Origin of the sequence: Streptomyces nojiriensis, assembly GCF_017639205.1 — a bacterium.
GTDB classification, from domain to species: Bacteria; Actinomycetota; Actinomycetes; order Streptomycetales; family Streptomycetaceae; genus Streptomyces; species Streptomyces nojiriensis.
Window position 1 is genome coordinate 6,340,994 of record NZ_CP071139.1, and the last position, 114,008, is coordinate 6,455,001.

Below are 114,008 nucleotides of genomic sequence, written 5' to 3' on the forward strand. Positions count from 1 at the left end.
TGGGCGGCCGCCAGCAGGCCGCGGACGCTGTCGACGCGGTACTGGACGCGATCGTCCGCGCTACCGTCGCGGGCGACCGGGTCTCGGTCACGGGCTTCGGCTCGTTCGAGAAGGTCGACCGTCCGGCCCGTTACGCCCGCAACCCGCAGACGGGTGAGCGCGTCCGGGTCAAGAAGACCTCTGTGCCCCGCTTCCGTGCCGGCCAGGGCTTCAAAGACCTGGTCAGCGGCACCAAGAAGCTCCCCAAGGGTGGCGAGGTGTCCGTGAAGAAGGCGCCGAAGGGCAGCCTCACGGGTGGTGCCTCCGCGACGGTCAAGAAGGCCGCGGCCAAGAAGGCCACCACCGCCAAGAAGGCCGCGGCGAAGACCACGGTCGCAAAGAAGGTCGTGGCCAAGAAGGCCACGGCGACCGCCAAGAAGGCGGCGGTGAAGAGCACCGCCACGGCCAAGAAGGCCACCGCGGCCGCGAAGAAGACCACCGCCGCCGCGGCAAAGAAGACCACGCCCGCCGCGAAGAAGACCACCGCCGCGGCGAAGAAGACCGCGCCGGCGGCCAAGAAGGTCACCGCAGCGACGAAGGCGCCCGCCAAGAAGACGGCGACGCGCAAGGCCACCGCGAAGAAGACCACCGCCCGCAAGAAGTAGGGGCACGCGTCACACAGGCCGGGCCGGCTTTCCCCGTGCGGGGGAGCCGGCCCGCGGTGCGTTCGGCGCGCCGGCGACCGGTCCGGGTCGCGGGCGGCCGGCCCTTGGGATCAGAACGTCTGCAGCGTCACGAGGGTGATGCGCAGGCTCGCACCCGTACCGTCCGTCTCGATCCGGACCCGCTGCCCGGGCCGCAGCAGCCGCAGGCCGCCCGCGTCGAAGGCCGGGGCCTCGAAGGGCACCGGAGTGCCGTCGTCGAGCAGCACACTGCCGCTGCGGGTCTGGGAGTCGTACGTGTACGCGGTCGCCTGCATACGGGCACTGTATCGGGCGGTGTGACGCCCCACGCCGAGGGTGAGCGCGGTGCGCAGATCGGCCGCCGTGTCCACGTCCCGGCGCACGCTGTCGACGCCCGCCAAGGCGATTTCCACCGCCCCCGAGGCGGAATGCCTGGACCGTGACGGCCCCCCGAAGGAGGGGGCCAATTCCACGTCCGGCGCCGCGGAAAGCAAGGTCGTCCCGATTCCGGCCGCATCCGCCAGAAATGCCCGCGGAAATACCGAAGCGTTTTCGAGCACGCGTTGCAATTCCGGGGGCCGGAGCGCCGGCAGATCGGCGTTCAGCGCGGCCACCGCGGCGCCCGGCCGCCCCGCCCGCGCCGCCCGCGCCCCGTGGTCCAGGGCCGCGTTGAGCCCGGCCGCCGGGACGTCCGGGACGATCCGCGCCCCGAGCCGCGCCAGTTCCGCACCGGCCGCGGCGTCGTCCGTGACGACCACCACATCCGCGACCGCCGCGCAGGCCAGGGCCCCCGCGACGGTGTCCTGGGCGAAGGCCAGGGCAAGGCCCGGACGGGAGGCGCCCACCGCCCGTGCGAGACGGCTCTTCGCCACCGCCAGAGGCTTCAGCGGGACCACCAGGCTCCAGACGGCGTTCGTGACGGACCCCTTCCCTCCGGTGCGCTCCGGCACGTCCTTCGGCCATGGTCGGGTCATGGCCGGGTCATGTGTCGGCCCATTGTCGCCTCCGCCCGGGCAACCCGGGAGTCCGGCGGGGTGAGCGGGGCGTACGGTGTTCTCGACAGAGACCGGGCGTGGGGTGACACTTGTCCGGCCGACGAGGTGCCCAAGCCGCGCACCGGTCCTAGAGGAAGGTGTCCGAGTGTCCCGCCGCAGAATCGGCTTCTGGTACCGCCTGGCGGCGGTCATCGCAAAACCGCCGCTGGTAGTGCTCTTCAAGCGGGACTGGCGGGGAATGGAGCACATTCCGGCCGAGGGCGGATTTATCACCGCCGTCAATCACAACTCGTATCTGGACCCGCTCTCGTACGCGCACTTCCAGTACAACACCGGCCGGGTGCCCCGATTGCTCGCCAAGGCCGCCCTCTTCAAAGTCCCTGTCGTGGGGTCCATCCTGCGCGGCAGCGGACAGATCCCCGTCTACCGGGAGTCCACCAACGCCCTGGACGCGTTCCGGGCCGCCGTGGACGCCATCGAGCGGGGCGAATGCGTGGCCTTCTACCCGGAGGGCACCCTCACCCGCGACCCCGACATGTGGCCGATGGCCGGCAAGACCGGCGCCGCCCGCGTGGCGCTGATCACCAGGGCGCCCGTCATCCCCGTGGCCCAGTGGGGCGCGAACCTCGCGATGCCGCCCTACGCCAAGGAGAACAAGGTCCGGCTCCTCCCGCGCAAGACCCTCCAGGTGCTCGCCGGACCGCCGGTGGACCTCTCCGCCTTCTACGACCGGGAACCCACCCCGGAGGTCCTCCGGGAGGTCACCGAGGTCATCATGGCCGCCATCACCGCGCTGCTGGAGGAGGTGCGCGGCGAGACCGCGCCCGAGCAGCCGTACGACCATCGCAACGCCAGGGCGGAACAGCGGCGCAAGGCCGCAGGGGAGGGCAACAAGTGACACGTCCCGTGAAGGCGACCGTCTTCGGAACAGGCTCCTGGGGCACGGCCTTCGCCATCGTCCTCGCCGACGCCGGCTGCGAGGTGACGCTGTGGGGCCGCCGCCAGGAGGTGGTCGACGCCATCAACACCGGCCGGACCAACCCGGACTACTTCCCCGGCGTCGAACTGCCCGCGAACCTGCGGGCCACCACCGACCCGGCCGAGGCCGCGGCCGGCGCGGACTTCACCGTCCTCGCCGTCCCGTCCCAGACCCTGCGCGAGAACCTCGCCGCGTGGACGCCCCTGCTGGCCCCCGACACCGTGCTCGTCTCCCTGATGAAGGGCATCGAACTCGGCACCGCCAAGCGGATGAGCGAGGTCATCGAGGAGGTGGCCAAGGTCCCCGCCGAGCGCATCGCCGTGGTCACCGGCCCCAACCTGGCCGCCGAGATCGCCGCCCGCCAGCCCGCCGCCTCCGTCGTCGCCTGCGTCGACGAGAGCGTGGCCCAGCGCCTCCAGGCCGCCTGCCACACCGCGTACTTCCGCCCGTACACGAGCACCGACGTCACCGGCTGCGAGCTCGGCGGCGCCGTCAAGAACGTCATCGGCCTCGCCGTCGGCATCGCGGACGGCATGGGCCTGGGCGACAACACCAAGGGCTCGCTCATCACCCGCGGACTCGCCGAAGCGACCCGCCTCGGCGTGGCGATGGGCGCCGACCCGCTCACCTTCTCCGGCCTCGCGGGCCTCGGCGACCTGGTCGCCACCTGCTCCTCGCCGCTCTCCCGGAACCACACCTTCGGCACCAACCTCGGCCGCGGGATGACCCTGGAGGAGACCATCGCGGTCACCAAGCAGACCGCCGAGGGCGTCAAGTCCTGCCAGTCGGTGGCGGATCTGGCCCGCCGCCACGGGGTGGACATGCCGATCACCGACACGGTGGTGGACATCGTCCACCACGGCAAGCCGACCCTGGTCGCGCTCAAGGACCTGATGGGCCGCAGCGCCAAACCGGAACGTCGCTAGCTCCTTTCCGGACGCTTGAGCGGGTACTCTCGTGGCGATATGAGCAGCGAGAACCTCCCCCAGACCCCTGAGCAGCAGGGCCGCAAGCCCCGCGTGGCCGTCGTGTTCGGCGGCCGCAGCTCGGAACACGCCATCTCGGTCGTCACGGCGGGCGCCGTGATGCGCTCCATCGACCGCTCCAAGTACGAGGTGCTGCCCATCGGCATCACCTCGGACGGCCGATGGGCGCTGACCGCCGACGAGCCCGAGCGGATGGCCATCGCCGACCGCAAGCTCCCGAGTGTCGAGGAGCTCGCGGAGTCCGAGGACGGCGCCGTCGTGCTCTCGGTCGACCCCGCCAGCCGCCAGGTCGTCTACACCGAACCGGGCGCCGTCCCCAAGGCCCTGGGCGAGGTCGACGTCGTCTTCCCCGTACTGCACGGCCCGTACGGCGAGGACGGCACGCTCCAGGGCCTCCTGGAGCTCTCCGGCATCCCGTACGTCGGCTCCGGTGTCCTCGCCTCGGCCGTCGGCCAGGACAAGGACTACATGAAGCGGGTGTTCACCTCCTTCGGGCTGCGCGTCGGCCCGTACGTGACCATCCGCCCCCGCGAGTGGGAAGCCGACCGGGACGCCGCCACGGGCAAGATCCTGGACTTCGCCGCCGAGCACGGCTGGCCGCTGTTCATCAAGCCCGCCCGGGCCGGCTCCTCCATCGGCATCACCAAGGTCGACGACGCCTCCGGCCTGGACGCCGCGGTCAAGGAGGCCCGGCGCCACGACCCGAAGATCATCGTGGAGGCGCTGCTGCGCGGCCGCGAGATCGAGTGCGGGGTCCTGGAGTTCGAGGACGGGCCGCGCGCGAGCGTCCCCGCCGAGATCCCGCCGGTGTCCAGCCACGACTTCTACGACTTCGAGGCGAAGTACATCGACTCCGCCTCCGGGATCGTGCCCGCCCCGCTCACCCCGGAGCAGACCGCCGAGGTGCAGCGGCTCGCGATCGAGGCCTTCGAGGCCGCGTCCTGCGAGGGCCTGGTGCGCGCCGACTTCTTCCTCACCGAGGACGGCACCTTCGTCATCAACGAGATCAACACGATGCCGGGCTTCACGCCGATCTCCATGTACCCGCTGATGTGGCAGAAGACGGGCATCGAGTACCCGGAGCTGGTGGACAGCCTGATCCAGGCGGCCCTGCGCCGCTCCACCGGCCTGCGCTGACAGTCGTCCCAAAAGCCGACCGCCCGCCGACCGCCTTCGAAGGCGGTCGGCGGGCGGCGGTGTGCTCGGTACCCGGTACGCGGTACGCCGAGCGCGGTGGTCAGTAGGAGGCGATGCCCTCGGGCACGGTCGCGGTGATCGCCGTGGACAGGCCGACCAGCATGCCCGCATCCGTGGCATGCTCCTTGTCGACCCGGACCTCGGTGTAGGCGAGCCGCAGCCCGGTGGTGAACCGGAACCCCCCGCCCGAACCGTCGTCGAGCTTCTCCAGCAGCCAGGCCACTCCGTTCACGTGGACGCCCTCCTGCTTCGGATCGAGCATCTTGGGGGGCTTGGGGATACCGCACCGCAGTACGATCGCCGAACCGCCCCACGCGGCGGTCAGATCGGACTCCGGTTCGGTTCTGGTCCGCGCCAGGCCGGCCACCGTCTCCGGGAGCTCTTTGTGCAGTGCCGCACAGAGTCCCGCGACGGCGGCGGGCGGCGTGGGCGGTGGGTCCACCCGGGCTTCGTCGGATCCGCCCGGAGTGCACGCCGCGGCGGCCAGGACGGCCATCGAGGCGGGCAGGGCGGACAGGGCGCGGACACGCAGGGGCCGGTGGTGGAGGGACATCACCGGCCAAGAGTAGACGGGGGCTACAGATGGACCACCGGGCAGGTCAAGGTGCGGGTGATCCCCTCCACCTGCTGGACCTTGGCGACGACCATACGGCCGAGGTCGTCCACGGTGTCGGCCTGGGCGCGCACGATCACGTCGTACGGGCCCGTCACGTCTTCGGCCTGGATCACCCCCGGGATCTGGCCGATGGACTCGGCGACGAACGACGCCTTGCCCACTTCGGTCTGGATAAGGATGTACGCCTGTACCACGGAACCTCCAGGGCGGCCACGAGGATCATTTCCCCTAACCTTCGGGTGGGCCCCACACGATTGAACGGGCCGGGGGAAGAAGGGACGCCACGGTACCGCGTCGCCGTGCGCCGCGGGGAGACCCGCGGGCCCGGCGCCACGCACAGCGGGGCGTACGGAGAGCAGAAGTTGACGTATCTGTTGACGGTACCCAGAGCTGAGACGGCTCGCGACCGCAAGCGGACTGGGCAAGAAGGGGCACAGCGATGAAGGGCACTGTCGGCGAGCTGGGGGAGTTCGGGCTGATCAGGGAGCTCACCTCACGGCTCACCACCACCCCGGCGGTCCGGCTCGGACCGGGCGACGACGCCGCGGTGGTGTCCGCCCCCGACCGGCGGGTCGTGGCGAGCACCGACATCCTGCTGGAGGGCCGGCACTTCCGGCGTGACTGGTCCACGGCCTACGACGTCGGCCGCAAGGCCGCCGCGCAGAACCTCGCCGACATCGCCGCCATGGGCGCGGTGCCGACCGCGCTGCTGCTCGGCCTCGTCGTCCCCGCCGAACTGCCGGTCACCTGGCCCACCGAGCTGATGGACGGGATCCGCGACGAGTGCCAGGTCGCCGGCGCGGCCGTGGTCGGCGGGGACGTCGTCCGCGGGGACGTCATCACCGTCGCCATCACCGCCCTCGGCGACCTGCGCAACCACGAGCCCGTCCTGCGCTCCGGCGCCCAGCCCGGCGACGTCGTCGCCGTCACCGGCTGGCTCGGCTGGTCCGCGGCCGGCTTCGCCGTGCTCTCGCGCGGCTTCCGCTCCCCGCGGGCCTTCGTCGAGGCGCACCGGCGCCCCGAGCCGCCGTACCACGCGGGCCCCGCGGCCGCCGGACTCGGCGCCACCGCGATGACCGACGTCAGCGACGGCCTGATCGCCGACCTCGGGCACATCGCCGAGGCCAGCAAGGTACGGATCGACCTGCGCTCGGCGGCCGTCGACATCCCGACCCAGATGCACGACATCGGGCAGGCCGTCGGCGTGGACCCGCTGCAGTGGGTGCTCACCGGGGGAGAGGACCACGCGATCGTGGCGACCTTCCCGCCCGACGTGAAGCTCCCCGCCCGCTGGAAGGTCATCGGCGAGGTGCTCAACCGCTCCGCGCTGCCCCAGGTGACCGTCGACGGCGCACCCTGGACCAGCACCGGCGGCTGGGACCACTTCGGGGCCGACCCGGCCGCCCAGGACGGCGCGCCGTGAGCACCGCCCCACCGCTGTGCCTGACCGTCGCCGGATCCGACTCCGGCGGCGGCGCGGGCATCCAGGCCGACCTCAAGACCATGCTGGCGCTCGGGGTGCACGGCATGAGCGTGGTGACCGCCGTGACGGCGCAGAACTCGCTCGGGGTACGCGGGGTCTGGGAGCTGCCCGCCGAGGCCGTCACGGCCCAGTACCGGGCCGTCGTGGACGACATCGGGGTCCAGGCCGTGAAGACCGGGATGCTCTCCTCCGCCGTCCTGGTGGAGACGGTGGCCGCGCTGCTCGCGGACACCCGGGCCCCGGCCGTCGTGGACCCCGTCGGGGTCTCCAAGCACGGGGACGCGCTGCTCGCCGCCTCGGCGCTGGACGCCGTACGCAAGGAGCTGCTGCCGCGCGCCACGGTGGCCACCCCCAACCTGGACGAGGTGGCCCAGCTCACGGGTGTGGTGGTGGAGACCGAGGACGACATGCGGCGGGCCGCCGACGCGATCCTCGGGCACGGGCCGCGGTGGGCGCTGATCAAGGGCGGGCACCTCGCGGCGCACGGCCACGAGGCGGTGGACCTGCTCAGCGACGGCACCGAGGAGCGGTGGCTGCGGGCGCCCCGGCACGACAACCGGCACACCCACGGCACCGGCTGCACCCTCGCCAGCGCGATCGCGGCGGGCCTGGCCAGGGGACTGACCGTCCCGGAGGCCGTCACGGCCGCCAAGGAGTACGTCACGGGCGCCATCGCCGCCGGCTTCGCGCTCGGCGGGGGCATCGGCCCGGTGGATCACGCCTGGCAGTGGCGCTGAACCCGCTGCGACGGCCCGGCCGGCCCTCCGGCCGGGCCCCCGGACAAGGCAAAAGGCCGGTTCACCAGAGGTGAACCGGCCTTTTTGGCAACCGGAAAGGGCTGCGCTACGACGGGAGGCGTCAGCGCGAGACCTTGCCGGCCTTGATGCACGAGGTGCAGGCGTTGAGGCGCTTCGGCGTCCCATTGACCACGGCACGGACGCGCTGGATGTTCGGGTTCCAGCGACGCGAGGTGCGGCGGTGCGAGTGGGAGATGTTGTTGCCGAAGCTCGGCCCCTTGGCGCAAACGTCGCAGTTGGCAGCCACAGGTCACTCCAAGACTTCAGATGCAATTACAGTGAAACCGGCGCACCGGATTCAGAGGTCTGAAGTGGTTTGCCGGGGGAATGGCCCGACTCTCGCCGGGCAACCGGAGCAGCATACAACGACTGCGTCCGTCCAAGAAAACTACCATGTCCGCCGCTGCCCCCGCCCCGCGGTCCCGACGCCCGGGCGGTCCTTCGTTACCCTGCGGTGAACCCTGGCCCGCACAAGGAGGAACGCCCGGTGGCGCACGAGCCTCAGCCGCAGCCCCTTGACGAGCTCGACGCCGCAGCGGTGCGCACCTGGAGCTCGCTGGCCCTGGCCGCACTGGGCCGGGCCCGCGAGGACATCGACGCGATCAACGTCTACCCGGTCGCCGACGCGGACACCGGCACCAACCTCTACCTCACGGCCGAATCGGCCGACCGCGGCCTCGCCGAGGCCTTCCCCGGGGTGACCGACGGCACAGCGCCGACCTCCCTGGCCGAGGCCGTACGGGCCTGGGCGCACGGAGCCCTGGTGGGAGCCCGCGGGAACTCCGGGACGATCCTGGCGCAGCTGCTGCGCGGAGTGGCCGACGTACTCGGCGACGAGCCCGCCGCGCGGGCGCAGCAGGCCGGACAGGGCCCCGGCGGGCTGCTGGCCCGCGCCCTGACCCGGGCCGCGGAGGAGGCGTACGCGGCCGTCGCGCACCCGGTGGAGGGCACCATGCTCACCGTCGCCGGCGCCGCCGCCCGGGCCGGCGAGGCCGCCGGAGCCGCCGCCGGGACCGCGGCCGAGGTGGCCCGCGCCGCCTACGACGGGGCCCGCGCCGCCCTCGCCGAGACCCCCGGGCAGCTCGCCGCGCTGGGCCGGGCCGGCGTGGTCGACGCCGGGGGCTGCGGGCTGGTGGTCGTCTTCGGCGCCCTGTGGCAGGCACTGTCCGGCCAGGAACCGGCCGCCGAACCGGTACGCGGCCGCGCGGTGCCCGTACCGCAGTCGCCGGACCCCTGCGCGCAGGCGGAGGACGGGCCCGCGTACGAGGTGATCTACCTGCTGGAGGCCTCCGAGGCGGCCGTCGGCGAACTGCGCGAACGCCTCGACGGACTCGGCGACTCACTGGTCGTGGTCGGCGGCGACGGCCTGTGGAACGTCCACGTCCACGTCGACGACCCCGGCGCGGCCGTGGAGGCCGGAGTCGTCGCCGGACGGCCCTACCGGATACGGATCACCCACTTCGGGGACGAGCGCCGCCGGGCGCGGGGCGAGCGCGCCCAGCGGGCCGTGGTCGCCGTCGTCCCCGGCGAAGGGCTGGCCGGGCTGTGCGGGGAGGCGGGAGCGACCACCGTGCTCGTCCGCCCCGGGGAGCCGCCGGCCGTCGCCGAACTGCTCGACGCCGTCCGCCGCGCGCACGCCCGCGAGGTGGTGCTGCTGCCGGGCGGCGCCGAACTGCGCGCCGCCGCGGCCGCGGCGGCCGAACAGGCCCGCGCCGAGGGCGTACGGGTGGCCGTGATCCCCACCCGCTCCGCGGTCCAGGGCCTGGCCGCCCTCGCCGTGCACGACCCGGAGGGCAGCTTCGACGAGGACGTGGTCGCCATGACGGCGGCGGCCGGCGCCACCCGGTACGGGGAACTGGCCGTCGCCGAACGGCAGTCCTTCACCTCGGCCGGCATCTGCCAGGCCGGCGACGTGCTCGGCCTCATCGACGGGGACGTCGCGGTGATCGGCTCCGGCCTGGCCGAGACCGCCGAGGCCGTCCTGGACCGGATGCTGGGCTCCGGCGGCGAACTCGTCACCCTGGTCCTGGGACCCGACGTACCGGACGCCGTCGCCGAGCGCCTGGAGGCCTACGTCCAGCAGGGCCACCTCGCCGTGGACACCGTCACCTACCGGGGCGGCCGGTACTCGGCGCCGCTCCTGGTCGGGGTGGAATAGCGGGCTTGTCAGCGCCATGGTGTGCAATGGAACACGTGCCCGCGCTCGACGAAGACCTCAAGAAGACGCTCGGCCCCGCCACCGCCAAGGTGCTGGCCGAGCAGCTCGGCCTGCACACGGCCCTGGACCTGCTCCACCACTACCCCCGGCGGTACGCCGAGCGCGGCGAGCTGACCTCGCTCGCCGAGCTCGCCGACCAGATCGACGAGCACGTGACCGTCGTCGCGCAGGTCGCCGACGCCCGGATCCTGACCTTCAACGGGGGGCGCGGCAAGCGGCTGGAGGTGACCATCACCGACGGCAGCGGCCGCCTCCAGCTGGTCTTCTTCGGCGCCGGCGTCCACAAGCCGCACAAGGACCTGCTGCCCGGCAGCCGCGCGATGTTCGCCGGCAAGGTCTCCAAGTTCAACCACAAGCTCCAGCTCGCCCACCCGGCCTACGAGCCGCTCGGCGGGGAGGCCTCCGACCGGGACGCCGCGGCCGCCTTCGCCAGTCAGCTCATCCCGATCTACCCGGCCTGCGCCAAGCTGGAGTCCTGGAAGATCGCCAAGTGCGTGGACGCGGTGCTGCCCAGCGCCCAGGACGCCGTGGACCCGCTGCCGCCCGCCCTGCGCGAGGGCCGCGGGCTGGTCCCGCTCACCGAGGCCCTGCTGAAGATCCACCGCCCGTCCACCAAGGCCGACATCGAGGACGCCCGGCAGCGCCTGAAGTGGGACGAGGCCTTCGTCCTCCAGGTCGCCCTGGCCCGCCGCCGGCACGCCGACTCCCAGCTCCCGGCCGTCCCGCGCCGCCCGGTCCCCGGCGGCCTGCTCGACTCCTTCGACGCGAAACTGCCCTTCACCCTCACCCAGGGCCAGCAGACCGTCTCGAAGGAGATCTTCGACGACCTGGCCACCGAACACCCCATGCACCGCCTCCTCCAGGGAGAGGTCGGCTCGGGCAAGACCCTGGTCGCGCTGCGGGCGATGCTCGCCGTCGTGGACAGCGGCGGGCAGGCGGCCATGCTCGCGCCCACCGAGGTGCTCGCCCAGCAGCACCACCGCTCCATCACCGAGATGATGGGCGAACTGGCCGAGGGGGGCATGCTCGGCGGCTCCGACCGGGGCACCAAGGTGGTGCTGCTCACCGGCTCCATGGGGATGCCCGCGCGCCGCCAGGCCCTGCTCGACCTGGTCACCGGGGAGGCCGGGATCGTGATCGGCACGCACGCGCTGATCGAGGACAAGGTGCAGTTCCACGACCTCGGCCTGGTCGTCGTGGACGAGCAGCACCGCTTCGGGGTGGAGCAGCGCGACGCGCTGCGGTCCAAGGGGAAGCAGCCCCCGCACCTGCTGGTGATGACGGCGACCCCGATCCCGCGCACGGTCGCCATGACCGTCTTCGGTGACCTGGAGACCTCCGTCCTGGACCAGCTGCCGGCCGGGCGCTCCCCGATCGCGACGCACGTGGTGCCCTCCAAGGACAAGCCGCACTTCCTCGCACGGGCCTGGGAACGGGTCCGAGAGGAGGTCGGGAAGGGGCACCAGGCGTATGTGGTCTGCCCCCGCATCGGGGACGGGGAGGACGATCCCAAGAAGAAGTCCGCCGAGGACGACGGCGACAAGAGGCCGCCGCTCGCGGTCGTGGAGATCGCCGAACAGCTCACGCGCGGACCGCTGGCGGGACTGGCCGTCGAGGTGCTGCACGGCCGGATGGACCCCGCCGACAAGGACGACGTCATGCGCCGGTTCGCCGCCGGCGAGGTCAAGGTGCTGGTCGCCACGACGGTCATCGAGGTCGGGGTGAACGTCCCCAACTCCACCGTCATGGTGATCATGGATGCGGACCGGTTCGGCGTCTCCCAGCTCCACCAGCTGCGCGGCCGCGTCGGCCGGGGCTCCGCACCCGGTCTGTGCCTGCTGGTCAGCGAGATGCACGAGGCCAGCCCCGCCCGGGCCCGGCTGGCCGCCGTCGCCGCCACCCTCGACGGCTTCGAGCTCTCCCGGATCGACCTGGAGCAGCGCCGTGAGGGCGATGTGCTCGGCCAGGCCCAGTCCGGAGTCCGCTCCTCGCTGCGCATGCTCGCCGTCATCGAGGACGAGGAGGTCATCGCCCAGGCCCGGGAGGAGGCCACCCGCGTCGTCGCCGAGGACCCCGCGCTGGAACACCTGCCGGGCCTGCGGACCGCGCTGGACGCCCTGCTCGACACCGAGCGCGAGCAGTACCTGGAGAAGGGCTGAGCGGCACGACCTATCGTTGGAGTGCCGCGGCAGCGCCGGGGCACCCCCCTACCGCCGTACCGAAGGACCCCAGATGACCCGCGTGATCGCCGGCAGCGCCGGCGGGCGACGGCTGGCCGTGCCCCCCGGCACCGGCACCCGGCCGACCTCGGACCGGATGCGCGAAGGCCTCTTCTCGACCTGGGAGTCGCTGCACGGCGTCGAAGGCGCCCGGGTGCTCGACCTGTACGGCGGCTCCGGCGCCGTCGGCCTGGAATCGCTCTCCCGGGGCGCGGCCCACACCCTGCTCGTCGAGGCCGACGCCAAGGCCGCCAAGGCGATCCGGGACAACATCCGGACGCTGGGCCTGCCCGGAGCGGAGTTCCGCGCGGGCAAGGCCGAGCAGATCGTGGCGGCCCGGGCCGCGGGCGACCCGTACGACATCGTCTTCCTGGACCCGCCGTACGCGGTGGACAGCGCGGACCTGCGGGAGATCCTCCTCACACTCCGGTCCAATGGCTGGATCACCGGCGATGCGCTCGTCACCGTGGAGCGCAGCACCAGGAGCGGCGCCTTCCCGTGGCCCGAGGGCTTCGAGCCGCTCCGGTCGCGCAAGTACGGCGAGGGCACCCTTTGGTACGGCCGCGCCGGCTTCTCCAGCGAAGACTCATGAACGAGGGAGTTCAGTTGCGCCGCGCCGTCTGTCCGGGGTCCTTCGACCCCATCCACAACGGGCACCTCGACATCATCGGACGAGCCTCCAGGCTGTACGACGTCGTGCACGTCGCCGTGGGGATCAACGAGTCGAAGCAGGGCCTGTTCACCGTCGACGAGCGGATCGAGCTGATCCGCGAGGCGACGGCCGACTACGGCAACGTCCAGGTCGAGGCCTTCCGCGGACTGCTCGTCGACTTCTGCAAGCAGCGGGACATCCCGGCCATCGTCAAGGGCCTGCGCGCGGTCAGCGACTTCGACTACGAGCTCCAGATGGCCCAGATGAACATGGGCCTGTCGGGCGTCGAGACGCTGTTCGTCCCGACCATCCCCACCTACAGCTTCCTGTCCTCCTCGCTGGTCAAGGAGGTCGCGACCTGGGGCGGCGACGTCGCCCACCTGCTGCCGGCGCACGTCCACGCGGCGCTCCTGGAGCGGCTGCGCAACCGCTGACCGTCTGACAGGGCGTCAGGCAGTGTCGGGGGCCCGCCCGGTGGCCGTACAGTCGTCCCGTCCGTCTCAGGAACCGCCTGAGGCCGAGAGAGTGCGAGCCCCCATGGACGTGCAGAAGAAGCTCGACGAGATCGTCGCGGCCGTCGGCGGCGCCCGGTCCATGCCCATGTCGGCCTCCTGCGTGATCAACCGCGCCGAGCTGCTCGAACAGCTCGAAGAGGTGCGCCAGGCGCTGCCCGGCTCGCTCGCGCAGGCTCAGGAGCTCATCGGCGGCCGGGAGCAGGTGGTCGAGGAGGCCCGCCGGGAGGCGGAGCGGATCATCGACGCGGCCCACAACCAGCGCGGTTCGCTGATCTCCGACACCGAGATCGCGCGGCGCTCCCAGGCCGAGGCGGACCGGATCCTGGAGGAGGCCCGCCGGGAGGCCGAGGAGATCCGGGCCGAGGCCGACGACTACGTCGACAGCAAGCTCGCGAACTTCGAGGTCGTGCTGACCAAGACCATCGGTTCGGTGGACCGGGGCCGCGAGAAGCTCCTGGGCCGCGGCCCGGGTCTGGACGAGCACGGCTACCCGGACATGGATGCGCCCGAGCGCAGTCACGACCCCGAGACGCAGCGGCAGCAGGCGGACGCCTACGTGGACACCAAGCTGGCGACCTTCGAGGCGGTGCTCTCCAAGACCCTGGAGGCCGTGGGCCGCGGCCGCCAGAAGCTCCTGGGCCGGGTCCCGACGGACGACCTGGGCGTGCACATGGCCGCGCAGGACGCGGTGGGCGGACAGCAGTCCCGCTCGGCGAGCGACTCGGACTTCCTGGCGGGCCTGGCGGAGCCGGAGCCGCTGCGCGCCCAGGCGCCGATCCCGGCGCAGGCGGAGCCCGTGTACGACACGTACGGCTACCAGCAGCCCGCCCAGCCCGCCGCCCAGCAGCAGGACGCGTACTCCTACCAGGATCCGTACGGCGGCTACCCGCAGCAGGACCCGTACTCCACCGCGGGCGGCGGCTCCACCGGAGCGGCCTACGCCGCGCACTACGACGCGCAGCAGCCCGATCCCTATGCCGCGTACCAGCCGCAGGCCCAGCAGCCCTCGCTCGACGAGACCAGCCTCTTCGACACGAGCATGATCAACCTGGACCAGCTGCGCCAGTACGAACAGGGGCGCTAGTACCGGATTGGGCGCTGGGCGCCGCTGCGGGTATCCTGGCTGTTCGGTCGCGCGTATGCACCGCGATCCATGCTGCCCTAGTGCGGCGGAATCTTTGATCTTCAGCGATCTGTGAAAGCAGGAACGGCCCTGAATACCCGCCTCGACCACCGCAACCCCCTCGTGTTCGACACGCACGAGCTGGGCCGGCGTCCTGGTGTCATGCAGCGGCTGTCCCGTGAGATCGCGGCACCGGCGGACTTCGGTCTCGTCGGCGTCATCGGAGTGCCGGAAGGCGCCCCGGTGAAGCTCAGCCTCCGCCTGGAGTCGGTCATGGAAGGGGTGCTTGTCACAGGCACCGCCCGTGCGTCGGCCGTAGGGGAGTGCGTAAGGTGTCTGGAGTCCGTCGAGCGCGAGCTCAAGGCGGACTTCCAGGAGATGTTCTCGTACCCTGACGCCGACGACCGGAGCCGCTCCAAGGCGGAACCGGCCGACGACGCCGAGGACGACGAGGACACGCTCTTCCTCGAGGACGGTTTGTTCGACCTCGAACCCGTGCTGCGGGATGTGGTGGTGCTTGCACTGCCCATGCAGCCGGTGTGCCGGGAGGACTGTCTCGGACTGTGCCCCGATTGCGGGCTCAGCCTGAACGACGACCCGGACCACCACCATGACGCCGTCGACATCCGTTGGGCGGCATTGCAAGGACTCGTCGTGACCGATCAGGACGGCGAGAAGGACAACATGAGCGGCACTGCCTCTGACGGAGTTCAGGGCGCCGCCGAGAAGCAGGAGAAGTAGCCGTGGCTGTTCCGAAGCGGAAGATGTCGCGCAGCAACACGCGCCACCGCCGGTCGCAGTGGAAGGCTGCGGTCCCCACCCTGGTTTCGTGCGAGCGTTGCCAGGAGCCGAAGCTCCAGCACATTGCGTGCCCGAGCTGCGGCACCTACAACAAGCGCCAGGTCCTCGAGGTCTGAGCGGCTGGTGAGAGGCGCAATGTCTGAGCTGTCCAACGCTGAGAAGCAGGCAGACAGTAACAACGCGGCCTCGTCCCACACGCTTCTGGAAGGGCGGCTCGGGTATCAACTCGAGTCCGCCCTTCTGGTGCGTGCGCTGACCCACCGCTCGTACGCGTACGAGAACGGCGGTCTGCCCACCAACGAACGCCTGGAGTTCCTCGGGGACTCCGTGCTGGGCCTGGTGGTCACGGACACGCTGTACACGACCCACCCGGATCTCCCCGAAGGCCAGCTGGCCAAGCTTCGGGCCGCGGTGGTCAACTCGCGCGCACTGGCGGAGGTCGGACGCGGCCTCGAACTCGGCTCCTTCATCCGGCTCGGCCGGGGCGAAGAGGGCACGGGAGGCCGGGACAAGGCCTCCATCCTCGCCGACACCCTGGAAGCGGTGATCGGCGCGGTTTACCTCGATCAGGGCCTCGACGCGGCCTCGGAGCTGGTCCACCGGCTCTTCGACCCGCTCATCGAGAAGTCCTCGAACCTCGGGGCCGGCCTGGACTGGAAGACCAGTCTCCAGGAACTCACGGCGGCCGAAGGCCTTGGCGTGCCCGAGTACCTGGTCTCCGAGACCGGTCCGGACCACGAGAAGACCTTCACTGCTGCCGCTCGCGTCGGTGGTGTCTCGTACGGCACCGGCACCGGCCGCAGCAAGAAGGAAGCGGAACAGCAGGCCGCGGAGTCCGCATGGCGCGGAATCCGTGCCGCCGCGGACGAGCGGACCGCAGCCGCGGCAGCCGCCGCGACTGCCGGTCCGGCCGGGGTTCCGGCTTCGGCCGGGACCGAGAACGGCGGGGTGCCGACGCCCGCCGACTCGGCGCCGGACGCCTGACCCTTCCTTCGGGATGTACCCGCCCGCCCCTGCCTCGCAGGGGCGGGCGGTTCCGTTTCCGGGCGCCCGGTACGCTCGCCACGAGCGTCAGATCCACTCCCATCGGAGGTGCCCCGTGCCCGAGTTGCCCGAAGTCGAAGTCGTGCGGCGGGGGCTGGAGCGCTGGGTGGCGGGGCGGACCGTCGAGGCCGTCGAGGTCCTGCATCCGCGGGCCGTCCGGCGCCATCCGGGCGGCGGTGCCGACTTCGCGGCGCGGCTGCGCGGGGAGACCATCGGGGTGCCGCAGCGGCGCGGGAAATACCTGTGGCTGCCGCTGGAGGGCCGTGACCTGTCCGTGCTCGGACATCTCGGGATGAGCGGGCAGTTGCTGGTGCAGCCGCAGGACGCCCCCGACGAGAAGCACCTGCGGATCCGGGTGCGCTTCACTGATTCCGACAGCGGCTCCGCCGCGGGCGCCGCAGGGACGGAGCTGCGCTTCGTGGACCAGCGGACCTTCGGCGGGCTCTCGCTGCACGAGGTCGCCGCCGACAGCACCGACGGGCTGCCGGACGTGATCGCGCACATCGCGCGCGACCCCCTGGACCCGCTCTTCGACGAGGGCGCCTACCACCTCGCGCTGCGCGCCAAGCGGACCACCGTCAAGCGCGCGCTGCTGGACCAGTCCCTGATCAGCGGGGTCGGCAACATCTACGCGGACGAGGCGCTGTGGCGCGCCAAGCTGCACTACGAGCGCCCGACCGCGGGCCTCACGCGCCTCCGGAGCGCGGAACTCCTCGGCCATGCCCGGGACGTCATGAACGCCGCCCTCACGGTCGGCGGCACCAGCTTCGACAGCCTGTACGTCAACGTGAACGGGGAGTCGGGCTACTTCGACCGTTCGCTCGACGCCTACGGGCGCGAGGACGAACCCTGCCGGCGCTGCGGTACGCCGATCCGGCGCCGGCCGTGGATGAACCGGTCGAGCTACTTCTGCCCGCGCTGTCAGCGGCCGCCGCGCGTGGCGTCGTAGGACTGCCGGGCACCCAGCACCGCCGGCATGTTCCCCTCCAGGCAGTGGATGAGCGCCAGCAGCCGGTCCGCGACCTCGACGCCGAGCGGGGTCAGTTCGTAGTCGACGCGCGGCGGATTGGTGGGCTGGGCCTCCCGGTGCACGATGCCGTCGCGCTCCAGCGCGTGCAGGGTCTGGGAGAGCATCTTCTCGCTCACGCCCTCCACCCGGCGGCGCAGCTCGTTGAAGCGGCACGGGCCTTCGCGCAGAGCGCCCACGGTGAGGCTGCCCCAGCGGCCGGTGACGTGTTCGAGGGTTTCCCGGGACGGGCAGGCGCGCGCGAAGACGTCGAACGGTTGTTCTGTCTCGACGGCTTCGGTACAGGCGGGGGTCTCCATGAAGACAGCGTACTCCCCGGCAGCGCTAACTCAGGGGTTGCGCTTTCTAAAAGTTAGTGATTCTCTTTCTCTCGTCGCACCACGTCCTGTGCCGCGACGAGAGTTTTCCCGAGGGAGAGATCAGCCTTGTCCGCAATCACGCACACCCCCGTCGTCTCGATCGCCTACCACTCCGGCTACGGCCACACCGCCGTCGTCGCCGAGGCGGTCCGCAGCGGCGCCGTGGAAGCCGGGGCGACCGTTCACCTGATCAAGGTCGACGAGATCGACGACGCCCAGTGGGAGCTGCTCGACGCCTCCGACGCGATCGTCTTCGGGTCCCCGACGTACATGGGCACCGCCTCCGGCGCCTTCCACGTCTTCGCCGAGGCCTCCTCGAAGCGCTGGTTCGGCGACACCTGGCAGGACAAGGTCGCGGCCGGCTTCACGAACTCCGCGTCCAAGAGCGGTGACAAGCTGCACACCCTGCAGTTCTTCCAGATCCTGGCCGCCCAGCACGGCATGAGCTGGGTCAACCTGGGCCTGAAGCCGGGCTGGAACTCCAGCACGGCCTCCGAGAACGACCTGAACCGGCTCGGCTTCTTCTCCGGCGCCGCCGCGCAGACCAACTCCGACGAGGGTGCCGACGCGGTCCACAAGGCCGACATCGCGACCGCCGAGCACCTGGGCCGCCGGGTCGCCGAGCAGACCCGCATCGTCATCGCGGGCCGCGCGGCCCTGGCCGCCGCCGCGGTCTGAGCCCTCGCGGGCTCGGCTCAGAAACCGAAGTCCTGGGTCCACCAGGGGCCGCCGGCCGCGACGTGGACACCGACGCCCAGGGTGCGGAACTCACAGTTGAGGATGTTCGCCTTGTGGTCCGGGCTGTTCATCCAGGCCTTCATCACGGCCTCGGCGTCACCCTGGCCACGGGCTATGTTCTCGCCGCCGAGGCCGGCGATGCCGGCCTTGGTGGCGCGGTCCCAGGGGGTGTTGCCCTCGGGGTCCTCGTGGCTGAAGAAGCCACGGGTGGCCATGTCCAGGCTGAAGGCCCCGGCCAGCGCCGCGAGCGGCGGATTGGCCCGGACCGGGCCGCACCCGGCCAGCGCGCGCTCCTGGTTCACCAGTTCGACGACGGCGGACTCCTCCGCGGAGTGGCTGTCCAGGGCCGGGCGGGGCTCGGGGGTGGCCGACTTCGAGGGCGCCGGGGCCGGGGCCTGGCTCGTGGCGGGTGCCGGGGCCGTCGGCGCGGCGGGCAAGACCGGAGCCGCCGGGGCGGTGCGCGGGGCCTTGGTGGACGGGGCCGGAGTCGCCGACCGGGAGGGGGAGTCGCTCGGCGCGGCGGACGGCGAGGCGGACGGCGAGGGCGAGGCGCTCGGGGAACCGCTCGGCGCGGGGCTCGCGGAAGCGGACGCCGGCGGGGAGGCCGGGGCCGACGGCTTCGGGGAGGCGGTGCCCGCGCCGGTGCCGGAGGAGGCGCGGCCGGACAGGTTCGCGAGGCCGTTCTGCTGCGGCAGGGCCGTGTCGGGGCCGGTCGAGGCCTTGGCCCTGGCTTCCGGAGTGGGGGCATCCGTACCGCTGACACCCACATAGGGGAAGGAGCCGCCGACCGGCACCATGCCGGTGGTGACGGCCGCGGTGCCGAGGGCGACGGCCACCGAGACGCCCAGCAGGCCGGTGCGCAGGGCGGTGCCGCGCTTGACGCCGCTGTGCGGCGCGGCGGGGAGTCGGTGACGGCCCATCGGAGCGTGCCTTCCTTGCCGGGTCAAGATCATCCCTTACCCACCCAAATGGGTGAGTTCATTGCTGCGCGACTGTACGCCATGGGGCCTGGGGGCGATGTGTCCCGAAAGTGCCGGCCCGGTTAGCGTTCACGCATGAATGAAGATGTCCGTCTGACCGCCTGGGTGCGCGGCCGTGTGCAGGGAGTGGGCTTCCGCTGGTTCACCAGGGAGAACGCCCTGGAGATCGGCGGGGTCGTCGGCTTCGCGCTCAACCTCGACGACGGGCGAGTGCAGGTGGTCGCCGAAGGTCAACGTGAGAATTGCCACCGGCTGCTCGACTGGTTGCGCTCCTCCGACACGCCCGGCCGGGTGGACGGAGTGACAGAGATCTGGGGCACACCGCGCGGTGGCTACGACGGATTCGGGATGCGGTGACCGATCGACTGATCATGCACTCATCACATCTCGGATCGTCCGCACATGGTCGGAACTGCGCATTCGTCGTCGACGCGTTGCCGACGGGCGTGATCCGTGGAACGCTCGAAGATGAGGATGATCTCCACACCCCTTGCGGGGACCGGGGCGCCCGCCGATACGGGGCGTGATCGTGTTGACCGTCAAACTTTTTGGTGAGACGCTGGAAGCCCCGCGCACCTGAGCTGTTTGGCAGTGTTGGCAGTAGCAAGCGCAGTGACTGTCAGTCGCTGTCGGACATCCGCGGGTGCGATTCCCTCACGACCCACACCGCTTCGGTCGGTCACTCAGTGTGGAGGACCATCCATCATGGCAAAGGCGCTTCTCGGTTACGTCGGCGGTTCCGACCCGCGACTCCTCGCCGAGATGCGACGGCTTCAGCAGCGCGTCCAGGACCTCGAGTCCGAGCTCGTACGGATTCAGTCCGAAAATGACGCGCTGAACGCGGCCGCCGCTCAGCACGACGGAGACTCGCTGCTCGGCAGCATCGACATCGACGTACCCCAGGCGGAGCCTGCGCTCACCTGACCCGTGCTTCACTCGTCGCTCGACTCCAGCCCCGCATGATCTGCAAGGGACGCTCCGGCGTCCCTTCTTTCTTTCCGTCCCCGCTTCCCCCGTCCTCTTCCCCCGACCGCCGCGCCACGGACCACAGGGCCAGGTGGGGGGCCTGATCCTATTGGCGTCAGTTGTGCCCAGCACTTTCATGGGTGAAACCGAACGCGAAAGGTAGAGTCCGGCGGCGTGCACCTCAAGTCCCTGACCCTGCGTGGCTTCAAATCCTTCGCGTCCGCCACCACCCTGCGCTTCGAGCCCGGAATCACCTGTGTCGTGGGCCCGAACGGCTCCGGCAAGTCCAATGTGGTGGACGCGCTGTCGTGGGTCATGGGCGAACAGGGGGCCAAGTCCCTGCGCGGCGGGAAGATGGAAGACGTCATCTTCGCCGGGACCACCGGGCGTCCGCCGCTCGGACGGGCGGAGGTGTCCCTGACGATCGACAACTCCGACGGCGCGCTGCCCATCGACTACGCCGAAGTCACCATCACCCGCATCATGTTCCGCGGCGGCAGCAGCGAGTACCAGATCAACGGTGACACCTGCCGCCTGCTCGACATCCAGGAACTGCTCTCCGACTCCGGCATCGGCCGCGAGATGCACGTCATCGTCGGACAGGGCCAGCTGGACTCCGTACTGCACGCCGATCCCATGGGCCGCCGCGCCTTCATCGAGGAGGCGGCCGGCGTACTCAAGCACCGCAAGCGCAAGGAGAAGGCGCTGCGGAAGCTGGACGCGATGCAGGCCAATCTCGCGCGCGTCCAGGACCTGGGCGACGAGCTGCGGCGCCAGCTCAAGCCCCTGGGACGGCAGGCGGCGGTCGCCCGGCGGGCGGCCGTGATCCAGGCGGACCTGCGCGACGCGCGGCTGCGGCTGCTCGCCGACGACCTGGTCGTACTGCGGCGCGCCCTCGACGCGGAGATCGCGGACGAGGCGGCCCTCAAAGAGCGCAAGGAGGCCGCCGAGGCCCAGCTCGCGGGCGCCGTGCGGCGCGAGGCCGAGCTGGAGGAGGCGGTACGGGAGCTCGCACCGCGGCTGCAGCGGGCGCAGCAGACCTGGTACGAGCTGTCGCAGCTCGCCGAACGCGTCCGGGGCACCGCCTCCTTGGCGGACGCGCGGGTCAAGAGCGCCTCGGCTCCGGCCGAGGAGGAGCGGCGCGGCCGCGATCCCGAGGACATGGAGCGGGAGGCCGCGCGGATCCGCGAGCAGGAGGCGGAACTGACGGCGGCTCTGGAGGCGGCCTCGCGGGCGCTGGAGGACACGGCCGAGCACCGGGCGGAGCTGGAGCGGGCGCTGGCCGAGGAGGAACGCCGGCTGCGGGACGCCGCGCGGGCCATCGCCGACCGGCGCGAGGGACTGGCCCGGCTGACCGGGCGGCTCGGCGCGGCCCGCTCCCGCGCGGGAGCGGCGCAGGCCGAGATCGACCGGCTCGTCGCGGCGCGGGACGCGGCGCAGTCCCGGGCCGCCGCCGCGCAGGAGGAGTACGAGGCGCTGGCCGAGGAGGTCGGCGGGCTCGACGATCCGTCGGCCGACACGGACCACGAGAGCGCGCGGGAAAGGCTGGCGCGGGCGGAGGCGGAACTGTCCGCGGCCCGGGAGGACCTGTCCGGGGCGGAGCGCTCGCGGGCGGCCGTCTCGGCGCGCCGGGACGCGCTGGCGCTGGGGCTGCGCCGCAAGGACGGTACGGGCGCACTGCTCGCGGCGCGGGAGCGGCTGGCGGGGCTGCTGGGACCGGCGGCGCAGCGGCTGTCGGTGACCCCGGGCTACGAGGCCGCCGTGGCCGCCGCTCTGGGCTCGGCCGCGGACGCGCTGGCGGTGGCCTCCCCGGGGGCGGCGGCCGAGGCGATCCGCCACCTCCGTGAGGCGGACGCGGGCCGCGCCACCCTGCTGATCGCCCCCGCGGTTCCCGCCCTCCCGGGCCAGGCCTCGGCCGGCCCCGGGGCCGTGGCCGGGGGAGCGGCTGCCGGGGGAGCCGTCCCCCACCCGGCCGCCTCCCGGGACGGAGATCTGCCCGCCCCCGTACCCGCACCGCACCTGCCGGCGAGCGTGGGGACGTCCGCCGCGGCGCCGGCTCCGGAGCCGCTCGCGGGCGGCGGACCGGCGGGCACACCCCTACCGGCCGCCGGGCTGGTCGGCGGGGACACGGAGGTGCGGCGGGCCGTGGAATGGGTGCTGCGGGACCACGTCGTGGTCGGCACCCTCGACGAGGCCGAGGCACTGGTCGCCGAGCGGCCCGACGCGGTGGCCGTGACCCTCGACGGCGATGTGCTCGGGGCCCACCTCGCGCACGGCGGCTCCGCCGGGGCGCCCAGCCTGATCGAGGTGCAGGCGGCCGTCGACGAGGCGGCGGGCGAGCTGGCCCGGCTGGGCGTGCGGTGCGAGGAGCTCGCCGAGGCCCGGGCGGCCGCCCAGACCCGGCGCCAGGACGCGGCCGCCCTGGTCGAGGAGCTCGCCGAGCGGCGGCGTGCCGCGGAAGCGGCCCGGGCCGGGGTCGCCCAGCAGCTCGGGCGGCTCGCCGGGCAGGCGAAGGGCGCCGCGGGCGAGGCCGAACGCAGCGCCGCAGCCGCGGCCAGGGCCCAGGACGCCCTGGAGCAGGCGCTGGCCGAGGTCGAGGAGTGCGCGGAGCGGCTCGCGACCGCCGAGGAGATGCCGGTGGACGAGGAGCCGGACGGCTCCCGGCGGGACCGGCTCGCGGCCGACGGGGCCAACGCCCGGCAGACCGAGATGGAGGCCCGGCTGCAGCTGCGGACCCTCGAGGAGCGGGTCAAGGGGCTGGCCGGACGGGCGGATTCGCTCGACCGCGCGGCCCGGGCGGAACGCGAGGCCCGCACCCGCGCCGAGCGGCGCCGGGCCCGGCTGCGCCACGAGGCGGAGGTGGCCCGGGCGGTGGCCGACGGGTCCCGGCAGCTCCTCGCGCACGTGGAGGTGTCGCTCGGCAGGGCCGACGAGGAGCGGGTGGCGGCCGAACGGGCGAAAGGCCTGCGCGAGCGGGAGCTCGGCGAGGCGCGCAACCGCGGCCGGGAGCTGAAGGGGGAGCTGGACAAGCTCACCGACTCGGTCCACCGCGGCGAGGTGCTCGGGGCCGAGCAGCGGCTGCGCATCGAGGCGCTGGAGGCCAAGTCGCTGGAGGAGTTCGGCATGGCGGCGGCCGGGCTGGTCGCCGAGTACGGCCCTGACCAGCCGGTCCCCCCGTCCCCGGCCGCCGAGGGCGAGGTGCTGCCGGAGGACCCGCAGGACCCGCGCAACCGGCCTGGCCCCTTCGTCCGGGCCCAGCAGGAGAAACGGCTCAAGGCCGCCGAGCGTGCCTACCAGCAGCTCGGCAAGGTCAACCCGCTCGCGCTGGAGGAGTTCGCCGCGCTGGAGGAGCGCCACCAGTTCCTCAGCGAGCAGCTGGAGGATCTCCGTAAGACGAGAGCCGACCTCCTTCAAGTCGTGAAGGAGGTCGACCAGCGGGTCGAGCAGGTCTTCACCGAGGCCTACCGCGATACGGCCCGGGAGTTCGAGGGGGTGTTCTCGCGCCTGTTCCCCGGCGGCGAGGGCCGCCTGATCCTCACCGACCCCGACAACATGCTGACCACCGGCATCGACGTGGAGGCCCGCCCGCCGGGCAAGAAGGTCAAGCGGCTGTCGCTGCTCTCCGGCGGCGAGCGCTCGCTGACCGCCGTGGCACTGCTGGTGTCCATCTTCAAGGCGCGCCCCAGCCCGTTCTACGTGATGGACGAGGTCGAGGCCGCGCTCGACGACACCAATCTGCAGCGGCTGATCCGGATCATGGAGGAGCTCCAGGAGAGCTCGCAGCTGATCGTCATCACGCACCAGAAGCGGACGATGGAGGTCGCGGACGCGCTCTACGGCGTCTCGATGCAGGGCGACGGTGTCTCCAAGGTCATCAGCCAGCGGCTCCGCTGACACCCCTAGATTCAAGAAGTGAATTCAATGTCGGCAATCTTCCGGACACGTGAACTTCAAGCCAAGTATTGACTTCAGAAGCTGAACGCATAGGCTCGCTCCGCTGTCCCCCGCCTTCGAGTGGTGCCCGATCTTGAACTGTGCGCCACTGTGAGGACGGACAAAACCCCCACGGAGCACACCTTGACCAGCAGCACATCGCGGGCCTCGGCACCGGGCGGCGGATCCTCGTCGCACCCCGAGCACCTCGGCCACGTCATCTTCATCGCCGCGGCCGCGGCCATGGGCGGCTTCCTCTTCGGGTACGACAGTTCCGTCATCAACGGCGCCGTCGTCGCCATCCGGGAACGGTTCGACGTCGGGTCCGCGGCGCTCGCCCAGGTGATCGCCGCCGCGCTGATCGGCTGCGCGTTCGGCGCCGCCACCGCCGGCCGCATCGCCGACCGGATCGGCCGAATCCGCTGTATGCAGATCGCCGCCCTCCTCTTCACCGCGAGCGCCCTCGGTTCGGCCCTGCCGTTCGCCCTCTGGGACCTCGCCATGTGGCGCGTGATCGGCGGCTTCGGCATCGGCATGGCCTCCGTCATCGGCCCCGCCTACATCGCCGAGGTGTCCCCGGCCGCCTACCGCGGCCGCCTCGCCTCCTTCCAGCAGGCCGCCATCGTCATCGGCATCGCCGTCTCCCAGCTCGTCAACTGGGCCATCCTGAACCTCGCCGACGGGGACCAGCGCGGCAACATCGCCGGTCTGGAGGCCTGGCAGTGGATGCTGGGCGTCATGGTCGTCCCGGCCGCCCTCTACGGGCTGATGTCCTTCGTCATCCCGGAGTCCCCCCGCTTCCTGATCTCCGTCGGCCGCAACGACGAGGCCAGGAAGGTGCTGACCGAGGTCGAGGGTTCGAAGATCGACCTGGACGGACGCGTCGCCGAGATCGAGCACGCGATGCGATCCGAGCACAAGTCCACCTTCAAGGACCTGCTCGGCGGCCGCTTCGGCTTCCTGCCCGTCGTCTGGGTCGGTATCGGCCTCTCGCTCTTCCAGCAGCTGGTCGGCATCAACGTGATCTTCTACTACAGCTCCTCGCTGTGGCAGTCGGTCGGCATCGACCCGAGCGCCTCGTTCCTGTACTCCTTCGAGACCTCGGTCGTGAACATCATCGGCACGGTGATCGCGATGATCTTCGTCGACCGGATCGGCCGCAAGCCGCTCGCCCTCATCGGCTCCGTCGGCATGTCGATCTCGCTGGGCCTGGCCGCCTGGGCCTTCTCGTACAAGTCCGGGGTCGGCGACGACATCTCCCTGCCGCACGCCCAGGGCATCGTGGCCCTGGTCGCCGCCAACTGCTTCGTCCTCTTCTTCGCCCTCTCCTGGGGCGTGGTCGTCTGGGTGCTGCTCGGCGAGATGTTCCCGGGCCGCATCCGGGCCGCCGCCCTCGGCGTGGCCGCCGCCGCCCAGTGGATCGCCAACTGGGTCATCACCGTCAGCTTCCCGACGCTCTCGGACTGGAACCTGTCCGGCGCGTACATGATCTACACCGGCTTCGCCCTGCTCTCGATCCCGTTCATCCTCAAGTGGGTGCCGGAGACCAAGGGCAAGGCGCTGGAGGAGATGGGGTAACCACCCCCGCCAACGCCCCTTCTCCTCGATACTGCCCCGGCTCAGTCCTTGAGCCGGGGCAGTACCTGTTCGCAGAGCAGGTGCAGGCTCCGCCAGCCCTCGTCCAGCGGCATCCCGCCGCACAGCGGGTGCAGGACCAGGTTCCCCGCCTCGCCCGCGGCCCGGCCGTACGCGACCGCCTCGTCCGGGGTGAGGATCCGGTAGACGCCCTCCGCGCGCAGCTCCGCCACCGAGCGCGCGGCCGACCGTACGGCGCTGCGGATGTCCTTGGACTGCCAGGACGCGTACATGCCCGCCTCGTGCAGGAAGCGCTCGCCGTGCTCGGCCCAGACCCGGTCCGGCTCCTCGGCGATGTGCAGCAGCGGGGTCTCGGCCGCCGGCATCATGCAGAAGCCCTCCGTGCCGTACTCCGCCAGCCGCGCGGTGTAGTACGCCGCCAGCTCCGGCAGGTGCGCGCTGGGGAAGAACGGCAGCCCCAGCCGGGCGGCACGGCGGGCCGCGGCCTCGGAGCTGCCGCCGACCAGCAGCAGGGGGTGCGGCCGGGTGAACGGCGTCGGGGTGACCCGTACCGTGCGGCCGCGGAATTCGAAGGGCTCGCCGGTCCAGGCCTTCAGCAGGGTCTCCAGCAGCTCGTCCTGGAGCCTGCCGCGCCGGCCCCACTCCACGCCGTGCTGCTCGTACTCCTCGGGCCGGTAGCCGATGCCCGCGACCGTCACCAGGCGGCCGCCGCTCAGCAGGTCGAGGACGGCGATGTCCTCGGCGACCTTCAGCGGGTCGTACAGCGGGCCGATGATCGCCGAGACGGTGACCGCGATCCGGCGGGTCGCGCCGAAGACGGCGCCCGCGAAGGCGAAGGGGGAGGGCAGCCAGTTGTTGTCGGTGCCGTGGTGCTCCTCCGTCTGGACGGTGTCGATCCCGCGGTCGTCCGCGTACCGGGCCATCTCCAGCGCCGCCTTGTAGCGGGCGGAGAGGGACTCGGGGGTGCCGTCGGGGTCGACGAGATTGAACCGGGCCACGGTGATGGGCATGGAGAAGTCCCCCTTCGCCGGATGTGGGTGGGCGGGCGAAGGGGGACGTTAGCTGACGTGGCGTCAGTTGGACAGGTATCCGGCGGGCTCGCGCTCCCCTTCGGCGGCCGGCTCCGCCGGCGCCGTGCGCGGCAGTACGGCGTACAGCGCGGCCGAGGTGAGGATGCCCGCCGCCCAGCCCAGGCCGTTCTCCCCGATCCACGTGGAGGCGAGCGGTCCGGCGAACCAGTCCACCTTGGTGAACAGCAGGCCCACCACGAGGGCGAGGGCCCACGCGGTCATCGCCTGCCAGGCGAAGCCTCCCCGGTACCAGTAGGCGCTGGTCCGCGTGGTGTCCAGCAGCGCGGGGCCGTCGTAGGCCGTGCGGCGCAGCATGTCCACGCCGAAGACGCCGATCCAGGCGGAGAACGCCACGGCCAGCAGGGTCAGGAAGGAGATGAACGAGCCGAAGAAGCTGGTGGCGACCACCATCAGCAGGAACCCGAAGACCAGGCTGATGACCGCGTTGACGCTGACGGCCGCGGCGCGCGGGACCTTGATGCCCAGGGTCTGCGCGGTGAACCCGGCCGAGTACATGGACATCGAGTTGATCAGCAGCATGCCGACGAGCGCGATGAGCAGGTACGGGACCGCGATCCAGGTCGGGAGCAGCTCGCCGATGAAGGACACCGGGTCCTGGGCCGTGGCCAGGTCCGGGGTGCCGACGGCCATGACCGCACCCATCAGGACCATCGGGAGCACGACCACGCCGGCGCCGCCGATCGTCGCGCCGACCATGCCCTTGGAGGAGGCGGTGCGCGGCAGGTAGCGGGTGAAGTCGGGGCCCGAGGGCACCCAGCTGATGCCGCCGGCCGCGATCGTGCCGATGCCCGCGATCATCATCGCGCTGGAGCCGGCCGGCTTGCCGAAGACGGCGGACCAGTCGGTGGTGAAGACCAGGTACCCGAGGACGAGCACGCTGAACGCGCCGAAGAGGTACGTCGACCACGTGGAGCAGACGCGCAGCGCGTTGATGCCGAGACCCGAGACCACGAAGGTGCACCCCACGAAGAACAGCAGGGTGACGACGATGAGCGGGGTGCTGCTGCGGACCCCGAACAGCAGGTCGAGCACGGTCAGTACGGCGTAGGCGCCGCTGACCGCGTTGATGGTCTCCCAGCCCCAGCGGGCCACCCAGATCAAGGCGCCCGGGAAGAGGTTGCCGCGCTGCCCGAACACCGCCCGCGAGAGGGCCATGCCGGGGGCGCCGCCGCGCTTGCCCGCGATGGATATCAGGCCGACGATCCCGTACGAGACGACCGGCGCGGCGACCGCGACGACGAGCACCTGCCAGATGTTGAGCTTGTTGAAGATCACCAGCCCCGCACCCATGGTCAGCAGCAGCACGCTGATGTTGGCGGCGACCCAGGTGGGTACGAGCTCGCGGACCCGGCCGCTGCGCTCGCTGTCCGGGACGGGTTCCAGACCGCGGGTCTCGATCGCGGTTTCGGCTGCGCCGTCGGCGGGCTCGGCAGGCATGCGATTGCTCCGTTGGGGAGGTTATGAGGGCAAGTCGTCCATCATCAGGGGTTTGCTGCTAAAACCACAAACAGCGGCTTACGTCCTGGTCCGCACGCCCAGGTTCCCGGCTCCGGGACGGCCGTGGCCGATACTGGTGGGGTTATGGACATCCTCATCCTTGCTGTAGTCATCGCCCTGGTCGCGGTCGGTGTGATCAGCGGGCTCGTGGTCAGCAGCCGCAAGAAGAAGCAGCTGCCGCCGCCGGCACCGCCGAGCACGCCGACCATCACTGCCCCGCCTGCCGAGCCGCAGGTGGGGGAGGACGCCGTAGAGACGGCGGAAGAGCCGCGCCGCACGATCGAGGAGGTCGGACTCCCGGAGGCCGAGGCTCCCGTCGAGGCGCCGGTCGCCGAACCCGTGCCCGCGGCCCCGGCCGCGCCCGAGATCGAGGTTCCCGAGCCCACCGCCGGGCGCCTGGTCCGGCTGCGCGCCCGCCTGGCGCGGTCGCAGAACTCCCTCGGCAAGGGACTGCTCACGCTGCTCTCCCGGGAGCACCTCGACGAGGACACCTGGGAGGAGATCGAGGAGACCCTCCTCGTCGCCGACGTCGGTGTCGTACCGACCCAGGAGCTCGTGGACCGGCTCCGCGAGCGGGTCAAGGTGCTCGGCACCCGGACCCCGGCGGACCTGCGCGCCCTGCTCAAGGAGGAGCTGCTGACCCTGGTCGGCACCGACTTCGACCGCGTCGTGAAGACGGAGAGCGGCGAGGACACCCCCGGCGTGATCATGGTCGTCGGTGTCAACGGCACCGGTAAGACCACCACCACCGGCAAGCTGGCCCGGGTGCTCGTCGCCGACGGCCGCAGCGTGGTGCTCGGCGCGGCCGACACCTTCCGCGCCGCCGCCGCCGACCAGCTCCAGACCTGGGGCGAGCGCGTCGGCGCCCGTACCGTACGCGGCCCGGAGGGTGGCGACCCGGCCTCGATCGCCTACGACGCGGTCAAGGAGGGCATCGCCGAGGGCGCCGACGTGGTGCTCATCGACACGGCAGGCCGCCTGCACACCAAGACCGGCCTGATGGACGAGCTCGGCAAGGTCAAGCGCGTCGTGGAGAAGCACGGTCCGCTGGACGAGATCCTGCTGGTCCTGGACGCCACCACCGGGCAGAACGGCCTGACCCAGGCCCGTGTCTTCGCCGAGGTCGTGGACATCACCGGCATCGTGCTGACCAAGCTCGACGGCACCGCCAAGGGCGGCATCGTCGTCGCCGTCCAGCGCGAACTGGGCGTGCCGGTCAAGCTCATCGGCCTCGGCGAGGGGCCGGACGACCTTGCGCCCTTCGAGCCGGAGGCGTTCGTGGACGCCCTGATCGGCGACTGACCCCGTCCCGCACGGACACCTGTGCCCCCGCGTTCCGCCGGAACGCGGGGGCACCGTCATGTGCGCGGCCGGAAGGGGCGGCCAGGACGGCTCCTAGCGGCGGAGGCGGTGGCAGATGTACGCGAGGGTCCCCAGCAGCAGCCTGGCCTGGGGCGGGCCGCCGGCGGAGTCCAGCGCGGGCGGCCGCAGCCAGCCGACCTGACCGAGCCCGGCGCGGTCGGAGGGCGGCGCCGTCACGAAGGCGCCGTGGCCCAGGGCGCGCAGGTCGAGGTCGGCGTCGTCCCAGCCCATCCGGTACAGCAGCTGCGGCAGTTCGGCCGCCGCCCCCGGGGCCACGAAGAACTGCGCCCGGCCGTCGGCGGTGGCGATGACCGGGCCGAGCGGCAGGCCCATCCGCTCCAGCCGCACCAGGGCGCGCCGCCCGGCCTCCTCGGAGACCTCGATGACGTCGAACGCGCGGCCCACGGGCAGCAGTACGGCGGCCCCCGGGTGCTCGCTCCAGGCCTCGGTGACCTCGTCCAGGGTGGCACCGGCCGGGACCGTGGGGGCGAAGGCCAGGGGATGCGCCCCGGGTTCGGGGCACGTCGTGTCCCCGCAGGAGCAGTCGCGGGCGGGCGCCGCGGCGCGGGCGCCGGGCACCACGTCCCAGCCCCACAGCCCGGTGTACTCCGCCACCGCCGTGCACTCCGAGGTCCGGCCGCGGCGCCGGGTGCCGGAGCGGAACTCCTTGGTGCTGCGGCTGCCGCCGATCGTGAAGCCCATGCCCATGCCCCCTCCAACGGGTCGGACGTGCCGGTGGTTACGAAGCCGGTGCGACGACCTCGGCGGGACCTCTGCCGGCAGCCCCGCCGCGGGGTGTCCTCCGATGCCGCCCGGCGCACTCCTCGCCGCGCGCGCCCCGAGCGCACTCCAGTCCAACCGATCCGCTTTCACCTCGGTGTCAAGTGAATCGCGCCTGGCCGGTGGCTAGTTCATTCGAAGGGGTGGCGAATGGTGGCGTTTCTGGAATCGACCTCGCCCCAGGGGTGATCGTAGGATTACTTTCGGTACACGAAACCGAAGGCGACCCATCCGTGGGTATGCCGGAGGCAATACGTGAAGGACCTGTGAAGGTCCGTGGTGGCGCCCGGCGCCCCGGCCAAGGTTTCGTGTGGAAGATGCTGAGCGGATGGGGGCGTTCCAGTGAGCGGCAACGGCGCAAGCGGAACGATCGAGGATGCTGCTGCGCGCAACGAACAGCTGACCTCGTGGTTCGTCCGCAGCGGCTGGTCCAAGGGCGAACTCGCCCGGCAGGTCAACCGCCGGGCGCGCCAGATGGGTGCCCACCACATCAGCACGGACACCTCCCGGGTGCGCCGCTGGCTCGACGGTGAACAGCCCCGCGAACCCGTCCCGCGCATCCTGTCCGAGCTGTTCTCCGAGCGCTTCGGATCCGTCGTCGCCATCGAGCAGCTCGGCCTGCGCACCGCCCACCAGACCCCCTCCATCTCCGGGGTCGACCTGCCCTGGGCCGGCCCGCAGACCGTCGAACTGCTCGGCGAGTTCTCCCGCAGCGACCTGATGCTGGCGCGCCGCGGCTTCCTCGGGACCTCGCTCGCCCTCTCCGCCGGCCCCGCCCTCATCGAGCCCATGCAGCGCTGGCTCGTCCCGGTACCGGCCGCCGACCCGGGACCGCGCGGGGCGGGGCCGACGGGGGCCCTCGGCGGCCACCGCCCGCCCCGGCTCTCCGAACCGGAACTCGACCTCCTCGACGCCACCACCGTCATGTTCCGCCAGTGGGACGCCCAGTGCGGCGGCGGACTGCGCCGCAAGGCCGTCGTGGGCCAGCTCCACGAGGTCACCGACCTGCTCCAGGAGAACCATCCGGCGCCGGTCATGAAGCGGCTCTTCAAGGTCGCCGCCGAACTGGCCGAACTGGCCGGTTGGATGAGCTACGACATCGGCCTGCACCCCACCGCGCAGAAGTACTTCGTGCTCGCGCTGCACGCCGCCAAGGAGGGCGGGGACAAGCCGCTCGGCTCGTACATCCTCTCCAGCATGAGCCGCCAGATGATCCACCTGGGCCGCCCCGAGGACGCCCTGGAACTCATCCACCTCGCGCAGTACGGCAGCCGCGACTGCGCCGGCCCGCGCACCCAGGCCATGCTGTATGCGATGGAGGCCCGCGCGTACGCCAACATGGGCCAGCCCAGCCGCTGCAAGCGGGCCGTGCGGATGGCCGAGGACACCTTCTCCGACGTCGGCTTCGCGGGCGAGCCCGAACCCGACTGGATCCGCTTCTTCTCCGAGGCCGAGCTGAACGGCGAGAACTCCCACTCGTACCGGGACCTGGCCTACGTGGCCGGGCGCAGTCCCATGTACGCCTCCCTCGCCGAGCCCGTCATGGAACGGGCCGTCGAGCTCTTCGAGAAGGACGAGGAGCACCAGCGCTCCTACGCCCTCAACCTCATCGGCATGGCCACCGTCCACCTGCTCCAGCGCGAGCCCGAGCAGGCCGCGGCCCTCGTCGACCGGGCCCTCGACGTGGCGGGAAAGGTGCGGTCCGAACGGGTGAACACCCGCCTGCGCAAGACCGTGGACACCGCCGCCCGTGAGTACGGCGACGTCGCCGAGGTGCTCCGGCTCACCGACCACCTCGCCTCCCGGCTCCCCGAAGCCGCGGAGGCCGTCTGACGGCCCACGCGGCCGCCCCCGAGGCCCCGGCCGCGGCAGTCACCCCGTGAAGCCCGATCAGGCTCCCCCAGCCAGGACATCCGGGTACTGCCGCGGCCGGCTTTTGTGATCCACCTGTTCATTGACGCGTAACACGCCCGCCCTCTTCGTCACGGGCGCGAAACACCGAGCGGCGCCGCCGGAAACCGGCCTGCGCGAATCTCGGGGTCATTAACCGGCCAGCCTCCCCAGCCCGGCCCGACACCCCTTTTACGCCGCTCAGGTTTTCACGATCGCCCGCACGCGAACGTACCGACGACGAGGAGACGCCGATGGCATCAGCCATCACGACCCTCGCGGCAGACGCCCCGACGCTGTCTGCCGCGAACACCGGGTTCATGCTCATCTGCTCCGCCCTGGTCATGCTGATGACCCCGGGACTCGCCTTCTTCTACGGAGGCATGGTCCGCGTCAAGAGCAGCCTCAACATGCTGATGATGAGCTTCATCAGCCTCGGGATCGTCACGATCCTGTGGGTCCTCTACGGCTTCAGCCTCGCCTTCGGCACCGACTCCGGCTCCCTCATCGGCTGGAACTCCGACTACGTCGGCCTCAGCGGCATCGGGATCACCGAGCTGTGGGACGGCTACACCATCCCGGTCTACGTCTTCGCCGTCTTCCAGCTGATGTTCGCCGTGATCACCCCCGCCCTGATCAGCGGTGCGCTGGCCGACCGCGTGAAGTTCGGCGCCTGGGTCCTGTTCACCGGCCTGTGGGTCACCGTCGTCTACTTCCCCGTCGCCCACTGGGTCTGGGGCGCCGGCGGCTGGCTCTTCGAGCTCGGCGTCATCGACTTCGCGGGCGGTACCGCCGTCCACATCAACGCCGGCGCCGCCGCCCTCGGCGTGATCCTGGTCATCGGCAAGCGCGTCGGCTTCAAGAAGGACCCGATGCGCCCGCACAGCCTCCCCCTCGTGATGCTCGGCGCCGGCCTCCTGTGGTTCGGCTGGTTCGGCTTCAACGCGGGCTCCTGGCTCGGCAACGACGACGGCGTCGGCGCGGTCATGTTCGTCAACACCCAGGTCGCCACCGCCGCCGCCATGCTCGCCTGGCTCGGCTACGAGAAGCTGCGCCACGGCTCCTTCACCACCCTGGGCGCCGCCTCCGGCGCGGTCGCCGGCCTCGTCGCCATCACCCCCTCCGGCGGTGCGGTCAGCCCGCTCGGCGCGATCGCCATCGGCGTCATCGCCGGTCTGCTCTGCGCCATGGCCGTCGGCCTGAAGTACAAGTTCGGCTACGACGACTCCCTCGACGTGATCGGCGTCCACCTCGTCGGCGGTGTGGTCGGCTCCCTGCTGGTGGGCCTCTTCGCCACCGGCGGGGTCCAGTCCGACGTGGCCGGCCTCTTCTACGGCGGCGGTCTGGAACAGCTCGGCAAGCAGGCCATCGGAGTCTTCGCCGTCCTCGCCTACTCTCTGGTGGCATCGGCGCTCCTCGCCCTCCTCCTCGACAAGACGATCGGGATGCGGGTGTCCGAGGACGACGAGGTCGCCGGCATCGACCAGGTCGAGCACGCCGAGACGGCCTACGACTTCAGCGGAGCCGGCGGCGGAGCCGCCTCGCGGACCACCGCCGCACCCGCCCCCTCCGCCGCGAGCAAGAAGGTTGACGCATGAAGCTGATCACCGCGATCGTCAAGCCGCACAAGCTGGACGAGATCAAGGAAGCCCTCCAGGCCTTCGGAGTGCAGGGACTGACCGTGACCGAGGCCAGCGGCTACGGCCGCCAGCGCGGCCACACCGAGGTCTACCGCGGTGCCGAGTACCAGGTCGACCTCGTCCCCAAGATCCGCATCGAGGTACTGGTCGACGACTCCGACGCCGAGGAACTGATCCGGGTGATCGTGAGCGCGGCGGCCACCGGAAAGATCGGTGACGGCAAGGTGTGGAGCGTCCCCGTGGACTCGGTCGTACGGGTCCGCACCGGCGAGCGCGGCGCTGACGCGCTCTAGGTGACGGGAGCTCCCGGGTGACGAGCGTCGAAGAGAACACGGACCACACGGCCGACTCGGGACCCAGCGGATACGCCGCGGCCCGGCTGCGACTCCTCCAGGAGGAGTCGCAGTCCGGGCCTTCGCGCCGTTCCGCCCTGGCCGGGCTGACCGACGACTGGCTGAACGCCCTGTTCACGACCGCCGTACGGGAGACGGGCGTCCGCGGCGCCACGCTGGTGGCCGTCGGCGGCTACGGGCGCGCCGAACTCTCCCCGCGCAGCGACCTCGACCTGCTGCTGCTGCACGACGGCAAGTCCGAGCCGCGGGCGCTGGGCGCGCTGGCCGACCGCCTCTGGTACCCGGTGTGGGACCTCGGCCTCGCCCTCGACCACTCGGTACGGACCCCCGGCGAGGCCCGCCGCACCGCCGCCGAGGACCTCAAGGTGCACCTCGGCCTGCTGGACGCCCGCACCGTCGCCGGTGACGCCGGACTCCTCGCCGGCCTGCGGACCTCCGTACTGGCCGACTGGCGCAACCAGGCCGGCAAGAGGCTCCCGGAACTGCACTCCCTGTGCCGCGAGCGGGCCGAGCGGGCCGGGGAACTGCGCTTCCTGCTCGAACCCGACCTCAAGGAGGCCCGCGGGGGCCTGCGCGACGCCACCGCGCTGCGGGCGGTCGCCGCGTCCTGGCTGGCCGACGCCCCGCGCGAGGGCCTCGCCGAGGCCCGGCGGCGGCTCCTGGACGCCCGGGACGCCCTGCACCTGGTCACCGGCCGGGCCACCGACCGGCTCTCCCTCCAGGAACAGGACCAGGTCGCGGCCCAGCTCGGACTCCTCGACGCGGACGCACTGCTGCGCGAGGTGTACGAGGCCGCGCGCGTCGTCGCCTACGCCGCAGACGTGACCTGGCGGGAGGTCGGGCGCGTCCTGCGGGCGCGCGCGGCCCGGCCCAGGCTGCGCGGACTGCTCGGCGCCCGCGGGGACCGGGCGGCCGCGCGGGCACCCCTGGCCGAAGGCGTGGTGGAGTCCGACGGCGAGGCCGTCCTGGCCCTGGCCGCGCGCCCCGACCGCGATCCCGTACTCGCCCTGCGGTTCGCCGCGGCCGCCGCGCAGGCGGGCCTGCCCGTCTCCCTGCACGCCGTACGCAGGCTCGCGGCGCAGGGGAAGCCGCTCCCGGTGCCCTGGCCGGCCGAGGCCCGCGAGCAGCTGCTGACCCTGCTGGGAGCGGGGGAGCCGACGGTGGCCGTGTGGGAGGCCCTGGAGGCCGAGGGCCTGATCACCCGGCTGCTCCCGGACTGGGAGCGGGTGCGCTGCCGCCCCCAGCGCAATCCCGTCCACACCTGGACGGTGGACCGGCACCTGATCGAGACGGCGGTGCGGGCCTCCGCCCTCACCCGCCGGGTCGGCCGCCCCGACCTGCTGCTGATGGCCGCGCTCCTGCACGACATCGGCAAGGGCTGGCCGGGAGACCACTCGGTGGCCGGCGAGACCATCGCCCGCGACGTCGCCGCCCGCGTCGGCTTCGACCCGCACGACGTCGCCGTGCTCGGGTCGCTCGTACGGCACCACCTGCTGCTGATCGACACCGCCACCCGGCGTGACCTGGACGACCCGGCCACGGTCCGCGCGGTCGCCGAAGCCGTGGGCTCGGTGGGCACGCTGGAGATACTGCACGCCCTGACCGAGGCGGACGCCCTGGCCACGGGGCCGGCGGCGTGGAGCGCGTGGCGGGGATCGCTCGTGGCGGACCTGGTCGCGCGGGTCGCCGCCGTACTGCGCGGCACGGCCCCGGCGGCCGGGGAACCGGAGATCCCGACCACCGAACAGGAACGCCTGGCGGTCGAGGCCCTGCGCACCGGGGAGCCGGTCCTCGCGCTCCAGGCCCGCCAGGAGGACGACGCGGTCGGCGTGGACCTCGTCGTCGCCGTCCCCGACCAGCCGGGGGTCCTCCCGGCCGTGGCCGGGGTCCTGGCCCTGCACCGGCTCACCGTACGGGCGGCCGACCTGCGCTCCATGGAGCTCCCGGACCGGCTGGGCGAGGTCCTGGTGCTGCGCTGGCGGGTCGCGGCGGAGTACGGCGCCCTGCCGCAGGCCGCCCGGCTCCGTACCGACCTGGTCCGCGCCCTGGACGGCTCGCTGGACGTCCCGGCGAAGCTCGCCGACCGCGAGGCGGCCTATCCGCGCCGGCGCGGGGTGGTCCCGCCGCCGCCCCGGGTCACGGTGGTCCCGGACGTGTCCTCCCTGGCGACGGTCCTGGAGGTACGGGCGCCGGACGCGGTGGGCCTGCTGCACCGGATCGGCCGGGCACTGGAGTCCTGCGGCGTCCGCGTCCGCAGCGCGCACGTCTCCACCCTGGGCGCGAACGCGGTGGACACGCTGTACGTCACCACCCCCGAGGGCAAGCCCCTGGACCCGGCGAACGCGACAGCCCTCGCCGGGCAGGTGGCGTCGGCCCTGTCGTAGCGCGGGGGGCCGCTGCGCGGAGCGGTCTCCCACCCGCCCTTCCACCGTTCCCCGGGGCTCCGCCCCGGACCCCGGCCCTCAAACGCCGGGCAGGCTGGATTTGCGCAGCAAATTCCAGCCCCGCCGGCGTTTGAGGCGCGGGGACTGGGGCGGAGCCCCGGGAGAAAGCCGACCGCAGGGCCGGATGGGCGGCCGGGCCGGATACCCTGGGGGACGACCACAACGCCCCCGACCCGAGGAATCGCGACCACCGTGTTCGATACGCTCTCCGACCGCTTGGCGAATACCTTCAAGGGCCTGCGCGGCAAAGGCCGGCTGTCCGAGGCTGACATCGACGCAGCGGCCCGGGAAATCCGTATCGCGCTCCTCGAGGCCGACGTCGCCCTGCCCGTCGTCCGTTCCTTCATCGCGAACGTCAAGGAACGCGCGCGCGGTGAAGAGGTCAGCAAGGCCCTGAATCCGGGCCAGCAGGTCCTGAAGATCGTCAACGACGAGCTCGTCACCATCCTCGGCGGCGAGACCCGGCGGCTGCGCTTCGCCAAGACCGCCCCCACCGTGATCATGCTGGCCGGTCTCCAGGGTGCCGGTAAGACCACCCTCGCCGGAAAGCTCGGCCTCTGGCTGAAGGGACAGGGCCACGCCCCGCTGCTGGTCGCGTGCGACCTCCAGCGCCCCAACGCCGTCAACCAGCTGAGCGTCGTCGCCGAGCGCGCCGGCGTGGCCGTGTACGCGCCCCAGCCCGGCAACGGCGTCGGCGACCCGGTCCAGGTGGCGAAGGACTCCGTCGAGTACGCGCGGACCAAGCAGTACGACATCGTCATCGTCGACACCGCCGGCCGCCTCGGCATCGACGCCGAGCTGATGCAGCAGGCCGCGGACATCCGCGACGCCGTCAGCCCCGACGAGATCCTCTTCGTCGTCGACGCCATGATCGGTCAGGACGCGGTCAACACCGCCGAGGCCTTCCGCGACGGTGTCGGCTTCGACGGCGTCGTGCTCTCCAAGCTCGACGGTGACGCCCGAGGCGGTGCTGCGCTCTCCATCGCGCACGTCACCGGCAAGCAGATCATGTTCGCCTCGAACGGCGAGAAGCTCGACGAGTTCGACGCGTTCCACCCCGACCGCATGGCGGGCCGGATCCTCGACATGGGTGACATGCTCACCCTCATCGAGCAGGCCGAGAAGACCTTCTCGCAGGCCGAGGCCGAGAAGATGGCGGCCAAGCTCGCCAAGGGCCCCAAGGAGTTCACGCTCGACGACTTCCTGGCCCAGATGGAGCAGGTCCGCAAGATGGGCTCCATCTCCAAGCTGCTCGGCATGCTGCCCGGCATGGGTCAGATCAAGGACCAGATCAACAACATCGACGAGCGTGACGTCGACCGCACCGCCGCGATCATCAAGTCGATGACCCCGGCCGAGCGCCACGACCCGACGATCATCAACGGCTCGCGCCGTGCCCGTATCGCCAAGGGCTCCGGCACCGAGGTCAGCGCCGTCAAGTCGCTGGTCGAGCGGTTCTTCGACGCCCGCAAGATGATGTCCCGCATGGCCCAGGGCGGCGGCATGCCGGGCATGCCCGGCATGCCCGGGATGGGCGGCGGCCCCGGCCGGCAGAAGAAGCAGGTCAAGCAGGCCAAGGGCAAGCGCAAGAGCGGCAACCCGATGAAGCGCAAGGAAGAGGAGGCCGCAGCCGCGGCCCGCCGGGAGCAGGGCCCGCAGGCGATCGAGCCCGCAGCCGCCGGCAACCCCTTCGGCCTTCCCGCGGGCGGCCAGAACGGCGGGGACTTCGACCTTCCGGACGAGTTCAAGAAGTTCATGAAGTAACACCCGCGCAGGTGGGTGAGGAGGGCCCCGGCCGTGTCCGCACGGTCGGGGCCCTGCTGTTCTCCGCTGGGGCGATGGTCTGATTTATCCCTTATGGTCGGCCGGGAGGATGGCAGAAGGAGGCGCCCCGTGCCCAGCCCCACCCCCGTACCTCCCCGCGACAGGGCCGACACCCCCTGGCGCTCGGAAGGCGCCCCGCCCAGTCCTCCGCCGAAGAAGAAGGGGCTGCCCGGCGGCTGGCGGGGGCTGATCCTCGCGGCCCTGATCGTCTACCTGGTGGCCAACCTCGTGCTGTCCTTCTTCAACGAGGGGGACGAGCCGACGATCTCGTACACCGAGTTCAGCAAGCAGGTCGCCGCGGGCAACGTCTCGAAGATCTACTCCAAGGGCGACGCCATCCAGGGCGAGCTCAAGGCGAAGCAGCCGCTTCCCGACGGAGACAAGGGCGACTACACCAAATTCGTCACCCAGCGTCCGGCCTTCGCCGACGACGCGCTGTGGGCCGAGCTCACCAAGCAGAACGTGACCGTCACGGCCTCCCCGGTCGTCGTGCAGCGCAGCTTCTTCGCCAACCTGCTGATCTCCCTCGCCCCGATGCTGCTGCTGGTCCTCCTGTGGGTGGTCATCGCCCGCCGGATGGGATCCGGGATGGGCGGCATGGGCGCGCTGGGCCGCAAGGCCCCGCCCAAACCGGTCGAGCTGGAGACGGGTGCCCGCCGCACGACCTTCGAGGACGTGGCGGGCATCGACGAGGTCGAGGGGGAGCTCAACGACGTCGTCGACTTCCTCAAGAACCCGCAGGCGTACCGGAAGATGGGCGCCCGAATGCCCGGCGGGGTCCTGCTCTCCGGCCCGCCCGGCACCGGCAAGACCCTGCTGGCGCGCGCGGTCGCGGGTGAGGCCGGGGTGCCCTTCTTCTCCGCATCCGCCTCCGAGTTCATCGAGATGATCGTCGGGGTCGGTGCCTCCCGGGTGCGCGAACTGTTCACCGAGGCGCGCAAGGTGGCCCCCGCCATCATCTTCATCGACGAGATCGACACCATCGGACGGGCCCGCGGCGGCGGCAGTGCCATGGGCGGCCACGACGAACGCGAGCAGACCCTCAACCAGATCCTCACCGAGATGGACGGCTTCTCCGGATCCGAGGGCGTGATCGTCCTGGCGGCCACCAACCGCGCGGACGTGCTGGACCCGGCACTCACCCGCCCCGGCCGCTTCGACCGCATGGTGGTCGTCTCCCCGCCCGACCGGTCCGGCCGCGAGGCGATCCTGCGCATCCACACCCGGGACATCCCGCTCGCCGAGGGCGTCGACCTGGCCCACGTGGCCCGTACCACCCCCGGGATGACCGGAGCGGACCTGGCCAACCTGGCCAACGAGGCCGCACTGCTGGCCGTCAAACGCCAACAGACGCAGGTGACCCGGGCGGACCTGTCGGACGCCCTGGAGAAGGTCCAGCTCGGCGCCGAGAGGTCGCTGATCATGCCGGAGGAGGAGCGCCGCCGCACCGCCTACCACGAGAGTGGCCACGCGCTGCTGGGCATGCTCCAGCCGGGCGCCGACCCGGTCCGCAAGATCACGATCGTGCCCCGCGGACGCGCGCTGGGCGTCACCCTCTCGACCCCGGACGCCGACCGGTACGCCTACACCGAGCCGTACCTGCGCGGCCGCATCATCGGCGCGCTCGGCGGCATGGCGGCCGAGCACGTCGTCTACGACGTCATCACCACCGGCGCCGAGAACGACCTGGAGCAGGTGACCAACATCGTCCGCGGCATGGTCGGCCGCTGGGGCATGAGCGAGCGGATCGGCCGGCTCACCGCGATCCCCTCCGACGGGCAGAGCCCCTACGGACTCTCCGCCGCCCCCGCCACCCTCGACGCGGTCGACCACGAGATGCGGCGCATCGTGGACGAGTGCTACCTGGAGGCCTGCCGCCTGCTGGGCGATCACCGGCCGCAGCTGGACGCCCTGGCGGAGGCCCTCCTCGCGGCCGAGACCCTGGACGAACCGGCCGCCTACGCCGCCGCGGGCATCGCGCGGCTGACGAAGGGGCACGGCACCGACTGAGGAGCGGCCGTCAGTCCACCCGGGCGATCACGTACCGGAAGATGTTCGGCAGCCACACGGCGCCGTCGGACCGCTCGAACGGGTGAAGCGCCTCGGCCAGTTCCTTCTCCGCCAGCACGGGATCCGCCGTGCCGTCCGTGCCGTCGGCGCCGTCGTAGAGTCCGGTCGACAGCAGTCCGCGCACCGCGCTGTCCACGTCCGCGTACCCGAACGGGCAGAACACCCGCCCGGAGCCGTCCGGCCGCAGCCCGGCCCGCTCCACCAGCGCGTCCAGGTCCCGCGGCGCGGGCCCGCCACCGAGGACCGAGGGCACCGTGCAGCGCTCCGCGGGCCCCCAGTCGGCCAGTACCACCGCCCCGCCGCGGCGGACCGCCGGCAGGGCCGCCGCCAGGGCCGCGGGGGCCGGGGAGAAGGCGAGCAGGGCGTCGTACGGGCGGGGCGGGGCCGGCGGCTGCGGCGGGGCCGCCAGGACCTCCAGCAGCCGCTCGCGGGCCAGCGCCCGCCGGGCCGGATCCGCCTCCACGCCCGTGGCCACGGCTCCCCGCCCGGCCGCCAGCAGCAGGGGCAGCCCGGCCCCGCAGTCCAGGTCGAGCAGCCGGTCGCCCGGCCCGACCTCCAGCCGGTCGTAGACCGCCTCGTACAGCGGTACGAGCATCCGTTCCTGGATCTCCGCCCAGTCCCGGGCGACGAGCGTCGCCGTCGGCGTCGGTGTCATCGAAAGAGCGCTCCTGATTCCGTGTCGCCCCCTTGCCCCCGTTGCCAGAGAACTCCCCATTCGCCCCCGCGTCCAGAGGAGTGCGGCACCCGATTCACGCATCGTGTGCCGGGCGCCGTACGATTCGCGGCATGGCAAAGGCACCCGTTCTCACCCCGCAGGCGGAGGATTTCCCCCGCTGGTACCAGGATCTGATCAACAAGGCCGAGCTGGCCGACAACGGTCCGGTCCGAGGCACCATGGTCATCCGACCGTACGGCTACGGCCTGTGGGAGCGGATGCAGCAGGAGATGGACGCGCGCATCAAGGACGCGGGCGCCCAGAACGCGTACTTCCCGCTGTTCATCCCGCAGTCGTACCTGACGAAGGAAGCCGAGCACGTCGAGGGCTTCGCCCCCGAGCTCGCGGTCGTCACGCACGGCGGCGGCAAGGAGCTGGAAGAGCCGGTCGTCGTCCGGCCCACGTCCGAGACGATCATCAACGACTACTTCTCCAAGTGGGTCCAGAGCTACCGCGACCTGCCCCTGCTGATCAACCAGTGGGCCAACGTGGTCCGCTGGGAGATGCGCCCGCGCGTGTTCCTCCGTACGAGCGAGTTCCTCTGGCAGGAGGGCCACACCGCCCACGCCACCTACGAGGACGCCCGCGACTACGCGGCCCGCATCCACACGGACGTCTACGGCGACTTCATGACGAACGTGCTCGGCATCGACGTCGTGCTCGGCCGCAAGACCGCCAAGGAGCGCTTCGCCGGCGCCATCAACACCCTCACCCTCGAGGGCATGATGGGCGACGGCAAGGCCCTGCAGCTGGGCACGAGCCACGAGCTCGGCACCAACTTCGCCAAGGCCTTCAACACCCAGTACCTGTCGAAGGAAGGCAAGCAGGAGCTCGTCTGGCAGACCTCGTGGGGCGTCTCGACCCGCATGGTCGGCGGCCTGATCATGTCGCACGGCGACGACAACGGCCTGCGCGTCCCGCCGCGCCTCGCGCACGTCCAGGTCGTCGTCATGGCGATCAAGGGCGACGAGGCCGTGGCCAAGGTCCGTGAACTGGGTGCCCAGCTGAAGGCCGCCGGCCTGCGGGTGCAGGTCGACGACCGCGTCGACACCCCCTTCGGCCGCCGCGCCGTGGACTGGGAGCTCAAGGGCGTACCGGTCCGCATCGAGATCGGTCCCCGCGACCTGGAGGCCGGCACCGCGATGCTCGCCCGCCGGATCCCGGGCGGGAAGACCCCCGTGCAGATCGACGCCCTCGCCGACCTGCTGCCCAAGGTGCTGGACGAGGACCAGGCGCAGCTGCTGCGCGAGTCCCGCGAGCGCCGGCTGGCCCGCACGTCCGACGTCGCGACCATCGGGGAGGCCGCCGAGGCCGCCGTCGCCGGCGGCTGGGCGCGGATCCCGTGGGCGGACCTCGGTCCGGAGGGCGAGGCGAAGCTGGCCGAGCAGGCCGTCTCCGTGCGCTGCCTGATCGCCGAGGACGGGTCGGTCCCGGAGGCGGACGACGCCCCCGGTACGCTCGCGATCGTCGCGCGCTCGTACTGACCGGGCCGACCGGCTCCTGTGCCCCGGCGTGCGGCTCGTGCCGCGTGCCGGGGCCGGTTCATGTCGGCCGACCGGGAGGACGTGGTCGACGTTACGTACCGACTCCTCCTGAGATCGGCGCACCCGTCCTCGTCAGGACGCATCAGACTGAACTGACTGGTACGTGCAAAAAATTTGGAATGGCCCGGAATCGGAACACCCGGGCACTCCGGCTCGTTGTTACGACGTGAGCACGACACCACCTGTTCTCGCCGCAGAGCTGGCGCAGGCGTGGGCCGATATTCAGCGGTACCACCCCGAGCTGCCTGACCTTGCCGCGCCCGAGTCCCTGATCGGAGAGTCCTCGTCCGCCTGCGGCGCCGAGCTCTCCTTCGAGCGACTGCTGCACGAGGCAGTCCACGGCATCGCCGCCGCCCGCGGTGTTCGCGACACCTCGCGCGCCGGCCGCTACCACAACCGCAGATTCCTCGCGATCGCCGAGGAGATGGGGCTGGACCACTCCGAGGAGCCGCACGCGAGCAGCGGCTTCTCACTGGTCACGCTCAATCCGGAGGCGAAGCGCCGCTACCGTCCCACCATCGAGCGGCTGCAGCGCGCGCTGAAGGCACACACGGCCGCCACCGCGGCCGACACCAAGCGCAGCTTCCGCGGACCGGCCGCCCGGCACGGATCCTCCGGCGGCGGTGTGCGCGTCAAGGCCGTCTGCGACTGCGGGCGCAACGTCCGGGTGGTCCCCTCCGTGCTGGCCCAGGCGCCGATCGTGTGCGGAGGCTGTATGAAGCCCTTCCGCATCCCCGACGTGGCCATCGCGGCGGCCTCCTGACCGCCTTCCCCGTCGCCGCAGGGGTCACCGCCCCACGGCGAAGCGGGCGCCGGGCCACCGCCCCCACCGGGGCGGCCGCCGACGGCGCGCGCACGGGTGGTCCGTACCGCCGGGCGGGCACCGGTCCCACCCGCCCGGCTGAGCGCGCCGCAGGCGTATGGCACAATGGCTAGCTGTACTCGACAGTCGCATAGGACCCCTCTCTCCTCCGGCTGACGCGTCCATCGGGCACCCGAGTACCGCAACCCCACGTGGCATCTCATGTGCCCAACCACGTCAAGTTCAGGAGACACCACTCCAGTGGCAGTCAAGATCAAGCTCAAGCGCCTCGGCAAGATTCGCCAGCCGCACTACCGCATCGTCGTCGCCGACGCCCGCACCCGCCGGGACGGTCGCGCGATCGAAGAGATCGGTATCTACCACCCGACCTACAACCCGTCGCGCATCGAGGTCAACGCCGAGCGTGCGCAGTACTGGCTGTCCGTCGGCGCCCAGCCCACCGAGGCTGTGCTCGCCATCCTGAAGCTGACCGGTGACTGGCAGGCCCACAAGGGTCTCCCCGCCCCCGCGCCGCTCCTGCAGCCGGCGACGAAGGAGAGCAAGCGTCGCTCCTTCGACGAGTTCGCCAAGGCCCTCGAGGGCATCGGCGAGGGCAAGGGCGAGGCCATCACGCAGAAGGCGAAGAAGGCCGACAAGAAGGCGGACGAGGCTGAGGCCGCCGCCGAGTCGACCGAGGCCTGAGCATGCTCGAGGAGGCTCTTGAGCACCTCGTAAAGGGCATTGTGGACAACCCCGACGAAGTGCAGGTCGCCTCGCGCAACCTGCGCCGCGGGCAGGTGCTCGAGGTCCGGGTCCACCCCGACGACCTCGGCAAGGTGATCGGCCGCAACGGCCGCACCGCACGTGCTCTGCGTACCGTCGTGGGCGCCATCGGCGGCCGGGGGATCCGCGTCGACCTCGTCGACGTGGACCAGGTCCGCTGAGCAGTTGATTCACCGGCACGGGCCGGGGAGGGCGTTCGTCGCCCGCCCCGGCCCGTGCCGTTTCTGCCCCCGGGCAGGAGCGACCATTGATGTGAGCAACCACGCCGCAGTAAGGGAAGAGCACAGTGGAGTTGGTAGTCGCGCGGATCGGCCGCGCCCACGGCATCAAGGGTGAGGTCACCGTCGAGGTGCGCACCGACGAGCCGGAACTGCGACTGAGTCCCGGGGCCGTGCTCAAGACGGAGCCCGCGACGGCGGGACCGCTGACGATCGAGACGGGCCGCGTGCACAGCGGGCGGCTCCTGCTCCGCTTCGCGGGCGTCAAGGACCGCACCGGAGCCGAGGCGCTGCGCAACATCCTCCTGATCGCCGAGGTGGACCCCTCCGAGCTGCCGGAGGAGGAGGACGAGTACTACGACCACCAGCTGATGGACCTGGACGTGGTGCTGGCGGACGGCACCGAGATCGGCCGGATCACCGAGATCTCCCACCTGCCCTCCCAGGACCTCTTCATCGTCGAGCGGCCGGACGGCTCCGAGGTGATGATCCCCTTCGTGGAGGAGATCGTCGCCGAGATCGACCTGGAGGAGCAGCGCTGCGTCATCACCCCGCCGCCCGGGCTGATCGACGAGCGTGACGCCGTCATCGTCTCGACCCGGGACGAGGACGCCGCGGACTCCGGGGACGACGCCTGATGCGGCTCGACGTCGTCACGATCTTCCCCGAGTACCTGGAGCCGCTGAACGTCTCCCTGGTCGGCAAGGCGCGCGCCCGCGGGCAGCTCGACGTACACGTGCACGACCTGCGGGAGTGGACGTACGACCGGCACAACACGGTGGACGACACCCCGTACGGCGGCGGTCCCGGCATGGTCATGAAGACCGAGCCGTGGGGCGAGGCCCTGGACTCCGCGCTGGCCGACGGCTACGAGGCGGGCGCGCACGGTCCCGTCATGGTCGTCCCCACCCCCAGCGGCCGTCCCTTCACCCAGGAACTGGCCGTCGAACTCTCCGAGCGGCCCTGGCTGATCTTCACGCCGGCCCGGTACGAGGGCATCGACCGCCGGGTCATGGACGAGTACGCCACGCGCATGCCGGTGTACGAGGTCTCCATCGGCGACTACGTCCTGGCGGGCGGCGAGGCGGCCGTACTGGTGGTCACCGAGGCCGTGGCCCGGCTGCTGCCCGGGGTGCTCGGCAACGCCGAATCGCACCGCGACGACTCCTTCGCGCCGGGCGAGATGGCGAACCTGCTGGAAGGGCCCGTCTACACCAAGCCCCCGGTGTGGCGCGGCCGGGACATCCCCGAGGTGCTGCTCAGCGGGCACCACGGGAAGATCGCCCGGTGGCGCCGGGACGAGGCCTTCCGCCGCACCGCGCAGAACCGCCCCGACCTGATCGAGCGCTGCGAGGCCGCCGGCTTCGACAAGAAGGACCGGGAGATCCTCTCCGTCCTGGGCTGGCAGCCGTCCGCCGACGGCCGATTTTGGCGCAGGGCCCAGGCCGTGGAAGAATAGGCGGCTGCTGTGTGCTCGCGGGCGCCCCTGCCACAGGGGGACCGTCGTCCGCCGAGTCCCGCAGCTCCCGAATTCTCTACGGAAACCCGCACTGGCGACCTGTGGCGTCATGCGAAGAAAGCAGACGAAGAACATGTCTCACCTGCTCGATGGCGTCAACGCCGCCACGCTCCGCTCGGACGTCCCGGCCTTCCGCCCGGGTGACACGATCAACGTGCACGTCCGCGTGATCGAGGGCAACCGCTCCCGTATCCAGCAGTTCAAGGGCGTAGTCATCCGCCGCCAGGGCGCCGGCGTCTCCGAGACCTTCACCGTGCGCAAGGTCTCCTTCAGCGTCGGTGTGGAGCGTACCTTCCCGGTCCACTCCCCGATCTTCGAGAAGATCGAGCTCGTCACCCGCGGTGACGTTCGCCGTGCCAAGCTGTACTACCTCCGTGAGCTCCGCGGCAAGGCCGCGAAGATCAAGGAGAAGCGCGACCGCTGAGGTCACTCCCGGAGTTCGGAGGCGGCCGGATAGGCTCGCCCCCGATGGACACCGAAGCACCTCACACGCAGCGCGGCCACTCTTCCCCCGTCGAGGGGGACGAGCGGCCGCGTTTTGCGTTCTCCCGGAGCGGGCGGACGGCCGGCGGGCGGCCCCTCACCTGGCGCCGCGCCGGAGTGCTCGGTGTGGTCTGCACCGTCTTCCTGCTGCTGTTCAGCAATTTCGTGGTCCAGCCCTTCCTGATCCCGAGCCGTTCCATGGAGCCGACGCTCCAGGTCGGGGACCGGGTGCTGGTCAACAAGCTGGCGTACCGCTTCGGCGAACAGCCGCGCCGCGGGGACGTGGTGGTCTTCGACGGCACGGGCTCCTTCGTACGGGAACGCCCCGACGGCAATCCGGTCGCCGCCGTGCTGCACGGCGCGGCCTCGGCGCTCGGGCTGGCCGAGCCGTCCGACACCGACTTCGTGAAGCGGGTCGTGGGGGTCGGCGGTGACGACGTGGTGTGCTGCGACGCCGCCGGGCGGATCGCGGTCAACGGCGTGCCGCTGGAGGAGCCGTACCTCCAGCCCGGCGACGCGCCCTCGGCGGTGCCCTTCCGGATCGTCGTACCGCTGGGGACCCTCTGGGTCATGGGGGATCATCGTTCCCAGTCCCGGGACTCCCGGGACCACCTGGGGGAACCGGGCGGGGGGATGGTGCCGGTGGAGAAGGTGATCGGGCGGGCCGACTGGATCGGCTGGCCGCTCTCGCGCTGGGATTCCGTAGGCGGTGGCCATGGGTAGTCGGGGGCGGTCGAAAAAAGGCGGACGGGACTGGGACTTCGAGCCCGAACCCGAGCCGGAGCCCACCCCGGCTCCGGTGGTGACGGGCGGCCGGCTGGAAGGCGGCCGGGCCGAACGGCGCCGGACGGCCCGCAAGGTGCGCCGGCGGCGCCGCACGCGCCGGGCCGGCGAGGTGCCGCTGCTGGTGGTCGTGGCGCTGTGCATCGCCCTGCTCCTCAAGACCTTCCTGGTGCAGGCCTTCTTCATCCCGTCGGGCTCGATGGAGCAGACGATCAGGATCGGCGACCGGGTCCTGGTGGACAAGCTGACGCCCTGGTTCGGCTCCGAGATCGAGCGCGGCGACGTCGTCGTGTTCAAGGACCCCGGCGGCTGGCTCAAGGGCGAGGCGGCCCGTCCGCCCAAGGACCCGATCGTGGTCAAGCAGATCAAGCAGGCACTGACCTTCATCGGCCTGCTGCCCTCGGCCGACGAGCAGGACCTGATCAAGCGGGTCATCGGCGTCGGCGGGGACACCGTCAAATGCTGTGACAACCAGGGCCGGATCACCGTCAACGGATCGCCTCTCGATGAGCCGTACGTGCACCCGGGCAACACCCCTTCGGACATCACGTTCGAGGTGCAGGTGCCGGAGGGCCGGCTCTTCGTGATGGGCGATCACCGCGCGAACTCGTCCGATTCCCGGTTCCACCTCGACGAGGGGTTTCAGGGCACCATCCCCGAGAGCGGGGTGGTCGGGCAGGCCGTCGTGATCGCCTGGCCCTACGGGCACTGGGCCCGCCTGGAGCAGCCGGCGACCTTCCGGATGGTGCCCGATCAGGCACGGCGCGAGGGACGCGGCCGACGACGGCGCCGTCGGGGCGCACCGTTCGCATAGTGTGTCCTCGGTCTCCCGCGCCTTAGGGAACTCCCGCTCGTTAAGGGAGGGGAGGGCCCGTGCCCGATTCGGTGCGGGCGGCAATCGCGAGTGAGGAGTGGATGTGGGGGACGTGGCGGTAGGCGCACGGTCCGGACGCGACGAGGGCGAGGAGCGGCCGGACGACGCCGTCGAGCGCGAGGCCGGGGAGGACGGCGATGCCACGGAGCATGCGCACCGGTCCTTCTGGAAGGAGCTCCCGCTCCTCATCGGCATCGCCCTGCTGCTGGCCCTGCTGATCAAGACGTTCCTGCTGCAGGCGTTCTCGATCCCGTCGGCCTCGATGCAGAACACCCTGCAGATGGGGGACCGGGTCCTGGTGGACAAGCTGACCCCGTGGTTCGGCTCCGAGCCGGAGCGCGGCGAGGTCGTCGTCTTCCACGACCCCGCGGACTGGCTGTCGGGGCAGCCCACTCCCGAGCCGAACATCTTCCAGCAGGTGCTCAGCAAGATCGGCCTGATGCCGGACGCCTCCGAGAAGGACCTGATCAAGCGGGTCATCGCGGTGGGCGGGGACACGGTCGAGTGCAAGAAGGGGGGACCGGTCGTCGTCAACGGCAAGGAGCTGGACGAGCCGTACATCTACCCCGGCAACACCCCCTGCGACGACGCCCCGTTCGGCCCGATCACCGTGCCCAAGGGCAAGATCTGGGTCATGGGGGACCACCGGCAGAACTCCGAGGACTCCCGCTACCACCAGCAGGACTCCACCAAGGGCTTCGTCCCGGTGGACAAGGTCGTCGGGCGGGCCGTGGTGGTCGCGTGGCCGGTCACCCGCTGGGCCACCCTGCCGGTCCCGGACACCTTCGACCAGCCGGGAATCGGCAACCAGGCCGCGGCCACCGCGCTCGGCCTCGGGGCCGCCGGGCTGGCCCCGGTCGGGCTCGGCCCGGCCGCGCTGGGGCTCGTCGGAGCCGTCCCGCTCGTCATGTGGCGCAGGCAGAAGCTGACCAGCGGCCGTACCGACGGGTAGGGTGCCGCCCAGGTCGACGATCCCGAAGCGTAGGGGCGCTGCAATGGGCGGAACACAAGCAATACGCAGTGGCAAGGATGGCCGCGGCGGTCTCGGCAACGTGCTGTCGGGGATCGCCGTGGCCATCGGCTTTGCGCTCTTCCTGGGCGGCTTCGTGTGGGGGGCGGTCGTCTACCGGCCCTACACGGTCCCCACCGACTCGATGATGCCCACGGTGCGGCCGGGGGACCGGGTGCTGGCGCAGCGCATCGACGGCGCCGAGGTGCGCCGCGGGGACGTGGTCATCTTCACCGATTCCCAGTGGAGCGACTCCCCCATGGTCAAGCGGGTCGTCGGCATCGGCGGCGACGTCGTGAAGTGCTGCGGCGCGGCCGGCGAGCTGACGGTCAACGGCACCCCGCTGGACGAGCCGTACGCCGACACCACCGAGCCGGAGACGGGCCTGGCCATGCCGCCCGGACAGACCGCGCCCACCGGGACCCCCTTCGAGGTGGCGGTCCCCGAGGGCAACCTCTTCCTGCTGGGCGACCGGCGGGCCGCCTCCCTGGACTCCCGGGCCCACCTTCAGGAGGCCGGGCAGGGGTCCGTGCCCCGATCGGCCGTCAGCGCCCGCGTCGACGCCCTGGCCTGGCCCTCCGTGACGATGCTGGAGCGGCCGGCCACGTACGCCGCCCTGCCCGGCGGGATCTCGCAGCCCGGGCCGCTGCGCCTCCAGGTGGTGACGGTGCTGGCCGGGGCCGCCCTGGTGGTGCTGGGGGCCGCGTACGGGCCGGTCGCACGGGTCCTCGCGCGCGGCCGGCGACAGGAGCGGGCCGGTGTCCGCTGACCCGGCGGCCGGGTCCGGCCGCCGGAAGGTGTCGCGGGTGATCCTGCTGGACCCGGCGGACCGGATCCTGCTGCTGCACGGCTTCGAACCGGCCGACCCCTGCGACGACTGGTGGTTCACCCCCGGCGGCGGACTGGAGGGGACCGAGAGCCGGGAGCAGGCCGCACTGCGCGAGCTGGCGGAGGAGACCGGGATCACCGAGGTGGAGCTGGGGCCGGTGCTGTGGCACCGCTACTGCTCCTTCCCCTTCGACGGGCGGCGCTGGGAACAGGACGAGTGGTACTTCCTCGCCCGGACCACCACGACCGAGACCGAGATGGGCGGCCTCACCGAGCTGGAGCGGCGCAGCGTCACCGGAGCCAGGTGGTGGACCTCCGAGGAACTTCTCGCGGCCCATGAGACGGTGTACCCGACCAGACTCGCCGAGCTGCTCCGTACGCTGCTCGACGACGGTCCTCCGGGTGAGCCGGTGGTCCTGGCCCCGGAAATCGTTTAGGGGCGCAGGGGCCTGGCGCACAATAGGGGGACGCACGGCTGAAGGGGAACATGCCATGAGTGCCGAGGACCTCGAAAAGTACGAGACCGAGATGGAGCTGAAGCTCTATCGGGAGTACCGCGACGTCGTCGGGCTGTTCAAGTATGTGATCGAGACGGAACGCCGTTTCTACCTCACGAACGACTACGAGATGCAGGTGCATTCGGTTCAGGGGGAGGTGTTCTTCGAGGTCTCCATGGCCGACGCCTGGGTCTGGGACATGTACCGGCCGGCCCGCTTCGTGAAGCAGGTGCGGGTGCTGACCTTCAAGGACGTGAACATCGAGGAGCTCAACAAGAGCGATCTCGAACTGCCCGGCAGCTGAGGGCCGGCACCGGCCGGGCCGCCTCACCCGCAAGGGTGAGGCGGTTGTCCACAACGGCCGGGCCGTCCACCAAGATCCACACGGTGGGCGCGGGCGCGGGACCGTCGGTGCCGGAGGTGGTGCCGGATGAACGCGAAGGGCGTGGCACAGCAGGCATTGGGGCGGTACGGCGAGGAACTCGCGGCACGGCGGCTGACCGAGGCCGGGATGACCGTGATCGCGCGGAACTGGCGGTGCCGCGGCGGCGAGATCGACATCGTCGCCCGGGACGGGGACGCGCTCGTCGTGTGCGAGGTCAAGACCCGCCGGGCGGGCGAGTTCGAGCATCCGATGGCCGCCGTGCGGCCCGCCAAGGCCGAGCGCTTGCGCACGCTCGCCGGGCGCTGGCTCGCCGACCACGGCGGACCACCCCCGGGCGGGGTGCGCATCGACCTCGTCGGGGTCCTGCTGCCGCGGCGCGGCGCCCCGCTGGTGGAACACGTCAGGGGGGTGGCCTGATGGGATTCGCGCGAGCCTGCTCGGTGGCCCTGGTCGGCGTCGACGGCGTGGTGGTCGAGGTACAGGCCGACCTGGAGCCCGGCGTGGCCGCCTTCACCCTGGTCGGGTTGCCGGACAAGACCCTGGTCGAGAGCCGGGACCGGGTACGGGCGGCCGTGGTCAACTCGGGAGCGGCCTGGCCGCAGAAGAAGCTCACGGTCGGGTTGAGTCCGGCCTCCGTACCGAAATCCGGCGCCGGCTTCGACCTGGCCGTCGCGGCGGCGGTGCTCGGGGCCGCCGAGGTGGTCGACCCGGGCGCGATCGCCGACCTCGTCCTGATCGGGGAACTGGGGCTGGACGGCCGGGTGCGCCCGGTCCGCGGGATCCTGCCGGCGGTCCTCGCCGCGGCGGAGGCCGGCTACCGGCAGGTGGTGGTGCCGCAGCAGTGCGCGGCCGAGGCCGCGCTCGTACCGGACGTCTCGGTCCTCGGCGTACGCAGCCTGCGCCAGCTCATCGCGGTCCTGACCGGCGGGGAGGTCCCCGAGGAGGAACCCTGCGACCCGCCCGGCAGGCCGGACCCGATACTGGCCGGACTGCTCGTCCCGGGGGCGGGACTGGGCACGGGCCTCGCCCGGGGCCGGCCCGGCCGGGAGGACGGCAGCGACTTCCCCGACCTCGCGGACGTGGCGGGGCAGCACACGGCGCGCCGCGCCCTGGAGGTGGCGGCCGCCGGAGGACACCACCTCTTCCTCAGCGGACCGCCCGGAGCGGGCAAGACCATGCTCGCCGAGCGGCTGCCCTGGCTCCTGCCGCCGCTCACCCGTCAGGATTCCGTGGAGGTCACGGCCGTCCACTCGGTCGCGGGAATCCTCCCGCCCGGCGAACCTCTCGTCGCCAGGCCGCCCTACTGCGCGCCGCACCATTCGGCGACCATGCAGTCGCTGGTGGGCGGCGGGACCGGGATCCCCCGGCCCGGGGCGGTCTCCCTGGCCCATCGCGGCGTGCTCTTCCTGGACGATGCGACTGACGGGCTATGCACCCTTCAGGCCAGACACGTCACCAGAGGGCGTCAGGTGGGCGTGTAGGCCAGCGTACGCCCCCTCCCGCTGGTGGAACTCAGACCCACCAGCGTTGAGCCCGCTACGCGCCACGTGAGCCTTCGTCCAGCTGGAGTAGCGCAGATCGCGGGTGACACGTCGGCGTACATGCCATGCCTGGCAGAAAGACTGTGCTGCCCCGATCAGATCGGTAAAATCACCTGATCGGGGCGTAGTTGCCCTTGAGGGGTGGGAGGGGCAGTCCATGCAGGCGCAGCGCATTCATCCTGGGGCGTATGGGGCTCTCATCGAGGCGCTGGCCTCCATCTACTGGTACAAGAAGGACCTCAAGAAGTTCATCCAGACTCGCGCGGCAGAGCACCCGGAGTTGCTGGTCGGCCTCGACTTCGACGGCTACAAGCGTGCTTTCGCCGAGGAGTTCGTCGACCGCCTCATGGCCGACGAGGAGCAGTACCGCGACCTCACCTTGACGATCATGCTCGAAGTGGCGCAGATGGACAGCTTCCTCAGCCTCAAGCGCCACCCTGACGCGGATGCCCTGCTGCCGGCAGCGCAGGAAGCGGTGGCAGCGCTCGGCACCTGGACCGACAAGTACCAGGGTCTCGTCGAGGAACGCGAAGCCCTGGCCGCCGAGCTGGCCGCCCGCCGCGCGCAGATTGAGGTCCAGCAAGGCTTCGCCGGGAAGCTCGCAGCGCTCAAGGATCAGTTCATGGAGCTGGGCAAGATGGAGAACCGGCAGAAAGCCGGACTCCTCTTCGAGCCCTTCCTCAACGAGCTGTTCCACCTCTTCGACCTGGAGCCGCGGCTGTCCTACGTGCTGAAGTCGGAGCAGATCGATGGGTCGCTCACCTTCGACACGGATGACTACATCATCGAGGCGAAGTGGTGGAAGGGACCGGTCGAGGTCGAGGACGTCGACAAGTTCGACGCCAAAGTGCGACGCAAGGGTAAGAACGCTCTCGGGCTGTTCATCAGCGTCAACGGGTTCACGTTCGGCGCCCGCGAGGAGTACGGCAAGCGGACCTCGTTCATCACGATGGATGGCGGTGACCTGTTCTGCGTACTGGAAGGTCGCATCGCCCTCGATGAACTCCTCCGCCGCAAGAAGCGTCACGCCAACGAGACCGGCCACTGCTACTTCCCGGCCCACGTGGCGTTGGCTGAATAGTTCGAAGAAGAAGTACGGCCACGTGCCAGAGATGCCAGTGAAAGTGTTCCACTTCGTCGCCGAAGCGGCGATGCACCACATCGGCATGGCGGCCGATATCGAAGAACGGTTGCCCCGGCGTCATCCACATCACCTAGCATTCAGGTTGCGGCCCCTCCAAGCCAGGAGTAGCGTCGAAAGTTGAGGTGTGCGAGAAACGCTCCTAAAGAGACATTTCACGGCGCAACCACACCGCTAGGGAGGTGTGCGCCAATGGGCGAATCCCATGCCGACACGAAGCCTGTTAGCCCAGTCGGCAAGGTGCTCTCGCCTAGAACGAGAGATATAAGCAGCTTCAAGGGATTTTGCTTCCTTTCCCGCGAGTACAGATACCAGAGGCTTTTCCGTCTTAGCCAGCTGGCACCTGAGCCATGGGAATACACGAACTCCGAAACCGATGAAGCTCTGCCTATCTTGAGTCGGTATGTAGACTTCACGTTTCGGAGGATTAAGGAGCAGAACCGGATTGCCTGCAGTCCTGACGGCAACTGGGCCTGCTTCCACACCGGACTCCTAACCCCGCTCTACCGGCCAATCTATGGCCTGTTTCAAAAGAGTCAGAAAGGCAAGGAGCCTTGGTACCTCAAGCGATTCACTACCGATGAGGATTCCGACCTGAAGCACTTCGCGGAGCTTCCCAAGCGGGCGACGTACTTCGAGAATCCAGCCGACCTGATCTATGACACCTCCTTTAGGCTGGTACTAACAGATCACTCGCTGATTGATCGAGCGCACCGGTTCCCGCCAAGTTTCCAGGGAGTTGGCGAAGAGATTGAGGCCAAGCGGTGGCGCGCTTTCAATGAAGCGGCCAAACATGCAGAATTTCGCGTTGAGCAATCATACAAGACAGCGGTGCCGCAGTACTATTGGCCTGGCCCAGGCAAGCCAGGTGTATTGCAACTCTTGCTACCCATCTGTATGGAGACCAGTACCCAAGCCGACTTTGCTCTCCCAATCCAGCGCGACGGTCAGACCTACAGGGCATACACGGTCTTGGAGCTCGACTGGGCTTATGGGAATGCCCGACTAATTGCTAAGCCAGATTCGGAATGGCTCCAGCCGCAAAAGTGGCCGCCCGTGCCTAATTCGGACGTCCCCACAGGTGAGGTAATCTAAGTCGCAGTTGACGAAATGCGCCAATTGTGCTAATGTCCATTGTGTGGTGTTGGTAAACGCCATGCACCTGTCTGCATAAAAGTTGCACGAACCGTTTCATGGTGCATGTACTGGATAGTGATTCGCGAAGGCATTAGCTGATTCCGACCCGAGGTCATCGTGCGCCTCGCCGGCTTTGATCAACTAGCGCTTCGCGCCCCCTCTTCTTGAGCCGACTTCGGTTGTGCAAGAAGAACTGCAAGACCCGCGCTGAGAAAGTGTTACCCGCGAGGCCAGTCCTTGCCTTCAACGGTCGTTGAGCTTCAAAACCCCTGTCCCCTTACCGGGGACGGGGGTTTTCCCTTACCCCCGAACCCTTGACGTCACCACCCTGGTTCGTCTAAGTTAGTCAGTCCCCGTCAGCGACGGGTCTGCCGAGCGCAAGATCGTTTGCCCTCCTATCTCACTCAAGTTCCGTGAGGCCGCCCACTCTGGGCTACCTCCTTGAAGCTGAGAGACAGGAGGGCTTCGTCATGTACGGAGACCGTTTGCCGCAGGTCAGGCGCAACGCACCGTCGCCGCTCAGCCGAGCCGATCGGGAGTTGTCCCGCCGCCTGGATCAACTGCGCGCGGAAGAAGCACTGGCTAAGACCGAGGCGTGCGGCCTCCAGGCTCTGCGCGCGATCGTCAGCGGCGGGATGGAACGCCGATGAGCGACTTCCGTCCTGACCACCGTATGCCTGCCACCCCGTGGGGCACTCGCCGAGCGGCGGACGTCCACAACGCGGCCATCCAGGCCCAGAAGGAAATGAGGGAGCAGCTGCGCTTCGCGAAGACCATGCGCGAGCGCGCTGGCAACCGGGCCCACAGGGCCGTCGAGGCCGTCGTGGACAGTGTCGAGCGCCGCGTGAGGTTCCTGAAGATCATCGCCGAGGGCGATCCGGCCGTTAACCGTCTGCTGCACAACATCGAGGTCGAGGCCGCCTGGCTTCGCCGCGCGATCGAAGCCGGAGGTGCGGCCTGATGACGATCGTGCCCCTGGGCAACAACCGGCCGGAACGCCGCCCGCGGACCCGCGCGGAGAAGCATGAGCTGCGGGTGGCGGAGCTCCGCGCCGACGTCGCCCACATCAATGCCCAGACGGCAGCGGAAGTGGAGCTCATTCGAGCTGCGGGTCGCGCCCAGCTCCACCTGGAGCGGGCCCGGTTCACGCGCACGCTCACCGGTGAGGTGGCTGAGCAGTACGAGGCCCTGCACCGCGAGATCGCTCGCATCCAGCAGAGCAATCCTGACGACCTGGGCCTGGCCCTCGGCCTCGCCGAGATCCTGGACGAGGGTCGGCAAGCGCTGCGCAGCGTCATCCAGGACCACGTGCGCGACGGTCGGAGGCTGTCATGAACGTCTTCGGCGACATCATCTCGTGGATCTTCGCCAGCCCTCTGAACTTGATCACCACTTTCGTCGGCTTGATCATCTCGGCGCACCTGCTTCAGGACTGGCCAGGCTTCTCGTCTACCAGCCAGCGGTCCGAGCGCCGGGCCGAGCGACTCGCCGCGATGGAGGCTGTCCGAGACGCGACGTACAACGCAACCCGCCGTGCAGCCGAAGCCCGGCAGTACGTGACCCGCGAACTGGCCGAGGCTAGTCGGCTCGCCCGACGTCGTCGGGCCGAGGTCCGTCAACAAGCCGCGAAGACTATCGAGAAGGCGCACAAGCTCGCGTGGCTGTTCGAGGAGGTCAAGGAACGTCCCCAGGACAGGGGCCGTAAGTGAGCAGCCCGCCGAGCCGTTGGACGACAGGCATGGTCCTCTTGATCGTCGGCATGGCCGTGGCGCGGTCACTGGTGGTCTCCTTGGCGCCGGTGCTGCCGTGGCTCGTCATCGGCCTGGTCGGTGGCGGAGGGCTGGGGGTGATCGTGCTGTTGCTGTTCCGCAGGAGCAGCCGGTGGTAGAGCTCTTCGACATCGCCGAGTGGGTGCGCCGTAGCAGGGCAGCCCAGGCTCTGCCCGAGAAAGTGCTCGACCCGGCAACCGTCGCCCGACTGGCAGAGCTAGTGCATCTGGCCCTGGAGACGGAGCAGACCCGTCGCTCTGAACGCCGAATGAGCCAGACGCCCGTAAGGGCATGTGGATGCCCCGACTCCCACGCGGAGGACGGCAACCGCCACTGATCGACCTATTCAGCGTCGGGGCAGTTCGCGCTCCGGCGCCTTTTCATTCTCGATCTTCAACAACAAGGAGAAGCCTTTGGACCTTCAGACTTCGGCCGATCGCGGTCGCCGCACGTACCTCGTGTTCTTCCCCCATGATCTCCACCGCGATGCGGTACTCGCGGTCCTCCGGGCCCTCTACGGCCCCGTGCGTCCGTCACTGCTCAACGGTGATAGCACCGTCGCTCTTGAGGTTTACGCCGACGTACGCGGCATCAAGTTCTTCATCAGCCTGACCGGCAACGTCACGACGGGTATGGACAACCTTCTCCAGACCCACCTGGCTGGCGCCACCGTCGCGCCGGTTGACGGCATCGACGACCTCATGGCCACGACGCCTTGGTCACGAGTCGTAGAGGTCGGGACATCCACCGCCCACGCGCCGCTGCGGATCGCGTCGTCGGCAGCAGTCACAGCCGGCCTGCTCAGCTGCTTTACGAGCCTGAGGAACAACGAAGCCCTCGGCCAGCAGTGGATCATTACCGCGGGTCGGCCGCAGGGCACGCCCCCCAACCGGATGTGGCCCCGGCCGCCCATCGACGAGACCGCGTTCAAGCAGAAGAACACCGACGCTGTCTTCCTGGCGGTCGGCCGGATGGCAGCCCGTGGCGCCGGCGCACGGGCTCTCCTTGGCCGGCTCCAGGCCCACTACAGCAGCCTGCGCACGCACGGCGTGTCCGTGAAGAAGCGGCGGTTCGTCCGGTCAGTGACCGCTCGGAAGCGGCTCCATTCCAGGGCCGGCCTGCTGGCCTACCCCGCCACTCTCAACGCGGCCGAGCTCTCCGCCGTCATTGGGTGGCCGTTCGGAGCGCCCCAGGTCGCCGGTCTGGCACTCGGCCACTCTCGCAGGCTGGCCCCGAGCTACTCCCTGCCCCGACAGGGGCTGGTCATCGGGACGTCGAACTTCCCCGGTGACATCCGGCCCCTGGCCATCGCCTCCGAGGACCGGGCCGCCCACACCCTGATCGTCGGCCCTACCGGTACTGGCAAGAGCACCTTGATCGAGAACCTGATCACCGCCGACATCCGAGCCGGCGCGGGTCTGGCCTACATCGACCCCAAAGGTGACTCTGTCCGACGCATCCTCGACGCCATACCGCGTGAGCGCCTGGCCGACGTCTTGCTGTTCGACGTCACCGACCTTGAGCGGCCCATCGGCTTCAACGTGCTGGCTGGAGAACGCGCCGACCGGGTGGCCGGTCAGCTCATGCTGGTCTTCGACAAGCTCTTCGGCCTGGCGATCCACACCCCTCGTGCCTATGACGTGTTGCGCAATACCCTCATGACACTCGCTGAGTGCGGCTACACCGTGATCGAGGTGCCACTCGCCCTCCTGTCAGGTCCCCGAGGTCAGGCCTTCCGCGACACCCTGACCGGCCAGCTGCGTAACCCTGAGCTGCTGGACTTCTGGCGGTGGTTCGACAGACTCAGCAGCCGTGAGCAGTCCGAGACCGGCGCCCCCATCACCCGGCGCCTGCGTCCCTTGCTCCTCTACCCCGAGCTGCGGGCGACGTTCGGACAGGTCCAGTCCGGCCTCGACCTGGCGGCGGCCGTAGCTCAGCGCAAGATCGTGCTCATTCCGCTCAACAGCGCGCAGCTCCACGAGGAAGCCACCCTCGTCGGCACGCTGTGCCTGAACGCCCTGTGGAACGTCATCCAGGTCAGCGAGCGGGCTGAGAACTTCGGGCTGTACGTCGATGAGTTCCGCGACCTGATCAACCTGCCGATCTCCTTCGGCGACATGCTCGCCAAGGCCCGCGGCCACCGCCTCCCGATCACCTTGGCCACCCAGGACGTCAGCCGTCTGACCGATGGCTTGCGCAAGGACGTCATGAACAACGCCCGGACGAAGATCTTCTTCCAGCCGGCGGCTTCGGACTTGTCGCTGTTGGGCCAGGAACTGGGCGGCATGGCGACCGCGGCCGACCTGGCCAACCTTGGCCCGCGCGAAATCATCGCCCGCATCTGTGTCGATGGCGTGGCGACCCCGCCGGTCACCGGCCGGACCCACCCACCGCCTGCACCTGTCGGGCTAGGACAGGCCGCCAAGAGCGCTTCCCGTTCCCGCTACGGCCGGCCCCGAGCCGAGGTCGAGGCGGAGATCGGCGAGCGGCTGAGGCTGGCGACACGGCGGGTGGGTCGTACGACCGGAAACGGGACCGCCCTCGAGCCGACTCCGCCGGAGCAGATCGGCTGGGAGGACTGGGACCTGTGAGCATCACGATGAGGTACCTTAACCAGCTGGCGCCGCAGCTCACGGCCCGAGACCTGGCCATTATCTACGAGGTCGGTCGCTTCAAGATCATGACCGGCGGCCAGTTGGAGCGCCTGTTCTTCGCGGACTGCTCCGACACCAGCCGGGCCCGGAACCGCCAGGCCGTGTTGCGCCGTCTGACCGAGCACCGTGTTCTCGCCCGTGTTGGAGAGCGGCGGGTCGGCGGTGCCCAGCGTGGCTCTGCCTCGTTTCTCTACGCGCTCGATGTTGCTGGTCAGCACCTGAGCCAGGGCATCAGCACGCGACCGCGGAAGCCGTACTCCTGGTACGAGCCGACGATCGCGCACTTCCTCGCCATCGCCGAGCTGTACGTCATGTTCCGAGAGGCCGACCTGTCCGGGCTGTTCTCGCTGCTCGACTTCCAGACCGAACCGTACTGCTGGCGCACCTTTGGCCAGCGAACCCTCAAGCCCGATGCCTTCGCGCAGATCGGGATCGTGCTGCCCGATGGCCGGCGACGCAAGGGCAGCTTCTTCATCGAGGTGGACCGGGCCAACCAGTACGGCGCGAAGATCGAGACGAAGATGCCGCAATACGTGGCGTACTACCAGCACGACCGTCTTGCCCAGCCCGAGCGAGCCTTCCCGCGCATCGTCTTCCTGGCCCCCAGCCAGCAGCGTGCCGGGTACCTCAGCCGACTCGTCCAGGGCCGGCCGGAGGTTCGCCAGCTCTTCTCCGTTGGGCTGCTGGAGGACCCGATAGCGACTCTGTTGCGGTTTTAGGGCCGACGGGGAGACGCCAGAACGTCCCGGATGGCCTCACGGGCCTCCTCAACGCTTCTGGCCATCCGGTCGGTCACCAGGCCATCGGGCGGCATGGGGATGAACCCCCGCACGAATAGTTCGCTGCTGGGGCGGTGAAGCTGAAGATTTCAGTTCTATTCGATACAAGCCGGGCTTTTGCGCCTAATGGTTGGCTTAGCGTGGCAGTTGCTGTGTTATTCGCCGAAATCCTTAGCTGGAGCAGGTGGCTGGACGAGCACTCTGTGGTCTGCGAGGTACCAGGTGTGGCGACCACCAACCGATGATCTGTACGCCCTGCTTGGCGTGCCGCCGGATGCCGACCGAGCAACCATCCAGCGCGCCTGGCGCAAGCGGATGCGCCACATCCACCCCGACGGCCGGCCCGAGCACGAAAAGGACCTGGCGCACCAGGAAGCGGCCAGGCTCAACGACGCCCTGCACATCCTGACCAACAGCTCCAAGCGGCTGGACTATGACCTGAGTCGGCGGCAATCAGCCGCCGGCGCCAACTCGGCCAGCGAGAATGGGTCAGCTCGACCTCGCCCCGAGCCACCTCCACCACCACGGGTCGTCGTGGTCAATCCACAGGTGGTGGATTTCGGGTCGGTCGTAGTTGGCGAGATACCACCCGACCAGGTCGTGACCGTCTGCTTCAGCGACGGATCGACCATCCGCTACGCGTGGGTACTGAAAGACCGCGGAGACTTCTGGCAGGTGGTCGAGCCGCAGCCGTATCGCGACGTCTCAGCGGTGACGCTACGGCTCCGGGCCCGGCCGATGGCGGCGCACGATGGGCTGGGTACCCGCCAAGACCGACTCCGGCTCATGGTCGACGATCTCATCGTCATGGTGCCGGTCTGCATCAACGAGGTGGAACCGGCTCCACCTCCTCCTCCACCACCACCGAGGCCTACGCCACCCCGACGTCCCGCCCCGCCACGGCCTACGCCACCCCGACGTCCCGCCCCGCCACGGCCTACGCCACCCCGACGTCCAGCGCCGCCACCGCAGCAGCCGCCCGCGCCGCGGCTGACGCTTGAGACCTGGCGCAACTTCCGGCTGACGTGCCTGGGCCTGTTCCTGTTGCTCAGCCTTCTGTTGCTGTTGGGCGCCATCTTGTTCAGCGCCATCTACGCGCTGCTGCACGCGGCCCCCTGAGGTATTGCACCCTTCAGGTGCCCGTCGCCAGCCGAGACCGCCGCCCAGGTGCGCCTCTTTAGATTTATGTGTCGTAGTTAGCGGCTCAGGAGGATGAATCCGAGCACTGCGGAAAGCACTAGCAGCGTTCCGAAGTGGCGGACCAGCTTCATCGCCCACGTGCTCCAGGCTTGCGGCTTGACCTGAGGCTGATGCAGTTCACGCAGTGGCCGGGATTTCATCACCAGCCGTGCCTGCATTGCTTGGAAGCTCACCGCATCGATGATCTCGCCAGTTTCCATATCGACGTAACGCTTCATGATGACTCGGTCCTCCTGCTAACTACGAGACCGACACGGGCCAGTAGGAGACGCCGTCACGGTGGAGCGCCCGCACCCGAGAGCTAAGCAGCGGAAGGGAAGGACGAACGACCTTGACGGCATAGGCGACGACTGGCTGACGATCGGCGAGTAGTTAGCAGGAGGACCGGAGGTTATCCGGGGAAGAATCAGTCGTCGTCGCAGCTCAGCGCCATGATGGTCCCGCTCGACACGTAGGCCGATGCGTACGCCGGCGCGTAGGCCGCAGCAGTCCGTGCGGGGCCGTGCGGGGTCGGCGCTGGGCCATCCCACCTCGGCTGGGGGCATTCGTAAAGGCTGTCGCTAATTAGTCCGATCGCGGCGGAATCAACGCGCCAAAAATGCAACCCAAAAGCCCACTCGCACCAGATGTAGAACCTTAAAGTAATTGACTTTTCGGCTCTACCGTGCTATAATTGATTGGTGAAGTTGCAATGGATCTACTTGCGCTTCTCATAACCGCCACCAAATTCGCATAGGCGGATTTTTGTGGCCAAGGGGGGTGGATGCTTCGTGAAGCACCACGCAATCACTGGCCCGTCTCGGCCGTAGGTGTCCCTTATGCGCTGCCTCCGCACACTGGAGGCCGTCCATGAGCGACAGTACAAGGCTTGTCGCAAGTGCCGCGCTCTTCAGCGCCACCATCGCAATCATTCTCTTCTTGCGCTTTCGCGACCAGCTAACCCGAGACACGGCCCGAGTAACGTACCGGCTCGCCTTTCCACGTGACCTGACCATTGGGCAGGTGACGGCCTTCCTGCACGCCCTGACCCGGCTGCGGCCGTCTCGCGGGTGGCTCTTTGGCCGCGACACCGTCGTGTTCGAGTCGGTCGGATGGCCCGGCCGCATCGAGCACCGGCTCCGGCTACCCAAGCATCAGGCGGACGTGCTCCTGCGCCAGCTGCGCGGCATCGTGCCCAGCCTGCGCGCCACCCTGATTGACATTCCGATCCTGCCCCCGGCCCGGTGGCTGCGACGTATCCGCCTGACCACGACCGCCCGGCCGTTACGCACGGATGCCCCAGAGGCGTTCACCACCGGCGTGCTCAGTGCCCTGCAACCACTGGCACGAGACGAAGCCCTCGTCTACCAGCTGGTGGTCTATCCCGTCCGGACGCCGCAGCTGCCGCTAGCAAGACAGCGCACCTCGGGCTCCGGCCTGCTACCGCCCTGGCTGCAAAACCTGAGTCGGTGGCTAACGGCCACACCGCCCGCGACTCTGGACAAGCAGGCCGCCGCTGACTTCAAAGCCAAGACGGCCGAACCGTGGTTTGCCGTCGTCGGGACCGTCGGCGCAGCGGCCAGCGACCGGCCGCGGGCTCACCTCTTAGTCGGCCGGCTCATGGCCTCGCTGCACCAGCTCGACCAGAACGGTGCGGCCCTGGTGCCACGCTGGCTGCCCGATCGGGCAGCGGACTGGCTGGCTCGAGGTGCCACCGGCAACACCGTGGCCCCGGTCTACGTCAACGCCCGTGAGGCCGCCACGATGCTCGGTTGGCCGCTGGCCGGCCCCACGATGCCGGGCCTGGCCCTAACCGGCAGCCGATCGTTCCCGCCTGTGCCCGACCTGCTGTCGTACGGACGCATCCTCGGGACCGCCACCTACGACGGTCTGCAACGCAGCATCGCGGTGTCGGCCACCGACGGCCTGATGCACCAGCTGGTCACCGGCCCGACCGGGTCCGGCAAGTCCACGCTGCTGCTGGGCGAGATTGCCCAGGACATCCAGGCTGGCCGGGGTGTCATCTTGCTCGACCCTGGTGGCGACCTGGCCCGTGACGTGGCCGACCGCATCCCCGAGGCACGCATCCGCGACCTGATCTACCTCGACGCCAGCGACGACCGGCCGGTGGGCATCAACCCGCTGGCCTGCTCCAAGGACGACGCCGAGCTGGTGGCCGACCAGGTCATGGAACTGATCAAGGCCAACGCTGACAGCTGGGGTCCCCGTCTGGAGGAAGTGCTCAAGGCCGTGCTGGTTCTGTTGGCAGCGACCCCCGGCATGACGCTCGTGGAACTGCCCGCCGTCCTGACCGACGAGGTCTTCCGCGCCTCACTGCTGTCCCGACTCGATCCCGCCTTCGCTCCGACTGTGGGAGCCTTCTTCGCCCGCTTCAACAGCTGGAGCGAAGGTGAGCGCGGGCAAGCCGTCTCGGCCGTCATCAACAAGATCTCGCCGCTGACCGACCGGCGACAGCTGCGCGCCATGCTCGGACAGGCCAAGCCCGCCTGGACCATGCGAGAGGTCATAGAGCAGCGCAAGATCCTGCTCGTGGCCTTGCCGTCCGGCCTGGCCGGCTCCTACGCCGTCGATCTGCTCGGCGGCCTGTTGATCAGCATGGTCTGGAACGCCGCCATGCGCCGTGCCGCTGTCACTCGCGACCAACGTCAGCTGACGTTCCTCTACATCGATGAGGTAGGCCGCTTCCTGCGCAGCGGGGCTGACCTGACCGACATGCTAGCCCGCGCCCGCGGCCACTTCCTCGGCATCATCGCCGCTCTCCAGCACATCACCCAGGTACCGCCGAATCTGCGTGCCGCCTTGCTGAGCGAGGCCCGCACCAAGGTCGTCCTCCAGCCCGGTCCTGATGACGCCACCACCCTGGCTCGTGCTCTTGGGCCGCAGGTGAAGCCGGAGGACCTCCTGACGCTGGAGCCGCGGACCGCGGTGGCCGCCATCGTTGCGAACGGCCAGGTGAGCCCGCCCGTCAGCATCGCCACCAACCCGCCGCCTGAGCCCGCTGGCTTCGGCGACCAGGCTCGGGCCGTCTCCCGAGCTGCCTACGGCCGAGACCGGGCCGAAGTGGAGCAGGAGATCGCCGTCCGACGCGAAGCCGGCAGGCCCCGCAGCGGCGCTCGCGGAGCCCGGCCCGACCAGTGAGCCTGTCACCAGACCTGTCGTCATGTGGCACGAGTTGCCTGCCCATTTTCCCTGCTCAGAACGCCTTTTAACCCATCCCCGTGTATGAATCTCTACCCTTTTCCGTACACATCTTTTAAACGGAGCCCTACCGCTATGCCTCCGCCCACCCGTCCCTTCACCGGTGGCCGTCTCGCCCAGCTGGCCGTCGCCCTGACCCCTCGTGAGCGCCAGTTCCTCGCCGAACTCGCCACCCTCCACGTCGCCACGACGGCCCAACTTGGCCGTCTCGTGTTCGGTGAATGCAAGCCGACCACGACCGCCCGCCTGGGCCAGCGGCATGCTGAACGCCTGGTCCGGTTCAACCTGATCCAGCGCTACGCCAACCGCTCCCGGGACCGCAAGGTTGGGGCACCGGGGTATGTGCTCACCCTGACCGAGGCTGGCTGGTCCCTCAGCGGGGCGGATACTGCCGCCCGCCAACGCCAGCGCCGCAGCTGGATGCCGTCCGACGCCTTCCTTGCCCACCGTCTGGCGATCTCGGAGCTGTACGTCCGTCTGACTGAGCAGGGCCGCGACGGCGGCCCGACGCTGCGAGAGTTCCAGGCCGAGCCCGACAGCTGGCGGCGCTACCTCGGTCTGGGCGATGAGCCCCTGGTGGCCAAACCAGACGCCGTGGTGCGCCTGGTGACGGGTGGCCTGGAGCTGTCCTGGTTCGTGGAGATCGACCGGGGCACCGAAGGTCAGCGTCACATCGTCGACAAGTGCGAGGCCTACCGCCGCTTCGAGCTGTCCGGCGTCGAGCAGCAGCGCTTCGGCATCTTCCCCGGTGTCATCTTCATCGTCCCGACCGATGCCCGTCGCCAGGCGGTCCAGCGCGTCATCGACCGGCAGACGGCAGCGGCCCGCGGCTTGTTCGTCGTCACCACGGAGGCCGACATGTTGACCGCCCTCGCCTCACCCATCACGTCAGTCTGCACAACTGAATACGTCCAGCTCGAATCAACCAATGAAGAAGGATCCCGGTAGATGACCACATCAGCAAAGCGAGAGGCGCTCATGGGCGCAACCGACATCGTCGCGTACTACTACGGCGAGAAGACCGTTTGTCCGGATTGCGCAAAGGACCTGGCTGCCCCGTATTACCTCATCGACAGCCCGGAGAGCTTCACCACCGAGCAAGTGCTCGATGAAGCGGCCAAGACTGCAGGGATCAACCGCAACGACGAGGACAGCTACACGTCGTACGAGTTCCCCAAAATCCTCTACGCCGAAGACTTGGTCGACGGCGAAACCTGCTTCGTCTGCGACTGCACGTTGTGACCGTGGTGGCAGACGTCCACTCGACCAGCCGCCGAGGGCTTCCCGGCTGGTCGGGCGGGCGTCTGCCCGAAGGGCTTGGCACTGAGCCTCACCGCTGAAATCAGTGCTTGTTCTTATCTTCGGAAGGGAGTCAGCCATGTCTGACCTCACCACCGAAATGCTGCGGACGATGGAGCCGCAAGACCTGGCCGCGCTGCTGCCGGCCCCTGTCCAGATCGGCGACTCGAACGCAGTCGTCCTCCGGGTCGCTGACCCCGACTGGATCGAGGTCTACTTCGCCGGGCGCATCATGGCGTACGGCACCAAGGTGCTGGAGATCCAGCCCATCACCGACCCGGTGGTGCGCGAGGCCGCTCTGCGTGAGGCCGTGGAGGCCCTGTCCATCTGCCGGCGCATCGCCATCGAGGCGCACGCCGAGCAGCGTCAGGCCCACGCCACCAAGCTGAACGCGATCCGTGACTACGCCATCGAGGTGCACGAGAACGGCTCAATCTGCCGCGACGGGCTGGACAGCTTCCTGTCCACGTTCGAGCTCGAGCCGTACGCGACGTCCGTCAAGGTCAGCTACATGATCTCCGGCAGCTACGAAGTCGATCATGGCGACAAGGCCGCTGCTGAGGAGGACGCCCTGAAGTACCTCCAGCCCGACCTGTCGGGCCTGGACGACGTCGATGGTGAGACCTCCACTTACGAGGTCTCGGATATCGACGTCTCGGACGTGTAGCCCAGTTCCCTGGCATCCCAGCCGCAATGATCAAGATGGAGGCGGCGCAGGCCGCAGTCGAGGCGTACGTGGACCAGTTCCCCGACGGCGACGCCGAGCACACCGACCCGATCGAGACGCAGATCAGCGACCTGCTGGCCGATCTGTTTCACCTGGCAGCGGCGGAGAGCCTGAACCCAGATGTCCTGATCGAACGGGCGCTGATGCACTTCTACGCCGAGCAGGCGGAAGGGCCGCCATGGCCACCTACACGGTGACCGTCGCGGGGCGAGAGCGCTACGACGGCGAGGAGCCATACACCTACGTCATCGAGGAGGACCAGGCGATCAATGCCGTCCTCCGGGTGATGGCACATCATCGCTGGGAGAACGAGGACACCGACGTGATCCCGATCTCCGTGTTCACCGGCGAACCAGGGCCGAACTGCGGCTACTGCTGGAACGAGCTGAGGGAGACCTGACCTGGCCAGGCCATCGCACCTTTCACATCCAACCCAACAGGCAGTCCACGCGTCGCGTGGGCTGCCTTCCTCATGTCCGAACTGATCAAGGGAGGCGGCTATGTCTGCCAACGTTGAGTCGATGTTCTCCGTCAGGGAGATGCCCTGGCACCGTGAGGGGCTGGTCCTGGACCAGCACCCCAAGACCTGGGACGAAGCCCGGCACCTCGCCGGCCTGACCTGGGACCCGATCACCGAATCCGTCTACGAGCTGGTCAGCACCGACGGGCACGGCAACCCGCTGTACCGGCCCATCGAGGGTTGGCAGCGCATCGCCAGGTCTGACACCAGCGCCACGTTGTGGATCAACCGGGACTCGTACGCGGTCATTGACCACGGTGAGATGGGCGAGATCGTGGAAGCCGTTCTGGCTCAGCCGAACGTCCAGTGGGAAACCGCCGGCTCCCTCGATGAAGGCCGCTCCGTCTGGTGCCTGGCCCTGCTGGACGAGCCCATCGTCCTGCCGGGCGACGACAGCCCGACGCTGCCGTATCTGGCCATCACCAACCGACACGGCCAACCGGGCGGCTGCACGCTCAGAGCTACCGCGGTTCGCATCGTCTGCGCCAACACCTTCCGCGCCGCCGAACTCGAAGGCGACCGCACCGGCACCACCTTCTCCTTCATCCACAAGCCGGGCTGGCGCAACCGCGTCGTCCAAGCCCGAGAGGCTGTGACTGACGCTCGCCAGGAGATGCGTGCCTACGAGGCGCTGGCCACTGAACTGCTCGGCATGTCCGTCACCGCCCAGCAGCGTGAGCTGTTCGTGAGGGAGTTCATCCCTATGCCGCCCAACGGCCTCGTCACCGACCGCGTCGCCAACAACGTCGAGGAGGCCCGCAAGGCCGTCCGCACCATCCTGGCTTCCCCGACCACTGCACCGGTCGCTCACACCGCTTATGGCCTCGTCCAGGCCGCAGGCGAGTACCTGGACCACGTCCGACGGTCCCGCACCTGGGAGACCAAGCTCAACCGGACGCTCATCAGGCCGGAGCCGCTGAAGGCCCAGGCGCTCAAGCTGGTACGAGAGGTGGTGCGCGCCTGACTCTCTTGACGCTCAAATCTGGCCCGGACCGGCTTCTGCTGGTTCGGGTCTTTCTCATCCAATAATCGAGGGTTTTTTGTCATGTCAAACAATGCGCGGACTCAAGCTCAGCGACTGGACGAACTCCAGTCCATCCTTCTTGAAGACTATGGCCAAGACTTTGATCTGGCGGAGGTTACGGAAATTGCCGATTGGCTCGGACGGTTCTACACCGCCCTAACCAAGCTCGGTGTGCAACGTCGAATAGCTGAGCATGAAGCCGCCAATGTTGATAACTCTTGACTGGCCCCAGGAAGGTCGCATAATAGCTGGGCGGGGAACCCATTAACTATCCGGCACTGTCGGAGAAGGAGGTTCTACGAGTAAGAATTTAAAACGAGCTGTCATCCTGGTCAGGGTGTCGAGCAAGGAGCAAGAACAAGAGGGTTACTCGCTGCAAGCCCAGGAGCGCTTCCTGCGCGACTACTGCGAGCGCGCTGGTTTGAAAGCTATTAAGCCGTTCCATATTTCCGAGACGGCGTCGAAGGTCGATCAGCGCAAGACGTTCAACGAGACCATGGTCTACCTGAAGAAACACCAAGTCTTGCACTTCGTCTGCGAGAAGGTGGATCGCCTACTGCGAAACTTCAAGGACACGGTCATGGTGGAGGAGTGGCTGGAGGGCGACGACACGCGCCGACTGCACTGCCCCAAGAACTCGCTCGTGCTGCACAAGAACTCGTCTTCCCAGGACAAGTTCGTCTGGGGCATGCACGTGGTGGTAGCTAAGAACTACACCGACAACCTGAGCGAGGAAGTGCGCAAGGGTCAGTTGGAGAAGCTACGCCAAGGCTGGTTTCCGGCGGTCCCACCGCCCGGCTACGAGAACGTGCTGGACGGCGGTAAGCGGGTCCAGAGGGTCGTGCCGGCTGTTGCACCGCTCGTGGTTGAGATGTTCAAGCTCGCCAAGACGAAGCGCTTCACGGTGAAGTCCTTAGCACGGGAGATGACCAAGCGCGGGCTGCTGATCGACGGCAAGCCGATCAAGGGCGACCGAGTCTTCCGGATGCTGCACAACCCCTACTACATCGGCGTGATCCGGTGGAACGGCAAGCAGTACCCCGGCAGCCACGAGCCGATTGTCTCGGTGGATCTGTTCGAGCAGGTGCAGCGCACGCTGTCTCGCAGCGCCACGCAGATTCAGCACTACCGCAAGCACCATCCGTTGTTTCAGGGGTTGGTCACGTGTGCGGCCTGCCAGGGCCTGCTGGTCTGGGAGACTGCCAAAGGTCACTGGTACGGCAAGTGCCCCAAGCCGCGGTCGTGCAGCCGGCGGCGCTTCGTCCGGCAAGAGGCGATCGAGGAGCAGCTGGCCGGGGCCTTAAGTCGGCTCAAGGCCCCACAGCCTCGCCTGACCGCGTGGCTCAAGAACGAGCTTGAGGCCGGCCTACGGTCCCAGCTCTCTCTGCAAGAGGCCGCTGCGGAGGGGCTCAAGCAAGAAGAGGGCCGCATCCAGGCCAAGCTGACCATCCTGTACGACGACCGCCTCGAAGGGCGGATCAATGCCGGTGAGTACGACCTGAAAGCGATCTCGCTTCATGCCCAGCAAGCCGACGTTGCCCGGCAGCTCAAGGCACTGGGAGCGGAAGACACGTCATACCTTGGCACTGCCTTCAGCTTCGTGGAGATGACACAGCAGGCAGCCGATGAGTTCACGAAATCCACGAACGGCGACCGCAAACGCGAGTTGATTACCGAGCTGTTCGACAAGCTCATTCTGGACGGCGTGCAGCTCCAGCCGCAGTACAATCCTCGTGCTACCTGGCTACTGGAGGAAATCCTGCCGATGGCAGGCTCCGGTAACAATAAATTCGGACAGGGCGATTCCGGCTCTAGGGAGGCGAAAAAAGCCCCTGCTGGGGCTCCTCGTTACTCTTGGCTGGCCGTCGCTAACAGTATTCGTACCCTGTTTGAACGGTAATATCAATAGATAACGCCTGACGCATAGCTCTAGGGCGGCCGATCCCTTCCAGTTTTCCCCGCCTGGAAGGAGGGTCGGGTGCGGGCCAGCTGGCAGCCAAGTTTAGAACCGACTGCCGAGAAGAGATTTTAAGGCTTCAGCAAGATGAAATCTTTCAATCACTGGCGTCCACGTTTGCTTTCGCTGCCCTCTGGAGTATGGCTGGACGAGCTGCTACCGCCGGCGGCGTAGCGGTTCTAGTCCTCGAGGAGGACTAGAACGCTCGGGCCTGAGGACGGGCTCTAGTCTTCGTGGGCGAAGTCCAAGAACCGTTGGTGCGGCGTACGCGACTCGTCCCACCTACCCGTGGCTCCTTCTGGCCGATCGCGGTGCTTGGTCTGAGTCAACACCAGATGTTGCTTCGCGCGGGATACCGCGACGAAGAACTCCGACACCTGCGCCGTGGGTGGGCCCCAGAAGAGCTGCTCCTCGACCCCGAGGACCACGACCTTCTCGAACTCCAGGCCCTTGCACTTGTGGATGGTCAAGATCCGGATAGCGTCGACTTCGGACAGGCGCCGGAGCGCCTGTACGGCGTCCCCGTCAACGGCAAGCTCCCGGTCGAAAGCATCAAGCGCCTGCTCGATCAGATCGTCGAGCCGGGTGCCCTGCTGGTACCCGGCTGACAACGCGGTCAGCTTCGGCGTTGACACCAGTTGCAGGAACTCGTGGACGACGGCCCTCCATACAGCGGGCTCTCCCGTCCTGAACGTGGAGCCGCGCACGATCGATCGGCTTTGGCTGACCATCCGCTTCAGCTGGCCATCGAAGCGCGATGCCTCCTCGTCAGACGCGCTCGATCGGTTGGTGATCCTCATGAGTTCGGCGTACGCGTCGGGTTGCCTGTCGTCGGCGATCACGCGAATGAAATTAAATACGAGCGCAGCTACTGGTTCCGCGGTGAGGTCCTGGCGGACCTGCTCGTTGCGGAAGGCGATGCCGCAGCGCGTGAGTGCGCTGCCAAGCGCCGCCGCAACCAGGTGCGGCTGCTGGCGTACGAGGATGGCGATCTCGCTCGGTGGCGTGCCCTCGCGGAGCCAGCCGTCGATCATCTCCGCCAGGGCCTGCGCCTCGTCGTGTTCGGTGTCGAAGCCGAGCACCTCGATGACGCCGGCGTCTCCGATCAGCTCCTCGTCGGGACTGACCGCTCCAGAGTCCATCTGAGCGATCATTCGGTTCTGCATCCGTCTCAGGCGGGGTGCGGAGCGGAAGTTCTGGTAGAGAGGCAGCGGCTGGGCCGAGAAGTCGTTGGCGAAGGTTTGTAGTACTCCATCCAGTGCGCCGGCCCAGGCCATGATTCGCTGCTTGGTGTCGCCGACTGCCGTCAGGACGGCCGGTGCCTGGCCGAATGCAGCCTTGATCAGTCGGTACTGCTGCCCGGTGCAGTCTTGGAATTCGTCGAGGAAGACGTGGCTATAGGTCTGGCGGATGCCTCCTCGGGCATACGCGTTGGTCTCGATGATCTCCAACGCCAGGGGCACGAGATCGCCGAAGGTGATCTGCTCGCCCTCGATCCGATCGCGATCGACGATCCGGTAGTCCGAGTTGAGGGCGTTGGTTCCGGTCAGTGCGGGCCGGAAATTGTCGATCAGGCGCTTGGCGAAGGCATGGAAGGTGAAGCTGTCGAATCTGGCCGCGAGCCGCGCACCAGAGCGACGGCGAACGCGCTCTCGCAGGTTGCGGGCGGCGTCGACCTTGAACGAAACCGCCAGGATCCTGCGCGGGTAGGGGCACTGTCCGGTGCGCAGCAGGAAGTCCGCCCGTTGGGCGAGCAGCTCGGTCTTCCCGGCCCCTGGCCCCGCGGAGACGACCACGTTCCTGTCCGACATGGTGACGGCCGACAAGGCGTTGGGTTCGAGGACGAGGCCGTCGACAGGGTGCCACTGATCGGGGTGGATCATTCCGGCAGCTCCGCCAGGTTCGTGCGGACGTACTCGACCAGTCGGGCGAGGACATCTGGGAGGCCCTCCAGCAACTGCTGATCGTTCAAGTCGGCGAGAGCGGCCAGGTGGGCGGCGGGTTTGCTACCGAGATTGAATATGCCGTGGTATTTGCCGAAGAGCGCGCGGACATCGCCAGAGAGGCGTTCCTCGTGCACGTGCTTCTTGCCGAGCACCGCCACGACGGTGGCCTCCTCCGGCTCAGCTGACGTGCCCGGTTCGGTAGGGCTGACGCCGAAAGCGTCGGGGTAGGCCGCCAGCAGCATCAGGTCAAGGTCGACCGGGTGGGAGAAGAAGACCCCGCGCCCCTCCAGCGACTCGACAGGGCCGTGCCCGTCCTTGAAATCGGGGCCCACGAGCGTTGGGAAGTCGCAGTCGTCATTCCACTTGGGGAGTTTGTTGATCTGCTCTTCTGTGTAGGTGTCCGGATGAACGGTGTTGATCTGCTTCAGTGCGTTACGCACCCGCCCCCACCCGCCCTGGTGACGGCCGGCGTCGAGGTCGAGCAGTGTCGCGTGCGGGATCTGCAGCTCGTCGAGCAGGCGCCAGAAGTGGTTGACGTGCCGGCCTCCCAGGGGGACCACCGACACGGATGCGTCGTCCGCTGTAATGCCGGCTGCCGCCAGAACACGGGGCAGGACGACCTGCTCGCTGTCGCCCTCGCCGAGTACGACGAACCGCGAAAAGTACAGCTCGGGGTAGGCCTGCACCGCCTCCCGCACGTACTTGGCCGCCAGGTTCTCGTCCTCGGGCAGGACGATGCGGTGGACGGTCGTCTCCCGGGCAGCGTTCAGTCTCAGGAAGCGGATCGCATGGGGGTCGACACGGCGCAGGAGGGTGGGCGCATGCGTGGCGATGAGGGACTGCACATCGCCGTGTGCGCAGGCATCGCGCAGTTGGCGGATGATCCGGCCGAGGTACTGCGGCGCAAGGCTGTTCTCGGGTTCCTCAAGCGCGATGATGGTGTGCACGGGCGGGCGCAGGCGGTCCGCGTCGAGCGAGGTCTCCTCGCCGGTGAGGACTCGCCGGGCCAGGGACTGCCATGCAAGCACAAGCGAGATGTAGAGCAGGGACTTCTGTCCGTCGCTTAGCCGTTCGTAGGGGAGAGGTGCACCATCGTGGGTGGGTGAGAACGTCACGGTGAGCAGCCGCAGTACACCTTCCAGTTCGCCTCGGCCGAAGGCGATCGAGGGATCCTTGAAGTAGGCGCCGCGGTGGAGACTGTGCCACTCCTTGGTCAGCCGAAGGCCAAGGCTCGCTACTGTGGTGTTCGCTACCAGCAACGCGGTGATTTGAGCAGTGAGGCCGCTCAGCGTCTCGCGTTCCGTCTTCCAGTCAGCGGCTCGAAGGGTGCGACCGATGAGCGAGGCCGTCGTGAACGAGAGATGGTCGGCGGGGTCCCGACGGGCCGGAAGGTAATGCACCTCAATGTGCCTACGGTCATACCGTGGCATGTCGGCTTGGCGCGTAGGTTCCCCCGACGCATCTGCCTCCAGCACGTACTCGATCTTCTCGTCGACGACACCGTCCGGGGCCAGCGAGGCTGTTAGCCGGACGCGGATCCGAGGGACACCGTCTGCGCTGTCGATCGCCATGTGCGAGAAGTACGGTGAAACCGATGCATGCTCCCCGTCGGCTCCTGCTTCCGGGAACTCGACATCCACCTCCAGCCACAACGTCGGATCCCCGGCTTGCAACTCGCCCGCGGGTTGGCCGACGGGCACATGGAAGTCCTCAAGGCGGATCTTGCGCTGAGCCTCCAGGGGGCTGAATAGCCGTGACAGCGCCTCAAGGACAGCGGTCTTACCTGAGCCGTTCGGACCGAGGACATACGTCAGGTCATCGAGATCGATTGCCGTCGGCTTCGAACCAAAAGACTGGAAGTTATTCAGCCGCAACGTCGTAATCTTCACCGGCTCTGCTCCCCGTTAAATCGTGCCTACTATTTTACACAAAATTAATCACCTACACCATGCTCCGCATAGGGCAGCCATTGTGTACTTTGGCACGTGATCCTCAGAGCGTGCAGGCGAACTGGCCAGTAACAGAGAGTTGACTTAGGTACGTTGAGTGGTCGCAGCCTCGTCAAAGTCACAACTAGACTCGCCTGCACAGGACTTGGATGGCCCTGAGCCGTGGTGTGCAGTGGCGGCTCCGCCTGCCGTCATCGCAGGTCATTTGAACTCGTAGGCAGCGCAACGGGTTTGCTGCTGGCGGAGCATGGGCGGCCAGACTCGGGTGATGGCTCCGAGGGGGGGATTAATCCACGACCGGAAACCGGGAGGTCGGCCTGTTTGATCAAGGGGCCGGCTGGCATCCAAGTTTAGAACCGACTGTCGAAGCGAGATTGAGCGAATCGGTCGAGACTCTGATCTGCGCGAATTATTGGCAGTGGATGATGTTCGAACTGCCCTAGAGGAAATATAGACAGCATCGATCTGCCGTATTGGGGTGCACTCGGAGGGCTGAGAAAATGATCCGAGGCCGACCACCGCGAGGGCAGGGCAATCCTGGCGCAGCCGCTTGCTGAACCTCCGTTGCCGCAGCCAGCGTCGAATACCAGATCATCCGTATCCACCGGCGCCTCAACGACGAAGGCTCGGCAGGGGTCGTACTGCGGCCCTCTGTCGCCGGTAGCGGAGTGGCCGCCTGGCTGCACTGGCGGGTGCCAGGGGGCGGTGCATCGGCGAGCCGCTCGTGACACAAGGTGACGGCTGTCTACGCTGCGTGACACGTCAGGTACGGATGAGCGGTGGCAGCTTCGCGCGCACCCAGACGATCCGAGTACCGAAAACCTCGACTCAACCACAGCACCGTGTTGCCGATTGCCGGGACTGAGAGGGGCCGATGCGCATGACCAACGAGGGTGGCGGGCCGGATGTTGACAGTGGACCGAGTGGCGGCAGCGGTGGTAGCGGTAGCGACGATGGCAATGACGGCATCCTGATCCGCTGGGGCCCACGGCTGCTGTTTCTCGTAGGCGCCATCGTGCTGAGCGTCCAGTCGGCTCGCGGGGTACCGGATGCGCAGCTGGGCTGGACGGTGGCCATCTTCTTTCTGTGCAGCGTCCTCCTCATCTGGCGGCAATTGGCGCAAGCGAACGGGACCAACGAGGATGCCAGCCCCCCGGGTTTGCTGATCGGTGCCGGAGCCGTCCTGTGCACCGCCGGGGTGACGATGCTGGTCGTCTACCTGACGCACGTGCACCGGAACTGGCTCGCCCTCATCGGTGCGGTTGTGCTGTTGCTCTGTCTGGGCTGCTTCTTCGCCTGGCGCCGGGCGCCGCAGCCCGAGACGTGGGCCTCGTGGTTGCTGATCGGTGCCGGAGCCGTTCTGTGTGCGGCCGGCGTGACGATGTTGGTCGTCTACCTGACGCCCGGCGATCGGAACTGGCGCGCTCTCATCGGTGTGGTCGTGCTGCTCCTCGGACTGGGCTGCTTCCTCGCTCGGCGCCGGGTGCAGCAGTCCAGGGCCGGGGCCTTGCTGTTGCTGATCGTTGCCGGAGCCGTTCTGTGCACCGCCGGAGTGACCATGCTGGTCCTCTACGGGGCGGGCGTGGCATGGGACGGGCTGTCACTCATCGGCTCGGTCATGCTGCTCCTCGGGCTGGGGTGCTTGGTCGAACTGTGGCGGCAGAAAAGCGGCAACGCCCTGCTGGTACCGGGTGCGATCCTGCTGGGCATCGTGGGGGTCACCATGGTCGTGGTCTTCTTCCTGCTGCGCGGGGCCAAGGACGGCCTGCCCGTGGGGGCCCTTGCCGTCCTTGGGGTGGCGGTCTTCGTCGCACTTCCCCTGGCGCTCAACGTCCTGTCCGAGCGAGGCCTGCATGAACTGAGGCGCCGGACCAAGGGCCCGGGCCGCACGGATCTGGGCGTTCGGCGTATCCGGCGTCTTCGGTTTGCAGCCGTGGGCTTCCTCGTGCTGGTCGTCGGCTTCGTGGTCTGGCTGGCGTCCGACGACTGGGTGATGACCGCGATCCTGGTCGGCTCGGCGCTGTTGCTGCTCCTCGCCATCGTCTCCAACACCCACGCCGACGTAGCCCTGGTACTCGTGGGGCTCTGCCTCCTCTCGGCAGCCCCTCCCGAGGACCCGGAGCCCGCCCAGGGAGGAAACAGGGTGTTGGTTGCGGTGGGCGACTCCTACATGTCGGGGGAAGGTGCGAGCCGTTACTTCGAGGGCACCGACGACGTCCGCGGCGACCACTGCCGCCGGGCGCCGTCCGCGTACGCGGTGAAGATCGCCGACCAGGACGAGCGATTCGACGGCATCCAGTTCATCGCCTGTTCCGGTGCCCGGACCTCCGAGGTCATCGCCGGCGCGCAGGGCGGGAGCGCTCAAGAGGGGGTGTTGGACACCCAGGTCGATCAGCTGACGAAACTGGGATCCGCGCTCCGTCCCGCCCTCGTCATCGTCTCCCTCGGAGGCAACGACGCTGGCTTCGGCACCCTCGGCCAGGCGTGCATCGCACCGGGCCCGTGCAATACCCAGCGGTCTCTGTTCGAGGGAAACCTCGACAGCGTCAAGGACGCCCTGGTGGCGGCCTACCGCTCCCTCAAAAGGGCTCTGCCCGCCGGTGTGCCGATCGTGGCCGTGCCCTACCCGCAGCCGATCGCCGAGGCCGACGATTGCAGCGGCGTGGCCCTGGCGAAGGGCGAGCGTGACTTCATCCGCACGTTCGCAACCGATCTCAACGCGAAGATCGATGAGGCGAGGAAGGAAGTGCAGGGCATCGAGTACCTGAAGGAGATGGAGAGGGCGTTCGAGGACCGGCATCTCCAGCTGTGTGACAAGAAGAAGAAGGAGGCCGGCGTCAATTTCGTGGGCTTCAAGTCCGTCAGTGGGCCCCCGGTGCAGCGCTTCAACCCGGCCAATTGGCTCCACAACAGCCTGCACCCGAACGAGCGCGGCCACGAAGCCATGCTGGCCACGTTTCAGGACTGGCTGAAGAGGAACCCGAAGCTCCTGGAACGAGCCCCGACGAGCCAGCAGCCCGACAGCTCCCTGCCCGCACCCACACCCGGGGACGTGGAGAAGCCCAAGCCCCAGTGCCCCCTGGCCAAGATCGATAACTCGCCATGTCAGGTGGCACTCACCATGTGGGAGGTGCACCAGGTCACCAACCGCTGGCTCTATCTGCTCACCGTGCTCCTGTGCCTCCTCGTCGCCTGGGCAGCGAGCATCGCCGTCATCAGCTGGGTGCGGTATAGGTCCCTTCCTTCCCCGCCGCCGCCCACCGCCAGCGGGTGAGTCGGCACGTTTGGCGGCCGGAAAGGTACGGAGAAACGTGCTCAGGCCGCGATGCCGAGTTCGGTGCGGGTGCGGTGGATGAACTTGGACGGCTGGCTCACGCCGCCACCGGCCGAGGGCCACGTTGAACTCACGGGCGTGGTCATTGGCCCGGGAGGACTGGACGCGGGCGAGGATAGCGACGGAGCTGTTGCCCAGCTCAGACCGTGGTCGAGGTCGCAGGCCTGGAGGTGGGCGGTCCCCACGATCGCGAGCCGCATCCCGACCGATCGGGTGAAGACTCCCGACGGCATCGCGGCGGCCCGTTGGTTCCAGGCCAGCGACGCCTTGGGGTTCTTCAGGTCACGGAAGACTTCGGCGGCGTCCGCGGACAGGCGGGCGTGGTGGTAGGAGTCGATCCAGGCAGGCTTATAGCCGCTGCTCTGATCGGCCTGGCTGATGAGGTCATCGGATGCCTTCAGGGCCCGTGAGGCGGGCCTTGCTGATCGTTTCAGAATGAAGCGCGTGTCCACCCAAGCGCACCTTGCCCAGCCCGGACCGTGCCACCGAACCTCGACCGTTTGCCCCTGAACTTCGACGGCCGCTAGGTTCCTGCCACTGAATGACCGTTGGCGGACCGTCGGCCTGCGGCTTGAAAGCGGGAGACCCACTGTGCTCAGGAAGATTCTGCGCGCCCTAGCTGGGGATGCGTCACAGCGGTCGGACACCGAACCCGACAGCTTCAGCAACCCGCCGATCTACCGCTGGCGCTGCGAGTGCGGCGCCAAGTCCCGCGGTTCCGACATCAAGGCCGACACGGAGTACAACGCCCAACGACACCAGTGGCGCCACGGCCTGAGCCACCCGATGCCGGAGGTCTACGCCGCCGAATAGGCACGGACCCGGCACGCCCACGAGACGGCCCTCGGCGGCGACGATGCCGCCCGCCGCTCCGGCTGCTCTGCGCTATGGCCCGTGAGCTGAGGCACTGCTCGTCACCGTCGGTATCTCGAAGGTAGCTCTTTTGTGAGCGATCGATCAGTGATATCCCTAGTCGCAGCCGCTGCAACGGCCACCGACCGGGCTGCACGAGGGGGGAACGTGTCGGATCAGACACTGACGCCACAAAACGGTCTCGCCGAACCGTCGCTGGTGCTCAAGGGTCCGGGGATGCAGTTTCCGTACATGCCGAGCCCCAAGAAGCTCGTTTTCGGGTACGACCCGGACGAGTTCGAGGAGTTCGTCAAGGAGTGGGTTCCGGCTCTTCAATCCGCGTACGTGCGGGTGGAGCGGCAGGGCGGCACCGGAGACCACGGCATCGATGTGGCCGCGTACCGCAGTACGCAGGGCTTGGAAGGGCCGTGGGACAACTACCAGTGCAAGCGCTACAAGAGCGCCTTGAACTGGACTACAGCCGCAGGTGAGATCCGCAAGATGTTTGCCGGGGTGGTGCTTGGACATTTCGTCCTGCCCACCCAATACGTCTTCGTCGCTCCAGCGTTCGCCCGTAATCTGCGTGAGGCGCTGGCAAAACCGGTACAGACCCGCGCGAAATTCCTTGAGGGGCTAGCCGAAACGCGAGATGAGGTCATCACCCGGCTGACGGACGACCAGCGGCAGGAGGTGGCCCAGCTGGCCGAACAGACGGACTTTGCGATGTTCGTGCCCATTGACATGGACCGGATGCTCGCGCAGCACAAGACCACCCCGCAGTGGGTCACGCGGTTCCCGGACGAACAGCGCGAACGCCCCGCCATCATGCTGCCTCCGGACGAGCATGGCTCCGGGGAGGCCCGCTACGTTCAGCAGCTCGTGCGGGTCTATGCCGAGCGGTGGAAGGCCGACGCCGACACTCTGGAACTGATCGCGCAGCACCCCAAGGCCGGCGATCACATGCGTCGGCAACGCGAGGCGTTCTACAGCGCTGAGTCCTTGCGGCGCTTCGCCCGAGACGCCTACCCGGACGGACACTTCAACGCGGTCATGGACGACGTCCACACGATTGCGGTAGAGGTGGGCGACAAGCGCTTCGAACTCGGCTGGGACAGGCTGCAGGCGGTCCTGGAAGCGGCTGGCGTCGTGGCGCTGACGGAGACAGTTCTCGTCCGGTATGTGAGGCCCCTGGACCGCAAGGGGGTATGCCATCACTTGGCGAACGAAGGCCGGCTGGAATGGTGTGAGGAAGGAGGAACCGCGTGAACCCGCTCAATAGCCCGTTGGAGATTGGTGTGCGCGCCCTGGTGCTGCTGGCGGAGAGCCACCCCCAGCCGCTCGACCTGGCGCAGCTGGCCATCCTCGATCACGCCGTCCTCCACAGCGGAGACCTCGACGGTCCGCCCTCCCTGCACCCTTCCTTGCCCGGGCACTCCGGTGAGCTGGGCATGAAGCGCACCGTGCTGGAACAAGCGCTGCTGGTCCTCATCCGTGCAGGGCTCGCCAGCGTCGAGACCGACGAGACGGGACTGGTGTACCGAGCCACCGAACGTGGGCCCGCTTTCGTCGACATCCTTGAGGCCCCCTACGTGGGGCGGCTGCGCGAGCGGGCCGAGTGGGCCGTGCACCACTGGGCTCCCGACACCGACGTACGACAGGCCACCGCGGAACTCATCAGTGGCTCCCTGTCCGCATCCGCGCCATTCGGGGGCCGCCGTGAGTGAACTGCAGCTGACCCATCTCACCTACTGCGGAGCCAACCTCCCCCCGGCGCAGATCGTCTTTGGCCGGGAGCTGACGGTCATCTACGGCACCTCCGACACCGGCAAGTCGTTCATCGTGAAGTCGATCGAATACATGCTGGGCGGCGCCGACCTGGCGATGGTCCCCGAAGGCAACGGCTACACACAGATCCTTTTGGGTCTGCTCATGCCGGATGGCAGCCCGCTGACGCTGCTGCGAGCCCCTGACAGCAACAGCATTTTCCTCTACCAAGCGGATCTGCGTGATCTTGTGATGGCCACGCCGGATGCGTCGGTCACAGCGGTCCACAACGCTCGCAGCCGCAACAGCCTCTCCATCCATCTTCTGCGCGCGCTCGGCTTGGACGAGGTCCTGATCCGCAAGAATGAAGCTGGCGGCACCCGCCCCCTCGCGCTGTCCGATTTGCTACACCTGTCCCTCGTCACCGAGAAACGCATGATCGGTGACGTCCCGCCGGTGCTACGTACCGGGACCGCCAGCACGCGGACCGCGGAGCTGTCCGTCATGCGATTCCTGGTCACCGGAGAAGGCGACCCAGCCGTGGACACCGGCCTCAATGCCGGGCAACGCCGTGTCCACAAGGGCCAGGTACAACTGTTGGATCAGCTTGTCCTCGACCTGTCGGCCAAGCTCGTTACGCAGGAGAACGAGCGCCAGCTCCGCGACCGGCTCATCCGGATCCGCACCGCGCTGGACGAGCAGTCCGCACCACTGCGCCAGGTCAACGAATCCCACCGCGAAGCGGTCGACTCCCGCATGGAAACCGCCCGGGAACTGGCTGCCCTAGATGAGCGGCTGACCGAGGTCAGTGACCTGCTGGGCCGCTTCAAGCTGTTGGAGGCCCAGTACCGCTCGGACCTGGAACGGCTGGCCATGGTCAACGAAGCCGGCAGCATCCTCGGATACTTCAAGGTCGGCACTTGCCCGTTCTGCGGCGCCGAACGCGAGCACCAGCAGGCCAACCACCGGGTGGAGGAAACCACCCAGCTTCACATCGCCGTCCAGGCAGAGGCAGCTAAGACGACCGCGCTGCTTGCCGACCTACTGCCCACCATCGCCGACCTTGACGGCGAGCAGACAGCTCTGATCAGCCGCCGGGTGGAGGCGCAGTCCGACATCGGCGTGTGGGACCAGATCATCGCCGACCTGGAAGGCGGCATCGCCGCGCTGCGCTCCAATGTCGAAGAGCTGGTCGAGGAGCGCTCCATCGTCGAGCGGGAACTGGAGCTGCAGACTCGCATCGCGGAGCTCGACGACAAGAAATCCCGCCTGGTCGGTGAGGGGGCCGTTGTCACCACACGCCCCACCCAGCACATCCCGACCGCGACGGTGGGAGCCTTCGACTCCATCCTCCAGCAGACCCTCAACGCCTGGCAGGTACCGGCGGCTGACCACGCCGAATACGACCAGTACTACGCCGAGATCCGTGCGGGCGGCCGCAAGCGGATAGAACGCGGCAAGGGGATGCGCTCGGTCCTGCACTCGGCGTTCACCACCGCGCTGGCTCGCTTCTGCATGGACCGGGACTTGCACCATCTCGGCTTCGTCGTCTTGGACTCACCTGTGGTCACCTTCCGCGACCCGGAACCCGACGACATCGACGATGTGGAGCTGACCTCCACCGTCGTGGACCGGTTCTACAAGGACATGCTGTCCTTCCCCGGCCAGGCCATCATCATGGAAAACGGCGACCCTCCCACCAAGGTGCTCTCCGAAGCCGTGACCTACCACTTCACTGGAACGGCAAGTGGCGGCAGGGCGGGGTTCTTCCCCGCGTCCATGCACTAGGGCGGGCCCGCGCCCTACGGGGGGCCGGGCCCGCCCTCCGGCGCTTTCAGGGCCGCAGCGAGGGACTTGCACATCTCGCTCAAGGTGTCGTCCCGGAGCTGCTCCGAACCCACCTTCTCGGCCAAGAAGTTCCCGAAGTGCAGGAAATGGATGGCCGTGAGCTGCCGGTGCTGCGCCGACAACGACTCGGCGGCCGTCTTGAACATCTTCAGGAAGATCGCGGCGATGAAGTTGCTGAGGATCGCGCTGATGGCCCCGAGCGCACCGATGAGGATTTGCCCGCTCAACTCCAGCTTGGACGGCCGCATCAGGATGTAGAGGGTGGCCACGACGATGGAGAGCCCGACGAGCATGCACGCGATCCCGGTGAAGAACAGGATGGCGGCGTGCGAGAGCGACTGGTCGTAGTACCTCTTGAGTTCCTGCTGGTGCTGCTGGAACAGCCGATAGGACTTGACGGCCGGGGCCTTGTCCTTGGTGTCCAGTAGTTCGACCTCGTCATCCAGCGCCCGGAGCTCGATCTCGACCATCTTGTTGGACAGGACGTACAGCCCTATGAGGGTGAACAGGATCCCGTAGAACGTCCCGCACAGCACGAGCAACAGGTAGTGGTGGAGGAGTCCGAAATACCCTGCCCATGTACCGCCGGCCAACCCCGCCGCGACAAAGGCCCAGCCGGTGAAGTCCCTCTTCCACCTGGCCTTCTGGCACTCCCTCCGCCTCGCCTCGATCCTCCTCGTCTTCGCCCCGACCTCGGCGTCCCTGGCCTCCCTGGCCCTGACCTCCGCCTCGGCCTTCTCCTTGGCCTTCTTCTCGTTCTCGAACCATTCCCTCTTCTGGCGCTTCTTGCTCACGGGGAGTGCCCGCCGGATCCTGCGCGTGAGGTTCATGTCCGGGATCACCTCGATCAGGGCGCCCACGAGCCGCGCTCGCGTCCTGCGACATTCCTAGTGAACGCCCGCCGAATCGGGTCGGCAACTCCCCGCCCACAACGACCCCGGGCCGGCGGCTGAGGTCCGCCGGCACCCCTATACGGCCACTACCGACGACAACCATGGCAGCCCTACGACACCAGCTAACAAGCACTACTAGACGGAGGCGAGGAAGTCGATGGCACGTTCATCGAGTTCCGCTGCGCACCGCAGGCCACGGGTCCTGAACGGGGCGAGGTCTCCGCGCATGTTCTTGACGGCTTTGCGGGTGCGGACCGAGCGCACGCCGTCCATGTGGTCCATTGCTTGGCCCCAGGTTGAGCATGCCTGCTCGATGCTGCCGCGCTTCAGTAGCATCTCCGCGCCGGCCACCAGGTCCAGGGCGACGATGCGGGCGTATGTCCCGACGGGGCGGGTGGCGGCGGCGCGGGCGTATTCGTCGGCGGCGGCCCGGTGGTCGCCGAGGGTTTCGTAGACCTTGGCGGTGCGGGAGTACACGGACGCGGCGGGCGGGCCCCAGGCCAGGGCCCAGAAGGGCACGTCGTCGCCCGGGGCGGCATCCAGGAGGACACGAGCCTGATCGGCTTCGGCGAGGGCCGCCTGCCGGAGCCCGGTCTTCGCCAGGGTGTGGGCGTGGACGACTCGGAACAGAGCCTCGGTCTGGGCGTCGACCTTGCCCTTCGCCCGGTTCAGACCGGTCTCCGCGAGGCCCTGGCAGTGCTCGGGCCGGTGGAGCTTGAGGCCCTGCATGGCCATCGTGCGCATCACGAACCCGTCGTGGCCGGTGATGCCGGACTCCGTGGCGAGGGCGTACGACTGGAGGTAGTAGCGCTGGGCGAGTCCCTGCTGACCTGCGTCGTAGGACTTCCAGCCCAACAGGTGCACCCCCCGGCTCGCGGCCGACAGCATGTGCCGGCGGACCTCGTCGCTGCGGAAACGGCCTCGGCACAGCGGAGCCACGTCGTCCCGCAGGTAGGTGACCAGCGCGCTGCGGCCGTGCTGTCCGCCGTGGCGTTCGTCCATCTCGGAGAACGCGGTGATCATGTCGCGGACGGCGGCGACTTCGGCCATGCCGATGGTCTGGCCGGTGCGGGCGGCGGCGGTGCGGGCGGCGATGTCGCTGACGTAGGAGAGCGGCAGGGCGGCAGCAGCCACCGAGTAGGCGGAGGTCGTGATGAAGCGGCGGCGGTCCAACTCGTACCTCCACATCGGAATTAAGGAGTCGAGCGGGTCGGCCCCGAGGGTCAGTCCGATGCTGTCATGCCCCTCCTCGCCGACGGCGGCCAGCCCGAGGTCGGCGGGCGTCAGGATGCGGTTGACGCGGCGGGACAGAGCCACGGCCAGGTAGCGGCCGGTGTCGGCCTGCGGCCTGGCTCCGGCGATCCAGTGCTCGACGGTGGACTTGTTGGTCCGCAGGGTGACACCACATTCGGCCGCCACCGCGCGGACCGCTTTGGCCAGTGCCTCGTAGGTCCAGCCGGACTCGGCGACGAGGACGCAGAGCTTGTCGTTCGGCGTGCGCTTGGTCATGAGCACCTGCCCGTATACCCGATATACCGCTTGGCCTGTCCGACACCGTACTGCGTTCCGCTCAGCGGGAGTTGAATATCCATCACGCCGATCGGGGCGGGGCCCAGACTCGGCCCGCATCCTGCCTCGAAGGTTCGCCGCACGTGGGGCGTCCGCGCCGGTCGGCCGCACCGCACCACCGTCCACGAACAGGAGCGATCATGTCCCGTACGACCGTGGCGGCCGACGTGGCCACAGCGCTGAGGCTCTCCACCGCCGCGCCCACCGGGGCCGTCGCCGAGGCCGTACGGGGACGGCTGCGCGAACACATCAAGGCCCACGCGGACCAGGCCGACCGATACGCGCACAGCTTGCCCGAGGGCCGGGCCCGTGACGTGGCGATCGACACCGTCCGCCACGCCCGCACCCTTCTCCCCGCCCAGAGCGGCAAAGACCCGGCGGCGGGCCTGCGGCTGCTGGCCAAGGGCGCCGACTACCTGTCCCGGTACGCCTCCGCCCAGGAAACGGCCAGCAGACCCGCGGCCTGATCCGCCCGGAGCCCGCCCGCCGGCAGGTGCCGCACAGCACCTCGCCGGCGCGCGTGCTCCCGCTCACCTTCGCTCCATGTGCGCCCATCCATTCGCGACGAAGGGAAAGCCATGTCGAAGCACTCCGTGGTGCTGGACTGCTACACCGTCGAGCCCAGCGGACTCGGGGTTCCCCCGTACGTCTCCACCTACGTACGGGCCGCCTGGTCGGCCTTACGGCGGGCGAAGCCCGGGTCGGAGGTGAAGTACCTGACGATCGACGATGTCCGCTGGTGTCTGGCAGGCGGGAAGGCCGCCGTCGTCGCGCCGTTCAGCGACCCGCTGACCTACTCGGCGACCGTGAACCGCGCCGAGGCCGTCCAGCTGCTGCGGGACGCGGACAGCGTCGTCGTGATCGCCGGGGACAAGGTGCCCTCGGTGCACCTGCACGCCGTCAACGCGAGCCTGGAGGAGATCGCCCGCGCGATGGCCTGCGTGCGGGGCCGCCGCTACCTGCTGGGCCCGATGGCGACCTACGCCAAGGGCAACGCCGAGTACGCGGGCCTCTTCGACGCCGTCCACACCCACACCGTCACTTCCGGGGACCTCGCCCTCGGCAGCAGCACCGGAGCCCCGTACGGGCAGCTGCGGGCCGACCGGGACTCCTTCGCCGGGCTCATCGAGCAGATGCCGTGGAAACCGATCGCCGAACTGGAGCTGTACCGGGGCTGCACCCGCCGGGTGTTCTGCGACTTCTGCAACGAGCCGGAGAAGTCGCCGATGGTCGCCTTCCGCGACGTGGAGGACGTTCTGGAGGAGACCGAGCAGCTGTACGCGGCCGGGGTCCGCAACTTCCGCCTCGGGCAGCAGACCTGCTTCTTCTCCTACCAGAACCGGGACGCCGAGGTGATCCAGACCCTGCTGGCCGGCATCCGGGAGCGGTGCCCGGAGCTGGAGGTCTTGCACATCGACAACGCCGACCCGCTCGCCGTCGCCTCCCCCTCGGGCAAGCGCATCGCCCACCTCGTCGCCGAATACTGCACCGAGGGCAACTGCGCGCCCATGGGCATCGAGTCCTTCGACACGAAGGTCATCGACACGAACCACCTCACCTGCACGCCGGAGATTCTGCTGCGGGCCGTCGAGCACGTGAACGAGGCGGGCGCCGCCCGTGGCCCGGGCGGGCTGCCCAAGCTGCTGCCCGGCTTGAACCTGATCTACGGCCTGCCCGGCGAGAGCCACGCCACCCACATCGCCAACCTGCACTGGCTCGGCCGCATCCTTGACGCGGGCCTCCTGTGCCACCGCACCAACGTCCGTCAGGCCCGAGCCTTCCCCGGCACGCCCCTCGCGAAAATGGGAGCGCTGAGCCCGCTGCCCTCCGCCGAGCACTTTGCCTCGTGGAAGGCCGACATCGACTTCGGCTGGGACCAGCCGATGAAGGAACGCGTCTATCCCACCGGGCTCCTCATCCCCGGCCTGCACTCCTACTTCGTCGGCCGCGACGGGACCTGGTGGCGACGGCTCGGCTCCTACTCCATCCAGATCGTGGAGGAGTCCTCGGCCACCCCCGTCGGCACGGAGGCGGACCTCACGGTCACCGGACACGCCCCCCGCATGATCTTCGGGAAGCGCCTTGTCACAGCGGCCTGACTCCATGCTCGGCCTGCTCTCCCAGTACGACTGGCAGGCCGAGCGGACCGTGCGGGTCGGCATGCTGCTGCCCTGGGCGAACCAGGTGGTGGAGACCGAGCTGCCCCGCCTGGGCCTGCGGCACACGGTCTTCCACCACGCCCGCCTCGTCCCCGCCTCCCGCACGACGGCCGTGGACGACTCCTTCTGGCACGGACTGCGGGACGCGGCCGGTGACGCGATGGACTCCTTGCGGCACCTGCCCCTGGACCTGACGGTCCTGGCCTGTACCTCGGCGGGCTTCACCGGCGGGCCGCCCCTGCCGCCCGGCGTAGTGACCGCCTTCGACGCCCTCACCGACACCTTGATGGCCATCGGTGCCTCCCGGGTAGTCCTGGCCACCCCCTACCCGCAGGAGGTCACGGACGCCGAAGCGGCGGCCCTGGAAGAGGCCGGAATCCAGGTCACCGCCCGGGTCTGCCTCGGTCTGGCCGACGGCTACCCCGAGGTGGCGCCGGACAAGATCCGCACGATGCTGCACCAGCTTCCCCCCGGCCTGGTCCGGGCAGCCGACGCGGTCGTGCTGTCCTGCACTGGCTGGCACACATTGAACCTCCTGCCCGAACTGGAACGAGACCTCGGCATCCCTGTGCTGTCGTCCAATGTGGCCATGGCCCTGCACGCGGCCCGCCTAGTGATCGGAGCAACCCCGTGAAATCTCCGTACGACGGGCGGATCTTCCGCCTGGTGAACCGGGCGGCCTCGCTCGAAGACATCCGGGCCGAGGTTGAGGCAAACCACGACAACAACCGGTGGTGGCCCCTGGAGATCACCGACTGGCGGCTGCGGATGCTCGCCGCCGGGTGGTCCACTCGCGTCTCCTACCGGATGGTCTCCACCTACGCGGGCGTGATCACGAAGGCGGACGAGACGGGCTTCGACGCGCTCGCCGACAGCAGCGACGACGAACTGACGGACCTGGTACGACCGATCGGCCTGCCCACGGCCCGCATCACCTACCTGCGCTCGCTCGCCGAACTCGTCGCCCGGTGGGAGAAGGAGGAGATCGACCCGGCGGCCGAGGCCGCGGACAGGGACGCCCTGATCCTGTCCTTCGCGAGCGAGGTCAACGGCGCCTCCTACAAGGTCGCCCAGTGCGCCGTGCTCTACGCACGCGGCTACCACTGCGGGATCATCCCCGTCGACTCCGGCATGGTCACCAAGCTCGCACCCGCCCTCGGTATGACCCTGCCGCCCTCGCCGATCGCCCACGAGCACATGCGACACGTCCTGGAGAACGCCGTGCGGGCCCGCCCGGCCGACTTCCGGGCCCTCGCCGACCTCCACGGCCACCAAGTCACCATCCCCGAAGACGCCGACCCGACCTGGTGGGTCCACCTCGTCCTCATCTACTTCAAGCGGCTCTACCTCAACGGCCCCTCCCCGCTGCTGTGCCGACGCCGCCCTGTCTGCTCCCGCGTCACCGGCTGCTCCCACACCCGCCACTGACCACACGAAAGGAGCCAGGCGTGGACCGGTTAGCGGTCATCGGCAACATCTCCCGCGACCACACCCGCTACCCGGACCGGCGCGGCGGCGACCTCCTCGGAGGGGCCGCCCTGCACGTCGCGTTTGCCGCCGCCCGCGCCGGGGCCACAGCCGCCCCGGTGGCCGTGATCGGCGAGGACCTCGCGCACATCCCGGCCCAAGGCCGGCTGGCCGACCTGGACTGGTCCGCGCTCCGCATCGCGGCCGGAGCGTCGGCCGCGTTCACCATCGACTACGACCAGGACGGCCACCTCGTCGCGGTGGCCGCCGACTACGGCGTCAGCGAGGACCTCTCCGGGCACGCCCTCGCCCACATCGCCCGCCACCCCCGCGACCGCTACCACGTGTGCTGCCGCCGACCGCTGGACGTGCCCGCCGTCCTGCAAGTGCTCACCCGGTGCGGCGCCCGGTTCAGCATCGACTTCTTCCTGCCCAGCGCCGCCCACCTGATCCAGGCCGCGGCCCCGTGGCTTGCTCACGCGGACCTCGTCTTCGCCAACGCCGCCGAACATCGCCTGCTGGAACAGGTGATGCAGAGCACCGCGGCCGACGGGGTGACGCGGGGCACCTCCGCCGGCCAGGTGACTGGAGTCCTGCGGAGCGTCGTCGTCACCGACGGCCCCCGCCCCGTGCGGTGGCTCCACCACGGCCGCCCGCTCGCGGCCTGCGCCCCGCCGTATGCCCGGCCCGTGGAGGTGACCGGCGCTGGCGACACCCTCGCCGGGCACCTCCTGGCCCGCATGCTCCACGGCGACAGCCCGGCCGCGGCCCTGCGGTCCGCCGTCCTCGCCGCAACCCGGCACACGGCAGTACCTCGGCCCGTACCGGGCCCCTCACATTCCTGACCCCACCGGACCCGACAAGGGAGCCCTTGGTGTACTACGTCGCCCACCGCCTCTTCGCTGCCCACGACCGCAGCCTCGGCGCGCTCGTCGCCCGCAAGCTCGCAGACAAGGCCGGCCACGACGCGGTCTTCCTGCCGTTCTGTGACACCGACGAGGAGGCCCTCGTCGCCCCCGTCAAGGGCCTGCGCCTGTTCGAACTCGACCAGGACCGGCTGCGGAGCCTCACCGGGATGATCGCCGTCCTCCACGGCCCCAGCCTGGACGACGGCGTGTGCATGGAAATCGGCTACGCCAGTGCGCTCGGTGTCCCCGTCGTCGTCCTGACCACCGACTTCCAGACCTACTCGGCCGGGGAACGGACCACCCGGTGGGAGTTCCCCGACCCGCTGGTGGAGACCCTCGCCACCCGCATCATCCGCGTCGACCGCCTCGGGGAGCCCGAGCACAACCCGGACCGCTTCGACGCCTTCACCGCCCGCAACGCTGTCCAAGTCGAGCTGGCGGCCACCGCCGCCGTCAACGGCGTCCTGACCACCTCGCAAGGACCGCGCCCGCTGCCCGTACGTACCGTCGTGCGGCCCGGCACGGTGTTCCTGGAATCTTCCCCGTACGCACCGCACCCGGCGGCCCTCCACGAGGTCGCGCGCGTCCAGGCCACCGCCGTCATGACGCCGTCCCGGTTCACCGCCCGCGACAGTCTGGCCGCTGCCCGCTCGGACTGGGACATGGCCCTTCGGGCCGAGTCCCTCGTCCTGGACGTGTCCGGCCCGGAGACCCCGCCCGGCGCCGCCCTCCTCACCGGCGCGGCAGCCGCCCTGGGCCGCAAGGTCGCCGCCTTCCAGCCCCGCCCCACCTACACGCACGCCCACGGCCGCGAGCCGAACTGGCGCAACCTCATGATCCAGTACGGCACCACGGCCCACCTCGGCGATCCCCAGGCACTCGCCGACTGGCTGGCCTCATGAGCCCCGGCCTCGCCGCCTACCGGACCCTCGTCCTGGAAGGCTGTGACGGCGCGGGCAAGTCCACCCTGGCCGCCCGCCTCGCAGACGAGCACGGCTTCACCGTTGTCCACTCGCCCCGAACTCCGGACTCCCTCGACCTCATCGCCCGCTACCGCGAGCTTCTGGCCCTGCCCGGCCGCCTCATCCTCGACCGGTGCTTCATCAGCGAACTCGTCTACGGCCCCCTGTATCGCGACACCTCCCGCATCACCTGGGCGCAGGCCCACGACCTGGCCAAAGCCGTCGCCAACCGCGACGGCGCCCTCTGCCACCTGACGGCCCCCGCCGAAGTGATCCGCGCCCGGCTCATGGCCCGCGACGGCGAAGCTCCGCTGCACGCGCAGGTCGCCGCATTGCTCGCCGGGTACAGCAGCGTCTTCCAACGGCTCGGGGAACGCGTCCCGGTCATCACCCTCCACGCCGCAGCCGACGATGAGGTGCCCTCGTCCGGATGAGTCCGGGGGAACACCCAGTGGGCGACATAGGCCCCTCGCTAAGCTCCGGCAGCACGAGCAACACCCCGTGCCCGGAGGAACAGTGGACATCCGCTCAGCCCAGAAGGTCGCCTGGGACAACAAGGTCGACAAGAACTTCAACACCAGCAACGTGCCCCTGGAGTTCGGGCTTCTCACCGCCGAAGTCGGCGAAGCCTTCACCGCATGGCGCAAGGGCCTGCCCGACTTCGGCGAGGAACTCGCCGACGTGTTCCTGTACGTCGCCGCCGTCGCCGAGATGAACGGCATCGACCTGCAAGACGAGGTCGAACGCAAGCTCACCAAGAACAAGGCCCGGGTCTACGAACGCGACGAGCGCGGAGTTCCCGTCCGGGTCCATGAGCCTGACGCGGACTGATCAGCACACGGTGATCGGCAGCACCTGGCCGGCGCGGGCACTGTCGATCACTGTGGCGGCCCCTGACCCCGGTGGTCACGCGGCTCCCACCTCACGCCGCGTCCGAGTGGAACGACCATCTGAATCCCCTAGGCAGAGGGCCCCGGCAAACGCGCCGGGGCCCTCTGCTTCTCTCTAATGCCTAGAGCGCGCGGACACCGTGGCGCCAGATTCCGGGCGTCCCAGCCAGCCGGGTCAGCCGGGGACGAGGAAGTAACGAGAAGGGGCCACGGAGCAACTGCTCCGTGGCCCCTTCTTTTCAAGTGACCCGACCTTGACTATTCGTCGCGGACGGTTCCGGCAGTGCGCCGGGTCACAGCGATGTCCCCGGCCGTGAGGATGGCGATCACCACGACGAGCGCCCAGAGGGTCTGGCCGTGGACGCCGCCGAACGGGATGTACCCAGCCAGCGGCACGGACGCGGCACCTCGGTAGTGCGCGGCCGCCTTCTTCGCCACCCGGCGGGGGTTGGCGACCCGAACAAGCATGTCGGGCTCCCTCTCCTGCGCCGTGTCCCCGCGCTGGTCACCCGCCAGCGCCTCACGGTCGCATTTACACTTGTCACTGTCCGCATACGCGTGGTGACTTGACACGTACGTGCCCCCTCGAAGAGGTGATGGTGATCACGAGCCAAACGACGGCAGCACCTCAACGCGCGACTGTAAGGTCGAGGTGTAAACCAAATCTTACACGGCGTCGCCGGTAGATTTCTACTTGCTGAGCCATGGACGTGATGAAGGGCAACGGATGCCGATCGATGACGGTGCGGCAGGGCCCGCCACACCAGCCGAGCAGCTTGCAACCGAGCTTCGTGCGCTCAGGGATGCGGCTGGTCGGCCAAGCCTGCGTACGATCGCCAGCGGAACTGGCAGGGTGAGCCACACCACCGTGGCCGAGGCCTTGCAGGGCCGACGGGTGCTCACCTGGCCGGTCCTAGCGGCCATCGTCAAACAGCTTGGCGGGGACGAGTCAGCCTTTCGCGCGCGTTGGATCGCCGCGACAAGCGCTTCCCCGACCCCGACGGAGTCCGAGCGGGAGGAGACGGTTTTCATCGCCCGCTATCGAGAACGGGCGGCTGACTACTACAACGTGATGCACGTCGATCACGTTCGTCGCGCTCGTTTCGAAGATCTGTACGTCACTCCGCGGGTCAGCAGAGCCTTGAAGAGCGGCACTCTCAGCGAGGGGGTCGAGCTTGATGTCCAGCAGTTCGACAGCGAGATTCGCCGCGCAGTCCTGCTCGGCGGCCCAGGGGCTGGCAAGACCACACTGTGCCAGGCACTCATCTGCCGGCATGCGCAGGACGCCGACCTCCCAGTGGCTTTTCTAGTCCGAGTGCGGGAGTTTGCAGCCGACTTCCCACCCGAGCGATCTGTAGTCGGCTATATCGAGCACCACCTTGAAGCGGTGTTTCAACTTCGGCTGCCACAGGGGCTCCTGGAGCGGAAACTTCAGCGTGAGCCGCTGCTGGTGATATTTGACGCCCTTGACGATGTTCCCGATGCCGCTGGCCAGAATCACCTTGCGTCGATCATCAAGCTCTTCAGTAGTGAATTTCCTCTTACCAGGATCCTGATCACCTCACGAGCCTCTTCATACCGAAATGCGCACTTCAACCTGGCAAGGTTTGACGGATATAACCTAGAGGGCTTCAACGGCGACGAGGCGCGTGAGTTCGCCAAGCGCTGGTTCGCGTATCAAGATGGGGCTGGTAGCGAGGACGCTGAATCAAAATCTCGCGAGCTGATTCGCCAGAGTTCATCGGTGGCTGATCTGCGTAAGTCGCCACTGGCGTGGACCATTCTGTGCTCTCTTTACGAAGAGCATGGTGATGTTCCTCGCAGTATTCCTGCTTTCTTTAGTCGATGGTGGCAAGGTCAGACTCTCAACCAGAGTCGGCACACCGACGCTACTAATCGACTTCAAGAGGCCGCTCAAAAAGTCTTGCCTCATGTGGCCTACTACATGCTTAGAAATAACCGTAGCGACCTGTCTGGCGATCAGTTCATCTCTCTCGCGTCAGATTTTCTGCGCACTCAGTATGAGACCTCTGAGGAAGCCTGGCGGCTAGCGCGGGAAACTCTGGACTACTTGAGCCAACGAACGGCGATCTTCACCGCGCTACAGGTTCGACCTGACGGCAGTGAAAGCTACGGATTTTTTCATCGGTCATTCATGGAATATGAGGCAGCTCTCTACGAAGCCTGGCAGATCGACAACCCACACGAGCTGGCGGAGTCGGTACTGAGGCGCATCGCCCACGGCGATGAGTCATTTTCTGGTGAGCTGGTCGTGCAGTTGTCGGAGCGGTATCGGGAGGGCAAGGGGGTCCGAGTCATCAGCGAAATCCTTGATGCCACCCCGCAACTCCCGTCTGATCTTCTATCGGCTGTGATTAAATTCCTAGAGCGGTGCAGCCATCTGATTGCTCTTCCATATAGCCTGGATGCTCAGATTCTGTCGCTGCTAAACGCTGCGACAACAGACCGCCCTGTACCTCCTGAGACACTTCCACGCCAGAATGCCGTTTCCCTCACAGAAGAGATGAGCTCCTGGGGTATTAGCAAGAATGTCCCGGGGCCTGTCTCCAGCGCGCTAGATATGATCCGGGGATTGCTGGTTCGCCCTGCTGCTGAGTCCCAGCTCACGTCATTCGCCGTCATCTGGGGTTGGGCGACCTTGGAAGATTGCCTTCTTGGCTTTTTCCAAGTCTCAGATCTTGATGAGCACGGTCAATCCGACGCCACACTCAATAGCAAGCTGCTTCGCCATTCCACCTGGGATCTCGTTAAGGAGGCAGAGCGCCGAGGTCTTCTCACGGCAGCTGATACTGGGCAACTAAGTGCCGCCTGGAAGTTGCGTAACACCCTCGCCCACGGCCCAGGCCCTCAAACATCAAGCGAAGTCTCACTCCTGCCGGCCGTCCAAGCAGTCGAGGCAATCCAGCATGCCGTATCTCAGCTCTTCCAGCGTGCCGCCGAGATAAACTCATAGGCGGTTATAAGTCAAAGTGGGAAGCCGCTCCACGGGCGGCCCCACTATCGACCTGTGCTGCTGCTCCCTTACAGGTTGAACTTCGCCACCACTGGCGAGTGGTCGGACGGCTTGTCGTGCGCCGCGGCCGGCTGGGCCTCCACCACGTTCGGCAGTTTCTCGTTGCCGGTGGAGACCTCCTGGAACTTGGCCAGCAGCGAGTGGCTGATCATGATGTGGTCGATCAGCTCGTGCTGGCCCTCGAAGATGCGGGAGAAGCCTCCCTGCTCCAGGATGTGCGGGGCCAGGTTCCACAGGCGGTTGGCATCGCCCGGGTTGTCGGGGTGAGTGAAGCCGCCCGTGCCGATCTGCGAGCCGGGCGGGCCGTACAGGATCTGGGTGGTGGCGGCCTGCCACCCGTCGTTGAAGTCGCCCAGCACGATGACATCGCGGTTCTTGCCGTCGCCCTGGAGCAGGTCGTCGGCCAGGCCACGCATGGTGACGGCCTCGGCGGTGCGGCGGAAAAGTGCGTAAGCCTCGTAGCGGGCGCGCAGGTGCTCGTCGTTGGTGCTGTGCTGCTTGTTCGGGAAGGTCAGCAACTTCGACTTCAGGTGGCAGACGGCCACGCGGAGGCTCTGGCCGGGAGACGGCTCGACCCGTACGGCCAGACCGCCGCGCCCCATCTCGCTGGTGAGGGCGTCGTCGCCCTGGTCCTCGACCTGGATGGGGCGGAGGTGGTCCGGGAAGTCCTTGCGCTGCTGGACGTCGAGCAGAGGGAAGCGGCTGATGACGCCCACGCGGATGCCGCGGGGGTCGGGGTGGTTCGACAGGGCGCTGTGCCAGGTGCCCGGCAGCTTGGCCACCAGGTCGTCCAGCGCTTCCTGGCTGCCGACCTCCTGCACGCCGAGCAGGTCCGGCCCGATCTCGGTAATGACGCCGGCCAAGGCCTCGACTTTGGCGTCGTAGGTCGCTTGGTCCTTGGCGGCGCACTTGTTGGGGTTGGGGGTGCTGCCCGCTGGCAGCGGTCGGCAGAAGTTCTCTACGTTCCAGGTCCCGATGATCAAGCTCACGGCTGCTCCCGTCGTCGTTGACCAGTTCGCGGACTAGTCTTTCGGACCCATCCGAACGGGCTCGATACCCCGGGTGGACGCGCCTGGATCTTCACTCATCGGCAGCAGTTGTCGGACGAGCTCGGGTCCGGTTGCTCGCTCCAGCATCACCATCACGGCCGCCGGCTGGCTGATCGCTCACTGGCCTGGGGTGCCTGAAGGGAGCGCTGCTGCCGACTTCGGTTGTTCTTTGGATAGCGGCTGCGGACCGGCAGCCTGCGGCTGTGCCGCAGACAAAGCTTGCCCAGCACTCCGAATTCTTGGCCTCGGGCCAGAAGAAAGGCTATTGACCGCAGTGCGCGACAATGAGACGATTCGGGCAATTTCTAGGCGCCCCATGAATTGGCATGTTGCATTATTCATTCAAGTCGCCAAGGAGTAGCACCGCAAATTCAAAACGGGAGGACGTCTAAATGGGAATCGTCTCTTGCGTTTCTCGCCTCTTCCGAAAGCCCCGAAAATTGCCACCCTGTCGCCATAGTTGGACAGCATGGCACACCGATGACACTGAGCCCGTCCATGAGATCCCCGAATCTGAGCGAGGCCGCGTTATTGGCTATGCCCTCTCGGCTCTCTACTTCGCCTGGCAGCGCGAATGCACCCGGTGCGGGCTCTCGTACACAATGCTCGACGATGAGTCGGGGGAGCGCCTCCATGTCGGAGAGTGTCCGTATGTATTTTAGTGTCCGCAGCATACTCCGGTGAGAGCGCAGAGCCCTCGCCGGATTTTCATGATTAGCGGTTCATCAAGTGCGGCTCGAGCTTCACGGGGTACCCCTTGAATCCCATGTAGAGTCGGACGATGACCCGTACGTCTGTCTCGGCGGCTGGTGTATGCGCCATTTCTCCTCGGTGATCGTAGGTGGTTGCTTGGATGTTCTCACCCGGCCAAGTCATCTGTAGGAGCTTATACTCGCCCGGACCCAGAACGAAGGGGTCGAGGTTCTCTGCCTTCACGTTTGGGTACAGGTTGAATGGGCGATCCTTTGGGCCCCCCTCTACGGTTGGGCGGAGGACGCCGAGAAATACCTTTCGGATGCTGGCCGGCGAGCCGCCCTTGTTTGCTAGGCGGACATAGACATTCTGATCGTCGCGTTCCGCCACGACGTCGAGCTTTGCGCCTGACAGCCAGCGCACAACGATTGGCACGAAGATCGTCGCGAAGGCGGCTAGTGCGGTCGCGAAGATGGACCAGTTTGCCAGGTTGGCTAGCCACCCTGGAGGTACGTCCTCGATCCGAACTGGCACTGTTGGCAATTCGGACGGGGTGACAAATGGGGTCAGCATCTGACGGCTCAATCCTGAGTCATGCACACGCAGACATTGGAGCAATGCGGATCGCGATCCTCAACTTCGACTACCTGGCACGCTGATCCCTCTGGGCAATCTGCGTTAACGCAGGCGTTGGAGGCGTCTTTGGGATTGCATTGAACGGGGTAGATAAACGGCCCCGCGGCCAGCCAGTCGAACTCAGACTCCCGAAGTGCTGGCTGGAGCTCGAAATTAACAATCTTGAGCGTCCATTGCTCTTTGATCATGGAACCTAGGCCGTAGACCATCAGTCGCGGCTGATCACTTCGGTCGTTCGGGTAGTTAACCAGACGAGTGAGTTCTTCATCCACGTAGCGGATCTCGCGCCACCGGTCTGCGACAAACCCCGTAGGTGCTGGCCGCGGTTGAACCTCAAAGAAGTCCCGAGCAGGGTAAGCCGTCAGGCCGGCATTATTCAGAGCTCTGATGTCGTCTTCGCTGTCGCTCGGCAGGACAAAGCCTGCCGGAGGGGTAGGTGGGTCAGAATTCATCATGACATTGCAGCGAAGGACTTTGAGGAGACTTCCCAGATCCAGAAAATCTTGGCTTGCCATCAACTGATGAAGTGGGTCTTTGGAATCGAGAAAGTTATGCTTGGCGATGATGTTCGTCACGACGAGCTCCTCTCTAGCCGGAGCCACTAGCATCACGCTGACGTGAACGAACTGCCCTTCCTGTGACCCATTCGAGCGATCGTGCTTGTTAGCTCGCCCCTGCGCCGGAAGTCGGTCCCCGACCAGGCGGTCCCGTGGATAGGCCCCCAGAGAGGGGCGCTAGAACTTCCACTTGATCTCTATCTTCTCCGGATCGAAGCGGTAGCCATTCCAGCGCTGCGTACCGGGTTGGCCGGGGTGGACGATGACCCGGTCGACCACCAGGCGCAGGATGTTGCGCCGCCACTCCAACCCCGATGTCTCCCACGCGTCCCGGATCGTCTGTGTTGCTGGCAGGTGGGCGAGGGACGTCTCGCTCTGGTAGTGGCTCAAGGCTTCTCGGGCTTCCTGGACCGATGCTTCGGCGATGCCTTTGGCCTGGATGAACTGGTCACGGCTTAGTACGTCGGTGGCGTAGTCGGTGACCAGCTGGTCGAGCTTGCCCTTGCGCCGCTCAAACTCCTGCACCAGGTGGCGCACCTTGTCCTCATCTACCTTCGGGGAGAGGAACACGGCGACCTTCGGATCGTCGAAGACATGCCAGACGGCCTGGGTCACCAGCAACTCGACAGGCTCGGCGATACGGAACGTCTTGCTGCACCCACTGGCGTTGCCGTAGTTGTCGTGAGGTCGGCATCGATACCGACGCTGCGACGGTCGGCCGCACTCCGGTCCCCGACCACCGCTGTACATCCGGGAACCACACCGGCCGCAGTAGATGAAGCCGGTGAGCAGGTACTTGCGTACGCCGGTCTGAGTCTTGGGCCAGCGCCACTCCTTGCTCAGGCGCTGCGCCTCCATGCGGTCCCACTGTTCGCGGGTGAGGATGGCCGGCCACTCCGCCGGATACTCCTGGCCCTCGTACTCCCGCACGCCGATGTTCCGCTTCTTCATGAACGTGCGCTGGAGGTTCTCGATCCGCCATGGCTTGCCGGTGGCGGTCAGCACGCCTCTCTTATTGAGGTCTCGCGTGATGTCGCCGATGGACTCTCCAGCGATGAAGCGCCGGGCGCACTCCCGGATGACCCTGGCCTCTGACTCGCGGATGACCAGGCCGCCAGGTTCATAGCCAAAGGGCCGTCCGCCGCCGTGGACCTTCCCCTCTATAGCGCGGGCCCTCTGCTTGCGCTTGATGCGCTTGGAGAGGCGAGCCGCCTCCAGCATGGCGTTGTTGACCGCGTTGATCGCCGCGTGGATGCCTTCGGCGCTGTCGAGGTTGTAGCTGATGCCGTCGGTCGTCTGGATGCGCTGGAGCTTGGTCGTCTCGGCGAGCTTGATCAGCTCCAGCAGCTCTTCCAGCCGCCGGTACAGCCGAGGCATCTCCGTGATCAGGATGATGTTGACCTGGCCCTGCCTGATGGCGCGCAGCAGCAGGTCGTAATGCTCACGGGGCTTCTTCGAGTACTTCGAGGCGCTGATGTCGTTGTCGGGGAAGATCCCGACCACCGGCCAGGTGTTCTCGTCCGCGTAGTCGCGGCACTCGCTGACCTGGATGGAGACGTTCTCGCTGAGCCCTCGTCGGTCGCGGCTCAAGCGGGCGTAGATGGCTGTGTTCCAGGCTCCTCGGGGGGAGGTAGGGGCTATATCGGACATGGTGCACTCTCCAGTGGAGCATGAGCGACGCTCCTGGGGAAGTGCTGACCTGGGACTTTCGTGCCTTGGGGTAGGCGCTTCTAGCGGGTGCCTTCCCCGTCAGTTGCAGAGGCCGCGGAGTTCCACAGCCGGGCGCTGGACGCGCTGCGCCAGCCCCTCGAATCGGGGCACGTGGTCATCGCCCGTGCCGCCGGGGTGGTAAGGCTGCCCGCCCGGTTCCTCATGGTGCTCGCCGCCAACCCGTGCCCGTGCGGGCGCCACACCCTGCACGGAGCCGGCTGTGAATGCCCGCCTTCGGTGATCCGCCGTTACCAGGCGCGGCTGTCCGGGCCGTTGCTCGACCGGGTGGACTTAAGGGTGGAGGTCGAACCGGTGACCCGCTGCGACCTGCTGGGGCAGGGCGGCCGCGGGGAATCCACCGCGGTGGTCGCCGACCGGGTGCGCCAAGCCCTGGAGCGCGCCGCGGCCCGGCTCGCCGACACGCCCTGGCGGCTCAACTCAGAGGTGCCCGGGCAGGAACTGCGCACCCGGTGGCAGGCCGGGCCCGGTGCGCTGGCCCCCGCCGAGCGCGATCTGGAACGGGGACTGCTCACCGCGCGCGGCCTGGACCGGGTGCTGCGGGTCGCCTGGACGGTGGCCGACCTGAGGGGGCGCGACCGGCCCGAGGCGCTGGACGTGGCCGTGGCCCTGGAGCTGCGGACCGGGATCGCCCGCGGGGCGATGTCGCTGCCGGGGGCCGGGACATGACCGGCTCCGGGGACGCGGAACTGCTGGCGCGGGCGGCGCTCACCCGGGTGCTGGAGCCCGGCGACGCGCACGGCGGGCGGTGGCTGCGGGAGTTCGGCGCGGTGCGGCTGATGCGGCTGCTGACCGACCCCGGGGCGGAGCCCGACACGCCGACCGGGGTGGGGCCCGAGCGGCTCGCCGGGTACCGCAGACGGGCCGCGCTGGCCGACCCCGAGCGGGACCTCGCGGAGGCCGCCGAGGCGGGGGGCCGGTTCGTCCACCCGGGATCGACGCAGTGGCCGACCCAGCTCGACGACCTGGGCGACGAGCGGCCCGTCGGACTGTGGCTGCGGGGCCGGCCGAACCTGCGCACCTGGGCGCTGCGTTCGGTCTCCGTGGTCGGGGCCCGCGCCTGTACCCCGTACGGCGCGCACATGGCCCAGACCCTGGCCGCCGGACTGGCCGAGCGGGGCTGGGTCGTGGTGTCCGGCGCCGCGTTCGGGATCGACGGCGCCGCCCACCGGGGAGCCCTCGCCTCGGGCGGTGCGACCGTGGCGGTGCTGGCCTGCGGGGTGGACGTCGCCTATCCGCGCGGACACGCCGGGCTGCTCGGCCGGATCGCCGCGCAGGGCCTGATCCTCGGGGAGCTGCCACCGGGCAGCCACCCGACCCCCAGCCGGTTCGTCCTGCGCAACCGGGTCATCGCCGCCCTCACCCGGGGCACGGTCGTCGTGGAGGCCGCGCACCGCAGCGGCTCCCTGGTCACGGCCCGCCGGGCGCAGCGCCTGGGGCGGCACACGATGGGCGTCCCCGGGCCCGCCACCAGCGGGCTCTCCGCCGGGGTGCACGAACTGCTGCGGGGCGAGGCCGTGGTCGTCACCGACGCCGCGGAGGTGGTGGAGCTGGTCGGGGCCATGGGAGAGCTGGCTCCCGAGCGGCGCGGCCCGGTGCTCGCCCGGGACCTGCTGGACCCGGACACCGTCCGCGTGCTCGAAGCGCTGCCCGCCGGCCGCCCGGTGGGCGTGGCCGAGCTGGCACTTGCCTCCGGCACCGGCGCCGATGAAGTCATCGGCAGACTGTACGAACTTCACTCTCTGGGGTTCGTCGAACGGCAGGGCGACGGCTGGCAGTTGAGCAGACAAACGGCTGGAGGAGGCACACAAACCGGAGCTGCCCGGCGAGGCGGTCGTTGACCTGGGGCGTTCCGGTGAAAGAGTGAAAGCGATGAGAGACGCGGTCTTCCCGGTGGCGGTCACCGGGACCGAGCGCCAGGCGCCGGTCCCGGGGCGCACGCGCGAGTCCGGGCGCCTCCCGGCCCCCGCGCCATCCCGTACTCTTCGCGCACCGCGACACTCTCGTCACGCTACGCTCCCAAGGAATCCGGCTCCGGCAAAGGCGAAGCATGCCCCAGCACACCTCAGGGTCCGACCGCGCTGCGGTGCCCCCCGCTGCCCGCGGCAGCGTGCGGTCCACCGCGCCCTCGTCCCTGGAGGTGCTGTGGCGCTCGTACAAGGAATCGGGTGACGAGCGGTTGCGGGAGCAGCTGATCCTGCACTACTCGCCCCTGGTGAAGTACGTGGCCGGCCGCGTCAGCGTGGGCCTGCCGCCCAATGTGGAGCAGGCCGACTTCGTCTCCTCCGGGGTCTTCGGGCTGATCGACGCCATCGAGAAGTTCGACATCGACCGGTCGATCAAGTTCGAGACGTACGCGATCACCCGGATCCGCGGCGCGATGATCGACGAGCTGCGGGCGCTGGACTGGATCCCCCGATCGGTCCGGCAGAAGGCGCGCGCCGTGGAACGGGCCTACGCCACGCTGGAGGCCCAGCTGCGGCGCACCCCGACGGAGAGCGAGGTCGCCCGGGAGATGGGGATCGGTGTGGAGGATCTCCACACCGTCTTCAGCCAGTTGTCGCTGGCCAACGTGGTCGCGCTGGAGGAGCTGCTGCACGTCGGCGGGGAGGGCGGCGACCGCCTCTCGCTGATGGACACCCTGGAGGACACCGCCGCCGACAACCCGGTGGCGGTGGCCGAGGACCGCGAGCTGCGGCGCCTGCTGGCGCGGGCCATCAACACGCTGCCCGAGCGGGAGAAGACCGTGGTGACCCTCTACTACTACGAGGGCCTCACGCTGGCCGAGATCGGCAACGTCCTCGGGGTCACCGAGAGCCGGGTCAGCCAGATCCACACCAAGTCAGTCCTGCAGTTGCGCGCGAAGTTGGCAGACGTGGGGCGGTGAGCTTGCGCCACCTCCGTAGAGTGGATGCGTGCCCAGGATTCGAGCGGCCTCCGTGGCCGAGCACCGGTCGATGCAGCGCGGCGCCCTCTTGGACGCCGCGCGTTCCCTGCTGTCCGAAGGCGGGACGGAGGCGCTGACCTTCCCCGCCCTCGCGGAGCGGACCGGACTCGCCCGGTCCTCCGTGTACGAGTACTTCCGCTCCCGCGCCGCCGTGGTCGAAGAACTGTGCGCCGTGGACTTCCCCGTGTGGGCCGCCGAGATCGAAGCGGCGATGGAGCAGGCGCAGTCGCCGGAGGCGAAGATCGAGGCCTACGTGCGCAGCCAGTTGGGGCTGGTGGGGGACCGGCGGCACCGGGCGGTCGTGGCCATCTCGGCCAGCGAGCTGGACGCGGGCGCGCGGGAGAAGATCCGTGCCGCCCACGGCGGGCTGGTGGCGATGATCGTCGAGGCGCTGAGCGGCCTGGGACACGCCGAGCCGCGGCTGGCCGCGATGCTGTTGCAGGGGGTCGTGGACGCCGCCGTGCGGCGGATCGAGCTCGGCGCGGCGGAGGATCCCGCCGTCGTGACGGAGGCCGCCGTCGCCATGGCCCTGCGGGGCGTCCGGGGCTGAGCCCCCGGGGCTCCGCCCCCAGACCCCGTGCCTCACCCGTCGGCGGGAAGTCCGGCCGGCAGCAGGCGGGGGGTCGGGCGCGGGAGGAGGGTCAGCGGGTTGAGGTAGGTCTCGCCCGCCAGGAGGCCCCAGTGCAGGCACGAAGCCGGGCAGTGCGAGCCCTCCGTCAGAACCGCCACCACCTGGCCCGCCACCACCTGCTCGCCCTCCGTGACCAGCGGCCGTACCGGCTCGTAGGTGGTGCGCAGCCCGTTCGGCAGGGCCAGCGAGAGCACGCCGCGCCCGGCGACGGGCCCGGCGTGGTGGACCCGGCCGGCCGCGACCGCCCGGAGCTCCGCGCCCACCGGCGCGGACAGGTCCACACCGCGGTGACCGGCCGCGTAGGGGGTCGGCGGCGGGTCCCACCAGCGGGCCACCGTCAGCGGAGCGGGCAGCGGGCGGACCCCGGGAAGGGCCGGCTGGGCCAGGGCCAGGAGCAGGCTGAGCAGCAAGGTCGTCATGGACCCCAGCGTCGCGCGCACGCCCGGGCCGCCGCCCCGGCCTGTGGACGGCCGGGGCACTGTGGACAACGGCGTCACCCGGCATACCGCCGGGTCCCGTACACTTCTTGTGGCGATCCGGGTCACCGGGTCGACTTCGCACGCCCCGGCGCCAGGCTGAACAGCCAGGTGACAGCGTCTCTCGGTCCCTCATGGGGGCAGGGCGCGGTGGGGCGTCAGGAACCAAACCGAGAAACCAAGGAGATGGCCATGGCCGTCGTCACGATGCGGGAGCTGCTGGAAAGCGGCGTCCACTTCGGTCACCAGACCCGCCGTTGGAACCCGAAGATGAAGCGCTTCATCTTCACGGAGCGCAACGGCATCTACATCATCGACCTGCTGCAGTCGCTGTCGTACATCGACCGCGCCTACGAGTTCGTGAAGGAGACCGTCGCGCACGGTGGCTCCATCATGTTCGTCGGTACCAAGAAGCAGGCCCAGGAGGCCATCGCCGAGCAGGCGACGCGCGTTGGTATGCCGTACGTCAACCAGCGCTGGCTGGGTGGCATGCTCACCAACTTCTCCACCGTCTACAAGCGCCTTCAGCGTCTGAAGGAGCTTGAGGCGATCGACTTCGAGGACGTCGCCGCCTCGGGTCTCACCAAGAAGGAGCTCCTGGTCCTCTCCCGCGAGAAGACCAAGCTGGAGAAGACCCTCGGTGGTATCCGCGAGATGTCGAAGGTTCCCAGCGCCGTCTGGATCGTCGACACCAAGAAGGAGCACATCGCCGTCGGTGAGGCGCGCAAGCTCCACATCCCGGTCGTCGCGATCCTCGACACCAACTGCGACCCCGACGAGGTCGACTACAAGATCCCGGGCAACGACGACGCGATCCGTTCCGTCACCCTGCTCACCCGCGTGATCGCCGACGCCGTCGCCGAGGGCCTCATCGCCCGCTCCGGCGCTGCGACCGGCGACTCGAAGCCGGGCGAGAAGGCCGCCGCCGAGCCGCTCGCCGAGTGGGAGCGCGACCTGCTCGAGGGTGACAAGAAGGCTGACGAGGCCCCGGCCGCCGACGCCGCCGAGGCTGCCCCGGCCGCCGAGGCTGTCGAGGCTGTCGAGGCCCCGGCCGCCGACGCCGAGCAGGCCTGACCCACTGAGGGCGCCCGGCGTTCACCCGCCGGGCACTCGCAGTACGGACGATGACGGCGGGGGAGCCGCGCCACAAGCGCGGCGCCTCCGCCGTTCACCCGTAGATCTACGACTTCGAGAGAGAATCACAGACTCATGGCGAACTACACCGCCGCTGACGTCAAGAAGCTCCGCGAGCTCACCGGCGCCGGCATGCTGGACTGCAAGAACGCGCTCGTGGACGCCGACGGTGACGTCGAGAAGGCCCAGGAAGCCCTCCGCATCAAGGGTCAGAAGGGCGTCGCCAAGCGCGAGGGCCGTTCTGCCGAGAACGGCGCGGTCGTCTCCCTCATCGCCGACGACAACACCTCCGGTGTCATCGTCGAGCTGAAGTGCGAGACCGACTTCGTCGCCAAGGGCGAGAAGTTCCTGGCCGTCGCCAACCAGCTGGCCGCCCACGTGGCCGCCACCTCCCCGGCCGACATCGAGGCGCTGCTGGCGTCCGAGATCGAGCCCGGCAAGACCGTCACCGCTTTCGTCGACGAGGCCAACGCCAACCTCGGCGAGAAGATCGTCCTGGACCGCTTCGCGCAGTTCACCGGCGGCTACGTGACCGCGTACATGCACCGCACGATGCCCGACCTGCCGTTCCAGATCGGCGTCCTGGTCGAGCTCGACAAGGAGAACGCCGAGGTCGCCCGCGGCGTCGCGCAGCACATCGCCGCGTTCGCCCCGCAGTGGCTGTCCGCCGAGGACGTTCCGGCCGAGAAGGTCGAGTCCGAGCGTCGCATCGCCGAAGAGGTCACCCGCCAGGAGGGCAAGCCCGAGGCTGCGATCGCGAAGATCGTCGAGGGTCGCGTCAACGGCTTCTTCAAGGACGCCACGCTGCTCGGCCAGGCCTACGCCCTGGACAACAAGAAGTCGGTCCAGAAGGTTCTGGACGAGGCCGGTGTCACCCTGGTGCGCTTCTCGCGCATCAAGGTCGGCATCTGAGTCCGTCCGTACGCGACGGACACCGGACCCCGGTAGGGTCTGAGGCAGTCGTCCGCGCTCGCGCGAGGCGACCGCAGATCTGACGAGGAGGCCATTGCCGTAGAGGGAACCGCAAGGACCCACCGGCAATGGCCTTCTTCGTATGTGCACGAGGAGATCTCCATGAATCAGGGCGTGGACCCCCACACCGCATCCGACGACAAGAGCGACCAGGACGAGAAGGGCCGCCGCTTCATGCTGAAGCTGTCGGGCGAGGCCTTCTCCGGTGGCGGAGGACTGGGCGTCGACCCCGACGTCGTCCACGCCATCGCGCGTGAGATCGCCGCGGTGGTCCGCGACGGCGCGGAGATCGCCGTCGTGATCGGCGGCGGCAACTTCTTCCGCGGAGCCGAGCTCCAGCAGCGCGGCATGGACCGGGCCCGGTCCGACTACATGGGCATGCTCGGTACCGTCATGAACTGCCTCGCGCTCCAGGACTTCCTGGAGAAGGAGGGCATCGACTCCCGCGTGCAGACCGCCATCACGATGGGCCAGGTCGCGGAGCCGTACATCCCGCTGCGTGCCGTGCGGCACCTGGAGAAGGGCCGCGTCGTCATCTTCGGCGCCGGCATGGGCATGCCCTACTTCTCCACCGACACCACGGCCGCCCAGCGTGCCCTGGAGATCGACGCCGAGGCCCTGCTCATGGGCAAGAACGGTGTCGACGGGGTCTACGACTCCGACCCGAAGAAGAACCCGGACGCGGTGAAGTTCGACGCGCTGGAGTACAGCGAGGTCCTCTCCCGCGACCTCAAGGTCGCCGACGCCACCGCGATCACGCTCTGCCGCGACAACAAGCTGCCGATCCTCGTTTTCGAGCTCCTCGCCGAGGGCAATATCGCCCGCGCCGTCAAGGGTGAGAAGATCGGCACGCTCGTGAGCGACCAGGAAACCCGGGCCTGAGCAGTCCGCAGCCGGACCGAGCGGGCCCCTGACCGGGCCCGCCGGGTCCGCCCGCCCGCCTGAACCATCCATATCTGACATGCAGGAGCACGTGGTGACCGAAGAGATCCTCCTCGAGGCCGAGGAGAAGATGGAAAAGGCCGTCGTCGTCGCCAAGGAAGACTTCGCCGCGATTCGCACCGGCCGTGCGCACCCGGCGATGTTCAACAAGATCGTGGCGGAGTACTACGGCGCCATCACGCCCATCAACCAGCTCGCCTCCTTCTCGGTGCCCGAGCCGCGCATGGCGATCGTGACCCCGTTCGACAAGAGCGCCCTGCGCAACATCGAGCAGGCCATCCGCGACTCCGACCTCGGTGTCAACCCGAGCAACGACGGCAGCATCATCCGGGTGACCTTCCCCGAGCTGACGCAGGACCGCCGCAAGGAGTACATCAAGGTCGCGCGCACCAAGGCCGAGGACTCGAAGATCTCGCTCCGCGCCGTCCGCCGCAAGGCCAAGGACGCCCTTGACAAGCTGGTCAAGGACAAGGAGGCCGGCGAGGACGAGGTGCGCCGCGCGGAGAAGGAGCTCGACGACACCACCGCGAAGTACGTCGCGCAGGTGGACGAGCTCCTCAAGCACAAGGAAGCCGAGCTCCTCGAAGTCTGATGAACGACTCTTCCTGGCAGCCGGAGCCGGTTCCGGCGGGTCCCGCATACGATGCGCAGGTGGGCCCGCACACTCGGCCCATGCCCATCGTGCCCGATGCCGCCGGCCGTGACTTCGACGACCGGGAAGCACGCGATCGGGGGGTCGCCGCCGACAGCGGCCCCCTCTTCCGCGCCGATACGCCGCCGCAGGAGCCCATGCCCAGCCCCCCGCCTCCGCATGCCCAGCAGCCGCAGGACGCCTCGCCGCCGCCGAAGAAGCGCGCGGGCCGGGATCTGCGTGCCGCCATAGGGGTGGGCGTGGGTCTCGGCGCGGTGATCTTCGCCTCGCTGCTGATCGTCAAGGCCGTGTTCGTCGGCGTCGTCGTCGTCGCGGTCGTCGTCGGCCTGTGGGAGCTCACCTCCCGGCTGCAGGAGCAGAAGGGCATCAAGGCCCCGCTGGTCCCGCTCGCGGTCGGTGGTGCCGCCATGGTCATCGCCGGCTACGTCCGGGGGGCCGAGGGCGCCTGGGTCGCCATGGCCCTGACCGTGCTGGCGGTCCTGGTGTGGCGGATGACCGAACCGCCCGAGGACTACCTCAAGGACGTCACGGCGGGTGCCTTCGCGGCGTTCTACGTGCCCTTCCTGGCCACCTTCGTCGCGATGCTGCTCACCGCCGACGACGGTCCCGAGCGCGTGATCACCTTCCTGCTCCTGACCGTGGTCAGCGACACCGGGGCCTACGCGGTCGGCTGGCGCTTCGGCAAGACCAAGCTCGCGCCGCGCATCAGCCCCGGCAAGACCCGCGAGGGACTGTTCGGCGCGGTGGCCTTCGCGATGGCGGCCGGCGCGCTGTGCATGGAGTTCCTGATCGACGGCGGCTCCTGGTGGCAGGGCCTGCTGCTGGGCCTCGCGGTCGCGGTCAGCGCCACCCTGGGTGACCTGGGCGAGTCGATGATCAAGCGGGACCTGGGCATCAAGGACATGGGCACCCTGCTGCCGGGACACGGCGGGATCATGGACCGGCTGGACTCCCTGCTTCCGACGGCCCCCGTGGTGTGGCTGCTGCTGGCGGCCTTCGTCGGCACCGGCTGACCTGCGAAAAGGCGTCGCTGGACGCCGGGCGGTTACTCTTGGAAGGCGCGCTGCTTCTGCGGCGCGCCTTTCGTCTTACAAGGAGTACCTGCCATGGCCCGCCCCGTTCCGGGAGAGCTCACCTTCGTCGCCCCTCGCGGGGCCAAGAAGCCGCCCCGGCACCTTGCCGACCTGACCCCGGCCGAGCGCCGCGAGGCGGTCGCCGCGATCGGCGAGAAGCCGTTCCGGGCCAAGCAGCTCTCCCAGCACTACTTCGCCCGGTACGCGCACGACCCGGCCGAGTGGACCGACATCCCGGCCGGCTCGCGGGAGAAGCTCCAGCAGGAGCTGCTGCCGGACCTGATGAGCGTCATCCGGCACATCTCGTGCGACGACGACACCACCCGCAAGACGCTGTGGAAGCTGCACGACGGCACGCTCGTCGAGTCGGTGCTGATGCGCTACCCCGACCGGGTCACCATGTGCATCTCCTCGCAGGCCGGCTGCGGCATGAACTGTCCGTTCTGCGCCACCGGCCAGGCGGGCCTCGACCGCAACCTGTCCACCGCCGAGATCGTGCACCAGATCGTCGACGGCATGCGCGCGCTGCGCGACGGCGAGGTCCCCGGCGGCCCGGCGCGGCTGTCGAACATCGTCTTCATGGGCATGGGCGAGCCGCTCGCCAACTACAACCGCGTGGTCGGCGCCATCCGCCGGCTCACCGACCCGGAGCCCGACGGCCTGGGCCTGTCGCAGCGCGGAATCACCGTCTCCACCGTCGGCCTGGTCCCGGCCATGCTGCGCTTCGCCGACGAGGGCTTCAAGTGCCGTCTGGCCGTCTCGCTGCACGCGCCCGACGACGAGCTGCGCGACACCCTCGTCCCCGTGAACACCCGCTGGAACGTCCGCGAGGTGCTCGGCGCGGCCTGGGAGTACGCGGAGAAGTCCGGCCGCCGGATCTCGATCGAGTACGCCCTGATCCGCGACATCAACGACCAGGCCTGGCGCGGTGACCTCCTGGGCAAGCTGCTCAAGGGCAAGCGTGTGCACGTCAACCTGATCCCGCTCAACCCGACGCCGGGCTCCAAGTGGACCGCCTCGCGGCCCGAGGACGAGAAGGCCTTCGTGGAGGCCATCGCCCGCCACGGCGTGCCCGTGACCGTACGGGACACCCGGGGCCAGGAGATCGACGGCGCGTGCGGCCAGCTGGCCGCCTCGGAGCGCTAGATTCCGCTTCTGTTCGATGCGATTCGGCCACGGGGTACCCTGTGGCCGAACCAATTTCATATTCCGACAGGGGAGCGCCACAGCGCTGAGAGTGCGGTATCCGTCATCCGCAGACCCTCTGAACCTCGCCCCGGTCATTCGGGGTAGGAAGTTCGGTCACCACTCTTGCTGTTGCGCCCTGCCCGGCGTCCGCTCTCGCAGCGCCGGGCAGGGCCGCGTCTTCTCCTGGACATCCCAGGAGGAATTCACCGATGAGCACCACCAAGAAGCTGGCGGGCGTCGCGCTCGCGGCCGCGTTGGGCGTCACCACGCTCAGCGCCTGCGGCGGCGGCGACGCCAAGGACAAGACCGCGGGGGCGGGCGACGCCCCGAAGTCCAAGACCGTCACGCTCGTCTCCCACGACTCCTTCAACGTGACCGAAGCGGTCCTCAAGGAGTTCGAGCAGCAGAGCGGCTACACGGTCAAGGTGCTGAAGTCCGGGGACGCGGGCGCGGCGCTGAACCAGGAGATCCTCACCAAGGGCTCCCCGCGCGGTGACGTCTTCTTCGGCGTGGACAACACCCTCCTCTCGCGCGCCCTCGACAACGGCATCTTCACGCCGTACGAGGCCAAGGGCCTGGCCGAGGTGAAGCCCGAGTACGTGCTCGACAAGGAGCACCGGGTGACGCCGATCGACTCGGGCGACATCTGCGTCAACTACGACAAGGCGTACTTCGCCGAGAAGAAGATCGCCCCGCCGCAGACGCTGGACGATCTGATCAAGCCCGAGTACAAGAACCTGCTGGTCACCGAGAACGCCGCGACCTCCTCGCCCGGTCTCGGCTTCCTGCTCGCCTCCGTCGGCAAGTACGGCGAGGACGGCTGGAAGGACTACTGGAGCAAGCTGAAGGCCAACGGCGTCGAGGTCGTCGACGGCTGGGAGCAGGCCTACAACGAGCGCTTCTCCGGCTCCGCGGGCGGAAAGAAGGCCAAGGGCGACCGCCCGCTGGTCGTCTCCTACGCCTCCAGCCCGCCGGTCGAGGTCCTGTACGGCGAGCCGCAGCCGGCCGAGGCCCCCACGGGCGTCTCCACCGGTACCTGCTTCCGCCAGATCGAGTTCGCGGGCCTGCTCAAGGGCGCCAAGAACGAGGAGGGCGGCAAGGCCCTCGTGGACTTCCTGGTCAGCAAGAAGTTCCAGGAGGACATGCCGCTCCAGATGTTCGTGAACCCCGTGACGAAGGACGCCGTCCTGCCGGAGCTGTTCACCAAGCACGGTGTGGTGGTCGAGAAGCCGGAGAACGTGGCTCCCGAGACCATCGCCAAGAACCGTGAGCAGTGGGTCAAGGCATGGACCGCGCTCGTCGTGAAGTAAGCGGCACCAAGGAGCCGGGCGTGGCGTCGGGGGGCGCCGCGCCGGGCTCCGGCCCCCGCGAGGGGGCGCGGGCGACCGCCGTGCGGCTCGCCCTGATGGCCGTCCCCCTCGCCTTCTTCGGGCTGTTCTTCGCCTACCCCGTCGCCGCGATCGTCGGACGCGGCCTGAAGACCGACGAAGGGTGGCAGTTCGGCCGGTTCGCGGAGGTGCTGGCCCGGCCCGACATCGCCGACGTGCTGTGGTTCACCACCTGGCAGGCGTTCGCCTCCACCCTGCTCACGCTGCTGATCGCGCTCCCCGCCGCGTACGTCTTCGCGCGCTTCGAGTTCCCGGGCAAGCAGCTGCTGCGCGCCGTGGTGACCGTTCCGTTCGTGCTGCCGACCGTGGTGGTCGGCACGGCCTTCCTCGCGCTGCTGGGGCGGGGCGGGCTGCTGGACGAACTGGTGGGCGTCCGGCTCGACACCACCGTCTGGGCGATCCTGCTCGCACACGTCTTCTTCAACTACGCGGTCGTCGTCCGCACGGTCGGCGGACTGTGGGCCCAGCTGGACCCCCGCCAGGAAGAGGCCGCCCGGGTGCTGGGCGCCGGGCGGTTCACCGCCTGGCGGCGGGTGACGCTGCCCGCGCTCGCCCCGGCGGTGGCCGCCGCCGCGCTGATGGTGTTCCTGTTCACCTTCAGCTCCTTCGGCGTCGTGCTGATCCTCGGCGGACCCGCGTACTCCACCCTGGAGGTGGAGGTCTACCGGCAGACCGCGCAGCTCCTGGACCTGCCGACGGCGGCCGTCCTGACGATGGTGCAGTTCGCCGCGATCGGCGCGATCCTCGCCGTACACGCCTGGACCGTGCGCAAGCGCGAGACCGCGCTGCGGCTGGTCGATCCGGGCCGCACCACGCACCGGCCGCGCGGCTGGGCGCAGCGCTCGCTGCTGGGCGGGGTGCTGCTGACCGTCGCGCTGCTGATCGTGCTGCCGCTGGGCGTGCTGGTCGAGCGGTCCTTCGACACCCCCGGCGGCTACGGCCTCGGCTACTACCGGGCACTGCAGGACGCGGGCGCCGGTGGCGGGACCTTCCTGGTGGCGCCGCTGGAGGCGATCTGGAACTCCCTGCAGTACGCGCTCGCCGCCACCGCGATCGCCCTGGTCATCGGGGGACTCGCGGCCGCGGCGCTGACCCGGCGCGGGGGCCGCTTCGTACGCGGCTTCGACGCGCTGCTGATGCTCCCGCTCGGGGTGTCCGCGGTGACCGTGGGCTTCGGCTTCCTGATCACCCTGGACGAGCCGCCGCTGGATCTGCGGACCTCGTGGATCCTGGTGCCGCTCGCGCAGGCCCTGGTGGGCGTGCCCTTCGTCGTACGGACCATGCTGCCGGTGCTGCGCGCGGTGGACGGGCGGCTGCGGGAGGCCGCCGCGGTGCTCGGCGCGTCGCCGCTGCGGGCCTGGCGGGAGGTGGACCTTCCGCTGGTGCGGCGGGCACTGCTGATCGCGGCCGGGTTCGCCTTCGCGGTGTCGCTGGGGGAGTTCGGTGCGACCGTGTTCATCGCGCGGGCGGACCGGCCGACGCTGCCGGTGGCCGTGGCGCGGCTGCTGGGGCGGGCCGGAGAGCTGAACTACGGCCAGGCGATGGCCCTGAGCACGATTCTGATGCTGGTGTGCGCGGTGTCCCTGCTGCTGCTGGAGCGACTGCGGCCCGACAAGACCTCCGGAGAGTTCTGATGACACTGCTTCAGCTGGAGGGGGTGTCGGTCCGCTTCGGTGAGCGCGCGGCCCAGTACGCCCTGGACGGCGTGGACCTCGCGGTCGCCGAGCACGAGGTCGTGTGCGTGCTGGGGCCGAGCGGAAGCGGCAAGTCCACGCTGCTGCGGGTCGTCGCCGGACTCCAGCAGGTGTCCGCCGGCCGGGTGCTGCTGGGCGGGGCCGACCAGGCCGACGTCCCCGTGCACCGGCGGGGCGTGGGCCTGATGTTCCAGGACCACCAGCTCTTCCCGCACCGCGACGTCGGCGCGAACGTCTCCTTCGGGCTACGGGTGCGGGGAGCCGGACGGGCCCCGTCCGCGGACCGGGTCGCGCAACTGCTGGAACTGGTCGGGCTCCCCGGCGCCCAGAGCCGGGCGGTGGCCTCCCTGTCGGGCGGTGAGCAGCAGCGGGTGGCGCTGGCCCGGGCGCTGGCACCGTCGCCGCGGCTGCTGATGCTCGACGAACCGCTGGGGCAGCTGGACCGGGGGCTGCGGGAGCGGCTCGTGGTGGAGCTGCGGGGGCTGTTCTCCCGGCTCGGCACGACCGTACTGGCCGTCACGCACGACCAGGGCGAGGCCTTCGCCCTGGCGGACCGGGTGGTGGTGATGCGGGACGGCCGGATCGCGCAGGCCGGGACCCCGCTGGAGGTGTGGCAGCGGCCCGCGTCGGAGTTCGTGGCGCGCTTCCTCGGCTTCGAGAACGTGGTTCCGGCCGTGGTCTCGGGTCCGTGGGCCGCCACCGCGTGGGGCAAGGTCCCGGTACCGGCCGGATCCCCCGAGGGGGAGCAGCGGCTGCTGATCCGCCCCGCCGGAGTCGTGCTCTGCGCGGCGGGCCTGAAGTGCGAGGTGGCCTCCCGCACCTTCCGCGGCACGCACGTCGCACTGGTGCTGCGGCCGGAGACGGGACCGGTGCTGGAGGCCGAGTGCGGGCTGGCGGGGGCGCCGGCCGTGGGGGACCGGGTCGAGGTGACGTTCACCCCCGCCGAGGTGGTCGTACTGCCCGAAGAGGACGCCGGTTAGGGACGGATGCCGTCGCAGGCGATCGGCAGGTGGCGCGGGCCGCGCAGGACCGAGTTCTGACGGTATTGCGGCGGGTCCTCCAGCAGCCGGGGGTTCTCCAGCCGGCGGGCCAGCTCGCTCAGCGCCAGCTGTGCCTCCTGCCGGGCCAGCGGCGCCCCGAAGCAGCTGTGGATGCCACTGCCGAGGCCGAGGTGCTGGATGTCCTTGCGGTCGGGGTCGAAGCGGTCCGGGTTCTCGAACCGCTTCGGGTCCCGGTTCCCGGAGGCCAGCATCAGCCACACCGACGCGCCCTTGGGGATCGTGACTCCGGCGACCTCGACGTCGGAGAGGGTGGTCCGCTGGGGCAGCAGCTGTACGGGCGGCTCGTAGCGCAGCAGTTCCTCGACGATCGGGATCGCCAGATCGGGGTCGTTGCGCAACCGCTCAAGGGCCTCCGGGTGGCGCAGCAGCGTCAGCATCCCGTTGGTGATGAGGTTGACCGTGGTCTCGTGGCCCGCGATCAGCAGCAGGGCGGAGGTGCTGAGCGCCTCCATGGTGGTCATCGCGCCGTCCGGGCCGTCCGCCGTCGCGAGCTGGGACAGCATGTCGTCGCCGGGGTTCTTGCGGCGTTCCTCGATCAGCCCGGCCAGGTACATGCCCAGCTCCATGCGGGCGTCCATCGAGCCCTTGCCGCGCTGGGTGGGGTCCGCGTCCGGGTCGGGGTCCAGGCTGGCGGCCAGCGTCTCCGCCCAGACGTGGAAGCGGGGTTCGTCCTCACGGGGGATGCCGAGCAGCCGGCAGATGACCGAGACCGGGAAGGGGTACGCGAACTGGTCGACGAGGTCGATCCGGTCCATCTGTCCGGTCTCCACGATGCCGTCGATGAGCCCGGAGACGAGGCCGCCGAGTTCGTCCCGCATGTCGTGCACCCGGTGGGGGGCGTGCGGCGGGCCGAACGGCCGGTTCGTCATCCGCCGCAGCCGGTCGTGGTCGGGGGGGTCGAGCTTGAGGAAGGACGGGGGCAGGGTCGTGCCCTCCTCGTCGGACTGGTCGCCCAGCAGATCGTCCCCGGTCGCCTTCAGGTTCTTGGCGTCGGAGCTGATCCGGGGGTCGTGCAACAGGCTGTGGATATCGTAGTACGTACTGACCACGTACGGGCCGTCCCCGTCATGGGACACCGGGGTCTTGCGGAGCTCCTCGTACAGCGGGTACGGATTCGCGCGGTTCGCGTAGTCGATGATCTCCCGCAGCAGGGCTTGGGTCATGACAGGTCCTCGTGATCCTCGGGGGAGGGCGCGGCGCGGCGCGGCCGGTGGCGCGGGGCGGGGGTGAAGGTCATCTTCCGGGGGTGAAGGTCATCTTCCGGTCCGCCGGTGAATAGCCGCTCAGCGTGATGGTCGGCCCGTGGGTGGGGACGGACGGGTCCGGGAAGTCGGCCGGTAGCGGCTTGGACCCCTCGGGCCTGCGGTCCACCGTGGAGAACGGCGGCGG

General features: G+C 69.1%; 109 protein-coding genes and 2 pseudogenes (2 of these 111 running past the window's edge). 87 read left to right on the forward strand and 24 right to left on the reverse strand.

Annotated features, from left to right (window positions below):
* Positions 1-644, forward strand: the 3' portion of a protein-coding gene (locus JYK04_RS29640; RefSeq protein ID WP_189745472.1) for an HU family DNA-binding protein. Its footprint begins 40 nt before the window's first position; the window shows 644 of its 684 coding nt (coding positions 41-684); its start codon lies off the left edge, out of view; its stop codon occupies positions 642-644.
* 317 nt (positions 645-961) lie between these two features.
* Here the strand turns inward: JYK04_RS29640 and cofC are convergent.
* Positions 962-1,636, reverse strand: a pseudogene (cofC, locus tag JYK04_RS29645) (2-phospho-L-lactate guanylyltransferase); the annotation flags it as partial.
* A 166-nt stretch (positions 1,637-1,802) separates the two neighbouring features.
* Here cofC and JYK04_RS29650 point away from each other — a divergent pair.
* From JYK04_RS29650 to JYK04_RS29660, 3 genes are read left to right on the forward strand one after another with little or no spacing between them, the layout of a single operon-like run.
* Positions 1,803-2,555 carry a lysophospholipid acyltransferase family protein gene (locus tag JYK04_RS29650; protein ID WP_189745476.1) on the forward strand — a complete coding sequence of 251 codons (753 nt, stop codon included), beginning with the start codon at positions 1,803-1,805 and terminating at the stop codon, positions 2,553-2,555.
* Positions 2,552-3,562 carry an NAD(P)H-dependent glycerol-3-phosphate dehydrogenase gene (locus tag JYK04_RS29655; RefSeq protein ID WP_189745478.1) on the forward strand — a complete coding sequence of 337 codons (1,011 nt, stop codon included), beginning with the start codon at positions 2,552-2,554 and terminating at the stop codon, positions 3,560-3,562. Before JYK04_RS29650 ends, JYK04_RS29655 begins: the two co-directional genes overlap by 4 nt.
* A 39-nt stretch (positions 3,563-3,601) precedes the next feature.
* The gene (locus JYK04_RS29660) at positions 3,602-4,759 is read left to right on the forward strand and encodes a D-alanine--D-alanine ligase family protein (protein ID WP_189745480.1); all 1,158 of its coding nucleotides are present in this window, start codon (positions 3,602-3,604) and stop codon (positions 4,757-4,759) included.
* 100 nt (positions 4,760-4,859) lie between these two features.
* On the opposite strand, the gene JYK04_RS29665 is transcribed toward JYK04_RS29660, so the two are convergent.
* Together JYK04_RS29665 and JYK04_RS29670 are read right to left on the reverse strand one after the other, a co-directional pair.
* Positions 4,860-5,372: a DUF3515 domain-containing protein gene (locus JYK04_RS29665; RefSeq protein WP_189745753.1), complete on the reverse strand. Its 513-nt coding sequence runs from the start codon at positions 5,370-5,372 to the stop codon at positions 4,860-4,862.
* Between the two features lie 23 nt (positions 5,373-5,395).
* The gene (locus JYK04_RS29670) at positions 5,396-5,629 is read right to left on the reverse strand and encodes an Lrp/AsnC family transcriptional regulator (RefSeq protein ID WP_030011290.1); all 234 of its coding nucleotides are present in this window, start codon (positions 5,627-5,629) and stop codon (positions 5,396-5,398) included.
* Positions 5,630-5,874: 245 nt separating this feature from the next.
* On the opposite strand from JYK04_RS29670, the gene JYK04_RS29675 reads away from it, so the two are divergent.
* Together JYK04_RS29675 and thiD are read left to right on the forward strand one after the other, a co-directional pair.
* Entirely contained in the window at positions 5,875-6,858 is a 984-nt protein-coding gene (locus JYK04_RS29675; protein ID WP_189745482.1) for a thiamine-phosphate kinase, read from the forward strand.
* On the forward strand, positions 6,855-7,655 hold the full coding sequence (thiD, locus tag JYK04_RS29680; RefSeq protein WP_189745484.1) for a bifunctional hydroxymethylpyrimidine kinase/phosphomethylpyrimidine kinase: 801 nt from the start codon (positions 6,855-6,857) through the stop codon (positions 7,653-7,655). Before JYK04_RS29675 ends, thiD begins: the two co-directional genes overlap by 4 nt.
* Positions 7,656-7,776: 121 nt before the next feature.
* On the opposite strand, the gene rpmB is transcribed toward thiD, so the two are convergent.
* Positions 7,777-7,962 carry a 50S ribosomal protein L28 gene (gene rpmB, locus JYK04_RS29685; protein WP_007266795.1) on the reverse strand — a complete coding sequence of 62 codons (186 nt, stop codon included), beginning with the start codon at positions 7,960-7,962 and terminating at the stop codon, positions 7,777-7,779.
* Between the two features lie 240 nt (positions 7,963-8,202).
* Here rpmB and JYK04_RS29690 point away from each other — a divergent pair, with 240 nt between their 5' ends.
* From JYK04_RS29690 to mutM, 9 genes are all read left to right on the forward strand, one after another.
* The gene (locus JYK04_RS29690) at positions 8,203-9,873 is read left to right on the forward strand and encodes a DAK2 domain-containing protein (RefSeq protein ID WP_189745486.1); all 1,671 of its coding nucleotides are present in this window, start codon (positions 8,203-8,205) and stop codon (positions 9,871-9,873) included.
* A 26-nt stretch (positions 9,874-9,899) separates the two neighbouring features.
* On the forward strand, positions 9,900-12,092 hold the full coding sequence (gene recG / locus JYK04_RS29695) for an ATP-dependent DNA helicase RecG (protein ID WP_189745488.1): 2,193 nt from the start codon (positions 9,900-9,902) through the stop codon (positions 12,090-12,092).
* A gap of 73 nt (positions 12,093-12,165) precedes the next feature.
* On the forward strand, positions 12,166-12,744 hold the full coding sequence (gene rsmD / locus JYK04_RS29700) for a 16S rRNA (guanine(966)-N(2))-methyltransferase RsmD (protein ID WP_189745500.1): 579 nt from the start codon (positions 12,166-12,168) through the stop codon (positions 12,742-12,744).
* 14 nt (positions 12,745-12,758) lie between these two features.
* Positions 12,759-13,238 (forward strand): pantetheine-phosphate adenylyltransferase, encoded by a 480-nt coding sequence (gene coaD, locus JYK04_RS29705; RefSeq protein WP_189745756.1) that lies wholly within the window; start codon positions 12,759-12,761, stop codon positions 13,236-13,238.
* Positions 13,239-13,341: 103 nt separating this feature from the next.
* Positions 13,342-14,403 carry an ATP synthase subunit B family protein gene (locus JYK04_RS29710; protein ID WP_189745502.1) on the forward strand — a complete coding sequence of 354 codons (1,062 nt, stop codon included), beginning with the start codon at positions 13,342-13,344 and terminating at the stop codon, positions 14,401-14,403.
* 129 nt (positions 14,404-14,532) lie between these two features.
* The gene (locus JYK04_RS29715) at positions 14,533-15,183 is read left to right on the forward strand and encodes a YceD family protein (RefSeq protein WP_229876768.1); all 651 of its coding nucleotides are present in this window, start codon (positions 14,533-14,535) and stop codon (positions 15,181-15,183) included.
* 2 nt (positions 15,184-15,185) lie between these two features.
* On the forward strand, positions 15,186-15,359 hold the full coding sequence (gene rpmF, locus JYK04_RS29720) for a 50S ribosomal protein L32 (RefSeq protein WP_003965982.1): 174 nt from the start codon (positions 15,186-15,188) through the stop codon (positions 15,357-15,359).
* A 19-nt stretch (positions 15,360-15,378) separates the two neighbouring features.
* Positions 15,379-16,227, forward strand: a complete 849-nt coding sequence (rnc, locus tag JYK04_RS29725) for a ribonuclease III (protein ID WP_189745506.1) — start codon at positions 15,379-15,381, stop codon at positions 16,225-16,227.
* A gap of 115 nt (positions 16,228-16,342) precedes the next feature.
* Complete coding sequence (gene mutM / locus JYK04_RS29730; RefSeq protein ID WP_189745508.1) at positions 16,343-17,236, forward strand: bifunctional DNA-formamidopyrimidine glycosylase/DNA-(apurinic or apyrimidinic site) lyase; 894 nt, start codon at positions 16,343-16,345, stop codon at positions 17,234-17,236.
* On the opposite strand, the gene JYK04_RS29735 is transcribed toward mutM, so the two are convergent.
* Positions 17,209-17,613, reverse strand: coding sequence for a winged helix-turn-helix transcriptional regulator (locus tag JYK04_RS29735; protein ID WP_189745511.1), 405 nt, complete (start codon positions 17,611-17,613; stop codon positions 17,209-17,211). The two genes, mutM and JYK04_RS29735, sit on opposite strands and share 28 nt — an antisense overlap.
* Positions 17,614-17,748: 135 nt before the next feature.
* On the opposite strand from JYK04_RS29735, the gene JYK04_RS29740 reads away from it, so the two are divergent.
* On the forward strand, positions 17,749-18,351 hold the full coding sequence (locus tag JYK04_RS29740; RefSeq protein ID WP_446459382.1) for a flavodoxin family protein: 603 nt from the start codon (positions 17,749-17,751) through the stop codon (positions 18,349-18,351).
* Positions 18,352-18,368: 17 nt separating this feature from the next.
* Here the strand turns inward: JYK04_RS29740 and JYK04_RS29745 are convergent, their stop codons facing one another.
* Positions 18,369-19,331 carry a CAP domain-containing protein gene (locus JYK04_RS29745; protein WP_189745515.1) on the reverse strand — a complete coding sequence of 321 codons (963 nt, stop codon included), beginning with the start codon at positions 19,329-19,331 and terminating at the stop codon, positions 18,369-18,371.
* A 135-nt stretch (positions 19,332-19,466) separates the two neighbouring features.
* On the opposite strand from JYK04_RS29745, the gene JYK04_RS29750 reads away from it, so the two are divergent.
* The 4 genes from JYK04_RS29750 to JYK04_RS29765 all read left to right on the forward strand — a co-directional run bounded on the left by JYK04_RS29750 (position 19,467) and on the right by JYK04_RS29765 (position 25,868).
* A complete protein-coding gene (locus JYK04_RS29750; RefSeq protein WP_030012523.1) occupies positions 19,467-19,748 on the forward strand; it encodes an acylphosphatase in 282 nt (93 codons plus the stop codon).
* A gap of 348 nt (positions 19,749-20,096) precedes the next feature.
* Complete coding sequence (locus JYK04_RS29755; protein WP_030012524.1) at positions 20,097-20,315, forward strand: hypothetical protein; 219 nt, start codon at positions 20,097-20,099, stop codon at positions 20,313-20,315.
* Positions 20,316-20,531: 216 nt separating this feature from the next.
* Complete coding sequence (locus tag JYK04_RS29760; RefSeq protein ID WP_189745517.1) at positions 20,532-24,251, forward strand: AAA family ATPase; 3,720 nt, start codon at positions 20,532-20,534, stop codon at positions 24,249-24,251.
* Between the two features lie 183 nt (positions 24,252-24,434).
* A complete protein-coding gene (locus JYK04_RS29765; RefSeq protein ID WP_189745519.1) occupies positions 24,435-25,868 on the forward strand; it encodes a sugar porter family MFS transporter in 1,434 nt (477 codons plus the stop codon).
* A gap of 41 nt (positions 25,869-25,909) precedes the next feature.
* On the opposite strand, the gene JYK04_RS29770 is transcribed toward JYK04_RS29765, so the two are convergent.
* The gene (locus JYK04_RS29770) at positions 25,910-26,896 is read right to left on the reverse strand and encodes an LLM class flavin-dependent oxidoreductase (protein WP_189745521.1); all 987 of its coding nucleotides are present in this window, start codon (positions 26,894-26,896) and stop codon (positions 25,910-25,912) included.
* 63 nt (positions 26,897-26,959) lie between these two features.
* The gene (locus tag JYK04_RS29775; protein WP_189745522.1) at positions 26,960-28,414 is read right to left on the reverse strand and encodes a cytosine permease; all 1,455 of its coding nucleotides are present in this window, start codon (positions 28,412-28,414) and stop codon (positions 26,960-26,962) included.
* 144 nt (positions 28,415-28,558) lie between these two features.
* Between JYK04_RS29775 and ftsY the strand changes: the two genes are divergently transcribed.
* The gene (gene ftsY / locus JYK04_RS29780; protein ID WP_189745525.1) at positions 28,559-29,776 is read left to right on the forward strand and encodes a signal recognition particle-docking protein FtsY; all 1,218 of its coding nucleotides are present in this window, start codon (positions 28,559-28,561) and stop codon (positions 29,774-29,776) included.
* Between the two features lie 93 nt (positions 29,777-29,869).
* Here the strand turns inward: ftsY and JYK04_RS29785 are convergent, their stop codons facing one another.
* Positions 29,870-30,538, reverse strand: coding sequence for a bifunctional DNA primase/polymerase (locus tag JYK04_RS29785; RefSeq protein WP_189745527.1), 669 nt, complete (start codon positions 30,536-30,538; stop codon positions 29,870-29,872).
* A gap of 420 nt (positions 30,539-30,958) precedes the next feature.
* Between JYK04_RS29785 and nsdA the strand changes: the two genes are divergently transcribed.
* The 6 genes from nsdA (at position 30,959) to ftsH (ending at position 40,777) form a co-directional block, all read left to right on the forward strand.
* A complete protein-coding gene (gene nsdA, locus JYK04_RS29790) occupies positions 30,959-32,449 on the forward strand; it encodes a transcriptional repressor NsdA (protein ID WP_189745529.1) in 1,491 nt (496 codons plus the stop codon).
* A 311-nt stretch (positions 32,450-32,760) separates the two neighbouring features.
* Positions 32,761-34,104, forward strand: coding sequence for an ammonium transporter (locus JYK04_RS29795; RefSeq protein WP_189745531.1), 1,344 nt, complete (start codon positions 32,761-32,763; stop codon positions 34,102-34,104).
* Positions 34,101-34,439, forward strand: coding sequence for a P-II family nitrogen regulator (locus JYK04_RS29800; RefSeq protein WP_030009357.1), 339 nt, complete (start codon positions 34,101-34,103; stop codon positions 34,437-34,439). Before JYK04_RS29795 ends, JYK04_RS29800 begins: the two co-directional genes overlap by 4 nt.
* Before the next feature lie 17 nt (positions 34,440-34,456).
* Complete coding sequence (locus JYK04_RS29805) at positions 34,457-36,883, forward strand: [protein-PII] uridylyltransferase (protein ID WP_189745532.1); 2,427 nt, start codon at positions 34,457-34,459, stop codon at positions 36,881-36,883.
* Between the two features lie 252 nt (positions 36,884-37,135).
* Entirely contained in the window at positions 37,136-38,707 is a 1,572-nt protein-coding gene (ffh, locus tag JYK04_RS29810) for a signal recognition particle protein (protein ID WP_189745534.1), read from the forward strand.
* 129 nt (positions 38,708-38,836) lie between these two features.
* On the forward strand, positions 38,837-40,777 hold the full coding sequence (gene ftsH / locus JYK04_RS29815; RefSeq protein WP_229876753.1) for an ATP-dependent zinc metalloprotease FtsH: 1,941 nt from the start codon (positions 38,837-38,839) through the stop codon (positions 40,775-40,777).
* Between the two features lie 10 nt (positions 40,778-40,787).
* Here the strand turns inward: ftsH and JYK04_RS29820 are convergent, their stop codons facing one another.
* Positions 40,788-41,492 (reverse strand): SAM-dependent methyltransferase, encoded by a 705-nt coding sequence (locus JYK04_RS29820; RefSeq protein WP_229876754.1) that lies wholly within the window; start codon positions 41,490-41,492, stop codon positions 40,788-40,790.
* Positions 41,493-41,623: 131 nt separating this feature from the next.
* Between JYK04_RS29820 and proS the strand changes: the two genes are divergently transcribed.
* From proS to JYK04_RS29940, 24 genes and pseudogenes are all read left to right on the forward strand, one after another.
* Positions 41,624-43,036 (forward strand): proline--tRNA ligase, encoded by a 1,413-nt coding sequence (proS, locus tag JYK04_RS29825; protein ID WP_030718486.1) that lies wholly within the window; start codon positions 41,624-41,626, stop codon positions 43,034-43,036.
* Between the two features lie 226 nt (positions 43,037-43,262).
* Entirely contained in the window at positions 43,263-43,859 is a 597-nt protein-coding gene (locus JYK04_RS29830; protein WP_030012572.1) for a hypothetical protein, read from the forward strand.
* 300 nt (positions 43,860-44,159) lie between these two features.
* Complete coding sequence (gene rpsP / locus JYK04_RS29835; protein WP_030011890.1) at positions 44,160-44,600, forward strand: 30S ribosomal protein S16; 441 nt, start codon at positions 44,160-44,162, stop codon at positions 44,598-44,600.
* Between the two features lie 2 nt (positions 44,601-44,602).
* Positions 44,603-44,842: an RNA-binding protein gene (locus tag JYK04_RS29840; RefSeq protein ID WP_030011889.1), complete on the forward strand. Its 240-nt coding sequence runs from the start codon at positions 44,603-44,605 to the stop codon at positions 44,840-44,842.
* A gap of 125 nt (positions 44,843-44,967) precedes the next feature.
* On the forward strand, positions 44,968-45,537 hold the full coding sequence (rimM, locus tag JYK04_RS29845) for a ribosome maturation factor RimM (protein WP_189745540.1): 570 nt from the start codon (positions 44,968-44,970) through the stop codon (positions 45,535-45,537).
* Positions 45,537-46,358 (forward strand): tRNA (guanosine(37)-N1)-methyltransferase TrmD, encoded by an 822-nt coding sequence (gene trmD, locus JYK04_RS29850; protein ID WP_189745542.1) that lies wholly within the window; start codon positions 45,537-45,539, stop codon positions 46,356-46,358. The genes rimM and trmD overlap by 1 nt, the downstream gene beginning before the upstream one ends.
* Before the next feature lie 133 nt (positions 46,359-46,491).
* A complete protein-coding gene (rplS, locus tag JYK04_RS29855) occupies positions 46,492-46,842 on the forward strand; it encodes a 50S ribosomal protein L19 (RefSeq protein ID WP_030011886.1) in 351 nt (116 codons plus the stop codon).
* A gap of 44 nt (positions 46,843-46,886) precedes the next feature.
* Positions 46,887-47,624, forward strand: a complete 738-nt coding sequence (lepB, locus tag JYK04_RS29860; RefSeq protein WP_189745544.1) for a signal peptidase I — start codon at positions 46,887-46,889, stop codon at positions 47,622-47,624.
* A complete protein-coding gene (gene lepB, locus JYK04_RS29865; RefSeq protein WP_189745546.1) occupies positions 47,617-48,498 on the forward strand; it encodes a signal peptidase I in 882 nt (293 codons plus the stop codon). The genes lepB (JYK04_RS29860) and lepB (JYK04_RS29865) overlap by 8 nt, the downstream gene beginning before the upstream one ends.
* A gap of 112 nt (positions 48,499-48,610) precedes the next feature.
* Positions 48,611-49,510, forward strand: coding sequence for a signal peptidase I (lepB, locus tag JYK04_RS29870; RefSeq protein ID WP_189745548.1), 900 nt, complete (start codon positions 48,611-48,613; stop codon positions 49,508-49,510).
* A gap of 43 nt (positions 49,511-49,553) precedes the next feature.
* The gene (lepB, locus tag JYK04_RS29875; RefSeq protein WP_189745550.1) at positions 49,554-50,336 is read left to right on the forward strand and encodes a signal peptidase I; all 783 of its coding nucleotides are present in this window, start codon (positions 49,554-49,556) and stop codon (positions 50,334-50,336) included.
* The gene (locus tag JYK04_RS29880) at positions 50,326-50,832 is read left to right on the forward strand and encodes an NUDIX hydrolase (RefSeq protein WP_189745552.1); all 507 of its coding nucleotides are present in this window, start codon (positions 50,326-50,328) and stop codon (positions 50,830-50,832) included. The genes lepB (JYK04_RS29875) and JYK04_RS29880 overlap by 11 nt, the downstream gene beginning before the upstream one ends.
* A 55-nt stretch (positions 50,833-50,887) precedes the next feature.
* Positions 50,888-51,196, forward strand: coding sequence for a DUF2469 domain-containing protein (locus JYK04_RS29885; protein WP_005311352.1), 309 nt, complete (start codon positions 50,888-50,890; stop codon positions 51,194-51,196).
* Between the two features lie 126 nt (positions 51,197-51,322).
* The gene (locus JYK04_RS29890; RefSeq protein WP_189745554.1) at positions 51,323-51,694 is read left to right on the forward strand and encodes a YraN family protein; all 372 of its coding nucleotides are present in this window, start codon (positions 51,323-51,325) and stop codon (positions 51,692-51,694) included.
* Positions 51,694-52,755, forward strand: a pseudogene (locus JYK04_RS29895) (YifB family Mg chelatase-like AAA ATPase); the annotation flags it as partial. The gene JYK04_RS29890 and the pseudogene JYK04_RS29895, both read left to right, overlap by 1 nt.
* Before the next feature lie 220 nt (positions 52,756-52,975).
* Positions 52,976-53,899, forward strand: coding sequence for a restriction endonuclease (locus JYK04_RS29900; RefSeq protein ID WP_189745557.1), 924 nt, complete (start codon positions 52,976-52,978; stop codon positions 53,897-53,899).
* 252 nt (positions 53,900-54,151) lie between these two features.
* On the forward strand, positions 54,152-55,054 hold the full coding sequence (locus JYK04_RS29905) for a DUF3825 domain-containing protein (RefSeq protein ID WP_189745559.1): 903 nt from the start codon (positions 54,152-54,154) through the stop codon (positions 55,052-55,054).
* A 688-nt stretch (positions 55,055-55,742) separates the two neighbouring features.
* A complete protein-coding gene (locus JYK04_RS29910; protein WP_189745562.1) occupies positions 55,743-56,057 on the forward strand; it encodes a hypothetical protein in 315 nt (104 codons plus the stop codon).
* Positions 56,057-56,431, forward strand: coding sequence for a hypothetical protein (locus tag JYK04_RS29915; RefSeq protein ID WP_189745563.1), 375 nt, complete (start codon positions 56,057-56,059; stop codon positions 56,429-56,431). Before JYK04_RS29910 ends, JYK04_RS29915 begins: the two co-directional genes overlap by 1 nt.
* The gene (locus tag JYK04_RS29920) at positions 56,428-56,805 is read left to right on the forward strand and encodes a hypothetical protein (protein WP_189745565.1); all 378 of its coding nucleotides are present in this window, start codon (positions 56,428-56,430) and stop codon (positions 56,803-56,805) included. Before JYK04_RS29915 ends, JYK04_RS29920 begins: the two co-directional genes overlap by 4 nt.
* Positions 56,806-56,834: 29 nt before the next feature.
* On the forward strand, positions 56,835-56,984 hold the full coding sequence (locus JYK04_RS29925) for a hypothetical protein (RefSeq protein WP_189745567.1): 150 nt from the start codon (positions 56,835-56,837) through the stop codon (positions 56,982-56,984).
* Positions 56,985-57,278: 294 nt separating this feature from the next.
* Positions 57,279-59,456, forward strand: a complete 2,178-nt coding sequence (locus JYK04_RS29930) for a type IV secretory system conjugative DNA transfer family protein (RefSeq protein WP_189745569.1) — start codon at positions 57,279-57,281, stop codon at positions 59,454-59,456.
* Entirely contained in the window at positions 59,453-60,238 is a 786-nt protein-coding gene (locus tag JYK04_RS29935) for a replication-relaxation family protein (RefSeq protein ID WP_189745571.1), read from the forward strand. Before JYK04_RS29930 ends, JYK04_RS29935 begins: the two co-directional genes overlap by 4 nt.
* Positions 60,239-60,520: 282 nt before the next feature.
* Positions 60,521-61,417 carry a J domain-containing protein gene (locus tag JYK04_RS29940; protein ID WP_189745573.1) on the forward strand — a complete coding sequence of 299 codons (897 nt, stop codon included), beginning with the start codon at positions 60,521-60,523 and terminating at the stop codon, positions 61,415-61,417.
* A gap of 77 nt (positions 61,418-61,494) precedes the next feature.
* Here JYK04_RS29940 and JYK04_RS29945 read toward each other — a convergent pair whose 3' ends face one another.
* Positions 61,495-61,716, reverse strand: coding sequence for a hypothetical protein (locus JYK04_RS29945; protein WP_189745575.1), 222 nt, complete (start codon positions 61,714-61,716; stop codon positions 61,495-61,497).
* A 631-nt stretch (positions 61,717-62,347) separates the two neighbouring features.
* Here JYK04_RS29945 and JYK04_RS29950 point away from each other — a divergent pair.
* The 9 genes from JYK04_RS29950 to JYK04_RS29990 all read left to right on the forward strand — a co-directional run bounded on the left by JYK04_RS29950 (position 62,348) and on the right by JYK04_RS29990 (position 70,166).
* On the forward strand, positions 62,348-64,636 hold the full coding sequence (locus JYK04_RS29950; protein ID WP_189745577.1) for a type IV secretory system conjugative DNA transfer family protein: 2,289 nt from the start codon (positions 62,348-62,350) through the stop codon (positions 64,634-64,636).
* 135 nt (positions 64,637-64,771) lie between these two features.
* Entirely contained in the window at positions 64,772-65,644 is an 873-nt protein-coding gene (locus tag JYK04_RS29955) for a replication-relaxation family protein (protein ID WP_189745579.1), read from the forward strand.
* Entirely contained in the window at positions 65,645-65,938 is a 294-nt protein-coding gene (locus JYK04_RS29960; RefSeq protein WP_189745581.1) for a hypothetical protein, read from the forward strand.
* 136 nt (positions 65,939-66,074) lie between these two features.
* On the forward strand, positions 66,075-66,662 hold the full coding sequence (locus JYK04_RS29965) for a hypothetical protein (RefSeq protein WP_189745583.1): 588 nt from the start codon (positions 66,075-66,077) through the stop codon (positions 66,660-66,662).
* Positions 66,663-66,688: 26 nt separating this feature from the next.
* Positions 66,689-66,919 (forward strand): hypothetical protein, encoded by a 231-nt coding sequence (locus JYK04_RS29970; RefSeq protein ID WP_189745585.1) that lies wholly within the window; start codon positions 66,689-66,691, stop codon positions 66,917-66,919.
* The gene (locus JYK04_RS29975) at positions 66,901-67,122 is read left to right on the forward strand and encodes a hypothetical protein (protein WP_189745587.1); all 222 of its coding nucleotides are present in this window, start codon (positions 66,901-66,903) and stop codon (positions 67,120-67,122) included. Before JYK04_RS29970 ends, JYK04_RS29975 begins: the two co-directional genes overlap by 19 nt.
* Positions 67,123-67,222: 100 nt before the next feature.
* On the forward strand, positions 67,223-68,206 hold the full coding sequence (locus JYK04_RS29980; protein WP_189745589.1) for a DUF932 domain-containing protein: 984 nt from the start codon (positions 67,223-67,225) through the stop codon (positions 68,204-68,206).
* An 81-nt stretch (positions 68,207-68,287) separates the two neighbouring features.
* A complete protein-coding gene (locus tag JYK04_RS29985) occupies positions 68,288-68,488 on the forward strand; it encodes a hypothetical protein (protein WP_189745591.1) in 201 nt (66 codons plus the stop codon).
* 106 nt (positions 68,489-68,594) lie between these two features.
* A complete protein-coding gene (locus tag JYK04_RS29990) occupies positions 68,595-70,166 on the forward strand; it encodes a recombinase family protein (RefSeq protein WP_268254174.1) in 1,572 nt (523 codons plus the stop codon).
* Between the two features lie 281 nt (positions 70,167-70,447).
* On the opposite strand, the gene JYK04_RS29995 is transcribed toward JYK04_RS29990, so the two are convergent.
* Both JYK04_RS29995 and JYK04_RS30000 read right to left on the reverse strand, forming a co-directional pair.
* Positions 70,448-72,106 carry a UvrD-helicase domain-containing protein gene (locus tag JYK04_RS29995; RefSeq protein ID WP_189745595.1) on the reverse strand — a complete coding sequence of 553 codons (1,659 nt, stop codon included), beginning with the start codon at positions 72,104-72,106 and terminating at the stop codon, positions 70,448-70,450.
* Positions 72,103-74,058: an ATP-dependent nuclease gene (locus JYK04_RS30000; protein WP_189745597.1), complete on the reverse strand. Its 1,956-nt coding sequence runs from the start codon at positions 74,056-74,058 to the stop codon at positions 72,103-72,105. The genes JYK04_RS29995 and JYK04_RS30000 overlap by 4 nt, the downstream gene beginning before the upstream one ends.
* Before the next feature lie 940 nt (positions 74,059-74,998).
* On the opposite strand from JYK04_RS30000, the gene JYK04_RS30005 reads away from it, so the two are divergent.
* Positions 74,999-77,392: a GDSL-type esterase/lipase family protein gene (locus JYK04_RS30005; RefSeq protein ID WP_189745599.1), complete on the forward strand. Its 2,394-nt coding sequence runs from the start codon at positions 74,999-75,001 to the stop codon at positions 77,390-77,392.
* A 41-nt stretch (positions 77,393-77,433) separates the two neighbouring features.
* Here the strand turns inward: JYK04_RS30005 and JYK04_RS30010 are convergent, their stop codons facing one another.
* Positions 77,434-77,904, reverse strand: coding sequence for a hypothetical protein (locus tag JYK04_RS30010; protein WP_229876755.1), 471 nt, complete (start codon positions 77,902-77,904; stop codon positions 77,434-77,436).
* A gap of 139 nt (positions 77,905-78,043) precedes the next feature.
* On the opposite strand from JYK04_RS30010, the gene JYK04_RS30015 reads away from it, so the two are divergent.
* The 4 genes from JYK04_RS30015 to JYK04_RS30030 all read left to right on the forward strand — a co-directional run bounded on the left by JYK04_RS30015 (position 78,044) and on the right by JYK04_RS30030 (position 81,856).
* The gene (locus JYK04_RS30015) at positions 78,044-78,265 is read left to right on the forward strand and encodes a hypothetical protein (RefSeq protein ID WP_189745601.1); all 222 of its coding nucleotides are present in this window, start codon (positions 78,044-78,046) and stop codon (positions 78,263-78,265) included.
* Positions 78,266-78,472: 207 nt separating this feature from the next.
* Complete coding sequence (locus tag JYK04_RS30020; RefSeq protein WP_229876756.1) at positions 78,473-79,570, forward strand: ABC-three component system protein; 1,098 nt, start codon at positions 78,473-78,475, stop codon at positions 79,568-79,570.
* Positions 79,567-80,028, forward strand: coding sequence for an ABC-three component system middle component 2 (locus JYK04_RS30025; RefSeq protein ID WP_189745603.1), 462 nt, complete (start codon positions 79,567-79,569; stop codon positions 80,026-80,028). Before JYK04_RS30020 ends, JYK04_RS30025 begins: the two co-directional genes overlap by 4 nt.
* Positions 80,021-81,856: a coiled-coil domain-containing protein gene (locus tag JYK04_RS30030; protein ID WP_189745604.1), complete on the forward strand. Its 1,836-nt coding sequence runs from the start codon at positions 80,021-80,023 to the stop codon at positions 81,854-81,856. Before JYK04_RS30025 ends, JYK04_RS30030 begins: the two co-directional genes overlap by 8 nt.
* A gap of 14 nt (positions 81,857-81,870) precedes the next feature.
* Here JYK04_RS30030 and JYK04_RS30035 read toward each other — a convergent pair whose 3' ends face one another.
* Both JYK04_RS30035 and JYK04_RS30040 read right to left on the reverse strand, forming a co-directional pair.
* Positions 81,871-82,746, reverse strand: a complete 876-nt coding sequence (locus JYK04_RS30035; RefSeq protein ID WP_189745605.1) for a TRADD-N-associated membrane domain-containing protein — start codon at positions 82,744-82,746, stop codon at positions 81,871-81,873.
* Positions 82,747-82,944: 198 nt separating this feature from the next.
* Positions 82,945-84,318 carry an NsdA family TPR-like regulatory protein gene (locus JYK04_RS30040; RefSeq protein ID WP_189745606.1) on the reverse strand — a complete coding sequence of 458 codons (1,374 nt, stop codon included), beginning with the start codon at positions 84,316-84,318 and terminating at the stop codon, positions 82,945-82,947.
* A gap of 200 nt (positions 84,319-84,518) precedes the next feature.
* On the opposite strand from JYK04_RS30040, the gene JYK04_RS30045 reads away from it, so the two are divergent.
* The 8 genes from JYK04_RS30045 (at position 84,519) to JYK04_RS30080 (ending at position 90,705) form a co-directional block, all read left to right on the forward strand.
* A complete protein-coding gene (locus JYK04_RS30045) occupies positions 84,519-84,845 on the forward strand; it encodes a DUF6415 family natural product biosynthesis protein (RefSeq protein WP_189745608.1) in 327 nt (108 codons plus the stop codon).
* A gap of 111 nt (positions 84,846-84,956) precedes the next feature.
* Positions 84,957-86,477 carry a radical SAM protein gene (locus JYK04_RS30050; RefSeq protein ID WP_189745610.1) on the forward strand — a complete coding sequence of 507 codons (1,521 nt, stop codon included), beginning with the start codon at positions 84,957-84,959 and terminating at the stop codon, positions 86,475-86,477.
* Positions 86,461-87,171: a maleate cis-trans isomerase family protein gene (locus JYK04_RS30055; protein ID WP_229876757.1), complete on the forward strand. Its 711-nt coding sequence runs from the start codon at positions 86,461-86,463 to the stop codon at positions 87,169-87,171. The genes JYK04_RS30050 and JYK04_RS30055 overlap by 17 nt, the downstream gene beginning before the upstream one ends.
* Positions 87,168-87,965 (forward strand): HhH-GDP family DNA glycosylase, encoded by a 798-nt coding sequence (locus JYK04_RS30060; protein WP_229876758.1) that lies wholly within the window; start codon positions 87,168-87,170, stop codon positions 87,963-87,965. The genes JYK04_RS30055 and JYK04_RS30060 overlap by 4 nt, the downstream gene beginning before the upstream one ends.
* Positions 87,966-87,985: 20 nt before the next feature.
* Positions 87,986-88,849 (forward strand): PfkB family carbohydrate kinase, encoded by an 864-nt coding sequence (locus JYK04_RS30065; protein ID WP_189745612.1) that lies wholly within the window; start codon positions 87,986-87,988, stop codon positions 88,847-88,849.
* Positions 88,850-88,878: 29 nt separating this feature from the next.
* Complete coding sequence (locus tag JYK04_RS30070) at positions 88,879-89,814, forward strand: nucleoside 2-deoxyribosyltransferase (protein ID WP_229876759.1); 936 nt, start codon at positions 88,879-88,881, stop codon at positions 89,812-89,814.
* A complete protein-coding gene (locus JYK04_RS30075) occupies positions 89,811-90,308 on the forward strand; it encodes a P-loop nucleotide/nucleoside kinase family protein (protein WP_189745616.1) in 498 nt (165 codons plus the stop codon). Before JYK04_RS30070 ends, JYK04_RS30075 begins: the two co-directional genes overlap by 4 nt.
* An 82-nt stretch (positions 90,309-90,390) precedes the next feature.
* Entirely contained in the window at positions 90,391-90,705 is a 315-nt protein-coding gene (locus JYK04_RS30080; protein WP_189745618.1) for a MazG nucleotide pyrophosphohydrolase domain-containing protein, read from the forward strand.
* Positions 90,706-91,022: 317 nt separating this feature from the next.
* Here JYK04_RS30080 and JYK04_RS30085 read toward each other — a convergent pair whose 3' ends face one another.
* The gene (locus tag JYK04_RS30085) at positions 91,023-91,232 is read right to left on the reverse strand and encodes a hypothetical protein (protein WP_189745620.1); all 210 of its coding nucleotides are present in this window, start codon (positions 91,230-91,232) and stop codon (positions 91,023-91,025) included.
* A gap of 259 nt (positions 91,233-91,491) precedes the next feature.
* Here JYK04_RS30085 and JYK04_RS30090 point away from each other — a divergent pair, with 259 nt between their 5' ends.
* Positions 91,492-93,738, forward strand: coding sequence for an NACHT domain-containing protein (locus tag JYK04_RS30090; protein ID WP_189745622.1), 2,247 nt, complete (start codon positions 91,492-91,494; stop codon positions 93,736-93,738).
* Positions 93,739-93,806: 68 nt separating this feature from the next.
* On the opposite strand, the gene JYK04_RS30095 is transcribed toward JYK04_RS30090, so the two are convergent.
* From JYK04_RS30095 to JYK04_RS30110, 4 genes are all read right to left on the reverse strand, one after another.
* On the reverse strand, positions 93,807-94,787 hold the full coding sequence (locus tag JYK04_RS30095; protein ID WP_229876760.1) for an endonuclease/exonuclease/phosphatase family protein: 981 nt from the start codon (positions 94,785-94,787) through the stop codon (positions 93,807-93,809).
* A gap of 774 nt (positions 94,788-95,561) precedes the next feature.
* Complete coding sequence (locus tag JYK04_RS30100) at positions 95,562-96,113, reverse strand: hypothetical protein (protein ID WP_189745624.1); 552 nt, start codon at positions 96,111-96,113, stop codon at positions 95,562-95,564.
* A gap of 8 nt (positions 96,114-96,121) precedes the next feature.
* Entirely contained in the window at positions 96,122-96,751 is a 630-nt protein-coding gene (locus tag JYK04_RS30105; protein ID WP_189745626.1) for a hypothetical protein, read from the reverse strand.
* 159 nt (positions 96,752-96,910) lie between these two features.
* Positions 96,911-98,383 carry a recombinase family protein gene (locus JYK04_RS30110; protein WP_189745628.1) on the reverse strand — a complete coding sequence of 491 codons (1,473 nt, stop codon included), beginning with the start codon at positions 98,381-98,383 and terminating at the stop codon, positions 96,911-96,913.
* 87 nt (positions 98,384-98,470) lie between these two features.
* Here JYK04_RS30110 and JYK04_RS30115 point away from each other — a divergent pair, with 87 nt between their 5' ends.
* From JYK04_RS30115 to JYK04_RS30130, 4 genes are all read left to right on the forward strand, one after another.
* Positions 98,471-99,130 carry an ATP-binding protein gene (locus JYK04_RS30115; protein ID WP_373297506.1) on the forward strand — a complete coding sequence of 220 codons (660 nt, stop codon included), beginning with the start codon at positions 98,471-98,473 and terminating at the stop codon, positions 99,128-99,130.
* Complete coding sequence (gene dprA, locus JYK04_RS30120; RefSeq protein WP_189745630.1) at positions 99,127-100,302, forward strand: DNA-processing protein DprA; 1,176 nt, start codon at positions 99,127-99,129, stop codon at positions 100,300-100,302. Before JYK04_RS30115 ends, dprA begins: the two co-directional genes overlap by 4 nt.
* 209 nt (positions 100,303-100,511) lie before the next feature.
* Positions 100,512-101,348 carry an RNA polymerase sigma factor WhiG gene (whiG, locus tag JYK04_RS30125; protein WP_189745632.1) on the forward strand — a complete coding sequence of 279 codons (837 nt, stop codon included), beginning with the start codon at positions 100,512-100,514 and terminating at the stop codon, positions 101,346-101,348.
* A 52-nt stretch (positions 101,349-101,400) separates the two neighbouring features.
* Positions 101,401-101,958, forward strand: a complete 558-nt coding sequence (locus tag JYK04_RS30130; protein WP_189745765.1) for a TetR/AcrR family transcriptional regulator — start codon at positions 101,401-101,403, stop codon at positions 101,956-101,958.
* A 32-nt stretch (positions 101,959-101,990) separates the two neighbouring features.
* Here JYK04_RS30130 and JYK04_RS30135 read toward each other — a convergent pair whose 3' ends face one another.
* Positions 101,991-102,458: a M23 family metallopeptidase gene (locus tag JYK04_RS30135; RefSeq protein WP_189745633.1), complete on the reverse strand. Its 468-nt coding sequence runs from the start codon at positions 102,456-102,458 to the stop codon at positions 101,991-101,993.
* 249 nt (positions 102,459-102,707) lie between these two features.
* Between JYK04_RS30135 and rpsB the strand changes: the two genes are divergently transcribed.
* The 9 genes from rpsB (at position 102,708) to JYK04_RS30180 (ending at position 112,538) form a co-directional block, all read left to right on the forward strand.
* The gene (gene rpsB, locus JYK04_RS30140; RefSeq protein WP_189745634.1) at positions 102,708-103,589 is read left to right on the forward strand and encodes a 30S ribosomal protein S2; all 882 of its coding nucleotides are present in this window, start codon (positions 102,708-102,710) and stop codon (positions 103,587-103,589) included.
* Between the two features lie 135 nt (positions 103,590-103,724).
* A complete protein-coding gene (gene tsf / locus JYK04_RS30145) occupies positions 103,725-104,561 on the forward strand; it encodes a translation elongation factor Ts (RefSeq protein ID WP_189745635.1) in 837 nt (278 codons plus the stop codon).
* Between the two features lie 162 nt (positions 104,562-104,723).
* Entirely contained in the window at positions 104,724-105,503 is a 780-nt protein-coding gene (pyrH, locus tag JYK04_RS30150) for a UMP kinase (RefSeq protein WP_229876761.1), read from the forward strand.
* Positions 105,504-105,597: 94 nt separating this feature from the next.
* Positions 105,598-106,155, forward strand: a complete 558-nt coding sequence (gene frr, locus JYK04_RS30155) for a ribosome recycling factor (protein ID WP_030016386.1) — start codon at positions 105,598-105,600, stop codon at positions 106,153-106,155.
* Positions 106,155-107,228 (forward strand): phosphatidate cytidylyltransferase, encoded by a 1,074-nt coding sequence (locus JYK04_RS30160; RefSeq protein ID WP_189745636.1) that lies wholly within the window; start codon positions 106,155-106,157, stop codon positions 107,226-107,228. Before frr ends, JYK04_RS30160 begins: the two co-directional genes overlap by 1 nt.
* A gap of 93 nt (positions 107,229-107,321) precedes the next feature.
* Positions 107,322-108,434: a dual-specificity RNA methyltransferase RlmN gene (gene rlmN / locus JYK04_RS30165; protein WP_030718543.1), complete on the forward strand. Its 1,113-nt coding sequence runs from the start codon at positions 107,322-107,324 to the stop codon at positions 108,432-108,434.
* A 251-nt stretch (positions 108,435-108,685) separates the two neighbouring features.
* The gene (locus tag JYK04_RS30170; RefSeq protein ID WP_189745637.1) at positions 108,686-109,786 is read left to right on the forward strand and encodes a thiamine ABC transporter substrate-binding protein; all 1,101 of its coding nucleotides are present in this window, start codon (positions 108,686-108,688) and stop codon (positions 109,784-109,786) included.
* Positions 109,787-109,881: 95 nt separating this feature from the next.
* Positions 109,882-111,498, forward strand: a complete 1,617-nt coding sequence (locus JYK04_RS30175; RefSeq protein WP_189745768.1) for an ABC transporter permease — start codon at positions 109,882-109,884, stop codon at positions 111,496-111,498.
* A complete protein-coding gene (locus JYK04_RS30180) occupies positions 111,498-112,538 on the forward strand; it encodes an ABC transporter ATP-binding protein (RefSeq protein ID WP_189745638.1) in 1,041 nt (346 codons plus the stop codon). Before JYK04_RS30175 ends, JYK04_RS30180 begins: the two co-directional genes overlap by 1 nt.
* Here the strand turns inward: JYK04_RS30180 and JYK04_RS30185 are convergent.
* Both JYK04_RS30185 and JYK04_RS30190 read right to left on the reverse strand, forming a co-directional pair.
* Entirely contained in the window at positions 112,535-113,782 is a 1,248-nt protein-coding gene (locus JYK04_RS30185) for a cytochrome P450 (RefSeq protein WP_189745639.1), read from the reverse strand. The genes JYK04_RS30180 and JYK04_RS30185 overlap by 4 nt on opposite strands.
* A gap of 70 nt (positions 113,783-113,852) precedes the next feature.
* On the reverse strand, positions 113,853-114,008 hold the 3' end of the coding sequence (locus JYK04_RS30190) for an NAD(P)/FAD-dependent oxidoreductase (protein ID WP_229876762.1). 1,248 nt of this gene lie beyond the right edge of the window; only the last 156 of its 1,404 coding nucleotides appear in the window; its start codon lies off the right edge, out of view — the gene reads right to left on this strand; its stop codon occupies positions 113,853-113,855.

Excerpts from the sequence above, each read along its gene's own strand:
- JYK04_RS29660 (WP_189745480.1), top strand. The coding sequence starts at position 3,602 with ATGAGCAGCGAGAACCTCCCCCAGACCCCTGAGCAGCAGGGCCGCAAG.
- JYK04_RS29665 (WP_189745753.1), bottom strand. The coding sequence starts at position 5,372 with ATGTCCCTCCACCACCGGCCCCTGCGTGTCCGCGCCCTGTCCGCCCTG.
- JYK04_RS29675 (WP_189745482.1), top strand. The coding sequence starts at position 5,875 with ATGAAGGGCACTGTCGGCGAGCTGGGGGAGTTCGGGCTGATCAGGGAG.
- recG (WP_189745488.1), top strand. The coding sequence starts at position 9,900 with ATGGAACACGTGCCCGCGCTCGACGAAGACCTCAAGAAGACGCTCGGC.
- rsmD (WP_189745500.1), top strand. The coding sequence starts at position 12,166 with ATGACCCGCGTGATCGCCGGCAGCGCCGGCGGGCGACGGCTGGCCGTG.
- JYK04_RS29710 (WP_189745502.1), top strand. The coding sequence starts at position 13,342 with ATGGACGTGCAGAAGAAGCTCGACGAGATCGTCGCGGCCGTCGGCGGC.
- rnc (WP_189745506.1), top strand. The coding sequence starts at position 15,379 with ATGTCTGAGCTGTCCAACGCTGAGAAGCAGGCAGACAGTAACAACGCG.
- JYK04_RS29735 (WP_189745511.1), bottom strand. The coding sequence starts at position 17,613 with ATGGAGACCCCCGCCTGTACCGAAGCCGTCGAGACAGAACAACCGTTC.
- JYK04_RS29745 (WP_189745515.1), bottom strand. The coding sequence starts at position 19,331 with ATGGGCCGTCACCGACTCCCCGCCGCGCCGCACAGCGGCGTCAAGCGC.
- JYK04_RS29750 (WP_030012523.1), top strand. The coding sequence starts at position 19,467 with ATGAATGAAGATGTCCGTCTGACCGCCTGGGTGCGCGGCCGTGTGCAG.
- JYK04_RS29755 (WP_030012524.1), top strand. The coding sequence starts at position 20,097 with ATGGCAAAGGCGCTTCTCGGTTACGTCGGCGGTTCCGACCCGCGACTC.
- JYK04_RS29770 (WP_189745521.1), bottom strand. The coding sequence starts at position 26,896 with ATGCCCATCACCGTGGCCCGGTTCAATCTCGTCGACCCCGACGGCACC.
- JYK04_RS29775 (WP_189745522.1), bottom strand. The coding sequence starts at position 28,414 with ATGCCTGCCGAGCCCGCCGACGGCGCAGCCGAAACCGCGATCGAGACC.
- ftsY (WP_189745525.1), top strand. The coding sequence starts at position 28,559 with ATGGACATCCTCATCCTTGCTGTAGTCATCGCCCTGGTCGCGGTCGGT.
- JYK04_RS29785 (WP_189745527.1), bottom strand. The coding sequence starts at position 30,538 with ATGGGCTTCACGATCGGCGGCAGCCGCAGCACCAAGGAGTTCCGCTCC.
- JYK04_RS29795 (WP_189745531.1), top strand. The coding sequence starts at position 32,761 with ATGGCATCAGCCATCACGACCCTCGCGGCAGACGCCCCGACGCTGTCT.
- JYK04_RS29800 (WP_030009357.1), top strand. The coding sequence starts at position 34,101 with ATGAAGCTGATCACCGCGATCGTCAAGCCGCACAAGCTGGACGAGATC.
- JYK04_RS29820 (WP_229876754.1), bottom strand. The coding sequence starts at position 41,492 with ATGACACCGACGCCGACGGCGACGCTCGTCGCCCGGGACTGGGCGGAG.
- proS (WP_030718486.1), top strand. The coding sequence starts at position 41,624 with ATGGCAAAGGCACCCGTTCTCACCCCGCAGGCGGAGGATTTCCCCCGC.
- JYK04_RS29840 (WP_030011889.1), top strand. The coding sequence starts at position 44,603 with ATGCTCGAGGAGGCTCTTGAGCACCTCGTAAAGGGCATTGTGGACAAC.
- trmD (WP_189745542.1), top strand. The coding sequence starts at position 45,537 with ATGCGGCTCGACGTCGTCACGATCTTCCCCGAGTACCTGGAGCCGCTG.
- rplS (WP_030011886.1), top strand. The coding sequence starts at position 46,492 with ATGTCTCACCTGCTCGATGGCGTCAACGCCGCCACGCTCCGCTCGGAC.
- lepB (WP_189745544.1), top strand. The coding sequence starts at position 46,887 with ATGGACACCGAAGCACCTCACACGCAGCGCGGCCACTCTTCCCCCGTC.
- lepB (WP_189745546.1), top strand. The coding sequence starts at position 47,617 with ATGGGTAGTCGGGGGCGGTCGAAAAAAGGCGGACGGGACTGGGACTTC.
- lepB (WP_189745550.1), top strand. The coding sequence starts at position 49,554 with ATGGGCGGAACACAAGCAATACGCAGTGGCAAGGATGGCCGCGGCGGT.
- JYK04_RS29885 (WP_005311352.1), top strand. The coding sequence starts at position 50,888 with ATGAGTGCCGAGGACCTCGAAAAGTACGAGACCGAGATGGAGCTGAAG.
- JYK04_RS29890 (WP_189745554.1), top strand. The coding sequence starts at position 51,323 with ATGAACGCGAAGGGCGTGGCACAGCAGGCATTGGGGCGGTACGGCGAG.
- JYK04_RS29900 (WP_189745557.1), top strand. The coding sequence starts at position 52,976 with ATGCAGGCGCAGCGCATTCATCCTGGGGCGTATGGGGCTCTCATCGAG.
- JYK04_RS29905 (WP_189745559.1), top strand. The coding sequence starts at position 54,152 with ATGGGCGAATCCCATGCCGACACGAAGCCTGTTAGCCCAGTCGGCAAG.
- JYK04_RS29910 (WP_189745562.1), top strand. The coding sequence starts at position 55,743 with ATGAGCGACTTCCGTCCTGACCACCGTATGCCTGCCACCCCGTGGGGC.
- JYK04_RS29915 (WP_189745563.1), top strand. The coding sequence starts at position 56,057 with ATGACGATCGTGCCCCTGGGCAACAACCGGCCGGAACGCCGCCCGCGG.
- JYK04_RS29920 (WP_189745565.1), top strand. The coding sequence starts at position 56,428 with ATGAACGTCTTCGGCGACATCATCTCGTGGATCTTCGCCAGCCCTCTG.
- JYK04_RS29925 (WP_189745567.1), top strand. The coding sequence starts at position 56,835 with ATGGTCCTCTTGATCGTCGGCATGGCCGTGGCGCGGTCACTGGTGGTC.
- JYK04_RS29945 (WP_189745575.1), bottom strand. The coding sequence starts at position 61,716 with ATGAAGCGTTACGTCGATATGGAAACTGGCGAGATCATCGATGCGGTG.
- JYK04_RS29950 (WP_189745577.1), top strand. The coding sequence starts at position 62,348 with ATGAGCGACAGTACAAGGCTTGTCGCAAGTGCCGCGCTCTTCAGCGCC.
- JYK04_RS29955 (WP_189745579.1), top strand. The coding sequence starts at position 64,772 with ATGCCTCCGCCCACCCGTCCCTTCACCGGTGGCCGTCTCGCCCAGCTG.
- JYK04_RS29960 (WP_189745581.1), top strand. The coding sequence starts at position 65,645 with ATGACCACATCAGCAAAGCGAGAGGCGCTCATGGGCGCAACCGACATC.
- JYK04_RS29965 (WP_189745583.1), top strand. The coding sequence starts at position 66,075 with ATGTCTGACCTCACCACCGAAATGCTGCGGACGATGGAGCCGCAAGAC.
- JYK04_RS29970 (WP_189745585.1), top strand. The coding sequence starts at position 66,689 with ATGATCAAGATGGAGGCGGCGCAGGCCGCAGTCGAGGCGTACGTGGAC.
- JYK04_RS29975 (WP_189745587.1), top strand. The coding sequence starts at position 66,901 with ATGGCCACCTACACGGTGACCGTCGCGGGGCGAGAGCGCTACGACGGC.
- JYK04_RS29980 (WP_189745589.1), top strand. The coding sequence starts at position 67,223 with ATGTCTGCCAACGTTGAGTCGATGTTCTCCGTCAGGGAGATGCCCTGG.
- JYK04_RS29985 (WP_189745591.1), top strand. The coding sequence starts at position 68,288 with ATGTCAAACAATGCGCGGACTCAAGCTCAGCGACTGGACGAACTCCAG.
- JYK04_RS29995 (WP_189745595.1), bottom strand. The coding sequence starts at position 72,106 with ATGATCCACCCCGATCAGTGGCACCCTGTCGACGGCCTCGTCCTCGAA.
- JYK04_RS30005 (WP_189745599.1), top strand. The coding sequence starts at position 74,999 with ATGACCAACGAGGGTGGCGGGCCGGATGTTGACAGTGGACCGAGTGGC.
- JYK04_RS30035 (WP_189745605.1), bottom strand. The coding sequence starts at position 82,746 with ATGAACCTCACGCGCAGGATCCGGCGGGCACTCCCCGTGAGCAAGAAG.
- JYK04_RS30040 (WP_189745606.1), bottom strand. The coding sequence starts at position 84,318 with ATGACCAAGCGCACGCCGAACGACAAGCTCTGCGTCCTCGTCGCCGAG.
- JYK04_RS30045 (WP_189745608.1), top strand. The coding sequence starts at position 84,519 with ATGTCCCGTACGACCGTGGCGGCCGACGTGGCCACAGCGCTGAGGCTC.
- JYK04_RS30050 (WP_189745610.1), top strand. The coding sequence starts at position 84,957 with ATGTCGAAGCACTCCGTGGTGCTGGACTGCTACACCGTCGAGCCCAGC.
- JYK04_RS30075 (WP_189745616.1), top strand. The coding sequence starts at position 89,811 with ATGAGCCCCGGCCTCGCCGCCTACCGGACCCTCGTCCTGGAAGGCTGT.
- JYK04_RS30085 (WP_189745620.1), bottom strand. The coding sequence starts at position 91,232 with ATGCTTGTTCGGGTCGCCAACCCCCGCCGGGTGGCGAAGAAGGCGGCC.
- JYK04_RS30090 (WP_189745622.1), top strand. The coding sequence starts at position 91,492 with ATGCCGATCGATGACGGTGCGGCAGGGCCCGCCACACCAGCCGAGCAG.
- JYK04_RS30100 (WP_189745624.1), bottom strand. The coding sequence starts at position 96,113 with ATGCTGACCCCATTTGTCACCCCGTCCGAATTGCCAACAGTGCCAGTT.
- JYK04_RS30110 (WP_189745628.1), bottom strand. The coding sequence starts at position 98,383 with ATGTCCGATATAGCCCCTACCTCCCCCCGAGGAGCCTGGAACACAGCC.
- dprA (WP_189745630.1), top strand. The coding sequence starts at position 99,127 with ATGACCGGCTCCGGGGACGCGGAACTGCTGGCGCGGGCGGCGCTCACC.
- whiG (WP_189745632.1), top strand. The coding sequence starts at position 100,512 with ATGCCCCAGCACACCTCAGGGTCCGACCGCGCTGCGGTGCCCCCCGCT.
- JYK04_RS30135 (WP_189745633.1), bottom strand. The coding sequence starts at position 102,458 with ATGACGACCTTGCTGCTCAGCCTGCTCCTGGCCCTGGCCCAGCCGGCC.
- rpsB (WP_189745634.1), top strand. The coding sequence starts at position 102,708 with ATGGCCGTCGTCACGATGCGGGAGCTGCTGGAAAGCGGCGTCCACTTC.
- tsf (WP_189745635.1), top strand. The coding sequence starts at position 103,725 with ATGGCGAACTACACCGCCGCTGACGTCAAGAAGCTCCGCGAGCTCACC.
- pyrH (WP_229876761.1), top strand. The coding sequence starts at position 104,724 with ATGAATCAGGGCGTGGACCCCCACACCGCATCCGACGACAAGAGCGAC.
- JYK04_RS30160 (WP_189745636.1), top strand. The coding sequence starts at position 106,155 with ATGAACGACTCTTCCTGGCAGCCGGAGCCGGTTCCGGCGGGTCCCGCA.
- rlmN (WP_030718543.1), top strand. The coding sequence starts at position 107,322 with ATGGCCCGCCCCGTTCCGGGAGAGCTCACCTTCGTCGCCCCTCGCGGG.
- JYK04_RS30170 (WP_189745637.1), top strand. The coding sequence starts at position 108,686 with ATGAGCACCACCAAGAAGCTGGCGGGCGTCGCGCTCGCGGCCGCGTTG.
- JYK04_RS30175 (WP_189745768.1), top strand. The coding sequence starts at position 109,882 with ATGGCCGTCCCCCTCGCCTTCTTCGGGCTGTTCTTCGCCTACCCCGTC.
- JYK04_RS30180 (WP_189745638.1), top strand. The coding sequence starts at position 111,498 with ATGACACTGCTTCAGCTGGAGGGGGTGTCGGTCCGCTTCGGTGAGCGC.
- JYK04_RS30185 (WP_189745639.1), bottom strand. The coding sequence starts at position 113,782 with ATGACCCAAGCCCTGCTGCGGGAGATCATCGACTACGCGAACCGCGCG.